The organism is Rugosimonospora acidiphila, assembly GCF_039543385.1.
GTDB lineage: Bacteria > Actinomycetota > Actinomycetes > Mycobacteriales > Micromonosporaceae > Rugosimonospora > Rugosimonospora acidiphila.
On record NZ_BAABJQ010000013.1, the window covers coordinates 114761 to 229758 of the forward strand.

99 protein-coding genes, 4 pseudogenes and 1 riboswitch (2 of these 104 running past the window's edge) are annotated in these 114998 nt (G+C 71.5%); of the genes and pseudogenes, 56 read left to right on the forward strand and 47 right to left on the reverse strand.

Going from position 1 to position 114998, the window contains the following annotated elements; translation table 11 throughout:
- Together ABEA87_RS22045 and ABEA87_RS22050 are read left to right on the forward strand one after the other, a co-directional pair.
- A protein-coding gene (locus ABEA87_RS22045; protein ID WP_345632369.1) for a glycoside hydrolase family 95 protein crosses the window boundary here: on the forward strand, nt 1-1398 show its 3' portion. The gene continues 1194 nt to the left of window position 1, outside the view; 1398 of the gene's 2592 nt are visible here — the last part of the coding sequence; its start codon lies off the left edge, out of view; its stop codon occupies nt 1396-1398.
- Between the two features lie 391 nt (nt 1399-1789).
- Nucleotides 1790-3649: a right-handed parallel beta-helix repeat-containing protein gene (locus ABEA87_RS22050; protein ID WP_345632371.1), complete on the forward strand. Its 1860-nt coding sequence runs from the start codon at nt 1790-1792 to the stop codon at nt 3647-3649.
- A gap of 104 nt (nt 3650-3753) precedes the next feature.
- On the opposite strand, the gene larA is transcribed toward ABEA87_RS22050, so the two are convergent.
- The 6 genes from larA to ABEA87_RS22080 all read right to left on the reverse strand — a co-directional run bounded on the left by larA (nt 3754) and on the right by ABEA87_RS22080 (nt 9281).
- Nucleotides 3754-5013, reverse strand: coding sequence for a nickel-dependent lactate racemase (gene larA, locus ABEA87_RS22055; RefSeq protein ID WP_345632372.1), 1260 nt, complete (start codon nt 5011-5013; stop codon nt 3754-3756).
- On the reverse strand, nt 5010-5858 hold the full coding sequence (locus ABEA87_RS22060; protein WP_345632373.1) for an amidohydrolase family protein: 849 nt from the start codon (nt 5856-5858) through the stop codon (nt 5010-5012). The genes larA and ABEA87_RS22060 overlap by 4 nt, the downstream gene beginning before the upstream one ends.
- A gap of 1 nt (nt 5859) precedes the next feature.
- Nucleotides 5860-6822 carry an aldo/keto reductase gene (locus tag ABEA87_RS22065; protein ID WP_345632374.1) on the reverse strand — a complete coding sequence of 321 codons (963 nt, stop codon included), beginning with the start codon at nt 6820-6822 and terminating at the stop codon, nt 5860-5862.
- Complete coding sequence (locus ABEA87_RS22070) at nt 6819-7583, reverse strand: SDR family NAD(P)-dependent oxidoreductase (protein ID WP_345632375.1); 765 nt, start codon at nt 7581-7583, stop codon at nt 6819-6821. The genes ABEA87_RS22065 and ABEA87_RS22070 overlap by 4 nt, the downstream gene beginning before the upstream one ends.
- Nucleotides 7584-7659: 76 nt before the next feature.
- Nucleotides 7660-8508 carry a fumarylacetoacetate hydrolase family protein gene (locus tag ABEA87_RS22075; protein WP_345632376.1) on the reverse strand — a complete coding sequence of 283 codons (849 nt, stop codon included), beginning with the start codon at nt 8506-8508 and terminating at the stop codon, nt 7660-7662.
- 320 nt (nt 8509-8828) lie between these two features.
- Nucleotides 8829-9281, reverse strand: a complete 453-nt coding sequence (locus ABEA87_RS22080; RefSeq protein WP_345632378.1) for a DUF4442 domain-containing protein — start codon at nt 9279-9281, stop codon at nt 8829-8831.
- A gap of 400 nt (nt 9282-9681) precedes the next feature.
- Between ABEA87_RS22080 and ABEA87_RS22085 the strand changes: the two genes are divergently transcribed.
- From ABEA87_RS22085 to ABEA87_RS22095, 3 genes are all read left to right on the forward strand, one after another.
- A complete protein-coding gene (locus ABEA87_RS22085; RefSeq protein ID WP_345632380.1) occupies nt 9682-10812 on the forward strand; it encodes a hypothetical protein in 1131 nt (376 codons plus the stop codon).
- Between the two features lie 229 nt (nt 10813-11041).
- Nucleotides 11042-12406, forward strand: a complete 1365-nt coding sequence (locus ABEA87_RS22090; protein ID WP_345632382.1) for a hypothetical protein — start codon at nt 11042-11044, stop codon at nt 12404-12406.
- Nucleotides 12407-12872: 466 nt separating this feature from the next.
- Nucleotides 12873-14033 (forward strand): hypothetical protein, encoded by a 1161-nt coding sequence (locus tag ABEA87_RS22095; RefSeq protein WP_345632384.1) that lies wholly within the window; start codon nt 12873-12875, stop codon nt 14031-14033.
- A 215-nt stretch (nt 14034-14248) separates the two neighbouring features.
- On the opposite strand, the gene ABEA87_RS22100 is transcribed toward ABEA87_RS22095, so the two are convergent.
- On the reverse strand, nt 14249-14977 hold the full coding sequence (locus tag ABEA87_RS22100; RefSeq protein WP_345632386.1) for a DUF998 domain-containing protein: 729 nt from the start codon (nt 14975-14977) through the stop codon (nt 14249-14251).
- Nucleotides 14978-15512: 535 nt separating this feature from the next.
- Between ABEA87_RS22100 and ABEA87_RS22105 the strand changes: the two genes are divergently transcribed.
- The gene (locus tag ABEA87_RS22105; RefSeq protein WP_345632388.1) at nt 15513-17135 is read left to right on the forward strand and encodes an MFS transporter; all 1623 of its coding nucleotides are present in this window, start codon (nt 15513-15515) and stop codon (nt 17133-17135) included.
- Nucleotides 17136-17396: 261 nt separating this feature from the next.
- On the opposite strand, the gene ABEA87_RS22110 is transcribed toward ABEA87_RS22105, so the two are convergent.
- The 3 genes from ABEA87_RS22110 to ABEA87_RS22120 all read right to left on the reverse strand — a co-directional run bounded on the left by ABEA87_RS22110 (nt 17397) and on the right by ABEA87_RS22120 (nt 19028).
- Nucleotides 17397-18026 carry a DUF899 domain-containing protein gene (locus ABEA87_RS22110; RefSeq protein WP_345632390.1) on the reverse strand — a complete coding sequence of 210 codons (630 nt, stop codon included), beginning with the start codon at nt 18024-18026 and terminating at the stop codon, nt 17397-17399.
- A gap of 43 nt (nt 18027-18069) precedes the next feature.
- Complete coding sequence (locus tag ABEA87_RS22115) at nt 18070-18609, reverse strand: GNAT family N-acetyltransferase (protein WP_345632392.1); 540 nt, start codon at nt 18607-18609, stop codon at nt 18070-18072.
- A gap of 134 nt (nt 18610-18743) precedes the next feature.
- Complete coding sequence (locus tag ABEA87_RS22120; RefSeq protein WP_345632394.1) at nt 18744-19028, reverse strand: DUF4190 domain-containing protein; 285 nt, start codon at nt 19026-19028, stop codon at nt 18744-18746.
- 419 nt (nt 19029-19447) lie between these two features.
- Between ABEA87_RS22120 and ABEA87_RS22125 the strand changes: the two genes are divergently transcribed.
- On the forward strand, nt 19448-19690 hold the full coding sequence (locus ABEA87_RS22125) for a hypothetical protein (RefSeq protein ID WP_345632396.1): 243 nt from the start codon (nt 19448-19450) through the stop codon (nt 19688-19690).
- A gap of 21 nt (nt 19691-19711) precedes the next feature.
- On the opposite strand, the gene ABEA87_RS22130 is transcribed toward ABEA87_RS22125, so the two are convergent.
- From ABEA87_RS22130 to ABEA87_RS22145, 4 genes are all read right to left on the reverse strand, one after another.
- Nucleotides 19712-20119: an NUDIX hydrolase gene (locus ABEA87_RS22130; RefSeq protein ID WP_345632398.1), complete on the reverse strand. Its 408-nt coding sequence runs from the start codon at nt 20117-20119 to the stop codon at nt 19712-19714.
- Nucleotides 20120-20238: 119 nt separating this feature from the next.
- Nucleotides 20239-21060 carry an SAM-dependent methyltransferase gene (locus ABEA87_RS22135; protein WP_345632400.1) on the reverse strand — a complete coding sequence of 274 codons (822 nt, stop codon included), beginning with the start codon at nt 21058-21060 and terminating at the stop codon, nt 20239-20241.
- A 168-nt stretch (nt 21061-21228) separates the two neighbouring features.
- Nucleotides 21229-22104: a hypothetical protein gene (locus ABEA87_RS22140; RefSeq protein ID WP_345632402.1), complete on the reverse strand. Its 876-nt coding sequence runs from the start codon at nt 22102-22104 to the stop codon at nt 21229-21231.
- Between the two features lie 147 nt (nt 22105-22251).
- On the reverse strand, nt 22252-23319 hold the full coding sequence (locus ABEA87_RS22145) for a GlxA family transcriptional regulator (protein ID WP_345632404.1): 1068 nt from the start codon (nt 23317-23319) through the stop codon (nt 22252-22254).
- A gap of 173 nt (nt 23320-23492) precedes the next feature.
- Here ABEA87_RS22145 and ABEA87_RS22150 point away from each other — a divergent pair, with 173 nt between their 5' ends.
- The 3 genes from ABEA87_RS22150 to ABEA87_RS22160 are packed head-to-tail and all read left to right on the forward strand — an operon-like array spanning nt 23493 to nt 25063.
- Nucleotides 23493-24131 carry an HD domain-containing protein gene (locus ABEA87_RS22150; RefSeq protein ID WP_345632406.1) on the forward strand — a complete coding sequence of 213 codons (639 nt, stop codon included), beginning with the start codon at nt 23493-23495 and terminating at the stop codon, nt 24129-24131.
- 57 nt (nt 24132-24188) lie between these two features.
- Nucleotides 24189-24701: a MarR family winged helix-turn-helix transcriptional regulator gene (locus ABEA87_RS22155; RefSeq protein ID WP_345632408.1), complete on the forward strand. Its 513-nt coding sequence runs from the start codon at nt 24189-24191 to the stop codon at nt 24699-24701.
- Nucleotides 24698-25063: a VOC family protein gene (locus ABEA87_RS22160; protein ID WP_345632410.1), complete on the forward strand. Its 366-nt coding sequence runs from the start codon at nt 24698-24700 to the stop codon at nt 25061-25063. Before ABEA87_RS22155 ends, ABEA87_RS22160 begins: the two co-directional genes overlap by 4 nt.
- Here the strand turns inward: ABEA87_RS22160 and ABEA87_RS22165 are convergent.
- The 4 genes from ABEA87_RS22165 to ABEA87_RS22180 form a co-directional block, all read right to left on the reverse strand.
- Nucleotides 25036-26433, reverse strand: a complete 1398-nt coding sequence (locus tag ABEA87_RS22165) for a DUF2207 domain-containing protein (RefSeq protein ID WP_345632412.1) — start codon at nt 26431-26433, stop codon at nt 25036-25038. The genes ABEA87_RS22160 and ABEA87_RS22165 overlap by 28 nt on opposite strands.
- Before the next feature lie 113 nt (nt 26434-26546).
- Nucleotides 26547-26879 carry an EthD domain-containing protein gene (locus ABEA87_RS22170; protein ID WP_345632414.1) on the reverse strand — a complete coding sequence of 111 codons (333 nt, stop codon included), beginning with the start codon at nt 26877-26879 and terminating at the stop codon, nt 26547-26549.
- A gap of 142 nt (nt 26880-27021) precedes the next feature.
- Nucleotides 27022-28089: a protein kinase family protein gene (locus tag ABEA87_RS22175; RefSeq protein WP_345632416.1), complete on the reverse strand. Its 1068-nt coding sequence runs from the start codon at nt 28087-28089 to the stop codon at nt 27022-27024.
- A 109-nt stretch (nt 28090-28198) separates the two neighbouring features.
- Entirely contained in the window at nt 28199-30451 is a 2253-nt protein-coding gene (locus ABEA87_RS22180) for an acyltransferase family protein (protein ID WP_345632551.1), read from the reverse strand.
- Nucleotides 30452-30864: 413 nt separating this feature from the next.
- Between ABEA87_RS22180 and ABEA87_RS22185 the strand changes: the two genes are divergently transcribed.
- Nucleotides 30865-32367 carry an IMP dehydrogenase gene (locus ABEA87_RS22185; RefSeq protein WP_345632418.1) on the forward strand — a complete coding sequence of 501 codons (1503 nt, stop codon included), beginning with the start codon at nt 30865-30867 and terminating at the stop codon, nt 32365-32367.
- Nucleotides 32368-32597: 230 nt separating this feature from the next.
- Here the strand turns inward: ABEA87_RS22185 and ABEA87_RS22190 are convergent, their stop codons facing one another.
- Nucleotides 32598-33059 carry a DIP1984 family protein gene (locus ABEA87_RS22190; protein WP_345632419.1) on the reverse strand — a complete coding sequence of 154 codons (462 nt, stop codon included), beginning with the start codon at nt 33057-33059 and terminating at the stop codon, nt 32598-32600.
- Nucleotides 33060-33326: 267 nt separating this feature from the next.
- On the opposite strand from ABEA87_RS22190, the gene ABEA87_RS22195 reads away from it, so the two are divergent.
- Nucleotides 33327-33920, forward strand: coding sequence for a DJ-1/PfpI family protein (locus ABEA87_RS22195; RefSeq protein WP_345632420.1), 594 nt, complete (start codon nt 33327-33329; stop codon nt 33918-33920).
- 56 nt (nt 33921-33976) lie between these two features.
- Here the strand turns inward: ABEA87_RS22195 and ABEA87_RS22200 are convergent, their stop codons facing one another.
- Nucleotides 33977-34411 carry a MarR family winged helix-turn-helix transcriptional regulator gene (locus tag ABEA87_RS22200; RefSeq protein ID WP_345632422.1) on the reverse strand — a complete coding sequence of 145 codons (435 nt, stop codon included), beginning with the start codon at nt 34409-34411 and terminating at the stop codon, nt 33977-33979.
- Between the two features lie 158 nt (nt 34412-34569).
- On the opposite strand from ABEA87_RS22200, the gene ABEA87_RS22205 reads away from it, so the two are divergent.
- Complete coding sequence (locus ABEA87_RS22205; RefSeq protein WP_345632424.1) at nt 34570-36321, forward strand: ABC transporter ATP-binding protein; 1752 nt, start codon at nt 34570-34572, stop codon at nt 36319-36321.
- A 195-nt stretch (nt 36322-36516) separates the two neighbouring features.
- On the opposite strand, the gene ABEA87_RS22210 is transcribed toward ABEA87_RS22205, so the two are convergent.
- On the reverse strand, nt 36517-37482 hold the full coding sequence (locus ABEA87_RS22210) for a L,D-transpeptidase (RefSeq protein WP_345632426.1): 966 nt from the start codon (nt 37480-37482) through the stop codon (nt 36517-36519).
- A 511-nt stretch (nt 37483-37993) separates the two neighbouring features.
- On the opposite strand from ABEA87_RS22210, the gene ABEA87_RS22215 reads away from it, so the two are divergent.
- From ABEA87_RS22215 to ABEA87_RS22225, 3 genes are all read left to right on the forward strand, one after another.
- Complete coding sequence (locus ABEA87_RS22215) at nt 37994-39088, forward strand: 3-deoxy-7-phosphoheptulonate synthase (protein ID WP_345632428.1); 1095 nt, start codon at nt 37994-37996, stop codon at nt 39086-39088.
- Between the two features lie 677 nt (nt 39089-39765).
- Nucleotides 39766-41001, forward strand: coding sequence for a sialidase family protein (locus ABEA87_RS22220; RefSeq protein WP_345632430.1), 1236 nt, complete (start codon nt 39766-39768; stop codon nt 40999-41001).
- Between the two features lie 147 nt (nt 41002-41148).
- Nucleotides 41149-42378, forward strand: coding sequence for a sialidase family protein (locus ABEA87_RS22225; protein ID WP_345632432.1), 1230 nt, complete (start codon nt 41149-41151; stop codon nt 42376-42378).
- Between the two features lie 103 nt (nt 42379-42481).
- Here ABEA87_RS22225 and nicT read toward each other — a convergent pair whose 3' ends face one another.
- From nicT to ABEA87_RS22250, 5 genes and pseudogenes are all read right to left on the reverse strand, one after another.
- Nucleotides 42482-43618 carry a Nickel transporter NicT gene (gene nicT, locus ABEA87_RS22230; RefSeq protein WP_345632433.1) on the reverse strand — a complete coding sequence of 379 codons (1137 nt, stop codon included), beginning with the start codon at nt 43616-43618 and terminating at the stop codon, nt 42482-42484.
- Nucleotides 43619-43630: 12 nt separating this feature from the next.
- Nucleotides 43631-43819, reverse strand: a riboswitch (cobalamin riboswitch).
- A gap of 74 nt (nt 43820-43893) precedes the next feature.
- Nucleotides 43894-44553: a YceI family protein gene (locus ABEA87_RS22235; protein WP_345632434.1), complete on the reverse strand. Its 660-nt coding sequence runs from the start codon at nt 44551-44553 to the stop codon at nt 43894-43896.
- Nucleotides 44554-44972: 419 nt separating this feature from the next.
- Nucleotides 44973-45707 (reverse strand): annotated as a pseudogene (locus tag ABEA87_RS22240) (phosphoglyceromutase); the annotation flags it as partial.
- The gene (locus ABEA87_RS22245; RefSeq protein WP_345632435.1) at nt 45704-45853 is read right to left on the reverse strand and encodes a hypothetical protein; all 150 of its coding nucleotides are present in this window, start codon (nt 45851-45853) and stop codon (nt 45704-45706) included. The pseudogene ABEA87_RS22240 and the gene ABEA87_RS22245, both read right to left, overlap by 4 nt.
- A complete protein-coding gene (locus ABEA87_RS22250; protein WP_345632436.1) occupies nt 45850-46395 on the reverse strand; it encodes a DoxX family membrane protein in 546 nt (181 codons plus the stop codon). The genes ABEA87_RS22245 and ABEA87_RS22250 overlap by 4 nt, the downstream gene beginning before the upstream one ends.
- 125 nt (nt 46396-46520) lie before the next feature.
- Here ABEA87_RS22250 and ABEA87_RS22255 point away from each other — a divergent pair, with 125 nt between their 5' ends.
- Nucleotides 46521-47765, forward strand: a complete 1245-nt coding sequence (locus ABEA87_RS22255) for a low temperature requirement protein A (protein ID WP_345632438.1) — start codon at nt 46521-46523, stop codon at nt 47763-47765.
- Here ABEA87_RS22255 and ABEA87_RS22260 read toward each other — a convergent pair.
- The gene (locus ABEA87_RS22260; protein WP_345632439.1) at nt 47762-48775 is read right to left on the reverse strand and encodes a helix-turn-helix transcriptional regulator; all 1014 of its coding nucleotides are present in this window, start codon (nt 48773-48775) and stop codon (nt 47762-47764) included. The two genes, ABEA87_RS22255 and ABEA87_RS22260, sit on opposite strands and share 4 nt — an antisense overlap.
- Nucleotides 48776-48915: 140 nt before the next feature.
- Here ABEA87_RS22260 and ABEA87_RS22265 point away from each other — a divergent pair, with 140 nt between their 5' ends.
- Together ABEA87_RS22265 and ABEA87_RS22270 are read left to right on the forward strand one after the other, a co-directional pair.
- Entirely contained in the window at nt 48916-49602 is a 687-nt protein-coding gene (locus tag ABEA87_RS22265; protein WP_345632440.1) for an alpha/beta fold hydrolase, read from the forward strand.
- 54 nt (nt 49603-49656) lie between these two features.
- Complete coding sequence (locus tag ABEA87_RS22270) at nt 49657-51528, forward strand: serine/threonine-protein kinase (protein WP_345632442.1); 1872 nt, start codon at nt 49657-49659, stop codon at nt 51526-51528.
- A 119-nt stretch (nt 51529-51647) separates the two neighbouring features.
- Here ABEA87_RS22270 and ABEA87_RS22275 read toward each other — a convergent pair whose 3' ends face one another.
- The 5 genes from ABEA87_RS22275 to ABEA87_RS22295 form a co-directional block, all read right to left on the reverse strand.
- Nucleotides 51648-52322: a response regulator transcription factor gene (locus tag ABEA87_RS22275; RefSeq protein ID WP_345632444.1), complete on the reverse strand. Its 675-nt coding sequence runs from the start codon at nt 52320-52322 to the stop codon at nt 51648-51650.
- A gap of 206 nt (nt 52323-52528) precedes the next feature.
- Nucleotides 52529-52807 carry a pyrophosphorylase gene (locus tag ABEA87_RS22280; RefSeq protein WP_345632446.1) on the reverse strand — a complete coding sequence of 93 codons (279 nt, stop codon included), beginning with the start codon at nt 52805-52807 and terminating at the stop codon, nt 52529-52531.
- A gap of 125 nt (nt 52808-52932) precedes the next feature.
- The gene (locus ABEA87_RS22285) at nt 52933-54528 is read right to left on the reverse strand and encodes a hypothetical protein (RefSeq protein WP_345632448.1); all 1596 of its coding nucleotides are present in this window, start codon (nt 54526-54528) and stop codon (nt 52933-52935) included.
- A 32-nt stretch (nt 54529-54560) separates the two neighbouring features.
- Nucleotides 54561-54908, reverse strand: a complete 348-nt coding sequence (locus ABEA87_RS22290; protein ID WP_345632450.1) for a hypothetical protein — start codon at nt 54906-54908, stop codon at nt 54561-54563.
- A gap of 137 nt (nt 54909-55045) precedes the next feature.
- Nucleotides 55046-59371: an FtsK/SpoIIIE domain-containing protein gene (locus tag ABEA87_RS22295; protein ID WP_345632452.1), complete on the reverse strand. Its 4326-nt coding sequence runs from the start codon at nt 59369-59371 to the stop codon at nt 55046-55048.
- A 192-nt stretch (nt 59372-59563) separates the two neighbouring features.
- Between ABEA87_RS22295 and ABEA87_RS22300 the strand changes: the two genes are divergently transcribed.
- The 3 genes from ABEA87_RS22300 to ABEA87_RS22310 all read left to right on the forward strand — a co-directional run bounded on the left by ABEA87_RS22300 (nt 59564) and on the right by ABEA87_RS22310 (nt 63173).
- Complete coding sequence (locus ABEA87_RS22300) at nt 59564-60442, forward strand: sensor histidine kinase (RefSeq protein WP_345632454.1); 879 nt, start codon at nt 59564-59566, stop codon at nt 60440-60442.
- Nucleotides 60443-60620: 178 nt separating this feature from the next.
- Nucleotides 60621-62588, forward strand: a complete 1968-nt coding sequence (locus tag ABEA87_RS22305; protein WP_345632456.1) for a serine/threonine-protein kinase — start codon at nt 60621-60623, stop codon at nt 62586-62588.
- Between the two features lie 105 nt (nt 62589-62693).
- Nucleotides 62694-63173 (forward strand): class I SAM-dependent methyltransferase, encoded by a 480-nt coding sequence (locus tag ABEA87_RS22310; RefSeq protein WP_345632552.1) that lies wholly within the window; start codon nt 62694-62696, stop codon nt 63171-63173.
- Between the two features lie 181 nt (nt 63174-63354).
- Here the strand turns inward: ABEA87_RS22310 and ABEA87_RS22315 are convergent, their stop codons facing one another.
- Nucleotides 63355-64620 (reverse strand): HNH endonuclease signature motif containing protein, encoded by a 1266-nt coding sequence (locus ABEA87_RS22315; RefSeq protein ID WP_345632458.1) that lies wholly within the window; start codon nt 64618-64620, stop codon nt 63355-63357.
- 602 nt (nt 64621-65222) lie between these two features.
- Here ABEA87_RS22315 and ABEA87_RS22320 point away from each other — a divergent pair.
- A complete protein-coding gene (locus tag ABEA87_RS22320) occupies nt 65223-65807 on the forward strand; it encodes a hypothetical protein (RefSeq protein WP_345632460.1) in 585 nt (194 codons plus the stop codon).
- A 28-nt stretch (nt 65808-65835) separates the two neighbouring features.
- Here the strand turns inward: ABEA87_RS22320 and ABEA87_RS22325 are convergent.
- A pseudogene (locus tag ABEA87_RS22325) lies at nt 65836-66042 on the reverse strand (IS630 family transposase); the annotation flags it as partial.
- Between the two features lie 12 nt (nt 66043-66054).
- Nucleotides 66055-67296: a D-alanyl-D-alanine carboxypeptidase family protein gene (locus ABEA87_RS22330; RefSeq protein ID WP_345632462.1), complete on the reverse strand. Its 1242-nt coding sequence runs from the start codon at nt 67294-67296 to the stop codon at nt 66055-66057.
- A gap of 221 nt (nt 67297-67517) precedes the next feature.
- Here ABEA87_RS22330 and ABEA87_RS22335 point away from each other — a divergent pair, with 221 nt between their 5' ends.
- A complete protein-coding gene (locus ABEA87_RS22335; RefSeq protein WP_425570936.1) occupies nt 67518-69146 on the forward strand; it encodes an ABC-F family ATP-binding cassette domain-containing protein in 1629 nt (542 codons plus the stop codon).
- A 27-nt stretch (nt 69147-69173) separates the two neighbouring features.
- Here the strand turns inward: ABEA87_RS22335 and ABEA87_RS22340 are convergent, their stop codons facing one another.
- Entirely contained in the window at nt 69174-69686 is a 513-nt protein-coding gene (locus tag ABEA87_RS22340; protein WP_345632466.1) for a VOC family protein, read from the reverse strand.
- Nucleotides 69687-69779: 93 nt separating this feature from the next.
- On the opposite strand from ABEA87_RS22340, the gene ABEA87_RS22345 reads away from it, so the two are divergent.
- The 3 genes from ABEA87_RS22345 (at nt 69780) to ABEA87_RS22355 (ending at nt 71422) form a co-directional block, all read left to right on the forward strand.
- Nucleotides 69780-70628: a helix-turn-helix transcriptional regulator gene (locus tag ABEA87_RS22345; RefSeq protein ID WP_345632554.1), complete on the forward strand. Its 849-nt coding sequence runs from the start codon at nt 69780-69782 to the stop codon at nt 70626-70628.
- A gap of 138 nt (nt 70629-70766) precedes the next feature.
- Nucleotides 70767-71129 carry a hypothetical protein gene (locus ABEA87_RS22350; protein WP_345632468.1) on the forward strand — a complete coding sequence of 121 codons (363 nt, stop codon included), beginning with the start codon at nt 70767-70769 and terminating at the stop codon, nt 71127-71129.
- Nucleotides 71129-71422, forward strand: a complete 294-nt coding sequence (locus tag ABEA87_RS22355; protein ID WP_345632470.1) for a hypothetical protein — start codon at nt 71129-71131, stop codon at nt 71420-71422. Before ABEA87_RS22350 ends, ABEA87_RS22355 begins: the two co-directional genes overlap by 1 nt.
- A gap of 23 nt (nt 71423-71445) precedes the next feature.
- On the opposite strand, the gene ABEA87_RS22360 is transcribed toward ABEA87_RS22355, so the two are convergent.
- The 3 genes from ABEA87_RS22360 to ABEA87_RS22370 form a co-directional block, all read right to left on the reverse strand.
- Entirely contained in the window at nt 71446-71688 is a 243-nt protein-coding gene (locus ABEA87_RS22360; RefSeq protein WP_345632472.1) for a hypothetical protein, read from the reverse strand.
- A gap of 276 nt (nt 71689-71964) precedes the next feature.
- Nucleotides 71965-73566: a purple acid phosphatase family protein gene (locus tag ABEA87_RS22365; protein WP_345632474.1), complete on the reverse strand. Its 1602-nt coding sequence runs from the start codon at nt 73564-73566 to the stop codon at nt 71965-71967.
- Nucleotides 73567-73723: 157 nt separating this feature from the next.
- Nucleotides 73724-74158 (reverse strand): protein-tyrosine phosphatase family protein, encoded by a 435-nt coding sequence (locus ABEA87_RS22370; RefSeq protein WP_345632476.1) that lies wholly within the window; start codon nt 74156-74158, stop codon nt 73724-73726.
- 219 nt (nt 74159-74377) lie between these two features.
- On the opposite strand from ABEA87_RS22370, the gene ABEA87_RS22375 reads away from it, so the two are divergent.
- The 3 genes from ABEA87_RS22375 to ABEA87_RS22385 all read left to right on the forward strand — a co-directional run bounded on the left by ABEA87_RS22375 (nt 74378) and on the right by ABEA87_RS22385 (nt 78389).
- A complete protein-coding gene (locus ABEA87_RS22375; protein ID WP_345632478.1) occupies nt 74378-75868 on the forward strand; it encodes an alkaline phosphatase family protein in 1491 nt (496 codons plus the stop codon).
- 198 nt (nt 75869-76066) lie between these two features.
- On the forward strand, nt 76067-76762 hold the full coding sequence (locus ABEA87_RS22380) for an alpha/beta fold hydrolase (protein ID WP_345632481.1): 696 nt from the start codon (nt 76067-76069) through the stop codon (nt 76760-76762).
- A 289-nt stretch (nt 76763-77051) separates the two neighbouring features.
- Entirely contained in the window at nt 77052-78389 is a 1338-nt protein-coding gene (locus ABEA87_RS22385; protein WP_345632483.1) for a glycosyltransferase 87 family protein, read from the forward strand.
- On the opposite strand, the gene ABEA87_RS22390 is transcribed toward ABEA87_RS22385, so the two are convergent.
- On the reverse strand, nt 78386-79912 hold the full coding sequence (locus tag ABEA87_RS22390; protein WP_345632556.1) for a DHA2 family efflux MFS transporter permease subunit: 1527 nt from the start codon (nt 79910-79912) through the stop codon (nt 78386-78388). The two genes, ABEA87_RS22385 and ABEA87_RS22390, sit on opposite strands and share 4 nt — an antisense overlap.
- Nucleotides 79913-80240: 328 nt before the next feature.
- Between ABEA87_RS22390 and ABEA87_RS22395 the strand changes: the two genes are divergently transcribed.
- From ABEA87_RS22395 to ABEA87_RS22420, 6 genes and pseudogenes are all read left to right on the forward strand, one after another.
- Nucleotides 80241-81125, forward strand: coding sequence for a hypothetical protein (locus tag ABEA87_RS22395; RefSeq protein WP_345632485.1), 885 nt, complete (start codon nt 80241-80243; stop codon nt 81123-81125).
- A gap of 41 nt (nt 81126-81166) precedes the next feature.
- Complete coding sequence (locus ABEA87_RS22400; RefSeq protein ID WP_345632487.1) at nt 81167-82006, forward strand: transglutaminase-like domain-containing protein; 840 nt, start codon at nt 81167-81169, stop codon at nt 82004-82006.
- 288 nt (nt 82007-82294) lie between these two features.
- Nucleotides 82295-82525 (forward strand): annotated as a pseudogene (locus ABEA87_RS22405) (alkaline phosphatase family protein); the annotation flags it as partial.
- A gap of 14 nt (nt 82526-82539) precedes the next feature.
- On the forward strand, nt 82540-82767 hold the full coding sequence (locus ABEA87_RS22410; RefSeq protein WP_345632489.1) for a phospholipase domain-containing protein: 228 nt from the start codon (nt 82540-82542) through the stop codon (nt 82765-82767).
- A gap of 619 nt (nt 82768-83386) precedes the next feature.
- Nucleotides 83387-84233 (forward strand): annotated as a pseudogene (locus tag ABEA87_RS22415) (serine/threonine-protein kinase); the annotation flags it as partial.
- Between the two features lie 632 nt (nt 84234-84865).
- Nucleotides 84866-85519, forward strand: coding sequence for a ricin-type beta-trefoil lectin domain protein (locus ABEA87_RS22420; protein WP_345632558.1), 654 nt, complete (start codon nt 84866-84868; stop codon nt 85517-85519).
- Here ABEA87_RS22420 and ABEA87_RS22425 read toward each other — a convergent pair.
- On the reverse strand, nt 85498-86181 hold the full coding sequence (locus ABEA87_RS22425) for a TMEM175 family protein (protein ID WP_345632491.1): 684 nt from the start codon (nt 86179-86181) through the stop codon (nt 85498-85500). The genes ABEA87_RS22420 and ABEA87_RS22425 overlap by 22 nt on opposite strands.
- Before the next feature lie 247 nt (nt 86182-86428).
- Between ABEA87_RS22425 and ABEA87_RS22430 the strand changes: the two genes are divergently transcribed.
- Nucleotides 86429-90205, forward strand: coding sequence for a 5'-nucleotidase C-terminal domain-containing protein (locus ABEA87_RS22430; protein ID WP_345632493.1), 3777 nt, complete (start codon nt 86429-86431; stop codon nt 90203-90205).
- Between the two features lie 164 nt (nt 90206-90369).
- Here ABEA87_RS22430 and ABEA87_RS22435 read toward each other — a convergent pair whose 3' ends face one another.
- Genes ABEA87_RS22435 through ABEA87_RS22445 form a run of 3 tightly spaced genes read right to left on the reverse strand, consistent with a single transcriptional unit; the run spans nt 90370 to nt 93244 of the window.
- The gene (locus ABEA87_RS22435; RefSeq protein ID WP_345632495.1) at nt 90370-91239 is read right to left on the reverse strand and encodes an HpcH/HpaI aldolase/citrate lyase family protein; all 870 of its coding nucleotides are present in this window, start codon (nt 91237-91239) and stop codon (nt 90370-90372) included.
- Nucleotides 91236-91709: a MaoC family dehydratase gene (locus ABEA87_RS22440; protein ID WP_345632497.1), complete on the reverse strand. Its 474-nt coding sequence runs from the start codon at nt 91707-91709 to the stop codon at nt 91236-91238. The genes ABEA87_RS22435 and ABEA87_RS22440 overlap by 4 nt, the downstream gene beginning before the upstream one ends.
- Nucleotides 91706-93244, reverse strand: a complete 1539-nt coding sequence (locus tag ABEA87_RS22445) for a sugar ABC transporter ATP-binding protein (RefSeq protein ID WP_345632499.1) — start codon at nt 93242-93244, stop codon at nt 91706-91708. Before ABEA87_RS22445 ends, ABEA87_RS22440 begins: the two co-directional genes overlap by 4 nt.
- 329 nt (nt 93245-93573) lie before the next feature.
- Between ABEA87_RS22445 and ABEA87_RS22450 the strand changes: the two genes are divergently transcribed.
- The 16 genes from ABEA87_RS22450 to ABEA87_RS22525 all read left to right on the forward strand — a co-directional run bounded on the left by ABEA87_RS22450 (nt 93574) and on the right by ABEA87_RS22525 (nt 109247).
- On the forward strand, nt 93574-94023 hold the full coding sequence (locus ABEA87_RS22450) for a VOC family protein (protein WP_345632501.1): 450 nt from the start codon (nt 93574-93576) through the stop codon (nt 94021-94023).
- A gap of 459 nt (nt 94024-94482) precedes the next feature.
- Complete coding sequence (locus tag ABEA87_RS22455) at nt 94483-95433, forward strand: fumarylacetoacetate hydrolase family protein (protein ID WP_345632503.1); 951 nt, start codon at nt 94483-94485, stop codon at nt 95431-95433.
- Nucleotides 95434-95438: 5 nt separating this feature from the next.
- Nucleotides 95439-96806, forward strand: coding sequence for an aromatic ring-hydroxylating oxygenase subunit alpha (locus tag ABEA87_RS22460; protein ID WP_345632505.1), 1368 nt, complete (start codon nt 95439-95441; stop codon nt 96804-96806).
- A 2-nt stretch (nt 96807-96808) separates the two neighbouring features.
- Entirely contained in the window at nt 96809-97357 is a 549-nt protein-coding gene (locus ABEA87_RS22465; RefSeq protein WP_345632507.1) for an aromatic-ring-hydroxylating dioxygenase subunit beta, read from the forward strand.
- 71 nt (nt 97358-97428) lie between these two features.
- Entirely contained in the window at nt 97429-98544 is a 1116-nt protein-coding gene (locus tag ABEA87_RS22470) for an ABC transporter permease (RefSeq protein ID WP_345632509.1), read from the forward strand.
- A gap of 152 nt (nt 98545-98696) precedes the next feature.
- The gene (locus tag ABEA87_RS22475; protein ID WP_345632511.1) at nt 98697-99830 is read left to right on the forward strand and encodes a sugar ABC transporter substrate-binding protein; all 1134 of its coding nucleotides are present in this window, start codon (nt 98697-98699) and stop codon (nt 99828-99830) included.
- Between the two features lie 68 nt (nt 99831-99898).
- Nucleotides 99899-100819 (forward strand): amidohydrolase family protein, encoded by a 921-nt coding sequence (locus ABEA87_RS22480; protein WP_345632513.1) that lies wholly within the window; start codon nt 99899-99901, stop codon nt 100817-100819.
- Nucleotides 100820-100982: 163 nt separating this feature from the next.
- On the forward strand, nt 100983-101738 hold the full coding sequence (locus ABEA87_RS22485) for an IclR family transcriptional regulator (protein ID WP_345632515.1): 756 nt from the start codon (nt 100983-100985) through the stop codon (nt 101736-101738).
- On the forward strand, nt 101731-102666 hold the full coding sequence (locus ABEA87_RS22490; RefSeq protein WP_345632516.1) for an amidohydrolase family protein: 936 nt from the start codon (nt 101731-101733) through the stop codon (nt 102664-102666). Before ABEA87_RS22485 ends, ABEA87_RS22490 begins: the two co-directional genes overlap by 8 nt.
- Entirely contained in the window at nt 102663-103394 is a 732-nt protein-coding gene (locus ABEA87_RS22495) for a dienelactone hydrolase family protein (protein ID WP_345632517.1), read from the forward strand. The genes ABEA87_RS22490 and ABEA87_RS22495 overlap by 4 nt, the downstream gene beginning before the upstream one ends.
- Nucleotides 103391-104317, forward strand: coding sequence for an MBL fold metallo-hydrolase (locus ABEA87_RS22500; RefSeq protein WP_345632519.1), 927 nt, complete (start codon nt 103391-103393; stop codon nt 104315-104317). Before ABEA87_RS22495 ends, ABEA87_RS22500 begins: the two co-directional genes overlap by 4 nt.
- A 2-nt stretch (nt 104318-104319) precedes the next feature.
- Entirely contained in the window at nt 104320-105480 is a 1161-nt protein-coding gene (locus ABEA87_RS22505; protein ID WP_345632520.1) for an ATP-grasp domain-containing protein, read from the forward strand.
- A complete protein-coding gene (locus ABEA87_RS22510) occupies nt 105477-106379 on the forward strand; it encodes a succinate--CoA ligase subunit alpha (RefSeq protein WP_345632521.1) in 903 nt (300 codons plus the stop codon). The genes ABEA87_RS22505 and ABEA87_RS22510 overlap by 4 nt, the downstream gene beginning before the upstream one ends.
- The gene (locus ABEA87_RS22515) at nt 106376-107074 is read left to right on the forward strand and encodes a class II aldolase/adducin family protein (protein ID WP_345632522.1); all 699 of its coding nucleotides are present in this window, start codon (nt 106376-106378) and stop codon (nt 107072-107074) included. The genes ABEA87_RS22510 and ABEA87_RS22515 overlap by 4 nt, the downstream gene beginning before the upstream one ends.
- Nucleotides 107071-108231, forward strand: coding sequence for an acyl-CoA dehydrogenase family protein (locus ABEA87_RS22520; RefSeq protein WP_345632524.1), 1161 nt, complete (start codon nt 107071-107073; stop codon nt 108229-108231). The genes ABEA87_RS22515 and ABEA87_RS22520 overlap by 4 nt, the downstream gene beginning before the upstream one ends.
- Nucleotides 108231-109247 (forward strand): PDR/VanB family oxidoreductase, encoded by a 1017-nt coding sequence (locus ABEA87_RS22525; RefSeq protein ID WP_345632526.1) that lies wholly within the window; start codon nt 108231-108233, stop codon nt 109245-109247. Before ABEA87_RS22520 ends, ABEA87_RS22525 begins: the two co-directional genes overlap by 1 nt.
- 24 nt (nt 109248-109271) lie before the next feature.
- Here the strand turns inward: ABEA87_RS22525 and ABEA87_RS22530 are convergent, their stop codons facing one another.
- Nucleotides 109272-109658, reverse strand: a complete 387-nt coding sequence (locus ABEA87_RS22530) for a DUF302 domain-containing protein (RefSeq protein ID WP_345632528.1) — start codon at nt 109656-109658, stop codon at nt 109272-109274.
- Nucleotides 109659-109840: 182 nt separating this feature from the next.
- On the opposite strand from ABEA87_RS22530, the gene ABEA87_RS22535 reads away from it, so the two are divergent.
- Nucleotides 109841-110041 (forward strand): hypothetical protein, encoded by a 201-nt coding sequence (locus tag ABEA87_RS22535; protein ID WP_345632530.1) that lies wholly within the window; start codon nt 109841-109843, stop codon nt 110039-110041.
- 151 nt (nt 110042-110192) lie between these two features.
- Entirely contained in the window at nt 110193-112025 is a 1833-nt protein-coding gene (locus tag ABEA87_RS22540) for an alkaline phosphatase family protein (protein ID WP_345632532.1), read from the forward strand.
- Between the two features lie 100 nt (nt 112026-112125).
- On the opposite strand, the gene ABEA87_RS22545 is transcribed toward ABEA87_RS22540, so the two are convergent.
- Complete coding sequence (locus ABEA87_RS22545) at nt 112126-113592, reverse strand: hypothetical protein (protein ID WP_345632534.1); 1467 nt, start codon at nt 113590-113592, stop codon at nt 112126-112128.
- 191 nt (nt 113593-113783) lie between these two features.
- Here ABEA87_RS22545 and ABEA87_RS22550 point away from each other — a divergent pair, with 191 nt between their 5' ends.
- Nucleotides 113784-114671 (forward strand): slipin family protein, encoded by an 888-nt coding sequence (locus ABEA87_RS22550; protein WP_345632536.1) that lies wholly within the window; start codon nt 113784-113786, stop codon nt 114669-114671.
- Nucleotides 114672-114715: 44 nt separating this feature from the next.
- On the opposite strand, the gene ABEA87_RS22555 is transcribed toward ABEA87_RS22550, so the two are convergent.
- Nucleotides 114716-114998: the 3' portion of a hypothetical protein gene (locus ABEA87_RS22555; RefSeq protein ID WP_345632537.1), read on the reverse strand. 95 nt of this gene lie beyond the right edge of the window; 283 of the gene's 378 nt are visible here — the last part of the coding sequence; its start codon lies beyond the right edge, outside the window; the stop codon is at nt 114716-114718.

The window sequence follows — 114998 nt, forward strand, 5'->3', positions numbered from 1 at the left end:
TTCAAGGCGGCCCGCAAGGTGGATGTCACCACCCCGGCCAGCCCCGAGCTGGAAATGCTGCACTTCCACATTGGACGGTATTTGCTCATCTCCTCGGCCCGGGCCGGCACCCTGCCGCCGAACCTGCAGGGCAAGTGGAACAACTCCACCGCCCCGGACTGGCAGGACGACTACACCACGAACATCAACCTGGAGATGAACTACTGGCCCTCCGACCTGACCAACCTGCCCGAGACGGTCGCCCCGCTGGCGGACTTCATCGAGAGCATCCGCGAACCGGGCCGGGTCACCGCCCGGCAGCTGTGTGACGCGGGCGGCTGGGCCGCGATGAACCACCTCAACATCTTCGGGTACACCGGTGTGTCCACCAACGCCTCCACCTGGTCGCCGGAGTCCACCGCCTGGCTGCTGCGCCAGCTGTGGGAGCACTACCTGTTCACCCAGGACGAGAAGTTCCTGCGCTCGGTGTACCCGGCGATCAAAGAGCACGTGCAGTTCTGGATGGACTACCTGGTGGTCGATCCGAGCGACGGTACCCTGGTCGTCTCGCCGAGCTACTCGCCGGAGCACGGACCGTTCACCAACGGCTGCTCGTACAGCCAGATGGTGATCTGGGATCTGCTGACCAACACCATCGAGGCCGCCAAGGTGCTGGGCGACAAGCAGTTCCGCCAAAGCGTGGAGAAGCTCAAGGCGCGGCTCGACCCCGGGCTGCGCATCGGCAGCTGGGGGCAGCTGCAGGAGTGGAAGCAGGATCTGGACGACCCGACCGACGGCCACCGCCACACGTCGCACTCGTACGGGCTGTTCCCTAGCAACCAGATCACCGCCGAGGGCACCCCCGAGTACTTCGCGGCGGCCGGCGTCAGCATCCGCGCGCGTACCGCCAACACGGCGCAGAACGACATCGGCTGGAACCGGGCGCAGAAGGCGAACCTGTTCGCCCGGCTGTACGACGGCAACATGGCCCGGGAGCAGATGGACCATCTGTTGTGGCGCAACACCTTCTCCAACTTTCTCAACGACTGGCCGTTCCAGATCGACGGCAACTTCGGCGTCACCGCCGGCCTGGCCGAGATGCTGCTGCAGAGCCACGCGGGATTCGTGCACGTGCTGCCGGCACTGCCCGACGGCTGGGCCGCCCGGGGCTCGTACGACGGACTGCGGGCGCGCGGCGCGTTCACCGTCGGTGTCGACTGGGCGGCCAGGGTGCCCACCGAGATCCGGGTCGTCTCGGATCGGGGCGTGGACCTCGAGCTGCGCAGCGCCCTGGTCGGCGGCCGGTTCGAGCTGACCGCCAAGCACGGCAAGGCGCCGCGGTACAAGGTGGACGGTGACCAGCTGAGCATGCCGACCACCCCGGGAAACAGCTACACCCTGCGGGCGAAGTCCCACTGAGACCCTCCAGATGACGGCAAACGGCCGCACCGTCCAGCACGGCGGTGCGGCCGTCGCCGTGCGTGCCGTCGCCGTGCGTGCCGTCGCCGTGCGCGCCGTCGCCGTGCGCGCCGTCGCCGTGCGCGCCGGCCTCCGCGTGCCGCTTTCCGGGTGCCCGCCCCTCCGCGCGCTGCCCCTTAGCGCCGTCCTTCGTCGTCAGTGTTCGTCAGACCAAGCTCGTTCTTCATCCGATGAACATCTTGACCAATATCTGAGCCCCTCGTTACGATGCGGTTACCGGCGGCCTGCGGCGCATTCACCGACATCGCGCGCCACCAGCGAGGCGGGTCCAGCCGGCGGGCGCTTGCGCTCTCCATGCATGTCGGTGTGATGACCTGACCGAGGAGGATTAGTGTCGAGCGGTTCCCGCTACCGACTCATCGGGCTACTGGCCGCGACCGCGGCAGCAGTGGTTCTAGGAACCACGCCCACCGCCACCCCTGCGGCCGCGTCCGGGGGATGCGCGCAGGACCAGATCTACGTTTCGCCCAGCGGCAACGACCACAACTCCGGCACCAAGGCCAAGCCGTTCAAGACGGTGCAGCACGCCCGCGACACCGTCAGCCAACGCGGGTTGAACAAGGCGGGCAAGATGCGCTGCGACGTCGTGGTGAACCTGCGCGCCGGCGACTACCCGGTCGACCAGACCATCACCTTCAACGAGAAGGACTCGGGCAACAACGGGCACCAGGTCATCTACCGCAGCTATGACGGGCCCGGCAAGGCCCGGCTGCTCGGTGCCAAGCCCATCACCGGCTGGCAGCAGTACCAGGGTGACATCTACCGGACCCAGGTCGACCCCAGCCACCCGTTCTACACCCTGTTCGAGGACGGGCAGCGGGCCACCACGGCCCGATACCCCAACCGGGCCGAGGACGACAAGTGGGCGCCGTACCTGACGACCGCCCTCAACACCGACTACCTCAACAGCCAGACCTGGCTGACCTACAACCCGGGTGACTGGAACCCGGACTGGGACATGCACGACGCCCAGGTGGTCATCTGGTCCGGCGGTCACTGGAGCTGGTTCACCGACACCGACCCGGTCCTGGACGTGTCCTGGAACAAGGGCCTGGCCACACTGAAGTACCCGACCCGGTACTCCATCGAGACCGAGGACCCGGGCTCGCGGTACTTCCTGCAGAACTCACTGTCCTTCCTGGACTCTCCGGGGGAGTACTACCTCGACTCGCAGACCGGCTGGCTCTACTACTGGCCGCGCACCGGAAACATCAACGACACCACCATCATGGCGCCGACGGTCAGCACCATCCTGTCGATCGCTGGTAGCTCGGAGTCCCAGCGGGTACACGACCTGACCTTCGACGGGATCGCGCTGCAGTACTCGGACTTCATGGACTGGTACCGCGACGGGTTCAACTACGCCGGTGACTCCGGCGTGGACCACAAGTACCCGGAGTATGACCGACAGATCGAGATGCCGCGCAACCGGTTCGGCATGGTGACCATGACCAACACCCACGACGTCAACCTGAAGTCCATGGATATTTCGGACTCGGGCTACACCGCGGTGTACATGCTGTTCGCCAACGACCACGACAGCGTCACCGACAGCCTGCTCGAACATCTGGGCGCGGACGGCATCAAGGTCGAGGGGCCGTACCCGGGCGAGGGCGACGTGGCCAACCACAACACGTTCACCGACAACTACATCAACAACTATGGTGAACTCGTGCCCGGCGACGCGTCCGGCGTCGAAATCATGGACAGCGGCAACAACCTCATCAGCAACAGCGTCATCGAGCACAGCGCCCGGTACGCGGTGACGCTGGAGACGCTGACCACCGCCGCCAACGCGGACAACTACACGCACGACAACACCCTGCAGTACCTGAAGGTCTCGGACGTCGGACTGGACAGTGGCGACATGGGCGCCATCTACGCGTACGGCGTGCAGGACTTCGAGCCGCACACGATCGTCAACCACATGTCGCAGATCACGATCGACAACGTGAACGCCGACCCGTCGATGCCCGACACGCCGCCCAGCGGCGTGCACATGGACGGCGGCGGTTGCGGCTTCGACTTCTCCGACATCCAGGTGACCAACGTGGAGTACAAGCCCTACCACGGGGACACCAGCTGCAACACGTTCGAGAACGACAGCTGGAACGCGGGCTTCGACCCGAGCCAGATGCAGTTGGACAAGATCGGTGTGACCTCGGCGTACCCCTACGCCCCGCCGCAGTAACCGGCGAAGTGATCCGAGGGCGGGCCGGCGGCCAGATTGGCTGCCGGCCCGCTCGGCCGCGTGTCGGAGGAGGGAGTTCGACGGTCGGGGCAGGCCCCGGGGGTTCAGGCCTGAAGGTAGGGAATGGTCTGCGGGCCCTCGGGCAGCACGCAGACCGTCGCGTGTGGACCGTGCCGCGCGACGCAGTCGGCGATGTCGGCGGTCTGCTCCAGGTGCGCCTCGGCCAGCTGCGCGTCGGACAGGTACGAGGTGTGCATGACCACCCGCGCGGCGGTCTGGATGCGGGCCTGGATCTGCACCTGCCACTGGTCCGGCACGGCGCGCGGCCGGCTCTGAATTTCCCGCAGCAGCGCGGCGGGGGAGGGCTGGGAGGTCAGCACCTCCCGGTACGAGCCGTGATCCGGGAAGCCGTCGCGGCACTCGGCCGCGCAGATGATGGTGCCGCCGGGACGCACCACGGTCGCCGCCGCCGACATGCCCTTGACCGATTGGTAGAGGTTCTGGTCGAGCGGGAAGCCGGCGTTGGTGGTGAGCACCACGTCGAACGGCTCCCGTACCGGGCGCATGGCGATGGTGCGGGCCGCCGCGGTGGCCGCGGCGTGCATGGCCAGCAGGTCGCCGCCGAACGCGGCCACGATCCGCTGCTCCCGGTTGAGAATCACGTCGAGGGCGAAGTGCACGCCGGTGCCGGCGGCGATGGCGCGCACGTCGTCGTGGACCGGATTGCCCTCGATAACGCCCCAGGTGGCGCGGGGGTCGCCGATGCGCTGCGCGTCGTGCAGGGTCAGCACCGTTTCCAGGCCGGCGAGGCCGGGCGCGACCAGCTTGGGGCCGCCGGAGAAGCCGGCGAAGAAGTGCGGCTCGACGAAGCCGGTGGTGATGCGCACATCGGCGTCGACCCACTCGCGGTTCAGCCACACCGGGACGTCCCTGCCGAAGGTCCCGACGAACCGCAGCGCGCCGTCGTCCCGGGCGTCGTGGTTGACGATCCGCAGGTTGTCGACTATCCAGTCGCCGAACATCTGGCGCAGCTCGGCGTCGGTGTTGCCCCGGTGGGTCCCGGTGGCCACCAGGATCACCAGATCGTCGTGGGACACGACGCCGTCGAATTCCTCCAGGATCGCCTCGACCATGACCCGGCGGGGCTGCGGGCGGGTGCCGTCGCACGCGGAGATGGCCACGGTCTGGCCGGGACGCACCCGGTCGCGCAGGGGCGGCCCGGCCTCGGGATGACGCAGCGCCTCGCGCAGCGCGGCCCGCTCGTCGCCGACCACCGGCGGATGGGCCGGGGTGATGACGGTGGTGCGCCCGTCGGGCAGGTCGACGGTGAGCCCGTCGGTGCCGTACGCGAGCTGGACCCTCATGCGCGCTCCAGCCCGTACCACTCGCGGGCGCAGCCGGCGAAGACCGAGTCCCGCTCCGGCGCGGACAGGTCCGCGGTCAACTCGTGGGCGGCGGCCAGCCACCGCTCGTAGGAGGAGGCCAGCAGGCAGACCGGCCAGTCCGAGCCGAACATCAGCCGGTGCGGTCCGAACGCGTGCAGCGCCGTGCGCGCGAACGGCGCCAGGTCCTCGACCGTCCACCGTGTCCAGTCGGCCTCGGTGACCAGCCCGGAGAGCTTGGCCGCCACGTTCGGGGACGCGGCCAGGGCGGCGAGGTCGCGCGACCACTGCCCCAGTTCGCCGGCGGCGATCGGTGGCTTGCCCAGGTGGTCGAGCACGAACCGCAGTCCCGGAAGCTCCGCCGCGGTCCGCGCGGCGGCCGGCAGTTGGTTGGCCACGAGCAGCAGATCGTAGGCCAGGCCGGCGTCGGCCACCGCCGCCAGCCCGCGCCGCACGTCGGGCCGGCACAACCAATCGGGATCCGGCTCGCCCTGCACTCCGTGCCGGATGCTCACCAGCCACCGCCCGCCGGGCCCTGCGCGCAGCTCGGCGATCCGGTCGGCCACCGCGGGATCGGTCAGGTCGACCCAGCCGACGACCCCGAGGATCAGTTCGGAGGCGTCCGCCAGGGCGAGGAACTCCGGGGTCTCGGCGGCCACCGGTACGGTCTGCACCAGCACCGTGCCCCGCACTCCGGCCGAGGTGGCCGGTCCGGCCAGGTCGTCGAGCCCGAAGGAGCGATGGATCGGGCCCATCCGGACCGGGTCGATCCAGCCCTGCGGCCGCACGGTGAGGTCCCAGACGTGGTGATGAGCGTCGATAGTCATGTCAGCGCTCCGCGAGTCGTGGCCACAGCTCGTCCGGCACGGGCGTGTCGAGCAGGGCCAGGTCCTGGTCGACCTCCTCGGCGCTGCGGGCGCCGACCAGCACGGTGGTCACCGCCGGATGGCGCCGGGGGAACTGCACCGCGGCGGCCGGCAGCGTCACCCCGAAGCTCTGGCACTCGGCCTGCATGGCCAGCGCCCGCGCCAGGATCGGGGCCGGGGCCGGCTGGTAGTCGTAGTGGGCGTCAGGCCCCGGGTCGGCGAGGATGCCGCTGTTGAAGACCCCGCCCGCGATCACCGCCACCCCGCGGCGCAGGCAGGCCGGCAGCAGGTCCTCGTCGGCGCGCTGGTCCAGCAGCGTGTACCGGCCGGCGACCAGTACCGCGTCGATGTCGGTCTCCCGCACGAACCGGGCGAGCATCTCGGCCTGGTTCATGCCGACCCCGATGGCCCGCACCACGCCCTCGTCGCGCAGCCGCGCCAGCGCCGGGTACGCCTGCCCGACCGCCTGCTCCCAGTGGTCGTCCGGGTCGTGGATGAACACCAGGTCGAACCGGTCCAGGCCGCTGCGCCGCAGGCTCTCGTCCAGGCTGCGGCGCACCCCGTCCGCGCTGAAGTCGATGACCCGCCTCAGCGGTGCGTCGTCGGCGAACCCGGCCGCCTCGTCCGGCCCGTCGGCGCGCACCAGCAGCCGCCCGACCTTGGTGGAGACCACCGCCTCGGCGCGCGGCACGGTGCGCAGGAACTCACCGAGCCGGCGCTCGGCCAGCCCGGCACCGTAGTGCGGCGCGGTGTCGTAATACCGCACGCCGCCGTCCCAGGCCGCCCGCAGGGCGGCTCGGGCCTGCTCCGGCGGTACCGCGTCGTAGAGTCCGGCCAGCGGCGCGGTACCCAGGCCGAAGGGCCCGCGCCGTAGCGCCTCGACGAACGGCTTCGTCGAGGCGCCGGGCGAATCGGGTGCGGTCACGACTGGTTCGCGGGGCGCAGCCGCAGGCCGGCCATGCCACCGTCGACCGCCAGGTCCACCCCGGTCGTGGAGCCGGCCCCCGGGCTGGCCAGGTACGCGATCGCGCCGGCCACCTCATCGGCCCGCACCAACCGGCCGTGCGGCTGCCTGGCCTCCAACGCGGCGCGCTCGGCCGCCGGATCCGTCGCCACCGAGAGCAGCCGGTCGATCCACGGGGTGTCGGCGGTGCCGGGGTTGACGCAGTTGACCCGGATGCCCTCGCGCAGGTGATCGGCGGCCATCGCCCGGGTCAGCGCGAGCACCGCGCCCTTCGACGCCGAGTAGAGCGCGCGCTGCGGCAGGCCGGCGGTGCCCGCGATCGAGCAGGTGTTCACGATCGCCGCGTGCGACGAACGGCGCAGGTGGGGCAGGGCGGCCCGGCTGGCGCGGACCATGCCGACCACGTTGACGTCGAACACCCGCTGCCACTCCGCGTCGGAGTTGTCCTCGACGCCGCCCTGCGCGCCGATGCCGGCGTTGTTGACCAGGATGTCCAGCGCCCCGAACCGGTCGACCACGGCCTGCACCGCGGCCTTGACGCTGTCGTCGTCGCTGACGTCGCAGACGATCCCGTGCAGTGGCGCCTCGACGTTCTCCGGCTTCAGGTCGAGCACCGCCACCTTGGCGCCCCGCTGCGCGAGCAGCTGCGCGGCGGCCAGGCCGATGCCGGACGCGCCGCCGGTCACCGCGGCGACCAACCCGTCGAATTCACCGGTGCTCATGCGCCCGCCTCGTTTCGCTCGCCGGCCGCCTGAGGCAGGACCGCGCGGTAACCATGATTCCCTCGCTGACGCTCGCTCATGCCTGCCCCATCTCTTGGCGGGCACGGCCCAGCCCATCGATTTCCATCTCGACCACGTCACCGGCGCGCAGGAACGGGAAGTCGTTGGTGCCGAACCCGACCCCGGCCGGGGTGCCGGTGTTCACCAAGTCGCCCGGTTCGAGCACCATGAACTGGCTGAGGTACCACACGACGTGGTACACGCCGAAGATCATGTTCTTGCTGTTGCCGTTCTGCCGCTGCTCACCGTTGACCCAGGTGCGCATGCCCAGGGCCTGGGGATCGGCTACCTCGTCGGCGGTGACCAGCCACGGGCCGAGCGGGTTGAACGTCTCGCACGACTTGCCCTTGTCCCACTGGCCGCCGCGCTCGGTCTGGAACTCCCGCTCGCTGACGTCGTTGGCCATCGCGTACCCCGCGATGACGCCGGCCGCGTCGGCGGGCGAGTCGAGGTAGCGGGCCTTGCGGCCGATGATCACGGCCAGCTCGACCTCGTAGTCGGTCTTCACGCTGCGCCGGGGGATGAGCACCGTGTCGTCGGGGCCGACCAGGGTGTCGGCACCCTTCATGAAGATGATCGGCTCGGTCGGGGCCGTCGCGCCGGTCTCCTCGGCGTGGTCGGAGAAGTTCAGCCCGATGCAGACGATTTTGCCCGGGCGGGCAATGGGCGCCCCGATCCGGTCCGGCGCGGGCAGTTCGGTCAGCGATCCTCCAGCGAGGGCGGCGCGAACCCGCTCGACGCCGTCGCCCGCGAGGAACGCGCCGTCGATGTCGGTGGTGACCGGCGAGATGTCGTAGTAGCGGCCATCGCCGTCGAGCACCGCGGGCCGCTCGGCCCCGGCCGGCCCGACTCGCACCAGCTTCATGAGATGTCCCCTTGTCACAGTGCCTGGCGAGCATCTCTGGTGAGCGTGCCTGGCGCGGCCTCGGGCGATGCCCTTTCGTGGGGCGATACCCTTTCGCGCCGGTCGTCGCTCCAGATTAACCCGATGTATGGTTGCATCGCAGCCTCGCACACTCCCGGGAAGACTGTCTAGATCCGTTCCAGAATGCGATCCTGTTGACTTGGTCACCGGTCGTACCGCTCCCCAGCCGTCCGATATCATCGGATGACTCGCCCACGCTGAGTGCCAATCCGCGCCCCATTGGCGACCGTCGAATGTGGACCCGAATCCGGCGCGCGGGGTCAGTTCGGACGTAGCGTCCAGACGATGCGAAGCTGCGCGGCCACCGCGCCGTCGCCCCGGGTGAGGTCCACGGTGACCGTGAACTCCGGCCGCTGGCCCGCGTCCAGTTCGGCCAGCACCTCGTCGCGCGGCCGGTCCAGCCGGGCCGTCGCCTCGACCGCGCCCATCGCCAGCTTGCGGTACTCGATGTCGGCCCGCACCGCGAGCGGCACCGCCCGGCCGAGCTGATCGCCGAAGGTCGCCATCACCACCGCGCCCGAGGCCGTCTCGGCGAGGCTGAACATGGCGCCCGCGTGCGGCCCACCGACGTGGTTGTGCAGCCGCGGGTGGTCGGACATCCGAGCGGTGACGCAGCGCCCGTCGTCGCTCGCGGCGATGAACTCCACGCCGATGGTGCGGGCGAAGGGCACCGCGTCCAGCATGCTGGCGCCCAACGCGTCCAGATCCGTCATGCCGCACAGATTACCCGCCGGTAGCCATTTTCGGACAGCCGTTCGGACGGCTTCCCGTCGCAACCGTTGCCGCGTGGCAACCGGCTACTTATGATCATGCGGTCCTATCGATCCCCGTCGGCGTGTGGGGATCGACCATAACTGAACAAACGGGGGAATGATGCGAGCAATTCGCGTTGCTATCGCTGGTGCGGCGGCCGTTGCCGTCATGCTGGCGGTCGCACCCGCGGTTGCCAGTGCCGCTGCGGCGGCTCCGGCGGCGGTGGGAGGGGCTGGTGCGTATTATTCGCTGGCTCCGAGCCGGATCCTGGACACCCGTTCTGGTCTGGGTGCGCCGGCTGGTGCGGTCGGGCCGAATGGGGTGCTGCACCTTCAGGTGTCCGGCCGTGGTGGGGTGCCCATGACGGGGGTTGCCGCGGTCGTGCTGAATGTGACCGTGGTGTCGCCGACGGTGGCTAGTTACCTCACCGTGTGGCCCACGGGTGGTGCTCGTCCGACGGTGTCGAACATTGACTTCGCGGCGGGGTGGACGGGGGCCAACTCGACGACGGTGCCGTTGGGTAGTGGCGGTCAGGTGGACATCTACAACCTGACGGGTCAGGTGCAGGTCCTCGCCGATGTGGTTGGCTTCTACGCCAGCGACGCCTCGGCGACCAGCACCCTCGGCGACGGTGGCGACATGGTTTCCGTCGCGCCGTCCCGGGTCTTCGACAGCCGTGACAACGATCGGCCGCTGTTCAGCCCGGGCGGACTGACCCTCTCGTTGGACTTCGGACCGGCAATTAACCCGTATGTCCAGGCGGTGGCGATCAACCTGACGGCCGTGAACCCGCAGGGCAGTGGCTTCATGGCCATCTGGGACGGCGCGGGGACCCCGCCGGGGACCTCGACGCTCGACTACGCGGCCGGGAAGACGGTGTCGAACCTGACGATCGTCCCGACGACACCGTGCAACATCGGTCCGGCGTGCGCCGGGCGGCCGATGTTCTCCGTTTACAACCAGGGTGCCGCCACCGACGCCTTGGTGGACGTCACCGCCATCTACACCGACACCGCCATCGGTGCCGGTGGGCGGTTCCAGCCCATGAACCCGGTGCGCATCGCCGATACCCGCACGGCGCTGGGCGCACGCGGGCCGCTCGGTGCGAACGACACGGGCCTGTTCGGCCCGCCGACCTCGGTCTGGGACAGCAACACCTACGCGCTGGCGGCCAACGTGACAGCGGTCGCCCCGACCGCCGACACGTACCTGACCGCGTGGGCCGCCGGCGACTCACGGCCCCCCAGCAGCAACCTGGACCCGGCCAGGGGGTCCACTGTGGCCAACACGGCGGACCTTCCGCTGGGTGAGGGCCACGCGTTCAACGTGTACAACCACGCGGGCACCGTCAACGTGCTCGTCGACGTTCAGGGCAGGTTCGAGCTGCCCGCGGCCGCGCCCGCCAACACCCGGGACGCGGGCCCGGCCACCAGGGCGGCGGCGTCACCGGTGGCGGTGGTCGGCCACCAGGCGTACCGCACGCGCGGCTGACTGAGCCCGCCACGGGTACGGGGGTCGCTCCGCTTCGGCGGGCGGCCCCCGCTTCGCGCCTCGGTGGTTCGGCGAGGGCCGGCCCGGCCGTTCGTCGTCGTCGGCCGCCGTTTCGGATAGCTTCGCCTCCCCGCCGTTGCCGAGCGCTGAACGTTCGCATAAAGTCATGCGGTCCCACGACCCTGATCAAACGATCGGGGTCGATTCTAGTTAGACCATCGGGGGTTTAATGCGAGCAATTCGCGTTGCTATCGCTGGCGCGGCGGCCGTTGCCGCCATGCTGGCGGTCGCACCCACTGTCGCCACTGCCGCTCCGGCGGCTCCGGCGGCGGTGGGAGGAGCCGGTGCGTACTATTCGCTGGCTCCGAGCCGGATCCTGGACACCCGCTCGGGTGTGGGCGCTCCGGCTGCCGCGGTCGGGCCGAATGGTGTGCTGCACCTTCAGGTCACCGGCCGGGGCGGGGTGCCGGCCCACGGGGCCGCCTCGGTCGTGCTCAACGTGACCGTGGTCTCGCCGACCGGCTCCAGTTACCTCACCGTGTGGCCCACGGGTGCCGCCCGTCCGACCGTGTCGAACATTGACTTCCCGGCCGGATGGACGGGGGCCAACTCGACGACGGTGTCGTTGGGTAGCGGCGGCAAGGTCGACATCTACAACCTGACCGGTAATGTGCAGATCCTCGCCGACGTGGTTGGCTTCTACGCCAGCGACGGCACGGTGACCAGCACCCTCGGCGACGGGGGCGACATGGTTCCCGCGGAGCCGGGGCGTCTGGTGGACACCCGCGAGGACGGCGGTCCGGTGGGTAGCGGGGGCGAAGGCACCGTCACAGTGGACTTCGGCCCGGATTACAACCCGTACATCCAGGCGGTGGCGGTCAACGTGACGGTCGTCGACGCGACCGGCAGCGGCTTCCTGACCACCTGGAACGGACAGACTGCCCGGCCGGGAACCTCGACGCTCGACTACGCCGCCGGCAAGACGGTGTCGAACATGGTGATCGTCCCGACGGCACCATGCACGGTGGATCCGACGTGCGCCGGTATTCCGGCGTTCGAGATCTACAACCAGGGGGCGACCACCGACATCCTGGTGGACGTCTTCGCCATCTACACCGACACCGCACAGGAACTCGGTGGACGGTTCCAGCCCATGAACCCGGTGCGTATCATCGATACGCGCTCGGGCCAGGGCGGCCACGGGGCACTCGGCACGGGTACTACGGCCGAGTTCATCCCGCCGGCCTCGGTCCAGGACGCCGGCACCTACGCGCTCGCGGCCAACGTGACAGCGGTCTCCTCGACCGCCGACACGTACCTGACCGCGTGGGAGTCCGACGATCCGCGACCGGATGTCAGCAACCTGGATCCGGCCAAGGGTGCCACCATATGCAACACGGCGCCCCTCTCGCTGAGCTTCGCGGACGGCGGGTTCGACGTGTACAACCACGCGGGCACCATCAACGTGCTCGTTGACGTCGAGGGCAGGTTCGAGGTACCGGACGCCGTGACTGCCAACGCCCGGGCCGCCAGCCCGGCCGCGAAGGCAGCGATGTCGCCTGTGGCGGCGATCGGGCACCACCTGTACCGCTGATCCATCCCGTTCACGGTCCGGGGGCCGCTCCGCTTCGGCGGGCGGCCCCCGTTTCGCGCCTCGGTGGTTGGGCGTGGGCCGGCCCGACCGCCCGTCGTCGATTGCCGTTTTGACGGCTTCGCGGTTTCGTCGTTGCCGAGCGCTGAACGTTCGCATAAAGTCATGCGGTCCCACGACCTCGATCGAACGATTGAGGTCGATTCTCGTTAAAACCATCGGGGGTTTAATGCGAGCAATTCGCGTTGCTATCGCTGGTGCGGCGGCCGTTGCCGTCATGCTGGCGGTCGCACCCGCGGTTGCCAGTGCCGCTGCGGCGGCTCCGGCGGCGGTGGGAGGGGCTGGTGCGTATTATTCGCTGGCTCCGAGCCGGATCCTGGACACCCGTTCTGGTCCGGGTGCGCCGGCTGGTGCGGTCGGGCCGAATGGGGTGCTGCACCTTCAGGTGTCCGGCCGTGGTGGGGTGCCCATGACGGGGGTTGCCGCGGTCGTGCTGAATGTGACCGTGGTGTCGCCGACGGTGGCTAGTTACCTCACCGTGTGGCCCACGGGTGGTGCTCGTCCGACGGTGTCGAACATTGACTTCGCGGCGGGGTGGACGGGGGCCAACTCGACGACGGTGCCGTTGGGTAGTGGCGGTCAGGTGGACATCTACAACCTGACGGGTCAGGTGCAGGTCCTCGCCGATGTGGTTGGCTTCTACGCCAGCGACGCCTCGGCGACCAGCACCCTCGGCGACGGTGGCGACATGGTTCCCGTCGCGCCGTCCCGGCTGGGCGACACCCGCGAGGCGGGCGACGGCGGTGGTCCGTTCGACAGCGGTGAGATGCAGTACGTCATCGTCGACTTCGGGCCGGACCTCAACCCGTATGTCCAGGCGGTGGCGGTCAACCTGACGGCCGTGAACCCGACGGGCAGTGGCTTCATGACCGCCTGGAACAGCATCGGGGACGCGCCGGGGACCTCGACGCTCGACTACGCGACCGGCAAGACGGTGTCGAACATGACGATCGTCCCGACGACGCTATGCACCCCGTCCACGAAACCGTGCGCCATGTTCCCGGAGTACGTCGGGTTGCCGATGTTCGCGATCTACAACCAGGGCGCCACGACCGACGCCTTCACGGACATCTTCGCCGTCTACACCGACACCGCCATCGCCGCCGGTCTGCGGTTCCAGCCCATGAACCCGGTGCGCATCATCGACACGCGCACGAGTCAGGGCGGGCACGGGGCGCTCGGTGCGGGCGTCACGGCCGCGTTCACCCCGCCGACCTCGGTCCGCGGCAGCAACACCTTCGCGCTGGCGGCCAACGTAACGGCCGTCTCCCCGACCGTCGACACGTACCTGACCGCGTGGGCCACCGGCGATCAGCAGCCGGTGGTCAGCAACATGGACCCGGCCAAGGGCACCACCGTGGCCAACACGGCGGACATCCCGCTGGGTAACAACGCCGCGTTCAACCTGTACAACCACGGCGGCACCATCAACGTGCTCGTCGACGTCCAGGGCAGGTTCGATCTGCCCACCACGGCGGCCGCCAACACCCGGGTCGCCATCCCGGCCGTCAAGGCATCGAAGTCGCCGGTGGCGATCGCCGGATCGCGAATGTTCCGCACGCACGGCTGATCCATCCCGTTCACGGTCCGGGGGCCGCTCCGCTTCGGCGGGCGGCCCCCGCTCCGTATCCGCTTCTCAGCCGTCGGCCGTGGCGTCCTCAGCCTCCGACGTTGATCCAGCCTCCGGCGGTGGCTCCCTCGGCCTCCGGCGGTGGCTCCCTCGGCCTCCGGCGGTGGCTCCCTCGGCCTTCGGCGGTGGCTCCCTCGGCCTTCGGCGGTGATTCCTCAGCCTTCGGCGGTGATTCCTAAGCCTTCGGCGGTGGCCGCGGGTGAGATGGCGGCGGTCGCCGTGGCGGGCGCGGCGGCCGTGGCGACAGCGGCGGGTGCGGCGCGTTGAAGCGCCATCGCCACCACGAACGGCCAGCACGCCTGGATCGACGTGTCGATCCGCTCGGCCAGGCCCACCAGCCCGTCGGTCTGCGCCTCGACGAACAGCCAGCCGAGCATGGCGACGAACAGCCCGGTGGTGACGGCCGCGACCGGCACGCTCACCACGGCGCACGTGCGTGGGCCGCGCCAGGCGGTGAGCGCCGGCCACGCCGCGAGGCTCGCCGTGCAGATCACCGCGAAGGTCAGGTGCTGGACGGTGGTGCCCCGGACCGGTTCCGGGCACAGCGCTACCCCGATCGCCGATGCACCCCCGACGGCAAGCCCGATCCGGGCGGGCCGCCGCAGCGCCGTCAACCCGGCCGCGATCGCGCCGTAGCAGACGCCGACGAGCACTAGCGCGCTGGTGACTATCCATCGGTGTGCTCCCGCGTGCCCGGCCAGAATGCTGATGGTCTGGTGTACCGGGCTGTAGCCCTCCGGTTGGACCGCGTCGCCGACCAACCACCCCGCGGTCGGCAGTGTCGGGCACAGCGCGGCGCAGACCAGTACCCACCACGCGACGCGCCGGTGCGGCGGCTCCGATCCGGTGAGGGTGCCGACCGGGTCGTGTCGTTCGTTGAGCATCGCGTTTCTCCACGGTGGCGCGCGGCCGGAGCCGGGGCGTGGCGGAGGCGAGCACCCCCCAGGTGAGGACGCTGGGGAGCGCGGCCGGAGCCGGGGCGGGGCGGGCGAGCACCTCGACGGGTTCCGAGCGCGGAACCTTCGAGGCGCGGCGAACCTTCGAGGCGCGGTGGAACCTCCGGGGTGCGGCGGAACCTCCGGATAATACGGACATTACGGACCTATTGTGTCACGCCCGGCCGGCCCCGGCCGGCGAACGCCGCCGGAGCCCGCGCGATCCTTCCGTCGCAGATATCTCCGCCCGTCTCCGGATCCGGCCCATCCACTGTGGACTGATTCGCGGCCCGGCCGGCATTGACTTCGTATCTTGAGCCGAGCTATAACGAGCTGTACGCGCTGGTAACACGCGTTCGCTGAGCGAACGCGCTGGCGCACGGCGAGACGGCCGGCACCTCGGGCCAAGGAACACGCGAGCAGCTCATCGGTGATCCCCCGAGCGACGTCGCCGTTCGGGGCGTGGGACAAGAAGGGCCCCCGAATGGCATTCAACACGCTCGGCGCCGCATCCCCAGAGAAGTCGGCGAGGCCGGGAGGCTCGGCCGTCCGTACCCTGACCATCGGCACGCTCGTCGCCGCCTGCTTCGCGGTGATGCTCGCGCAGATCGGCATCGCCACCCCGGCCACCCTCAACGGACTGTTCCAGCAGGACCTGCACCCGGTGGGTTCCCAACTGACCTGGATATCGGACGCGTTCCTGCTGCCGGTGGCCGCGCTGGAACTCAGCTTCGGGGTGCTCAGCGACCTGTTCGGCCGCAAGCGGCTGCTGCTGGTCGGCGCCGCGCTGCTCGCGGCGGGAGAGTTCGTCGCCGGCTCCTCCTCGGGCGTGCACCAGCTGTGGGTGGGTCAGGCGCTGGCCGGCCTCGGAGCCGCCGCGCTGTTCCCGACCTCGCTGGCCATGCTGGCCGCCGGCACCCACTCCGCCCGGGACCGGGCCCGCGTCATCGCGCTGTGGGCGGGCTTCCTCTCGGCCGGCGGCCTCATCGCGCCGGTACTCGGCGGTGTCACCGGTAACTACGGGTCCTGGCGCTGGGCACTGATTATCGTGGGCATCCTCGGCGTGGTGTCCATCCTGCTCAGCCTGGTGCTGGCCGCCGAGTCCAGCGCGCCGGAGGGGCGCTCGCTCGACTGGGCGGGTCAGGCCACGGTCGGCATCGGACTCATCGCGCTTCTGTACGCCGTCATCCAGGGGCCCACCGACGGCTGGTCGTCCGCGTCCGCCATCGTCGGCTTCATCGTGGCGGCCGTGTTCCTCGCGCTGTTCCTGGTGACGGAGGCCCGGGTCAAGTCGCCGATGCTGCGCCTGGACCTGTTCTCCAACCGGGCTTTCGCGGTCGCCGCGACGGTCGCCGTCGTCGGCATGTTCAGCTTCCTCGGCACCGCGTACGCGACCAGCATCCGGCTGGGCCCGATCCAGCACCAGAGCCCGCTGCGCACCTCCGTGCCGTTCCTGCTCCTGCAGGGCCCGGCCTTCGTGCTGATCCCGTTGACCTCCTGGCTCCTCGAACGGGTCAACCCGCGCTGGCCGCTCGGGCTCGGCTTCGTCATCATGGCCGCCGGCCAGTTCTACGCGGCGACCCTGCCGGTGGGCAATACCACGCTGACCTCACTGGTCGTGCCGATCGGCCTGGTCGGGGTCGGCTTCGCGCTCAGCGTCTCGTCGATGACCGCGACGGCGGTGAACACGGTGCCGATCCACTTCGCGGGGATGGCCAGCGCGACCACCAGCCTGCTGCGCGACTTCGGCTTCACGCTCGGCCCGGCGGTGATCGGCGCCGTCGCGCTCAGCCAGGCCGCCACCCGGTTCGGCGCCGCCGTGCAGACCGCGGGACTGCCCGCGGACCAGCTCAACGCGGCGCTGGGCGCGGCCAAGGAGGGCGGTCCGCTCGCGGTCAACGGGATCCTGCCCGGCCAGCCGGGCTCGGCGGCGCACCCCGCGGCCTTCGACGCGCTGGGCCACGGCTACTCGATCGGGTACCTGGTCTGTGGCGCCGCCGCCCTGGCCGCCGCGATTCTGACCGTGGCCGCCATGCGGGGCGGCCGGTCGGACAACATCGTGCGCCAGGAGGCGCTGATTGAGAAGGCCGGCCTCTACTCCGGCTGACCGGCGCGCCCCCGACCGGCGCCCCGACGGGCGCCGGACCCGCACTCGGGCCGGGCCCCCGGCTCCGCGTTGGGGCCCTGCTGGGCCCGGACCGCGTCCGGGCACGGCTGGGTTCGGGCACGTCCGGGTTCGGGCAGGGCCGCGTTCGGGCAGGGCCGGGCTCGGGCAGGGCCGGGTTCGGGCAGGGCCGGGTTCGGGGCCGGCTGGGTTCGGGCAGGGCCGCGTCCGGGGCCGGCCGTCGGGGCCCGAATACCCCGGCGGTCAGCCGTAGGTGGGGTGCTGTGGCCAGCCGGGCGGCGAGTCCTCCCAGTCCTCCTGTCGCCCGTAGGGTGTCAGGTCGAGGATGTTGTTGATGAAGAGGAGCCGGTCCACGCCCCGCGCGGTGGTGTTGTAGGTGCGGTAGACGTCCTGCCCGTCGCGCAGGAACACGCTGAACATGAAGCCGCCACCCGCCCCGCAGTCGTCCGCGAACGAGGTGCCGCGCGACGACACGAACGGCACCGTCCAGCCCCTCCGGGCCTTGTACGCCTCGATCTGGGCCAGCGGCATGTTGGACACGGTGACCCAGCTGACGCCGTACTCCGCCAACTGGCGCGGGCCGGCCTCGGGCAGGTTGTCGGTGAAGTTGGTGCAGCCGGGACAGTATTCGTCCGGGCCCCGGTCCATGAACTGGTAGACGGCCAGCTGGCTCCGGCCCTCGAACAGGTCGAGGAGGCTCCTCGGGCCGGCCGGGGAGTCGAACACATATTCCGTGGTGAACCTGGTCATCGGAAGGCGGCGGCGCCGCGCGGCGAGCGCGTCCAGCGCGCGGGTGGCCTCCTTCTCGGCCACCAGCAGGTCATCGCGTTCCCGTTGCCACTCCTCGGTCGAAACGATCTTCGGCATCTCCATGTGCCTATTGTCGACCCGGAGTGTGACGGAATGCCCGCACCGCTCAGCCTGTCGGGACCCAGAATCGCAGCTTGACCCCGCGCTGATCCTCCAGGACCCCGCCGTTGTGCTCGATGACCTTTCGCGAGGCGACGTTGTCCACGTCGCACGTGACCAGCGCGGAGTCGATGCCCAGCGTGCGGGCGACCGGCAGCGCCGCGCGCAGCATGGCGGTGGCGTGCCCGCGACGGCGCGCCGACGGGCGCACGTCGTACCCGATGTGCCCGCCGACCTCCAGCAGCCCCGGGGTCAGCCGGTGCCGGATCGCTATCCGCCCGAGATACTCTTCGCCGTCCACCCACCACAGGGTGGTCGACGGCACGTGCCCCGGCGGCTTCGGCGACTCCTCCAGGGCCAGGTCGCGCAGCCACCGCGTGTATGTTTCGAAGCTCTCGGCCTCCGACCAGCTGGGGGAGAAGCGCCGGATCTCCGCGCCCACCATCGAGTCGTCCTCGGCCGATCCGCGGCCCTGGGACTGGAACTCGGCCATGGCGGCCAGAAATGAGCGGTGTACCCCTGCGGTGGGTGGGCTCAGTGCGGTCACAATGTCGGTTCTACCGGCCGCCCCGCGGCGCGGTCAACCGACTTTGGCCCGGGGACGGCGACTGCGAAGGGGACGGCGACGGGAACGGCGACCGGCCGCCGGCTGATTCGCCGACGGCCGGAATCGCGCCATCCTCAGATGTGCCAGATGGATCCGCCGCTGTTGCCGGACGCCATGCCGAGCACCACGCCGAACAGCACGAGGTCGATGACCCCCAGTACCACGCCGGCAATCGACAGGCCCCTGCCGCTACCGCCGCGATTGGCGCGGCTCCACCCGATAGCTCCGAAGATGATTGCCAGCGGGCCGAGGATGATCTGCGCCAAGAAGATTCCGACAATTCCAAGTACCAGACCGGCGATACCGAAGCCATTGGCGCGGGCCGGTACGCTCGTCGGTCTCTGCACTACATTCGACATCTCGCCACCTCCCGTGGTGGTGTCACGTCTGGCCCAACGGCAAATATCTCCGCTGGGCCAGCGCGGAAACCCTCCCGCTCGATGAACTCGCGGCCCGCCGCGCGGGCAGACCGAAATCGTGGGCTCAAACCCCTGTCGCGCCACGCATCCGGCCCGTTGCGGCGCGGATCGCGCGGGCGCCGCAAACCGCTCAGCTGACGCAATCTGCTCGCCCCGTCGCCCGTCGCCCGTCGCCCGTCGCCCGTCGCCCGTCGCCTGTCGCCTGCCGCTGGTCGCTCACCGCCCAGCGGGTGAGTCCGGGCTCGCGGCGGCTTGGGTCCCCTCGGCTACGGTCCCTTTCGCGCCCGAGCAGGCTGCCGGCGCACCGGGCCGGGCTGGCGTACGTGTGGCGGGTGCGGGTGCGGGTACGGATGTGTGGCATGAGCGCACAGAACAATGAGCGACATCGGGCACGGCGCAAGGCCGAGCACCTGCTGCCGGAGGAGCCCTCGCCCGGCGATCGCGTGAGCCGGGCGGAGTCCTTCTTCATCGACCCGGAGTTCCCCACCGCGTCGCCCACCGACATCCCGGGTCCCTTGCTGGAACGCCGCACCCCGGAGGGGGAGTCGCCCTCACCCGAGCCGCCGGATCGACCGCAGTCCCGCGGGCCCGAGGGCGGATGAGCCCGGCGGGGGAGGGCTGGCTCAGTCTTCGAGGTGCAGCGACAGCACCAGTGCGGCCGACGGCGCCAATTCCCGGTCGAGCACCTTGTCGCGGGGCACGAAGACCATCGCCTTCCCCTCGCCCAGTACGACGTCCTCCTGCCGGGCGTCCGTGGCGCCGCGGAACGCATGGATGGTGACAATGTGCGGGAAGCCGTCGTCGCGGGGGCGCAGCCCGCTCCACAGTGGAGACAACTCGCCCGCCGTCAGGCCGGTCTCCTCCAGCAGCTCCCGGCGGGCGGCCTGCTCCGGCGTCTCGCCCGGCTCGATCTGGCCGCCGGGCAGGGCCCACAGGTTCGGCGAGGAGGGCGCGTACTCGTCGCGCAGCTGCATGAGCACCGCGCCCGAGGGGTCGACGAGCACCACCACCGCGACCTCATAGCTGGCCATCGGCGCAATGGTGCCACACGGCAGGTCCCGAGTGGCGCAAGCGCGCCGATGAGGACCGCTCCGGCCAGGGTGTCCGGCGAGGCCACGCACCGGCGACCGGCCGGGCCGGCGCGGCGCGGTCAGGGCTTGCGGCCGAGGGCGCAGAATTGGTAAACCTCGGGCACGGCGTCACGTTCCTCCGGGGTGACCCGCCACCGGGAGCACGAGACCGCTCCGGGTTCGAGCAGCTCCAGGCCGTGGAAGAAGCTCTCCAGATCAGCGCGGTCGCGCAGCGTTATCCGGGGCGTCGCGCTGGCGTTCCACTGCCGCACGGCGGCCTCGGACTCCTCCGGCCTGACCTCCTTGGTGGGAAACGCGATGGCCAGGTAGCTGCCCGACGGTACGGCGGCCATCAGCTCGTCGACGATCGCGCGCGCCTGCGCGTCGTCCTCGATGAAGTTCAGGATGCCCAGCAGGATGACCGCGACCGGCCGGGTGAAGTCCAGGGTGTCCTGGGCCGCCCGGAGCACCCGGTGGGTGTCGCGGGCGTCCGCGCCGAGATAGTCGGTGGCGCCCTCGGCCGTGCTGGTCAGCAGAGCGCGGGCGTGCGCCAGCACCAGCGGATCGTTGTCGGTGTAGACGACCCGGCACTCGGGCGCGGCGGCCTGCGCGACCTCGTGGGTGTTGTTGGCGGTCGGCAGGCCCGCGCCCACGTCCAGGAACTGGCGGATGCCGGCCTCGGTGACGAGGTGGCGCACGGCGCGGATGAGGAACGAGCGGTCCGCCCGGGCGGAGGCGACGATATCGGGGAGGAACTCCCGGATGGCGTCGCCGACCTCCCGGTCGGCGGCGAAGTTGTCCTCGCCGCCGAGCCAGTAGTTCCAGATCCTGGCGGTGTGCGCCACGCTCGTATCGAGCGTCGGCGGGAGTTCGGCGCTGGCCTCGGGCGTGCTGTCGGTCACGGGGGCCACCTTCTGGCTCGCGTCGGCAGTGCTGGGCCCGGCAGTTGCTGGATTCGGGAGTTGCTGGGTTCGGCAGTTGCTGGGCTCGGCAATGCTGGGACTCGGCAGTGATGCAACGTAGCCTATCGATGGCTCGGGCACCCGGCCACCCGCAACGGCGCGGCGGGCCTACGGCACGACGGTGAACTGCGCGGTCTGGCCGTGCGCCAGGTGGGGCAGGCCGTCGGGCGCGGGGATGAAGTCCACCAGCGTGTACACGCCCGGCCGCACGTTGACCAGGGACAGCTCCTGGGCCCCGTTGTCCTGGCCGATCGTGACCGCCTGGTCCTGGGTGACGCCGCCGGTGAGGATGTCCGCCCCCGTCTTGCCGGGAGGCAGGCGCAGCAGGATGGCCTCGTGCCGCTCCCGCCCGACATCGTTCAGCCGCAGGACGAGATCGCCGTGCGGAGCGCGTAGCCGGTGGCGGTCGAGGTCGAAGAAGTACTCGCCCATCCGCACGTTCAGCGTGGCGCTGGGGTGGGGGATCGGCGAGGCGAGGGCCTGGAGTCCGTCGACCTTGAGGAATCCGTCCGCCGGGTCCGGCCACCACACCAGCCGTTCGTGCGCCAGCCGGTGGCCGTAGGCCAGGTAGTGGACCTCGGTCACGAAGCTCCCATCGGCGTACGCGTCGACGGCGTCGATGCGCAGATCCGCGACGGTCAGGCCGCCGAGGATCGCGGGCACCTGGTAGTAGCTCTGCTGGCCCATGAAGCTTTCCACGAAGTACGGACTGAACAGCGTCGCGGCGTGCAGCTGGTCGCCGCCGTCCAGGCAGGCGACGTAGTTGTCGACGGCCGCCCGCAGCCGGACCAGTTCGGCGCGATCGGGCCGGTGCGGGAGTCCCGCGGGTGCGGCGGCGCTGGACGGGTCGACGACCAGCGGCGCACCCTGTGGCGGAAGCGGCGGCTCGGCGCAGGTCTGGTGGTGCGCCGGGGCGGCCGGGGCGGACGCGGCGGATGCGGGTACGGCCGACAGGCAGAGCGCCGCGCCCGTCCCCACCGCCACGGCGGCTCTCGCGACCGCCCGCCAATTCGGTCCGTGGTTCGCTGATGCGCGCACTGCTGCACCTCCAGGAACGGTGAGCTCAGGGGTAGCGAGCCTGTCCATGGACGGTACGGGCGCGGGTGCCCGACATACATCCGGGTGTATCCCTTAAGGGCCGGCGACCGCCTCCCGGGACGCGGCGCCCGTCCGGGGTGCGGTGCCTGTCCCGGGTGCGGTGCCTGTCCCGGGTGCGGTGCCGCCGCTCGCTGAGAAGCGGCGACGGTACGTGGCGGGCGGGACGCCCAGGTGCGCGACGAACGCCCGGCGCAGGCTCTCGTCGCTGCCGAAGCCGCTGCGCGCGGCGGCCGAGGTGACGGTGTGCCCGGCGTCGAGCAGGGTCTGTGCGGCCTCCAGCCGGATGCGTTCGATGTGCCGGGCCGGCGAGGTGTCCAACTCCTGCCGGAACAGCCGGGTCAGGTGCCGGACGCTGAGGCCGGCGGCGGCCGCCAGTTCGGGTACCGAGTAGTGCCCGGCCGGGTCGGCGGCCACGGTGTCCAGCAGTTCGCGCAGCGGCCGGCTGCGCGGCTTCGGCACCCGCGACGGCGCGGAGAACTGGGACTGTCCGCCCGGGCGTTGCAGAAACACCACCAGCGACCGGGCCACGTCCCGGCTGAGCCGGCCGCCGTGATCCTCCTCAACCAGCGCGAGCGCGAGGTCGATGCCCGCCGTGACGCCGGCCGAGGTGGCGATCGGCCCGTCGGTGACGAAGATGGCGTCGGGCTCCACGGTGATGGCGGGGTGGCGGCGCGCCAGCGTCTCGGCGTGCCGCCAGTGGGTGGTGGCCCGGCGTCCGTCCAGCAGTCCGGTGGCGGCGAGCAGGAACGCGCCGGTGCACACGGACACGACCCGCCGGCCCCGCGCCGCCAGCCGGGTGGCCGCCGCCACGAGCGCCGGGTCGAGGCCGGCGACGGTCAGCGCGTCGGCGCCCGGCAGCAGTACGGTGTCGGCGCCGCCCGCGTCCATCTCCGCTGACGCCTCCGCTGACGCCTCCGCCGGCGCCACCGTCTCCGCCACCGGGCCGTCGACCTCCAGGCGTACCCCGGTCGAGGTGCGCACCGGCCGGCCGTCCGGTGAGTGCAGCGACACCTCGTAGCGGGCCCCGAACCGGTTGGCCTCCGCGAAGACCTCCGCCGGCCCCGCCACGTCTAGCAGGGTGACGCCCGGAAAGGCGAGCATTGCTACGCGGTGTATGTGAACTGACTGGATTGTCATAATACGCCGGCCTTTTGTGATGTCCTGATCCGTGGACAGTGTGGCCGGAAGGACATGGTGGCGCGGCGGCGCGGGCCGGCACAGTGAGCCACGACCCACCGCCGGTGGGCGCCGCGCCAATTCGCAAGGAGAGACCCGTGACCGAGACCATCGCCGGAGTCGAGATCCCGGACAGCCGCCTGGTCGCCGAGGCGACCGAGTTGGTCCGCGAGGCGGCGTCCCCGCTGCTGTTCCACCACTCGCGCCGGGTCTTCCTGTTCGGCACGCTGGTGGGCCGGCGGCGCGGCCTGCGCGCCGATGCCGAGTTGTTGTACGTCGGCGCCATGTTTCACGACCTCGGCCTGACCGACCGGTACCGGACCAGCGGTCAGCGGTTCGAGATCGACGGTGCCGACGAGGCCCGCCGGTTCCTCGCCTCGCACGGCATCGACGAGGACTCGGCGCGCCGGGTCTGGACCGGGATCGCGCTGCACACCACGCCGGGCATCCCGCGGTTGATGGAGCCCGAGGTCGCCCTCGTCACCGCGGGGGTGGAGACCGACGTGCTGGGCATCGGGTACCACGACCTCGACCCGGGGGCGATCGAGGCCGTCACCGCCGCCCACCCCCGCCCGGACTTCAAGCGGCAGATCCTTGAGGCGTTCACCAACGGGTTCCGGGACCGCCCCGACACCACCTTCGGCACCGTCAACGCCGACGTCCTGGCGCACTTCGTGCCCGGCTTCACCCGCACCGACTTCGTCGAGGTCATCCAGTCCAACGCGTGGCCCGAGTAGGGGCGGCGACCGCCGACCGCTTGTCATTCCGTGCGAATCGCACGTACTATCTGTGCGATGCGCACGGATAATGATGACGCGAGCGACCCGGCCGGCGGCGGGCCCGCGCTGTTCCAGCTGGTCCGGTTCTGGTCGCGACGGTGGGCCACCGGGGTGCTGCCGGACGGCGGGGACGATGCCGGCCAGGTCGGTCACATCCTTCTGCTCGAAGCCATCGACGCGGCGGGCGGCGACGGCCCGGCTCAGATCGGCGCGGTCGCCGTCGAACTCGGGCTCGACCGGTCCAATGCCAGTCGCATGCTCGCCTCGGCGGTGTCGGCCGGGCTGGTGACCAAGTCGGTGTCACCGGAGGACGCGCGGCGTGCCGAGCTGGCCATCACCCCGGCCGGCCGGCGGCTGCTCGCCGTCGCACGCGACTGGCAGCAGCGCACCTTCGCGGAGTTGGTGGCGGACTGGCCGGCCCGGGACGCGCGCCGGTTCGCGTCATACCTCGTGCGCCTGGCCGCGCAACGGACTCCGGCCGCGCAACCGACAGCGGCCGCACAACCGACACCAGAGGAGACCCGATGAGCGTCGTACTCAATCACACCATCGTGCCGGCGGCCGACCGCCACCGTTCGGCCCGACTGTTCGCCGAGCTGATCGGTGTGGCGCCAGGCGCGCCGGCCGGCCCGTTCGTGCCGGTACGCGTCAACGACGACCTCACCCTCGACTTCGACGACCGGCTCGGCGGCCGGCCCGGTCACTACGCGTTCCTCGTCGACGACGCCGCCTTCGACGCGGCCCTCGATCAGGCGAAGCGGTCCGGCCTGGAGTGGGGCTCCGCGCCCCGGACGAGCGACCGGCGGATCAACCACCTCGGCGGCGGCCGGGGCGTCTACGTCCGCGACCCCGCCGGGATCGCCTACGAGTTCTTCACCGCCGTGCCGTAGTCGGTGCGCCCGGGAATGGTGGCCCCCGGCGCGGGCACGAGGTCCACCCGCACCGTCCGGCGCGTCTTGGGCATCAGCTCCATCCGCACCCGGCTGCCGTACCCGACGATGCGGTACAGCGACGGGTCGACCTGGTACAGCGGGATGTCGTCGCCGGTGCCGTCGTCGACCGCGATGGCGAACGACGTGGACTCGCTGTCCGCCTGGTATTCGACGTGCACCACCTGGCCGACGATGATCCGGTGCGGGCGCAGCCGGTCGTAGACCTCGCGGTACAGCCCGACACCCGCGCGCCACACGCCCGCGCACCACAGTAGCCAGCCGGCGGCCAGCGCGGCCGGCTCCCAGACCGAGCCCAGCCGGTCCGGCACCACCAGGTGGGTGAGCAGGTTCAGCAGCAGCAGCCACGCGCCGAGCAGGACCGCCACGCCGAGGGCGACGAAGACCATCAGCACGGGCCCGGGTGCCCGCTCGGCGCTCGAGCGCCGCAGTGCGTGGACGCGCACCGGGCGCCACTCACCGTCCCGGCTCGACCAGGCCTTGTCCCGCCGCGCGCTCACCAGCGACAGTGGACCCGGCGCGGCCCCGGCCAGGGCCACCGAGTACCCGGGCAGCCGGTCGCCCGGGGCCGGCGGGCTGGTGCGGGGCTCGGCGGACAGCCGGGCGCGCAGCGCGAGGCACTGCGCGGCGACGGCCCGGCCGTGACCCTTCGGTACCGGCCGGGACAGCGCCCTTCCCATCCAGGACAGCAGGGCCAGGCCGGCCAGCGCCGAGAAGGCGAGCCCGGTGCCCAGCTGGTCGCCGTGCCAGTCGCCGTGCCGGGCCGCGGCGGTGGCGAAGCCCACCGGCACCAGCACGGCGAGGCCGAGCAGCACGCGGGCCGCGAGCGGCGCCCGGGCGGCGACCAGCCCGCGCGCGCGGGCGTCCCGGACGACGAGGTCGGCGAACTCGGCGTGCCATCGGCGTTCATGCTCACCGGAGGGCAGGCTCAGCGCCAGCGCGGGCGCCACCCCGCTGCCGGTCACCGCCCTGGACGTGACATGCCGCAGCACGTGGCGCTCGTACCCGGTCAGCGTGCCCCGGTCGGCCGTGGGTCGCACCCAGCACTGCCCGTTGCGGTCCAGCCAGGCGGTGAGGACGCCGCGCGCCGCCAGATCCCAGAGCACCGCCGTGGCGGCGGACCGGGGCACCGAGCCGTCGGGCGGGCACAGCAGCGCGGCCACGGCCGGGTCGGCCTCGAATTCGTCGGCGGGGGCGGCCGGATCGGCCCTGACGCGTGCCCTGGTGGCCCAGTGCGCCAGCCAGAAGGCGGCGAGCCATGCGGCCAGCGAACATCCGGCGAAGATTGCGAGGGTTACCTGTGACAACATGCTGGATCACGCCCGATGTCGAACCGACCGGTCACCCATCAGGATAAGGAATTCTCGCCAGACACTTTGTCGGCCGAAGGGCCGGAATCGGTCGGGGGAGCGCCGGGGGAGCGTCAGACGAGCGTGACCACCTCGTCGACGACGGCGGAGTGGATGCCCGTCGAGGTCTCCCGCAGGTAGCGCTGGCGCAGCTCGTGTGCCCGCCGGTAGCCCTCGGTCCGCAGCGCCTCGCGCATCTGCTCCTCGGAGTCGAAGCTGATCTGCACTATCGCGTCGATCGGCGGCTCCGCCCCGTCGGTCATCACATCCGACAGGTAGTACTGGACGTACGACCGCGTCTGGGGCATCGCCTGGTAGGTCGGGCCGTAATCGTGCTTCATGAAGTGCCGGAACTCCTCGGTGGTGATTTCCGGCTTCTTACGGATAACGGTCAGCATCGTGAACATCGCTTGTCTTTCATCATTGTTCGGCCGAATTTCCGCCCGACGAGCGCGGGCGGGCCTCGCGGATCGCTCGCGGCCTGTCGAACGATCATACCTTCGCGGTCGCCCGCCCCCCAGAAGCCGCCTACGCGGTCGCCCGCCCTGTTCAGCCGCGGATCGGGCGGCGCTCGGGCAGCGGACGCAGGGTTGGCCAGCGCAGCCGAAGCTGGTCCGCCATGGCCGCGGTGAGGCGGGCGACGCCGGACAGCCGGGTGTGGTCGCGGGCCATCGCGGCCACCGTGTCGAGCCGGTGCAGCAGCCGTTGCCGCGCGGTGGCGGTGCCCCAGCGCCAGTCCTTGCGATCCACCCGGGCGAGGTGGTCGACCGCCTCACGGCGGGCACGTTCGACGAGGGCGTCGCCCCGGATGAGCCAGCCGGCGCAGGCGTCCACCGGCTCGCCCGCCGGATCGGACCCGGTGAGCGACCGCCAGGTGCGGCGGTAGGCGGACTCGGCCTCCTCCCGCAGCGGCGGCGGCGTGGCCGTGGCGCACCAGCAGGTGGGGAAGCCGATGCGCAGGTACGCCAGCTCGGTCAGGCCGTTGCCGAGGCTGGCCTGTTCGAGGTCGACGAAGCGCATCCCCCGCGCGGTGTGCAGGTCGTTGTCGGGGCAGGGGTCGCCGTGCAGCAGCGCGCCATGCCCGGCCGGGTCGAGCCGCCGGACCAGGTCCCGCAGCTCGGCCGGGGCACCGGGCGGGATCCGCACCGGCAGTCGCTCGGCCAGGCTGAGGAAGGCCCGGACGTCGGCATCGTCCGGGCCGCGCCAGGCCGGCAGCGTGCCGGCGTCCGCGACGGTGGTGGTGGCGTGCAGCCGGGCCAGGGTCTCGGCGTAGCCGAGCAGCCAGTCGTCGGGGGGAGTGGCAGCGGCCAGATACTCCAGGACCAGTACCCGGTCGGTGGGCACGGTGGCCAGCAGCGCCGGTACCACGGCGGGGCGGGCCCGGGCGGCCAGCCGCAGGGCGGCGGCCTCCCGCGCGAACCGGTGTCCGGCGTCGGGCCCGCCGACGATCTGCTTGACGATGGCCGGGTCACCGTCGAACTCGACCAGCCAGACCCGTGAGCGCGGGCTGCTGGCCAGCCCACGGATCGGCCTGGGACTGCCCAGCCGGGCCGCGAGCTCCGGCCGGATCGGCGGTTGCCGGCGCCACCACCCGAGCCCGCGCGCGACGGCGACCACTGGTCCGCCTCCCCACTCGCGAGCGTCGACCCGACAGCGGCAACGGGACCAGCCCGGCCCCGGACGTCACGTCACATCCACATTCGCCTCCGCGTCGCCGTCGACGATGTTACTGCGCTGGCCCGCCGGTGAGCAGGACGCCGCGCAGCGGGGCGGCCAGCGAACGCGCGTACACGTCGGTCAGGTGCTCGGTGTCCCACCGCACCGCGGTCGTACCGACGAACGACGGGCAGAGTCCGGCGCCGTCGCAGAACCATGTCCGAGTGTCCACATAGGACGTGCCGGTGGACCGGGCGACGGATCGCTCGGCCGAGGCGAGGGTGACCCACTCGTTGCTGATCGGCCGCACGCAGTCGGCGGGGATGCCGCCGGCGTTGTCGCAGTCGGTCAGCGCACCGGCCTTCGGCGGCGGTGCCAGCGTGACGACGTGGCGGCCGGCACCGGGGCCCAACCGCGCGATGGTGTCGCGCAGGGCCACCTCGTACTGCGTGGTGGCGTCGGTGCCGGTGGCGCCGCTGGCGAGCCGGCCGAGCGTGTCCTCGGTCTCGGACAGCACGACGAGCCGCGGGTGCAGCGCGGCCGCCTCGGCGACGGCCCAGGCGTGGTGGGCGTCGCAGTCGTCGTCGTGCCGGCCATTGGTGTCGTACACAGACACGTCGGCGGCGGGGCAGCTCTCCAGCGTGAGGCCGACGACCCGCCAGTCCGACCGGTGCGGCTCGGCGCGGCTGGCCCCCGATGACCCGGAACGGCCGCCGTTCAGCGCCGCTTCGATGCCGGGCAGCCAGCTCATCGCCATCGAGTCGCCCATCACCACGGCGACCGGGGCGTCGTCGGCGGTGCTGCCGAACGTGCACCCCGCCACCTCGCTCGGGCCGGGCACCGAGCAGCCGCCCCAGTGGACGCGGGCGGTGCCCTGCTGGTCCAGCCCCGGGGTCACCGCCGGGAAGCCGGTAGCGGACAGGGACGCGTCGATCGCCGAGGTGAGCGACGCCGGTGCCGGCGCGAGATCCTCAGCCGGCAGGGGAAGCAGGCGTGAGGCCCGGGTGGCCGGCAGGCCCGGCGTGGTGCGCGGCGGTACCAGCGCGCCGAGCACCGCCACGCAGCACAGGCACGCCGCGGCGGCGATGGCCGGCCGGCGTACCCCGGCGAGCCGGAACCGCCAGCCGCCCGGATGGCGGGCGCGTCGGGAGCCCAACCGGCGGCAGGGAGCCTCCACCAGGTGGTACGACGCGACGGACAGCCCCAGCATCGCCAGCACCGCTATCGGGTACCGGTACTCCGGGGCGTCCGGGATGAGCACCGCGGTGACCACGACCACCGGCCAGTGCCACAGGTACAGCGAGTACGAGACGCGGCCCAGGTACCGGGCGACCGGATTGGTCAGCGGCGCACCCCATCGGCCGAGCGGGCCGGCCGCCCCGGCGGCCAGCAGCACGGCGGCGGACCCGACCGCGAGCGCCGCCCACGGTGCCGGGAACCCCGGGCCGGCCGGGGTGACGAACCCGCTGGCCGCCACCCCGGCCAGGCCGAGCAGCCAGAGCGGCCCGCGGGCGCGACCCAGCCGGGTGGCGAGGCGGCGCACCGGCCCGATGGCGACCGCCAGCGCGGCGCCGGCACCCAGCTCCCAGGCCCGTGCCGGCGACGAGAAGTAGGCGGCCGTGGCGGCGTCGCGGGTGTGCACGACGGAGTACGCGAACGACGCCGCGCCGGCGAGCGCGACGACCACCAGCAGCAGGGCCCTCGCCCGGGGCGCGGTCAACCGCCGGGCCACCAGCGAGAGCACCACGAGGATGACCACCGGCCAGACGAGATAGAACTGCTCCTCGACGGCCAGCGACCAGAAGTGCTGCACCGGCGACGGTGCGCGATCGGCCTGGAAGTAGTCGGCCCCGATGCGGGCGAAATGGACGTTGGCCGCGAAGGCGAGCGCCCACCGGACATCGTCGACCGTCTGCGCGATCCGGGCACCCCGGAAGACCACGTGCGCGGTCACCGTGACGGCGGCCAGCACGGCCAGCGCCCCCGGCAGGATGCGCCGCACCCGCCGCGCGTAGAACCCCCGGAAGGACAGGCGGCCCCGCTGCTCGGTCTCCCGCACCAGCAGCCCGGTGATCAGGAACCCGGAGATGACGAAGAAGACGTCGACGCCGATGAACCCGCCGGACGGGTACCCGGTGAGGTGGTACAGCACGACCAGAAGCACCGCGACGGCGCGCAGCCCCTCGATGTCGGCCCGGAAGCCCGTGGTGTGCGTGGTGGTCTGACCGTCATCGGGTCGGATGGGCTGGCCGACCGGGGGCGGGACGGTCTGGCCGTCGGCGGGCCGCCGGGGCCGGGGCACGGCGGCGGCTCGGTCGGCCATCACGCGGCGTGGCTCTCCGGCGACCGGGCGGGAGCGGGGCGCGAGGTTGTGAGGCACAGTCGCGGACTCCAGCGATCGGATGGACGCTACTTCGATCAGTGGCCGAAGCTACCGCGCGTGCGTGCCGCGCGCGACTCGAGCGTCCGTGCCGCGCGACGCGAGCGTCCGTGCCGTGCGACGCGAGCGTCCGTGCCGCGGGCGACGCGAGTGTCGTGCGCCGGGTGCGCGGATCGAGCGTTTGGCGCCCTGGGCGCGAGTCGAGCAATCTCGCGCGGGGCGCGAATTACGTGCAGTGGGCGGGCGAGCCGGGTTCGGCACCAACGGGGGAGGGAAGTGATATTTTGACGGCTTACGTTCGGTTAGCCGGAGCGAACGCCACATCAGACGGGGAGCCGATCAACGAGGAGGGCACGGTGCGGATTCTCGACGAGGTGTCGCGCACGCTCAACGAGTACCTGCTGGTTCCGAACCTGACCACGGCCGACTGCACCCCGGACAACATCGATCTGGGCGCTCCGCTGGTGCGCCACCACGCCGGCGAAGAGCCCGCGATCCGGGTCGCCACCCCGCTGACCAGCGCGATCATGGGTGCGGTCTCGTCGCCGCGGCTGGCGATCGCGCTGGCGCAGTGCGGCGGCCTGACCTTCATCCACCAGAACCAGCCGGTCGACGCGCAGGCGGGCATGGTCGCCGCGGTCAAGCGGCACAAGGCCGGCTTCCGGTTCTCCGACACGAACATCAAGCCCTCCGCGACGCTCGGCGAGCTGGCGGCCCTGCTGCAGACGGCGGAGCGGGACGTGGCGGTGGTGACCGACGACGGCAGCGCCCATGGGGTGTTCGTCGGGCTCATCTCGACCGACGACTTCCATCCGCAGCGGCACGACCTCAACGACTCGGTGGGCTCACGGATGCGTCCGGCCCAGCGGCTGGTCACCGCCGCGCCGACCGTGTCGCTGCCCGAGGCGAACACCCTCATCTGGGACCACCGGCTGGACGTGCTCCCGGTGGTGGGCGAGGACGGGCGGCTGCAGTCGATCGTCCTGCGCCGCGACTACGAACTGCACAAGCGGTTCCGCAACGAGACCATCGACGAGGAGAAGCGGTTCCGGGTCGGGGCCGGAGTCAACACCCACGACTACCGGGAACGCATCCCGGCACTGGTCGAGGCCGGTGCCGACCTGCTGTGCATCGACTCCTCCGACGGGTACTCGGTGTGGCAGCGGGACACCCTGCGGTACGTGCGCGAGACGTACGGGGACGGCGTCCGGATCGGTGCCGGCAACGTGGTCGACGGCCGGGCGTTCCGGTACCTCGCGGACGCCGGCGCCGACTTCGTGAAGGTCGGCATCGGGGGCGGCTCGATCTGCATCACCCGCGACCAGAAGGGCATCGGCCGGGGCCAGGCGTCCGCGCTCATCGACGTGGTGGCCGCCCGCCACGCGTACCTGCGCGAGACCGGCGTCTACGTGCCCCTGTGCTGCGACGGCGGGCTGCTCAGCGACTACCACATGGCGATCGCGTTCGCGCTGGGTGCCGACTTCGTCATGCTGGGCCGGTATTTCGCCCGGTTCGACGAGAGCCCGTCCGCCCTGGTGCGCGTCGGCGGCCAGTTCTTCAAGGAGTACTGGGGCGAGGGCTCCAACCGGGCCCGCAACGTCACCCGGTACGAGCACGGCGGCGGCGACCGGTTGGCCTTCGAGGAGGGCGTGGACGGCTACGTGCCCTACGCGGGCAGCCTCTACGACAACGTGGCGCTGACGATCGCGAAGCTCAAGGCCACGATGATCAGCTGTGGCTCGACCGACCTGCGTGCCTTCCACGAGAACGCCGTGCTGGTGCCCGTGTCGCAGCAGAGCTACCTGCAGAACACGGCCGAGATCCAACTGCGCGACCGGGTCAGCGACGCCAGCCACTGACCCGGTCGGAAAGCCCCGATCCCGCCCTCGCCGTCACGAATCTGCACAGTGGTGGTGTGCGGTGCGCCGTGCCCCATAACTCGTGCGCGGTACGGGGCTGCGATGTGTGGTTGAGGGAATCGAACCCTCGCGCTGCCCTCCACGCACCCAGAGGTACCGGTTTCGCCGCCGGTCCCAACGGCTTGTGCACGCCTCCGTGACGGTTACCCGCTCCCGCGCTTCGGCCACTCCTAATCCCGCAGGTCGGCCTCCCAGTTGACGCGCTGGATCTGCACATCGAGGTCGCGAAGCTCGCGCGCCACGCCATCGGCCTGCCGGCGCAGCTGCGCCACGGACAGCGCGGACAGCATCTTCAGCTCCGAACGAAGCTGACGCGCGTTGGAGCGGTCGCGCCCGGCCGAGTCGGCCGCCGCGGTCAGCACCGAATGCCGCAACCGCAGCACGTCCCGCCGGGCGAGCGCCTCGGTGAGCGTCATGGTGCCGAGGGCGACGGTGGAGTTGGTGCGGTTGATCCGGGCGATCAGCACCTCCAGCCGGTCGAGGACCTGACCGACCTCGATGAGCAGCTGCGCGGCGTCCTCGGCGGGCGCCTCACCCTCCTGGTACCGCGCGTTGCTCACGATCCGGGAGCGCAGCTGTTCCACGCGGCGCATCGCGTCGGCGCGCTCCGCGAGCGCTTCCGCGAGCTTCATGACCGGCCCCTCTCGTTCCCAGAGCCACCGACGATAATCGATCTCGATAGGCCGCGTAACCCGTTATCCGGCCCCGATTCCACGGATCGGGACGGCGCCCCCGGCCGCCTTTCGGACCGGCCGCCGTCGCACCGAGCCCCGCACCCGAGCCATCGCCCGAGCCGTCGTCTGAGCTATCGCCCGAGCCGTCGCCCGAGCCGTCGCGGGCGACGATCCGCCGGGTTATCGTGAGAGCCCGACGACCGCCCCGTACCCGATTGGACGCGCATGACCGGACAGCCCGTGCGGCGGCTGGGAATCATGTTGTTTCCCGGCGTGGAGGAGCTGGACGCGATCGGCCCCTGGGAGGTGTTGTCCTACTGGACCCGGGAGTTCCCCGAGGACGGCTGGGAAACCTTCTGCTTCTCGGCCGATGGCGCGCCGGTGACGTGTGCGAAGGGGCTCACCGTCGTACCGCACCACGCGACGGCCGACATGCCCCCGCTCGATGCCCTGCTGCACCCGGGCGGCCAGGGCACCCGGCCGCTGCTGGCCGACGACGGGCATCTCGACTGGCTGCGCGGCCTGCGCCGCACGGTACCGCTGATGACCAGCGTGTGCACCGGGTCGCTGGTCCTCGCGGCGGCCGGCCTGCTGGCCGGGCGCCCGGCCACCACGCACTGGGGCTCGCTCGACCGGCTCGCGCAGCTCGACCCCACCATCGAGGTGCGGCCCGACGACCGGTTCGTCGACGACGGCGACGTGGTCACCTCGGCGGGCGTCTCGGCCGGCATCGATCTGGCCGTGCACCTGGTCGGCCGCCTGGCCACGCCGGAGCGGGCGCGGCAGGTGAGCCGGGGCATCCAGTACGAACCCCGGTAGGCGCCGGGCGCCCGGCGGTTCGTGAGCCAGCACGCCGGCGCCGGGCGACTGTGCCGTCAGTGGGGCGGAATCACGGAGCGCAGCTGGCGCAGGATGCGGGCGAGCGCGGCCTGGTCCCGCTCGTCCAGACAGCCGAAGACGCGTTCGGTCTCGGCCTGGCGGGCCTCCCGGATGGCGTTGCCCGTCGCCGTACCCGCCTCGGTGAGCGCGACCAGCGTGGCGCGCCGGTCGTGCGCGTCCGGCCGGCGCTCGGCCAGCCCGCGACTTTGAAGATCGTCGACCACCTCGGTGGCCGACCGGGGCGCGATGCGCAGGTGTTCGGCCAGGTCGGACAGGCGCATGGCACCGTGGTGCAGGAGCACCCCGAGGGCGCGCGACTGGGAGGGCGTGATGTCCCAGGGCGTCAACGTGTGCCGGGCCTGGTGGCGCAGCGCGCGGGCCACGTTCCAGAACGCCTCGGGCAGGCTCTCGTCCGCGTCGGCCGATTTCACGGAAATACGGTAGCACTCAACCATGTTGTACCCTCATAGTGAGGTAACCTCAGTAAATGTCGTCGATTACCTGATGAGAGGGCCAATTGGCATCTGACGCTCGCCAGCACGCAACTGACGCCCGCCCGCACGGCCGCGGCGGCCGCTCCTCGCGCACCGTGACCGCCGCCGAGAAGGCCGAGGCGAAGTCGGTCTCCCTGCGCCGCATCGGGCGCCTGTTCGCCCCGTACCGCGGCCAGCTCGCGGTGGTCATCCTGATCATCGTGGCGTCGTCCATCGTCTCGATGGCCTCGCCGTTCCTGCTCCGCGGCGTGATCGACCACGCGCTGCCCGGCCGCGACGTCCGGCTGCTGGTCTGGTTGGTCATCGGCATGGTCGCCGTGGCCGCCGTGACCTCCGCGCTCGGCGTGATCCAGACCTGGATCTCGACCAGGGTCGGCCAGCAGGTCATGCACGTGCTGCGCACCTCGGTCTTCGGTCACCTGCACCGGCAGTCGATCGCCTTCTTCACCCGCACCCGCACCGGCGAGGTGCAGTCCCGCATCACCAACGACATCGGCGGCATGGAGTCCGTGGTCACCTCGACGGCCACGTCGATCGCCGCCAACCTGACCACCGCGGTCGCCACCGCCGTGGCGATGGTCGCGCTGTCCTGGCGGCTGTCCCTGGTCTCGCTCGTGGTGCTGCCGCCGTCGATCTACCTGAGCCGCAAGGTCGCGCGGCTGCGGCGGGAGATCACCGCCGCCCGCCAGCGCGAGCTCGCCGACCTCAACGTGACCATCGAGGAGGGACTGTCGATCAGCGGCGTCCAGCTCAGCAAGGCCATGGGCACCGGCGCGTCGCTCATCTCCCGGTTCACCGCCTCCTCCGCCCGGCTGATCGACCTGGAGCTGCGCTCGGAGCTGGCCGGGCGTTGGCGGATGGCCTCGATGAGCATCATCTTCGCGGCGATCCCCGCCGTCATCTACCTGGCCGCCGGGCTGCCGGTCACCGCCGGCACGATGACCATCGGCACCCTGGTCGCGTTCACCGCGCTGCAGTCCGGGCTGTTCCGGCCGCTGATGGGCCTGCTGTCCGTCGGCGTCTCGCTGACCAGTTCGCTCGCCCTGTTCGCGCGGATCTTCGAGTACCTCGACCTGCCGATCGAGGTGGACGACCCCGCCAACCCGGTCGACGTCGACCCGGCGGCGGTCAGCGGGCACCTGCGCATCGACGGTGTGACCTTCCGCTACGCCGGCAGCGACCGGGACGCGCTGTCCGACGTCACGCTCGACGTGCCCGCCGGGACCACGCTGGCACTGGTCGGCGAGACCGGCTCGGGCAAGAGCACGCTGGCCGCGCTCGTCGCCCGGTTCTACGATCCGGACGCCGGCCGGGTGACCATCGACGGCATCGACGTGCGTGACCTGCGCCTGACCGACCTCGCCGCGATCGTCGGCGTGGTCAGCCAGGAGACGTACCTGCTGCACACGACCGTCCGGGAGAACCTGCGGTACGTGCGGCCGGCCGCGACCGACGCCGAGATCGAGGACGCGGCCCGGGCGGCGCAGATCCATGACCTGATCGTCGGGCTTCCCGACGGGTACGACACGGTCGTCGGTTCTCGGGGCCACCGGTTCTCGGGTGGGGAGAAGCAGCGCATCGCCATCGCCCGCACCCTCCTGCGCAACCCGCGCGTCCTGGTGCTGGACGAGGCCACGAGCGCGCTGGACACCAAGACCGAACGCGCCGTGCAGGAGGCCTTCGACGCGCTCGCCGAGGGGCGCACCACGATCACCATCGCGCACCGCCTGTCCACGGTCCGCAACGCCGACCAGATCGCGGTGCTCGACCACGGCCGCGTGGTCGAGACCGGCACGCACACCAGCCTCGTCAACGACAACGGCCGTTACGCGACGCTCGCCGCGTAACGGCCTCGCACCGCGCGACTGTCGTTGGCCGGCGACTGTCGTTGGCGGGCGGCTGTTGTTGGCGGGCGGCTGTTGTTGGCGGGCGGCTGTTGTTGGCGGGCGGCTGTTGTTGGCGCGCGGCTGTTGTTGGCGGGGTAACGGCCTCGGCCCGGTGACGGCCGTGCCGCCCAGGGGCGACGAGTCGAGCGGCCTGAATCAGGCGATGGGCAGCGCGCCGCCGGTCTGCCACTGCGTCCACGGAACGTTCCAGTCGCCGTAGCCGGCGCCCATCGTCATGGCCGGTCCGTTCGCGTTCGGGTAGTTGAAGACGTCGCCGATCTGAAAGGTGTTGTAGAGCTTCTTGGCGTCGTCGGGCAGCAGGTTGGTGCAGCCGTTGGAGGTGCTGCGGTGGCCGATGTTTCCCACATTCCACGGGGCCGAGTGCAGGTACTCGCCGCCGTAGGTCAGCCGCTGGGTGTACTGGACATGCGGGTCGTAATATCCCGGTCCGCTCATCGGGATGTCGAGCCCCTTCTCCATGATGACCTTGATGCCACTGGAGGTCGGTGTGTTGGCTGCGCCCAGGCTGACGGGGAACGTACCGAATTGCGCGCCATCGGCCGTGACCGTCATGGTCAGGGCGTTGGCGTCGATGTTTCCGACATAGGCGACGCCGGTCGACATGTCGAGTGTCAGGCTGTCGTCGAACACCAGCCCCTCGCCGGCGGACAGCCCCTTGACCGGCAGGTCCATGTGGATCTGCGCATGAGCCGGCCAGTAGGTCTGCGGCCGCCAGTGCGCCTCCAGTGCGGCGCCCGCGTGGGCGGTCTCCTCGAAGTACCAGTTGCCCTGGGCGGGCGCGCCGTTGACGGTGACCTTGGTCACCTCATTAAATTTCTTCACGTCGGTGGGCTTGACGTTGAAGAACGCGATGAGCGGCATGCCGACCCCGCGCACATCGCCGTCGCTGTTGAGCAGCGACACGTGCACCGGTGCCCCGCTGGGAGTCGGAGACGAGGACGGGCTGGGGGACCCCGGACGTGCTGACGAACTGGCCGGCGGGGGCATCCACACACTGCTCGCGGAGCTGCCGCCGGTCCTGCCGGCGCAGGCCCCCAGGGTCGAGGCAAGCGCGGCGCCACCGAGAAGAAAGAACGAACGCCTGGTAGTGCCGTGACTCATGGGGGCAACGGTACAACCTGGATGGGCGCTGGGGGTCGCCTTGCCGTCGCTTGCGCGGTTCGGTCGACGATAGACCTGACCCACCGCGAGACGTTGTCGGTGACCGGATTGCGGTTCGGAGAATATTCAGCGAACGCGAGAGGCTGTTCCGCGACCGGCTCGCGTTTCTGCCTGGCGGTGGGACGCGTCGCCGACCGGTGGTCGTGTTTGATGGTCGTGCTGTCGGCCGGTGGTGGTGCTGTCGGCCGGTGGTAGTGCTGCGAGCGGCGCCACATTGTCGGCCATCGCTCGGCCGTGTTAGCGTGCGGGCATGTCCGTGTTGGTTCGTTGCTATTGGCGCTTTACCTGGGCTCCGGGCGGAGCCGGTAGTCAGGCGCACTGACCGACCAACCACCCGGAGCCAGCTGGGCAGAGACGCTCGAGTCTCTGCCCTTCGTCATGCGGCGGGCCGACTCCGGGTAGCGCGAAGATGCGCGGGCAGGGGCGTCCGCCCGAGAGAGACGGGAAGATCATGAGCCCAGCCGAGTCCCCCGATCCGGCGTCAACGAATGACCTGCGCATCACCGGCTTTCAACCACTGATCCCACCCGGCGAGCTGCGTGCCGCCCTGCCGCTGGACGTCGAGAGTGCCCGGCTGGTCCGGGAGAGCCGGCAGGCCGTGCGCGGTGTGCTCAGCGGCGAGGACGACCGGCTGCTGCTGGTTGTCGGGCCGTGTTCGGTGCATGACCCGGTCGCCGCGCACGAGTACGCGCAGCGGCTGTCCGAGGCGATCGCGCCGCTGCGCGACGACCTGTGCGTGGTCATGCGGGTGTACTTCGAGAAGCCGCGTACCAAGCTGGGTTGGAAGGGGCTCATCAACGACCCGGACATGGACGGCACCCACGACGTGCAGCGCGGGCTGCGGATGGCCCGTACCGTGCTGCTGGACGTGCTCGCCACCGGGCTGCCGGTGGCGTGCGAGTTCCTGGAGCCGACCAGCCCGCAGTACATCGCGGACACGGTGACCTGGGGTGCCATCGGCGCGCGTACGCCGGAGAGCCAGGTGCACCGGCAGCTGGCCTCGGGCCTGTCCATGCCGGTGGGCTTCAAGAACGCCACGGACGGGGACGTGCAGCCCGCCATCGACGGGTGCTACACAGCGGCGGGCAGCCACGTGTTCTTCGGCATCGACGACGAGGGTCGGGGCTCGATCGTGTCGACCGCCGGCAACCCGGACTGCCACATCGTGCTGCGTGGCGGCCGTGGCGGCCCGAACTACCGCAGCGAGGACGTGCGCGACGCGCTCGGCCTGCTGGACAAGGCGGAGATGCCGCGGCGCCTGGTCATCGACGCCAGCCACGACAACAGCGGCAAGGACCACATCCGCCAGGCGGCGGTGGTGCGCGAGATCGCGGAGCAGGTCGCGCGCGGCGAGTCGGGGATCGCCGGGCTGATGATGGAGAGCTTCCTGGCGGAGGGCCGGCAGCAGCCGGGTCCCCGGGAGACGCTCACCTACGGGCAGAGCGTGACCGACGCGTGCATCGGCTGGCCGGAGACCGAGCGGCTGCTGGGCGAGTTGGCCGCCGCCGTGCGCAGCCGGCGCGAGGCGGTGCGCACCGCCGCCTGACGGCGGCATAGCACGGCACCGCCGCCTGACGGCGGCATAGCACGGCACCGCCGCCTGACGGCGGCATAGCACGGCACCGCCGCCTGACGGCGGCATAGCGCGGCACCGCCGCCTGACGGCGTGAGAGCGCCGACTGGCGGCGTACGAGACGGGTACGGTCTACGGGACCGTACCCGTCCGCGTCTCCGGGGCACCATCAATGGGCCACCATCAACGGGCACCGTCAACGGGGCACCGGTAACGGCTCACCACAAACGGGGCATCCCGTCTGACTTTTCTGAAGCAAGAGATTGCCAAGGCCGGGGGACGGGGTCTTCGTCGACCCGGGCCCCGAGGCGTTCGGAGCACGCGGGATCGCGCCGCCTCGGATACGTTGCCTTCCTCTTCGCCTCGGCCCTCTTCGCCTCGGCCTTCTTCGTCCTCGGCCTGTTTGTCTTCGGCCCTCTCGTCCTCGGCATGACCGTGACTGTCGGGATGGTCGTGCGCCGCCAGGTTGCTCCGGCGGCGGGACCCAATGCGCGTCCGTGGGCCGAGCCGCGTGATCACCTCTTGCCAGGGGGCGGCGGGGTGGCTACCGTACATCGGACGTCCCACGTGGGATGTCCGGTTTCTTGGATCAGAGGGGCCATCGTCCGGCCTCGCTTCCGTGCGCGTCCGATGGATCCGAAGGAGACTTCATGCGATTGACCTCGGCGAGACCGCGGATCGTGGGTGGCGCCATCGCCGCCGCGGCGGTCCTGGCGGGAGGCTGCCTGCTCGCCGCGCCCGATGGCCCGGCGACGGCCGCGCCGGCGAAGGCCGCCAAGTGCACCTCGTCGGTGCCGTTCGTCTCGGGTACGGCGGGCTACTTCAGCTTCCGGATTCCGGCCGTGGTGAGCACCAAGAAGGGCACCCTGGTCGCGTTCGCGGAGGGCCGGATCGGTTCGTCCGCCGACTCCGGCAACATCGACGTGGTCTCGAAGCGGTCCACCGACGGCGGTTGCACGTGGGGTCCGCTGTCCGTGGTGGCGGATGCGGGCCCGGACACCGCCGGTAACCCCGCTCCGGTGGTGGACCCGGCGACCGGCAACATCGTGCTGGTCACCTGCTACAACGCGGGGAACGTGACGGCCGCGCAGATCCAGGCCGGTCAGGTGACCGCGGACCAGTCCCGGCGGGTGTTCGTGCAGACCAGCACGGACGACGGCGTGACCTTCTCCGCCCGCCGGGAAATCACCTCCGAGGTGAAGCTGCCGAACTGGCGCTGGTACGCCACCGGCCCGGGGCACGCCACCGTGCTGACCCAGGGCCCGCACAAGGGACGGTTGGTCGTGCCGGCCAACAACTCGGTTGCCCAGCCGGCGGGTTCGACCGACACCGGCGCTGAGGACAAATACTTCGGCGGCAACGACCTGTACAGCGACGACCACGGCGTGACGTGGCACATCGGGTACACCGACGTCACCACGGAGGGGTTCAGCAACCCGAACGAGAGCACCCTGACGCAGTTGACGGACGGGCGGGTGTACGTCAACAGCCGGGACCAGAACGGTACCGGTGCGGGCAACCGGCTGGACGGCTACTCGACCGACGGCGGCGCGACTCTGGTCAGCCCGCTGCACCCGCAGGACACCATCACCACCCCGGTGGTCGAGGGCAGCGTGCTGCAGGTGACCGGCCCGAACTCGGTGCTGCTCTACTCGGGTCCGGCCGACCCGACCCTGCGTGCGGTGATGGGGATCCGGTCGAGCACCAACGCCGGGGTGACCTGGTCGGCCCCGTACGACCTGACCGGCCTGCCGGCCGCGTACTCCGACCTGGTCCAGTTGGACAACAACACGGTCGGGGACCTGTACGAGACCGGTGAGACCAGCGCCAACGCGAACATCACGTTCACCCGGGTACCGGTGAAGGCCATCGTCGGCACACGCTGACCCGCTCGTGGTGTGCCGGGCGGCGTGACCCGTCGCCCGGTGCCCGTCGCCCGTTGCCTATCGCTGGGCGGGCGTTTCTTGAATCACCTGGGGCCTGTTCGCTCGGCCCAGTCCCGTACGCGTCCAACCGATTTGAAGGAGACTTCCATGCGATTCACCGCGACAAGGCCGCGGATCGTGGGTGGCGCCATCGCCGCCGCCGCGGTCCTGGCGGGCGGTTACCTGCTCGCCGCGCCCGACGGTCCGGCGACGGCCGCGCCGGCGAAGGCCGCCAAGTGCACCTCGTCGGTGCCCTTCGTCGCCGGTACCGAGGGCTACTCGAGCTTCCGCATCCCCGCCGTGGTGGCCACCAAGAAGGGCACCCTGGTCGCGTTCGCGGAGGGCCGGGTCGGTTCGTCCGCCGACTCCGGCAACATCGACGTCGTCGAGAAGCGCTCCAGCGACGGCGGCTGCACCTGGGGTCCGTTGTCCGTGGCCGCCGAGGCGGGCGACGACACCGCCGACAACCCCGCTCCGGTGGTGGACCCGGCCACCGGCAACATCGTGCTGCTCACCTGCTATAACGCGGCCTCCGTCACCGAGGCGCAGATCCTCGCCGGTCAGGTGACCGCCGATCAGACCCGGCGGGTGTTCGTGCAGACCAGCAAGGACGACGGGGTCACCTGGTCGGCCCGCCGGGAGATCACCAGCGAGGTGAAGCTGCCGAACTGGCGCTGGTACGCCACCGGTCCCGGGCACGCCACCGTGCTGACCCAGGGCCCGCACAAGGGGCGGCTCGTGGTGCCGGCCAACAACTCGGTCGCCCCGGCGGCCGGCTCCACCGACACCGGTGCGGAGAGCCAGTACTACGGCGGCAACGACTTCTACAGCGACGACCACGGCGCCACGTGGCACATCGGGTACACCGATGACACCACGGAGGGGTTCAGCAACCCGAACGAGAGCACCCTGACGCAGTTGACGGACGGGCGGGTGTACATCAACAGCCGGGACCAGAACGGTACCGGTGCGGGCAACCGGGTCGACGGCTACTCGACCGACGGCGGGGCGACTCTGGTCAGCCCGCTTCACCCGCAGGACACCATCACCACCCCGGTGGTCGAGGGCAGCGTGCTGCAGGTGACCGGCCCGAACTCGGTGCTGCTCTACTCCGGCCCGGCCGACCCGACCTTCCGCGCCGTGATGGGCATCCGGTCGAGCACCAACGCCGGGGTCACCTGGTCGGCCCCGTACGACCTGACCGGCCTGCCCGCCGCCTACTCCGACCTGGTCCAGTTGGACAACAACACGGTCGGGGACCTGTACGAGACCGGTGAGACCAACGCGAACGCGAACATCACGTTCACCCGGGTACCGGTGAAGGCCATCGTCGGCTAACACCGGCACGCCACAGCCAGCGGCACGCCACAGCCAACGGGTGCGGCACAGCCAGCGGTGCGCCCGGCCCCCATGCGGGGTCCGGCGCACCGCTGGCTCGCCGTCAGGCCAGTGGATTCGGGCCCGAGGGCTCGGGCTCGCCGGCCGGTGCCCGCCAGCGGTGCTCCACGCGGCCCACCTTCCAGTATCCGATGGCCACCGCCCACACGAGTACGAACAGGCCCACGATGATGAAGCCGACGTTGTTGAGGTCCAGCCCGGCTATCCAGTTGGTGGCCGGGTCGCGCCAGCGCAGCTGGTCGTGCAGCACTCCGACCAGTTCGATGGTGCCGATGAGCAGGGCCACCGCGACGGACAGCCCGGTGATGGTGAGGTTGTAATAGATTTTGCGAACCGGATTGGCGAAGGCCCAGCGGTAGGCGACGTTCATGAAGGCACCGTCGAGCGTGTCGAACAGGCTCATGCCGGCCGTGAACAGCAGCGGCAGCACCAGGATCGCGTACCAGGGCAGCCCGGCCGCGGCGCCGCTGCCGGCCAGTACCAGGAGGGTCACCTCGGTGGCCGTGTCGAATCCCACACCGAACAGCAGACCTATCGGGTACATCTGGGCCGGGTGGCGCACCGACCGCATCAGCGGGCGCAGCAGCCGGGCGACCAGCCCGCGCGCGTCGAGCGCGCCGTCCAGCGCGGTGGCGTCGTAGTCACCGGCGCGGGCGCGGCGGTACACCCGGGCGATGCCGACCAGCGCGATCAGGTTGAGGATGCCGATCAGGTAGAGGAACAGCCCGGACGCGCTGGTGCTGACCACGCCGAGGTCGGCCCGGGCGGCGGAGTTGTCATTGGTGAGGCCGGCCACGAACCGGGCGCCCGCCGCGATGCCGGTGGCGAGCAGCACCACCACGGTGGAGTGCCCGAGGGCGAACCAGAATCCGACGGACACCGTCCGCCTGCCGTCGGCCATCAGCTTGCGGGTGGTGTTGTCGATGGCGGCGATGTGGTCGGCGTCGAAGGCGTGCCGCATGCCCAGCGTGTAGGCGGTCACGCCGATGCCCAGACCGAACACCTTCGTGCCGATCTGCAGGTGCTTCGGGGTGACCAGCGTGGCCAGCACGGTCCACGCCACGAGGTTCATGACGGCGATGACCGCGAGCAGGATGACTATCTCGCGCCAGTCGCGCACGCGCTTGGACGGACGGAGAGACGGTTCAGCGGGCAGCCCCATGGCAACCTCTTCCAGCACCTCGTGGAGTAGGGCTCTTGCGTTGCCGTGGCCGGTCTCCTGGCTGACAGGTGTCGCATGCGACTCGCCGGCCCGCCTTCCCAGACTCGCGTCCAGTGGCTGCCGCGTCGCCGCGGCCGGGCCGGTGCATCCTGTTCACAGTGGCGAGGGCCGCTCCGGTTTCACACCGGATTCCCGAACACCACGGCGTCGACAGGCTATCGGTGGCACCGGGGCGGAGCAACGCACCGCCCCGGTGATCAACAACACGGGTGCCGGAATGTGATGAGTCCGCCTCAGGACTGGTGAATCGCCTCGCCCGCGATTTCGATGCGTACGGTCCGGCCGACCAGAACGCCGCCGCTTTCCAGCGCCACGTTCCAGATCAGTCCGTAGTCTTCCCGGTTGATTTCGGTAGTGGCGGTGAACCCGAAGATATTGTTGCCGTACGGGTCGGTCCGCGCCCCACCGAACTCCACCTGTAGCTGGGCCGGACGGGTGATTCCCTTGATAGTCAGTTCGCCGTCGAGCACGAACCGTCCAGTCGTCTGGCTGGGCTGCGGCGGCACGTGTTCACCCGGGGTGGCTCCGCGCTTGCGCAGGTAGGCCCAGTAGAAAATCGGGTCGTTGTTGCCCTGCCATTTGATGCCGGTGCTGCGGTAATCCAGCGTCGGATACTGACCGACATCGAGAAAGTCCGGGCTGACCAGGTGCGTGTCCCGCTCGGCGTGGCCGGTGCGGACGCTGGCCGCCCAGATGGTGGCGCTGACCGAGGACTGCAACGGATCCTCGGCGACGACAATCCGGGCGGTCGCCTCGGTGAACTCGCCGCGTACCGGACTGACCATCATGTGTCGGGCCAGAAATCCGATCCGCTTGTGCGCCTGATCGAGAAGATAGTTGCCAGGCGCCGGGATGGTTATGCCCTCCCAGGACCGTGTGGCGGAACCGGACATTGTCGTGCCTTCCCCGCGGAAACGCGTGCGTTACCGAGACATGTGTCGCTTGTGGCGGCCGTTGATCGGCACGCTGCGCACGCCGTTCTTTTCGACTCCGAACCGAAGCCTAACGCCCACCCACCTGGTGGCTTCGAGGTGAATGGGGCGTCGGGCGCGTCGCGCCGGGCGAATCGGAAAATCAGCGTGCCGAGGCAGCAGCCCGAGTCAACGGAAAAAGCCGAATTGTCGGCGGGAGTGGGAATGATTCGCCGCCGCCGTAACGTCGGCGAACCGTCGGTGAGGGTGACGCGAAGCCACCGCTGGCGAATTCGGCGCCGGGGCGGCGGCGGTCAGTGGCCGGCGTCGCCGGTGTCGAGCCCCTGCGCCGCCACGGCGGCGGGGTCGAGCCCCTGCGCCGCCACGGCGGCGGCGTCGAGCCCCTGCGCCGCCACGGCGGCGATGCCCTCGGCCGCCGCCCGCGGGTCGGCGTACCGCGCCGGTCCGGTCGGTCGCAGCGTGGCCTCGTCCAGGGTGTAGCGCAACGGCACGCCGGTGGGTACGTTGAGCCCGACGAAGTCGTCGTCGGACAGCCGGTCCATGTGCTTGATGAGCGCGCGCAGCGAGTTACCGTGCGCGCAGACCAGGACGGTGCGCCCGGCACGCAGGTCGGGGACTATCGCGTCGTGCCAGTACGGCAGCAACCGCGCGGTCACGTCCCGCAACGACTCGGTACGCGGCAGCTCACCCAGCAGGTCCGCGTAGCGCGGGTCGGACGCCTGGCTGAACTCGTCGTCGTCGGCCAGCGGCGGCGGGGCCACCTCGTATGATCGGCGCCACAGCATGAACTGCTCGTGGCCGTAGCGCTCCCGTACCGCCGTGCGCTCCCGGCCCTGCAGCGCGCCGTAGTGTCGCTCGTTGAGCCGCCAGGAGCGCCGCACCGGAATCCACGACCGGTCCGCCTCGTGCAGCGCGATGGCGGCCGTACGCACCGAGCGGCGCAGCACGGAGGTGTGCACCACGTCCGGGGGCGGCCCCTGCTCGCGGAGCAGTTCGCCGGCGCGCAGGCTCTGCCGCACCCCGGCGTCGGTCAGGTCGACGTCCACCCAGCCGGCGAACAGGTTCTTCGAGTTCCACTCGCTCTGGCCGTGGCGCAGCAGGATCAGGGTGGTCACGCGCGCCGGCCTCCGGCCGCCCGCGACTGGTCCGGGTCGTGGCGCGGCGCCAGACGCGCCGAGCCGCCCTGGTTGGCCAACTGGTCCGGGTCGTGGCGCGGCGCCAGACGCGCCGAGCCGGACTGGTTGGTCCTCGAGGTGCTCATCCGGTTGACGCGCATCGGCATCCCTCGTGATGCGACGGCCGCAGGGACCGTGACTTGTGGTGGCCGTTGCGGACGGCCCGCCGGTGGCCATGATAGTCACCGGCGCGCCGGGTGCTCTGGTCGCGGCGTGCGCGCCGGCTGCCCATCAGGTCGTCCAGCAGCAGGGTCAACCCGGCGCCGACCAGCCAGGAATCCTTGGCCAGCGGGATACCCTGCTGCGTCGGCCGGGGATTGCCCGGCTGGTGGGTGCCCGGCGTCGACCAGTACAGCCGCATCAGCCCGCCGCCGAACCCGCACAGTCCGGTGCCCACCAGCGCGGACGGGACCAGCGGCACGATCAGCGCGCCGCCGAGGGCGATCTCGGTCATGGCGAGCACCCGGGCGAACGTCGCGGGCCGCACGCGACCCAACGGGGGTACCGCCGCGGCGGCCATGCCGTGCATGCCCTCGGCGGCCTGCCCCTCGAGGTTCCACTTGGACAGCCCGGAATTCAGGAAGAAGGCGCCGATCGCGACGCGCAGGGGGAAATGGGACAGTCTCATAATCGCTCCGCTCTGCCGAATCCGCTCTGGGCCCGCCTACCCGCAACCAACCGGCCCACACCCGCCGCGCCCGCCTCAACCGCGCGGCAGGGCATGCCGGTGCCCGAACGGGGTACCGCCTGCCGATGGGCATGCCGCCGGGCGGGACGGGGGAGGGGACCGGCCGGGGCGGGCCCGAATTCGCCCCGCTGCGCAGCCGGGAGCAGCCCCTGCGCGCCAACTTCCTGGAACTGTTCTTCGACCTGGCGTACATCTTCGCCTTCGCCCAGCTCTCCGCGTACCTGGACGCGCACCTCGACTGGGCCGGCGCCGGGCGGACCCTGGTGCTGCTGTTGCCGCTGTGGTGGGTGTGGACGTTGACATCGTGGGCCGCGGACATGTTCGATCCGGACCGGGTGGCGATCCAGGGCCTGATCCTGCTGGCGATGACCGGGGTCCTGGTGATGGCGGTCGCCGTGCCCCACGCGTACGGCTCGACCCGCGCCGTCTTCGCCGGGGTGTACACCGCGACGCAGATCGGTACCACCGGCTACCTCGGCCTCGTGACGCGCCACTTCACGCTGCGGCGCCCCGCCGGGCGGGCGCTGCTCTGGAACTCCGCGACCACGTTGCCCTGGCTCGCCGGCATCTTCTACTCCGGCACGGCGGGGGAGTTGCTGTGGGCCTTCGGGTCGGCGGCGGCCTACGCCGCGCTCCGGCTGCGCTGGCCCACCCCGGGGCTGGGCCGCACGCCCCTCGCGGAGTTCCGGCTGGCCGGCGAGCACGTCTCCGAGCGGTACCGCCAGTTCCTCGTCATCGCGCTCGGCGAGACCATCCTGACCAGTGGGCTGGAGCTGAGCCACCGCGGCTTCGACGCCGCCCGCACGGTCGCGTTCCTGAACGCGTTCGCCGTCACCGTGCTGGTGGCGCGGATCTACATCTACCGCGCGGGTGAACTCCTCGAATCGGCCATCAAACAGTCACCCGAGCCGGCGCAGCCCGGCCAGGCGGCGGCCTTCTCCCACCTCGTGATGGCCGCCGGTGTGGTGATAATCGCCGCGGGCGACGACGTCGGCATCGCTCACCCGCTGGGGCACGCGCGGCCGGCCTGGGTGGCGGTCATCCTCGCCGGTCCGGCGCTGTTTCTGGCCGGTCGGGCGCTGCTCGACTACACGGTCTTCGCGCGGGTGTCCTGGACCCGCGTGATCGGGCTGGCCGCCCTGGCTGCGGCGTCGCCGGCGCTGCTGGCCGCCCCGCCGTTGGCGTCCGCGCTGTCCGCCACGGCGGCGCTGACCGGAATCGTGGCCGGCAACGCGGTCACCTGGCGTAGGAAGCACCAGCCGCGTGCGCGCGAGGCACTGATCCCGTATTCGAATGACACGAAGCGCTAGGAGGCATCCGTGGGACCAGGCGTCCGTGGCACCGGCCGGTCCGCCAGGGCGGCGGCGCAACGGTTCGCGAGCGACGTGACCGCGGCACGCAACTCCGGGCCGCCGACGACGCGGAACGCGAACGGAACGCCCGCCAACCACTCCCGCGCGTACATCGCCGGGTTGCTCGTGCTGCCGAGAATCACGCAGCCGTCGGGCGCCGGTTCGAGCCGTCCCATGGGCGGCCGGATCCACGGCGCCACCTTGGCCAGCGGGGCCTCGAACACCACGTGCGTGGCGAACTCCCACCCGACCCCCAGGTTCTCCTCCAGCGCCGCCACCGGGTCGAGGCCGTCGGGCGGCTCGAACTCGCGGGTGGTCTGCCGAGCCGTGCGGATGCGGTCGACCCGGTAGGTGCGGGTCGCGTCCGCGTGATGGGAGTGGCACAGCAGGTACCAGCGACCGTGGCGGACGACGACCGCCCAGGGGTCGACCTCGGTCTCCCACTCGCTGCCGGTCTCGCTCCGGTAGGTGAGCAGCACGCGGCGTCGGGCCGCGACGGCCGCGACGAGCGCGCCGGTGGTGACCGGATCCGGCCGGGCCGAGCCCAGGTCGGGCGCGGCGGACGCGTGTTCCCGCAGCGCGGCGGCCTGCCTGCCGACACCCTCGGGCAGGGCCTGGATGACCTTGCTCAGGGCGGACCCGACGGGGTCCTCGGCACCGCCGGCCGCCGGCTGGCCGTCCAGCACCGGCATCACCTCGAGCACCGCCATCACCAGACCGAGCGCCTCGGCCTGCGTGAACACGACCGGCGGCAGCCGCGTCGAGCGTCGCAGCCGGTACCCGCCGTGGGGGCCCCGGGCCGACTCGACGGGGATGCCGGCCTCCCGCAGGATCCCGACGTACCGGCGTGCCGCCCGCTCAGTGACGCCCAGCCGTTCGGCGAGCTGATCGGCCGTGGTGCCGGGTCGGTTCTGCAGGATCTCGAGGGCGCGCAGCGCCCGGGCGGTGGGGCTGAGGTCGGTCGGCACCCGAGCAGATTAGGCGGCGCCGAGACAACCCGGAAGCGAACCGTCCGGAACTGGCCGTAGCGTGAGCCGCGACGGGGCACGGAAGCGCACCGGTGCGGACCGTGACCGACCGCATCGCAGCGAGGGGATTCAGCGCAACCATGGACATCCTGCTCATCGCCGGCCTGTGGCTCGAGGGATCCGCCTGGGACGCCGTCGGCCGCGCCCTCGAACCGCTCGGCCACCGCCCGGTGCCGCTCACCCTTCCGGGTCAGGGTGACGCGGCCACCGACGCCACGCTGGACGACCAGGTGGCGGCCGTACTCGCCGCCGTCGACTCGGCGTCCGGCCGGCCCATGGTGGTGGGGCACTCCGCCGCCTCCACCCTGGCCTGGTTGGCCGCCGACGCGCGACCGGAGCGGGTCGCCAAGGTCGTGCTCATCGGCGGCTTCCCGGTCGCCGACGGAAAGGCCTACGCCGACTTCTTCGAGCTCACCGACGGCGCCATGCCCTTTCCGGGCTGGGGAGCGTTCGAGGGGCCGGACTCCGCCGACCTCGACGAGCAGGCCAGGCACGCCATCGCGGCCGCGGCGATTCCCGTTCCCGGCCAGGTGGCCACAGGCGTGGTGCGGCTGGCGGACGAGCGACGGTTCGACGTCCCGGTCGCGCTGGTGTGTCCCGAGTTCACCCCCGGGCAGGCGCGGGCGTGGATCGAGGCCGGAGACGTACCCGAGCTCGCCCGGGCCAAGCACGTCGAATTCGTCGATATCGAGTCCGGGCACTGGCCGATGTTCAGCAGGCCAGACGAACTCGCCCGGCTCCTCGCCGCGGCGGCCGGCAGTGCCTGACCACCGGATTGTGTCGGCGGGGCGGGCATTGGGGTTGCCGGTACACTGCTGCCCGTGACATTCGGGCCGCCCAGCAAGGACACGCTCGCGCCACAGGTGAACCGGCAGCCTCCCCAGATACCCGAAGTCTCCGGGTTGCGTCCCATCGGCAGTGGTGGTTTCGCCACGGTCTACCGGGGCACGCAGGCCCGGCTCGGGCGGGAGGTGGCGGTCAAGGTCTTCCACGCCACCGTGTTGGATCCGGGGGTCCGAGACCAGTTCGACGCGGAGTGTGCCGCGCTCGGACGGCTGCCGTCCGACATCGACATCGTGAGCATTCACAGCTCCGGAGTGGTCCCGGGAAGCGGCCACCCGTACCTGGTGATGGAGCTGTGCCGGGGCTCGCTGGACGAGCGCGTCGCCGCCGGCGCGCTCCCGCCGGCCGAGGTCGCCGCACTCGGGTACCGGCTGGCGCTCGCGCTGGCCGGCGTACACCGGGCGGGGCTGTTGCACCGCGACATCACCCCGCGCAACGTGCTGTTCCGCCAGTCCGGCCAGCCGGTGCTCGCCGACTTCGGGCTGTCCCTTCCGCGCGAGGACGCCGGCCAGGCGCAGGAGCACGCCACCTGGGCGTACGCGGCACCCGAGATCTGGAACGGCGGCGCGAGCGCTCGCTCGGACCTCTACGGGTTGGGTGCCACGCTGTACGCCGCGCTGGCCGGCGCACCACCGTTCCCGCGCCGGCCCGGTGAGGACGACTCGGCGTACGCCGCCAGGATCGCCACCGAGCCCGCCCCGCCGATCCGCGACGCGTCCATTCCGGACGGCCTGCTCGCACTGGTCACCGGAATGCTGGCCAAGGATCCGCAGCAGCGGCCGGTGGACGCCGACGCGGTAGCCATCGGCCTCGCGCCGTTCTGCCCGCCGCGGGCCGCGGTCCTGCTCGTGAACGCGGCACCGTCCGGGACGACCTCGTCACGAACGACCTCGTCGGGGACGTCCCTGTCAGGGGCGGCCCTGGCAGGGACGACGTCGTCCAGGGCGACGCCGCCCGTGAACGCGGCACCGTCCGTGAACGCGGCACCGTCCCTGAACGCGGCACCGTCCCTGAACGCGGCGCCTCCCGGCATTGGCGGAGCGGGTACCGGCGCGGCCGGCATTGGCATGGCCGGCATCGGCATGGCGGACGCCGGGGGAGCCGGTGGCGGCATGGCGGGGGAGGCGACCAGGCTGCGGCCGACCCGGCAGGTGTCGGCCGACCACCCCACGGCGCCCGGGGCCCGCGGCCGGCGGACGTGGCTGATCCTGGGCGCCGCCGCGCTCGTGGTCGTCGTCGGGGGCGGGGCCGCGTTCGCGCTGACCCGTTCCGGGCACGACAAGCCATCGCCCGATCCGGCGATCGCCGCCCGGGCCGACACGACAGCCTCGACGCCCCCGGCGGCAACCTCCGCGACGCCCCTCACGACGCCCGGCGCGAGCGGCTCGGCGCCGGACGTCACGTCGGCGCGGCCGACCCGGCCCGCCTCCACCCCGACGCGGCGCGCGAAGCCTCCGGCGAACCCGCCCGCCAAACCGCCGGTACAGGCGCCGAAGCCACCACCGGCGACGACGGTCGCGCCGCCGCCCACCGGAGGGTCCACTCTGGACATCAAAACCAACTACGCCTGGGCCCGGGGCTCCGTGGCCTGGAACGGAACGACGGCCGTCGCGTACGGCCAGATCCAGGACACCCAGCAGTGGGAGTCGACGGCGTCGCTGCGCATCGCCTACCGGCTGGACATCAACGGCACGTGGAAGGTGCAGTACGCGCAGCCCGACCCGTACGTCGCCGTGGGCAACGGGCAGGGCAAGACGTTCTCGTTCTCGATCGGCGGCCCCGTCAAGGACGTGCAGTGGGACCTGTGTTCGCAGCGGCTGGGCAAGTCCTACTGCACCGGCTGGAAGTAGCGGCTGAGCCGGTCGCGGAACGGGTGGCGTCGCCGATCGCGTGGCCGGCTAGGTGGCCACGGGCGGCTGTCTGGCCGCAGCGGGCTGTCTGGCGTGGCCGGTTGTCTCGCCGAAGCCGGTCAGGTGGCCGCCGCGGCGCCCCGGCCGACGAGCCCGACCTCGTAGGCGAGCACCACCGCCTGGGCCCGGCTGCTCAGGTTCAGCTTGGTCATCGTGCGGTTGACGTGGGTCTTGACGGTCGCCTCGCTGACCACGAGCCGCGCGGCGATCTCGCCGTTGGACAGCCCGGAGCCGATCAGGCGCAGCACCTCCCGCTCGCGGGCGGTGAGCACCTCCAGGTCGGGGTGGTCCACCGCGCCGGTGTGCGGCCGGTGCGTGTACGCCTCGACGAGCCGACGGGTCACCGACGGCGCGAAGAGCATGTCGCCGCCGCCGACCATCCCGATCGCGGCCAGCAGCCGCTCCGGTGGGGTGTCCTTGAGCAGGAAGCCGGACGCTCCGGCGCGCAGGGCCTCGTACACGTACTCGTCGACGTCGAAGGTGGTCAGCATCAGCACCCGCGGTGGGTCGTCACGCCGCTGTTCGAGAATCCGGCGGGTCGCCTCGATCCCGGTCGCCTCCGGCATCCGGATGTCCATGAGAATCACGTCCGGCCGGGTCTCGGCGGCCAGCGCCACCGCCTCGTCGCCATCGGCCGCCTCACCGACGACGTCGAGGCCGGGCGCCGCGCGGATGAGGGCGGCCAGACCCGCGCGGATCAGAACCTGATCGTCGACGACGAGTACCCGTACCACCTGTGCCTCCCTCGCGACCCGCATTGCGAGCCCAGACCGGTAACGCGAACCCGGTAACGCAACCCCGGGTACGGTAACCCAAGCCCGGTAACGCGAAAGGGGTGCGGGCCGTCACCGGCTGCCGCACCGCTTCGCGTCAACTCATCCGCGCCGACCCGCAGACGGCGGCCGAGGGCATCGGCACCGTACCGGCGTGTACTCGCGGCTCACGCACCGCCGGCCTGCGAGATGTTGTTGAGGATCTTCTGCACCGACTGCTGCAGCTGGACCAGCGACTGCTGCATCTTGTCCAGGTCGGCCTTTGCCTGCGGCCACACCTCGCCGCGGAACTTCTGGGCCAGCGGACCGTCCCAGTTGTTCGGGTCGCTCATCTGCTGGCCGGTGCTGTTGAGCTGGCGGAACAGCGTCGGCAGCTGGTTGTTGATGATGTTGAGCATCTTCTGCGCGTCCTGGTGCGCGAGGTCGGTCACCTTGACTGTGGGCACGGCATTTCCTTTCGTGGTGAGTGGAACCCGCTGTGGGGTGGAAACCGTGGTGAGTGGAAACCGTGGTGAGTGGTACCCATCGCGGATCACACTCGTGGTGTGGTCTCACGGCCGGTGCCGTGGGATCAGTTCTTCGCTTGGGCGGCCTCGATCGTCTGGTAGCTCTGCGACTCCGAGTCGGTGAAGTTGAATATCTTGTCGATGTCATGCAGGCTGTCGGGGCTGCCCGCCAGCGCGTAGTTGTCGGGGTGCCTCGACATGTCCGACAGCAACTCCTGCCGGTCACCGGAGTCCAGACGCACCGGGATGTCGAACTGGTTCACCAGGTAGCCGTGCTTGGCCAGCTGGGTCCACATCGCGATCCGGACCGGGCCGGTGCCGGCCAGCGAGGCGAACCGCATGGGCTCGATGTCGCCGCCCGGGATCCCGGCGTTCGCCACGTCCGAGAGCAGCCCGCCGCCCACCTCCCCGATCCCGCTCTGCAACCCGTTGCTGATCAGGTTGTCCACCACCGCCGAGCCGGTGTTGGCCACCTTGCCCCAGGGCACGAAGCTGAAGCCGATCGTCTCGAGGATGGTGGTGTGCAGCTCGTCGGACTTGTCGCGGGCGGCGTTGGATTTGATGATCAGGTCGAGGTACTTGCTGAGCATCGCATCGGCCGCACCGCTGGTGTCCTCCATCCACTTGTGCAGCTGCTCGGGTGTCTTCCCGGCTCCGGGATCGGGGACCATGCCGGCGAGCCCGAGCGAGACGAACTGCAGCAGCGCCCCCTCCGCGCCACCCACGTCGGACAGGTTCTCACCCTTCAGGGCGGCGGCGACCCGGTTCATGAAGGCCTGCTCGCCGGCAGAGTCGCCGGCATGCGTGATGCCCGCCTGGGTCAGCAGGTTGAACGCCTGGACGAAGGCCTTGCCGTCGCCGGACGCGCCACGGGTCACCCGCAGCAGCGTGTGCAGGTCGCCGTCGGTCATCAGGTCGGTGAACTCGCGCGCGGCGGTGCGGTTGCCGGCGATGGCCTGCAGGACCGAGGCCTGCGCCGACTCCTGCACGGGCCAGTAGTCGGGGTCGTAGCTCGACTTGGCGGCCCAGCTCAGCGCCGTGACGACCCGGTGCACGGTCGCCTTGGACACCAGGCCGGTGGCTAGCGCGTTGGCCAGCGCCTGGTCGTCGCCGACCACCGCGCAATCGGCCCGGCGGCCCATCAGCTTGGCGATCTGGCCGGTGGTCAGCGAGTTGAAGAAGGCGGCGTCGAAGTACCCGTCGCCGCCGTGGGCGTCCAGCTGGTCGATGATCCAGTCGACGTTGTCCGGGTTGTTCTTCTTCGTCATTTTCGAAGCGAGGGCGGCTCCGGCGGCGAGGGAGTCCTGGTGGGCCACGGCGCCCGACAGCGCGCCGTCCGACATCCGGTAGAGCCCGTCGGCGGGCCGCCCCGGCAGGTTGTCGGGAGAGTTGTCGCCGACGGTTGGCAGCGGGCTGGCGCTGCCGGCCTCCTGGAACGCGCGGCCGACGCGGCGTACCTCGGTATCGGTGCTCGATGCGGTCGACACCGCCGCGCTCACCTCGCGGTCGATCGGGAGCTGGCAGGTCCCGCCGCCGCGCTCGTACGCGGTGATGGCCGGGGTCAGCACCCCACGGACCCAGTCACCGAGTTCCTTCTCGCCCCGGGTGCACTGATCGGAGTAGGTGTAGAGGTTTTCCGGAATCGCCGACGCGGTGCCCACGCCGTCCTCCCTTCTGGCAGCTGCCGCGCCGACTAGTGCGCGCCGTTCGGCGGCCCGATCCGCTGGGCCCTGCGCTCCTGTTCTTCCTTCTGCTGCTCGGCCTTCAGCTCGGCGTGCGCGTTCTCCGTCGCCGTATCCACAGTGGACTTCATGCGCTTCGCCTCGGCGGACAGCGCGGTGAGCCTGGACTGTTCGCGGTGGAAGTCCTTCTCGAACTGGTCGCGCTTCTTGCCGCTCCAGTGGTCGCTGTCCGGGTCGCCGAGCATGCTGCCTCGTTGGCTGTTGCGCAGCCAGACCAGCCAGTCGAGCTTCTGCGCGAGCTGGCTCAGCTTCTGACTGAGCGCGTCGGCCGCGCCGAAGTCGTAATGGATCGAAGCCATCGGGTTCCTGCCTGGAGTGTCTCGGGTCTGGGTGAGCCTATGGGGCGGTGGGGTGCCGGGTCGTCGGGCGGTGGGTTGAGGTTGCCGGGCCGCCTTTCGCCGTACGCCCCGCCGGGGTCGTACAACCCTCGTGGTACTCAGCCCGGGTGCGCCAACTGCACCCCGTCCACGCTGCCGTTGGCGACCAGGTATCCCCGTCCCGGCAACGGCGCCATCCGGTCGTGCCGGGGCAGCACCACGCCCAGCAGGTCGCCGTCGAGGTCGTGGTCGGGGACGAGCAGCACCCCGCACCGCCCGTCCCGTACCCGTTGGGTCCAGTTGCCGTACGTGCGGCGGATGCCGTCGGCCCGTCCCGCCGCCACCAGGTGCCGCCCGGCACCCGCGGCGGACAGCCAGCGGTCCAGCGTGCCGAGGTCGTCCTCGACGGTCTCGGCGTCATCGACGAGCACCAGCATCCGGCCCGGTACGGCGTCGAGCGCGCCGTCGAGCTGCCCGTACTCGGTCACCACCGTCACCGGAGCCGGCAGGTCGCGTACCGGCGAACGTCTCGGCGCGAATGCCACCACGGCCGGCGGGTCGGACCCGGCGAGCACGGCGTGCGCGATGGCGCACAGCGCCGTGCTGCGCCCGGAGCGCGGCGGCCCGGTGATCAGCGCGTGTTCGTGCGGGTACAGGCTCAGCCCGACCGGAGCCAGGTCCCGATCCCCGATGCCGATGAGGATGTCCCACGGCTCGGCGCCCGTGCGTGCGCCCGCACCCGTCGCGCCCGCACCCGTCGCGGGCGCACCCATCGCGCCGGCACCCATCGCGCCGGTGCCCGGTGCGCCCCAGGCCAGCGAGCTGAGGCCGATCTCCGGCGGCAGCAGCCCCACGGTCGGGGCCGTGCGCGCCTCGCCGGGCCAGCGCGCCACCACGTCGCTCACCGCGGCCTTCAGGTCCGGGCCGGGGAAGGCGACCTGCACCACCTGCCGGGTCGCGGCCACCACCGCCCGGCCGGGCACGAAGCCCGGCACCGACCTGCGCGGCACGTCGAAGGCGCCGTACTCGTTCTGGTCGGCCAGGCGCATCAGCAGCTTCTGCTGGGTCAGCGCGGCCCACGAGGACGGCACGGCCCCGCCCCGGTCGGCGGTAGCCGCGAACCAGATGCGGACCGCCGGCCCGTCCGCGTAGACGCGGGCCAGGTCCTCGACCAGGGTCATCCCGGCCACGTCCTTGTCGTAGTCGGCCAGCAGCGCGCCGAGGTTGTCGATGAGCACGAGCCACGCGTCCTGCGGCCCACCCGCCTTACGGGCGTCGAGTTCACGGCGCATCATCCGGATGAACCGGACCTGCCGCTCCCGCTCGGCGGCGCCCAGGTACGCGCCGGTGTGTGCCAGGTCGGCCAGTGGCGCCAGGTCGCCGGCGCCCAGGTCGAGGACGAACAGGTGGTGGTGCGCGGGGGAGTGCGCCCCGGCCACTGACAGCGCGAGCGCGGCCAGCGCGGTGGACGTGCCGGCCCCCACCACGCCGTAGATGAGCACGTTGCCGGCCTCGGGGTCCCACCCGACCGGGTACTGCGTCTGCCGGTCCGGGTCGTCGGCCAGCGCGAACGCGGGGAGGCCGGCCGCGTCGCTCTGTAGGCCGCGCGCCACCCCGGGAAAGGCGTTGGGGGCGCTCGCCCGCGCCACAGACCGGCCCGGCTGCGCTTCCCCGGTCAGGCGTTCCAGGGCCACCACCGGCGGCAGCGGCTCCGGCCACGGGCGGCGCGGGGGGGCGATGCGGGACAGCTCACAGGCCTGCCGCGCGGCGTCGACCAGGCGCTGCAGGTCGGTCGGCCCGTCCGGGGCCCCGGTCGCGGCGCCATCCTCCGGCGCCTCCAGCCGGAACGGCGCCAGCGTCACCGGGGCGGTCGCGGCGGCCAGCGGGGTCACCGCGGTGGCCAGCGCGGTCTGCACCGGCAGCACCTCTCGGGCGCTGAGCCGGTAGTACCCGCGTCCCCACTGCCGGCTGCCGATCCCGGCGGCGGCCGGGTTGTCGATGACGTCGGTGGAGTCGCCGGTGCTCTCCAGGCGCAGGGCGATGCGCAGCTTGACGTTGTTCTTGATGGCGTCGCTGACCGAGCCGGCCGGCCGCTGCGTGGCCATGATGAGGTGCATGCCGAGGCTGCGCCCGCGCTGCGCGATGCTGACCAGCGAGTCCACGAAGTCCGGCAGCGCCTTGACCAGGGTGGCGAACTCGTCGATGATCACGACCAGGCGGGGCATCGGCTCCAGGTCCGGCCGCTGGGTGCGGCGCAGCCGCTGGTACTCGCGCACGTGGCCGAGGCCGACGTCGCGCAGCGCGTGCTCGCGGTGGCGCACCTCCGCCTCCAGGCAGCGCAGGGCCCGCTCGCCGAGCTGCTCGTCCAGGTCGGTGACCAGCCCGACAACGTGCGGCAGCCGGGCGCATTCGTCCAGCGCGCCGCCGCCCTTGTAGTCGACCAGCGCCAGGGTCAGGTGCTCCGGGTCGGTGTGCGTGGCCATGCTCGCGATCAGGGTGCGCAGCAGCTCGCTCTTGCCCGAGCCGGTGGTGCCCGCGATCAGCCCGTGCGGGCCGTCGTCGTCGAGATCGATCTCGAACAGCTCCCGCTCGGTGACCCCGAGCACGGCCCGTACCCGCAGGGCCTCGGCGCCGTCCCGCCAGCGGTGCGTGACCCCGGCCCCGGAGACCTCCGGCAGTTCCAGCAGCGGCAGCAGGTTCACCCGGTCGGGCAGCCCGGCGCCGTCCACCCGCAGTTCGGGGTCCTCGAACCGGGCCAGCGATCGGGCCAGCCGCCGGGCGTCGGGCTCGGCGATGCCGTCGACCAGGATGTCGGTGACCTCCTCGCCGGTGGTGACCCGCCGCAGCAGCCCGGTACCGTCGGCGCCCACCGACAGGATGGAGGTGCACAGGGCCGGCAGCCGTTGGGTCAGCACGACGCCGCCGCACGGCACCGAGGCACCGCCCAGCAGCTCGCGCAGCGGACACGGGCGCCCCTCCAGCAGCGTGGCGCCGTCGACCACCACCAGCGTGACCGGGGCACCGGCCCCGGCCGCCGGCGGCGCGGCCGAGAGCAGGGCGCGGGCCAGGGCCTGGGACTGCTCGTGCCCGACCGCCACGAAGCGCGCCGAGCCCGAGCGCGGATCCGCCCCGTGCGGCAGCCACTTCGTCCAGTCCCAGTCCGCCACCCGGTCGGCGTCGGCGAAGATGGCGACCCGTACGTCCGCCGGCCCGCTGCCCACCACCGCCTGGCACAGCATCGCCCGGGCCGCGGCCAGCGCCGCGCCCCGGTCGCCGTCGAGGCCCACCACGCCGCCCGGCGCGACCCGTACCAGCACCGGCACCTGCGGCAGCGTCGAGACCCGTGCCACCATGGCCACCGATTCCGGATCCGGCTCGCGGGCGTCGGAGGCGACCGGCGGCATCCAGGGCAGGTCGGCCGAGCCCACCGGAACGCGCAGGAAGTCGGGCGCGTCCGGGCGGCGCTCCCACAGCCGCAGACCCGGCGAGGTGGCCCGGAACACCGCCTCGGCCAGGTCGCCCGCCGACCGGCGGCGCGCGCGGATCTCGTCCGCGTGCAGCCGCTCCAACGCCGTGCGCGCCGCGGCCATCCGGGTGGCGTAGTCGCGCCGACCCCGGCGCAGGCTGAACCGGCCCCGGGTACGGCTCTCCAGGAACTCGAACACGAACACGATCGGGGTCAGCGCGGCGATCAGCGCGTACCGGGCGTCGCCCATCACGGCCACCATCACGCCGGCCAGCAGCAGCGGGCCCAGCAGGGCTGAGACGCTGAACGGGGTGCGGCCCATCCCGCGCGGCGGCTCCGGGACGGCGACCGGTGACGCCACGGCCGGGGAGGCGACCCGGGGCGCGCGGTTGAACGGCAGAGTGCCGCCGGGGCGTGCCTCGCGTACCGGGTTGACGTGCTGCACCGGGCCGGTCCGGTCCGGCGGCAGCACCCGCAGCAACACCTGCCCGGCCACGCAGATCAGGTCGTCCGGGCCGACGCGTACCGGCCCGGTCAGCCGCACGCCGTTGACGTCGGTACCGTTGAGCGACCTCAGGTCGGTCAGGGTCACGATGCCGTCGGGGCTCACGTCGACGGCGCAGTGCGCACGGGACACGTCCACCGCGTCCAGGCTCAGGTTCGCCTCCGGCCCGCGACCCACCACTATCCGGCCGGCCTGCAGCGGCAGGGACACGCCCGCGCACAGGCCGCCCACCACCCGCAGCAAGGCGATCGGCCTCAGGGGTACCGTCTGTGCCCCCGCCGCCGGGGTGACCTCGCAGCCCATGACCAGACCCGACTCGGCCAGCCCGGTCTCCGGCGGGAAACCCCGGCCGTCGATGAGCACCCCGTCCGGGGCACCGAGCGCGCGGGCCAGGTCGCCGACGGTGGAGTCGGGGCGACCCAGACGCAGTTCGAGTTCGTGCCCGGTCCCACCGACGCGGTAGACGAACCGCACGCCGACATCACCTCTTCCGCCGCCCGTCAGTGTGTCCGTGTGCGCGCCGCGGCCCGGCTCGGCGGGCACGCGAGCAGGAAGGCTACCATCGTCGCCGCGCCGTACACCCCACGTGGTATGCGCAGGTAAACCCTGGTTGGAGATGGGGGTCGGGGTACGGCGGACCGGGCCGCCGACCAGTAGGGTTCGTGGGTGCTGTTGACCGGGGGCGGCACCCGCACCGCCATCGTCGCGCTGTCCGCCGCGCTGGTGGCCGCGTGCCTCGTCGCCGGCGGTGCGTTGTGGCGTCTGCGGGCGTACCGGCGGGCCGCCGCGCAGAACGCGGCGCGTCAGCGGGACGAGCAGCGCGAGCGCGAGCAGCGCGCGGTGCTGATGGAGCGGGTACGCATCGCCCGCGAACTGCACGACGTCGTGGCGCACCACATGTCGGTGATCGCGGTACAGGCGGGCCTGGCCCGCTACGTGCTGACGTCCGACCCGCCGACGGCCGAGCGGGCGCTGCGCGCGGTCGCTGAGATGAGCAGCGATGGGCTGGCGGAGGTGCGGCGGCTGGTGACCGTGCTGCGCCCCGAGCGGGACAGCGACGAGTCGCGCGACCGGGACACCCCCGGCGTCGACGAGCTGCCCGCGATGATCGAACGGGTGGGGTTGACCGGAGTCGCCATCGAGTTCAGCGTGTCCGGGCGGACGCGATCCCTGCCGGCCGGCGTGGGCCTGTGCGTCTACCGGGTGGTGCAGGAGTCGCTCACCAACGCCATCAAACACGCCCGCGGCGCGCGGGTGGATGTCCTTCTATCCTATGAGGACGATCGGGTGCGGGTCAGGATCGCCAACGACGGACGGGGCGGTCCGCACCCTCGATCGTCCACAATGGCCGGCCCTGACGGGCAGGCCGGCGGTGGCAAGGGACTGACCGGGATGTACGAGCGGGCCATCCTGTACGGTGGCACGCTGTCCGCGGGCGGCCTGGCGGACGGTGGCTTCGAGGTGATACTCACTCTGCCGCTGCCCGTCGTGGACGAGCCACCGGTCGACGAGCGCGCACCGACGGAACTGGGCGCCCGACCATGACGATCGCCCGACCATGACGATCGCCCGACCATGACGATCGCCCGACCATGACGATCGCCCGACCATGACGATCGCCCGGCCATGATGAGAGACCGGCCATGACGAGAGACCGGCCATGACGAGAGAAGGGGGTCGACGCACGATGCGGCGACCGCAACAACCGATGCCGGAGCCACCGGTGATTTCGGGCTACCGGGACCTGGTGCGGCTGGCCGTGGGCGGCTTCAGCACGGTCTACACCGCGTACGAGGAGGCGCTCGGCCGCACGGTGGCCGTCAAGGTGCTGCCCGCAGACGCGCACGATCCGACCGCGCGGCAACGGTTTCAGCGCGAGTGCGAACTCACTGGGCGGCTGACCGGACGGGCGAACATCATCACCGTGTTCGCCGCCGGCCCGACCGCGGACGGCCGGTTCTACATCGCCATGCAGTACCTTCCGGGCGGGTCGCTCGCCGACCGGCTGGCCACCACGGGGCCCCTGCCGGTCGCGGAGGTGCTGCGCACCGGCGTGGCGATCGCGCGGGCGCTGGAGGCCGCGCACGCGGCCGGCATCCTGCACCGCGACATCAAGCCGGGCAACATCCTGCTCTCCGACCAGGGCGAGCCGGTACTCAGCGACTTCGGCATCGCCAGCCTGGTGCGTCCCGCCGACGGCTCGCGCGGCGTGGACGCCTTTACGCGCGGCCACGCCGCCCCCGAACTCATCGACGGCTACCCTCCATCGGTCCGGTCCGACCTGTACGCCCTGGGCTCCACGCTCTACACCCTGCTCACCGGCGCTCCGCCGGCCGACGGCGAGGCCAACTGGCCGGACGACCCGACCCGGCCCGACCTCCCGGCCAACCTTCCCGCCAACCTTCCCGCCGGCCTCCCGGCAGACCTCCCAGCCGGATTCGTCGGGCTGCTACGCCGCGCGCTCGCGGCCGACCCGGAGCGGCGACCGGCCAATGCCGTGGAGTTCGCCACCGAACTCACCGCGCTGCTCGGCGCCCCGGCCGCGTCCCCACCGGGCACGTCCTCGCCCGCCGCCTCTCTGCCCGCCGCGTCCTCGCCCGCCGCCTCTCTGCCCGCCGCGCCGTTTGACTCTCCACCGCCCGCCACGCCCCTGCCGGCCGCACCGTCGACCGCCACGCCCCTGTCCGCCGCATTCCCGCCCGCTGCGCCCCTGTCCGCCGCGTCGCCCGAATCTCCACTGGCCGCAGCCTCATTAGCCGCACCCTCGTCGGCCGCGGCTCCATCGGTATCGCCCGTGCCTCCGCCCGTCGGGTTGTCGGCAGTGCCGGCTGTTCCGGTCATGCCCGCTGTTCCGGTCGTGCCGGTCGTGCCGGCTGTGCCGGTCGTGCCGGCTGTGCCGGTCGTGCCGGCTGTGCCGGCGTCGGAGCCGACCCGGCTGCGCGAGGGCCGGATCGTGCGGCCCGGCGCCGTGCCGCCCGCGAAATCCGGCCGCCGGACGGTGGCGATCGTGGCCGGAGCCGTGGCCGCCGTCGTGCTGATCGGTGCGGGCACGGCGTTCGCCGTCACCAGGGGCGGCTCGCACCCCGCGCCGGGCGCCGTGGCGGCCGGAGGCCGATCGCCCGCCCCGACCTCGGCCGGCGGGTCACCCGCCGCCACCGCGACCCGCGCCGCGACGACCCGTACCACGGCGACCGGAGCCGCAGCGACCCGAGGCGCCGCCCCGACCGGAACCGGCCGGGCCGACGGTGGCCCCGGTGACGGCGGCTCCGGTGACGGTGGCTCTGGCGATGGGGGCTCCGGGGCGTCGGGCCCGGGAACGGGATCGGTCGCGACGCGACCCGCGACGCTCGCGCCGGCCCCACCGCCCGCCCCCGACCCCACCCCGACCAAGGAGGCGCCACCGCCCACCGTGTGTACCCCCGGCGACTGCGCCGGTAGGGCGTACTTCATGGCGTACGGCGAGCACCTGTTCGTCTGCGACGAGAAGTCGGACGGGTACTCGGCCGTCGCCGAGTACAGCAGGACCGACGCGTCGGGCAGCTACGAGGCGGCGGAGCGCAGCGGTACCGGCAAGTGCCTGGACCACAACATGAACATGGCCGAGGGAGCGAAGATAACCTTCAAGATCTGCCTCGAGGACGGGACCGGACCCATCTTCGGCTGCAGCGCGACGATCACGGCGAGCGCCTAGCGCCGATCGTTCAGCGGCGGTCAGCTAGCGGCGGTCAGCTAGGGGCTCAGCTAGGGGCGGTCAGCTAGGGGCGATCGTTGAGCGGCGATCGTCTGGCGGAAGCGCCTGCTCGACGCGGGCTGCGGGAACGGCGAGAACGCGCTTCACGTCGCCTCGCTCGAATTGCCGGTGTTGGGATTCGACGTGGCCGCCACGGCGCTGGCCATGGCCCGGGCGAGGGCCGAGGAGCGCGGGCTCGCCGCCGAGTTCATCGAGGCCGACGCGTTACGGCTGGGAAGTCTCGGGCGCAGATTCCAGACGGTGGTACTGGACTGCGGGCTGATCCATACCTTTGACGGCGAGGAGCGACCACGGTACGTGGCCGGCCTGGCGTCGGTGACGGAGCACGATGGGACCCTGCATGTGCTGTGCTTCAGCGACGAGGGCGCCGGAACCGGCCCGCATCCCGTGAGCCGGAAAGAGCTGACCACGGCGTTCAACCCGGATGCCGGCTGGGACGTCGTCGCTATCGAACCGGACCGGATTCAGACGCTGATCCACGACGGCGGCGCGCCGGCCTGGCTCGCGACAATCAGGTGGAGGTAGGCCGCGACCGTCAAGCGGTCCCGCGCGGCTCGACCATGGGTTGCGTGATCGACCGCCGCCGTGACGACCCGCGACGAGACGCTGGCGTGCTGCCAGCGGTGTGCCGCCAGCGGTGTGCCGCCAGCGGCGAGTCGGCGCCCGGCCGGCCCGCGTCCGCGGTGAATGGTTGCGCTCGTGGGTGTCATTGCCTGCGGTGATAGATGTTGCGGTGGTAGATGTTGCGGCGGGGTTGCTGGTCGGGGTCAAGGTATCGGGGTGGGATGAAATCGGGCAGCCCGTCGGAGGCGATTTTGACCTGCCAGTCGCCCTGGTGGATCACTCGGTGGTGGTGTGCGCACAGCAGGACCCCGTTGTCGAGGCTGGTGGGGCCGTCATCCAGCCAGCTGACGAGGTGGTGCCCGTCGCACCACCTCGGTGGGCGATCACAGCCCGGAAACGCGCAGCCTCGGTCGCGGAGCACCAGGGCGCGGCGGGTCGGGCCGGTGAACAGGCGCCGCTCCCGACCGAGGTCCAGGACCTGACCCGTGCTGCCCAGCACGGCGGGCACGATCCGGGCATCGCAGGCCAGGCGGCGGGCGGCGGCCGGGCTGAGCACGGTGCCGTCGTCCAGGGTGGCGGCGCCGATCTGCCCACGGAGGGTGTCCAGGTCGACGGTGACGGTCACCTGCGGCCGATCCCCACCGTTGTCGGGCAACTCCCCGCCGGCCAGGGCGAGTCGGCATACCTCCACCAGGGCGTCCGCGCGTCGCTGCTGCGGGCTACGCAACCCCGCCTCATCAACCGGTCTGGGTGCGCACAGCGGGTCGATCGCGGCCCGGACCACGGCGGCGGACTCCTGGTCCAGCCACCCGGTCAGCCGCACCCTCGCCTGGCCCGGCACGTCGGTCAGGTACAGGCACCGGTCGGCGTGGGCACGGTCCTCGTCCTTGGCTAACTGTTGCGCGGCTTGCTTCTCGGCGACCTCGGGGGCGACCACGTCCAGCAGTCGGCTGGTCAGCCGACCCAACTCCCTGGGCCCGAACACCGCACACTGCCCAACCAGAAACGCTTCCCCCTGGGTGCGGACCCCGGCGGGAAGAGTCGGGACAGCGGCCGCGATCACCTGCGCCTGCTCAAGATTGACCGTGCCGGCGGCCATCGCCTCCACCGTCTTCGGCAACCCGCCGTGCAACGCCGCAGCGAGCCTCACCTGACGCGCCGCCGTACCCCCGGACAACCGGTACCGGTCACGCAACCACGCGGTCGTCGTCGTGGCACCCTGCCGCCGGGCAAGGTCCCGCCCATCGATCTCCCGAATCAGGCCCAACCGCACCGCGTCCAACCGCGACGCTAACGCATACGCCTGATCCAAACAGTCAATCAACACCTGCGGGGACTGAGCCCAGACCGACGCGTGCGCGAGCGACCGCACCGCGTGCTCCAGCTCGATCAACGGATCCCCGTCCACGAACCAACGCTACCGATGGGGTACGACAGTTCTCGGGACGCGCGACCGCAACGGATCGACGATTCTGCGAATGGTGAACGGCTAGTACGGCAGCCGCACTGAGCCGTGGTCCAGGCCGAACTGGTCCTTGCCGACTTCAGGGTCCAAGCCTATGGTGGCAACCATTTCAGCGCCTGGCCGGCGCGGACCCGCCGGCCGGAGGTCAACGTGACGGTGAACGAATACGCCGGGCTAGTGCTCTGACCACCAACGTTCACGGTGTTGGATGACACGCCGTCCGACCTGCGGGTCGGGTGGCGTGGGTTGTCGCAGGCTGTGCGGATGGCAGAGCCCGTGAGTGTACGGCGGCTGAATGACCAGGAGGGTCAGCAGTTGCTGCGGATTATTCGAAGGGGAACCGGCTCGGCGATCAGGCTGCGCCGGGCGATCGTGGTCCTGGCCTCGGCCGGCGGCAACAGCGTGCCGGTGATCGCCCGATCTTCGCGCGGTGGCCATGGAATGAGTTCTGGCCCCAGGTCGTGGCATTGGCTGATCTCCGGCGGGCCAGATCAGGGCGGGGTAGGGCCGCGCGGCCCTCGCTGTGACCTGGTTGGATGTTGTCCATGTCGTGGTTGCATATCGGCCGGCTGTGGACCAACGGCGAGCCTTACCTGGCCGTCGACAGCGATCTTCGCCGGCATTGGCATGGCTCCGACGACGAGGTGTACGAGCAGCTGATCGTTGCCTTATCAGCGGAGCAGACGAGCATCTCCGTCGGCTCCGCTACCGCGGCCCTCCTCGGCGACGGGGTGGTCCGCGACGACAGTTGGATGGAAGTGTTCACCGCAGCCGACGGCCGCATCGCGGTAATCCAGGCCGGCGGCCCCGATTACCGCACCGCCGTCACCGCGGCCCTGTCCTATCCCATCGACGCCGACGATCTCGACGGCGACCTCGGTGTTCCCAGCGGCGAGATCGCGCTGTTCAGTTCCGCCTGTGATGGGGTGGGCGAGAACTCGATGGAGCTGATCGCGCCCCGGCCCGGCCCGATACCGGCCGAGCATGGCTGGCCGTCCCCGGAGCTGGACACCGGCCTCCTTCTGTCGGCATCCAGTCCCCGCTACCGGCTACGCTCACGTTCGTACACCGAACTCGACCACGTCGGCTGCTTCGCCCGATGGCTGCTCATCCCCGCCACGATCGACTAGTTTGACCACGAACGTTGGCGGTGTGGGGTCAGGCCGCAGTCCGGGTCGCGGCTTGGCCCCATCGTCGTTGGCGTTCTGAGCGGATGCGGGCGCGTTCGCGGCGTTGCGCGGTGAGGACGTCGGGGTGGCGGGCGTTGGCGTTGCGCCAGCGCAGGTACGCGTGGATGGCATTGGTGGAGGCTGCTGGGTGGTTGAGTCGGTTCGAGCCAGCGACGGTGAACATGCGCAGCGCGCCACAAGGCCGAGGCTAGCCGCGGCGGGTCATCCGCTGCCACCAGGTGGGTGGTATCAACGCGCCGGTTGTCTGCACGTCCGTGGTGACGGCCGTGTCCGAGGTGGTCAGCCTCAGCTTGCCGACGCCCACCGCGGCGGCGATGCGGTCCGGCACCGTGGCCTTGGTGTCCAGCCGGTAGCTCAGGCCGGGCCAGCCGATCACGTCCAGGTCCTTGGCCGCCACGAGGGTGGTACTGCTACCCAGCGGCCCTTGTACGGTCGCTACCAACTGGCCGGCGCGCACCGCCCGGTACTGCTTCAGCACGCCGAGCCCCACCTGCAGCAGGCGGCTGCTGGCCGCGAAGGCGTCGTCTAGCTGCGGGCCGGAACCGAGTACGGCACCGTAGACCCGTAGCCGGTGCCCGTCCACCACCGTGTCGGCCGCGAACACGAGGCAGCCGCCGGCCTGATCGGTGTTGCCGGTCTTGACGCCGACGATGCCGTCCTGGCCCAGCAGTGTATTGACGTTTTTCACCAGGCCGGCGACCGGGACGGTGGCCTGCGGCATCGCCACGATCTGGGCCAGTGCGGGCAGCGCCATCGCCGCGCGGGCCAGCGCCACCTGGTCGGCGGCCGTGCTCACGGTGCTGTCGAGGAACCCGGACGGGTCGGTGTAGTGGGTGTGGTCCATCCGCAGTTGCTTGGCGGTCTGGTTCATTTTCGCCACGAAGGTGGCCTGGTCGCCGGCGTCCCAGCGGGCCAGGATGTAGGCCATGTTGTTGGCGGAGGGCAGCAGCAGGGCCGTGAGCGCCTGCCGTTCGGTGAGCATCTCGCCGGCGTTGACCTGTACCAGCGACATGCCCTTGGCCAACTGATCCGGGTACGCGGCCGCCTCGTCGGCCGACACGGTCAGCTTGGGGCCGTCCTCGTTGGTGCGCAGCGGATGGTCCTTCAGGACCAGGTACGCGGTCATCACCTTGGTGACGCTGGCGATCGGTACCGGCTTGGTCCCGCCGGAGGAGCCCAGCGCGCCGAGCCCCTCGACCTGCAGCACCGCCTGCCCGGCGCCCGGCCACGGCAGCACCGGCGGGGTACCCGGGATCACGTACATCTGGGGTACCGCCTGGACGATGCGTGGCGCCGGCATCGGGGTGGCCAGCCGCAGCGCGACGAAGCCGCCCCCACCGCCGACCACGACCAGCGCGACGGCGAGTAGCCACAGTTTCCAACGACGAACCGGCCGCGCCTCGGCCGCCGGCTCAACGGTCTTGGTCAACTCGAACCCCCGCAGCGCGATCGTGGAAAGCGAAGCCGCGGCACGGGAGCGCGGCTCTCCGCACGCTTACCCCGATCGCGGACCGGCTAACGTCATATCACCTTGATTCGGGCATTTGCGTAGTAAACGGATGAAGAAACCCGATCGGGTGATGGTCCGCCCCGGCCGGGGCGCGTTCCCGGCGTGGGCGCGCGGCTACCATCGTTCGCGTGACTGGGACGATGATCATTAAGGGACTGGCCGCGGGGTACGGCGAGGAGGAGCTGTTCGGCGGGCTGGACCTGGTGATCGCCCCTGGCGACGTCATCGGCCTGGTCGGGTCCAACGGCGCGGGGAAGTCCACACTGCTGCGCACCCTGGCCGGCGGCCATGCCCCGGAGTCCGGCGCCATCGCGCTCAACCCGCCCACGGCCACCGTCGGGTACCTGCCGCAGGAGCCCGAGCCGCGCCCGGGCGAGACCCTCGCCGGGTACCTGGCCCGGCGCACCGGGGTCGCCGCCGCCCAGGCCGCCCTGGACGCCGCCACCGTCGCGCTGAGCGCCGCCGAGCCGGGCTCGGACGACGCGTACTCGGCCGCCCTGGAGCGCTGGCTCGACCTGGGCGGGGCGGACCTGGAGGCGCGGGCCGGGGCGGTGGCCGCGGAGCTCGGGCTCGGCGTCGCGCTGGAGCACCCGATGGCCGGCATGTCCGGCGGCCAGGCCGCCCGGGCCGGGCTGGCCGCGCTGCTGCTGTCCCGCTACGACATTTTCCTGCTCGACGAGCCCACCAACGACCTCGACCTGGACGGGCTGGCCCGGCTGGAGTCGTTCGTCACCGGCCTGCGCGCCGGTACCGTCGTGGTCAGCCACGACCGCGAGTTCCTCACCCGTACGGTCAACCGGGTGTTGGAACTGGACCGGGCGCAGCACCAGGTCCGGCACTACGGCGGCGGGTACGAGTCCTATCTGGAGGAGCGCGAGGTGGCCCGCCGGCACGCCCGCGCCGACTACGAGCAGTACGCGCAGACCAAGACCGACCTGGAGGCCCGGGCCCGCACCCAGCGCAACTGGATGGAGCAGGGGGTGCGCAACGCGCGCCGCAAGGCCACCGACCACGACAAGGTCGGCCGGAAGTTCCGGGCCGAGTCAACCGAGAAGCAGGCGGCCAAGGCACGGCAGACCGAGCGGCTCATCGAGCGGCTGGAGGTGATCGATGAGCCGCGCAAGGAGTGGCAGCTGCGGATGGAGATCGCCGCCGCGCCCCGGTCCGGCGCGGTCGTCGCGGCCCTGCGCGCGGCCGTGGTCCAGCGGGGCGACTTCACCCTCGGCCCGGTTGACCTGCAGGTCGACTGGGCCGACCGGGTAGCGATCACCGGACCGAACGGCGCGGGCAAGACCACGCTGCTCGGCGCGCTGCTGGGCCGGATCCCGGTCACCTCAGGTACGGCCACCCTCGGCGCCGGCGTCGTGGTCGGCGAGGTCGATCAGGCCCGCGGCCAGCTGCTGGGCGACGAGCCGCTGCTGGACGCGTTCCGGGCCGCGGTCGGTGACTGGGCCCCCGAGGAGGCCCGCACGCTGCTGGCCAAGTTCGGGCTGCGCGCCGACCACGTGCTGCGTCCGGCCGCCACGCTGTCGCCGGGGGAGCGGACCCGCTCCGCGCTCGCCCTGCTCCAAGCCCGCGGGGTCAACCTGCTGGTACTCGACGAGCCGACCAACCACCTCGACCTGCCGGCGATCGAGCAGCTGGAATCGGCGCTGGACGGCTACCCGGGCACGCTGCTGCTGGTCACGCACGATCGCCGGATGCTCGACGCGGTACGCGTCAACCGCCGGGTACACGTCGAGGCGGGCAAGGTCAGCGCGGACGGGTAGCACGGTCCAGCACCGACGCCGACCGACTCAGCCGGCGGACTGTGCGTTCTGCTGCTCGGCCCACTCGGCGACCCGCCGGGCGCTCTCCTCCTCGGAGAGATCCTCCACCCGCGTCATGATCGACCAGCGCACCCCGAACGGGTCGCGGATGCTCGCGAACCGGTCCCCGGACACGAAGGTGGACGGTGCCTCCCGGATGGTGGCTCCGGCGGCCTCCGCGCGCGCGGTCGTGGCATCGGCGTCGGGGCAGTAGAGCCCCAGGGAGTAACAGTCGTTGTCCCCCTCCGGCCCGGGTACGAGGCCGTAGGCGGGCATCGGCTCCCCGAGCTGCAGCAGGCCGTTGCCGAAGTCGAGCACGGCGTGCGCGACGGTACCGCCCATCTCGGTAACATCCACCACGCGCGCCCCGAACACGTCGCGGTAGAAATCGATCGCTCCGCGAGCGTCGGGGATGGCCAGAAACGGAGTCAGGCTCGTGACTCCGTGGGGCGTGCCGTTCGTGGTGTGCTCGCCGTCGGCGGCCTTGATCGTGTCGCTCATGAGAAGTGATGCTAGGAGCCGGGCGCGCCCCGGGGCTTGAAGATTCGCGACACTCTGTAGCCTGGGGCCGTGAGCACGGTGCACCGCGGGGTCCTGTATCCCGCGCGTCTACCGGAGTTCCACCGGCTCCCGGCACCCGATCGGGTGGCTGGGCTGGTGCGGTGGTTCTGGATCCCGGAGTGGCGGATCGCCCCGGGGCGGTCGTCGAGGCAGCAGGTGATCGCCTTCCCCGCCTCCAACCTGGTCGTCGAGTCGGGCCCGGTCGTCGAGTCGGGTCCGGTCGCTGAGTCGGGCCCGGTCGCTGAATCGGGTTCGGTCGTTGAGTCGGGCCGGGTCGGGCTCGCCGGCCCCACGACCCGCGTCTCGTACCGCGACCTGACCGGCACCGGTTGGGCGGTCGGGGCCCTGCTGCGGCCGGCCGCGGTTCCGCTGTTCACCGAGGACCCCGCGGCCCTGCGCGACGCCTACCGGACGGTCGACCTGCCCGCCCTGCGTGAACTGGTGTCCGGCGTGATGAACGGATCCTCCGACCGGGCGGCGCGGCGCCACCTCGCCGTCGAGGCGTTCACGGACTGGCTGGCCGGTGCCTTTCCCGCCCCGACGCCGGAGGCCCTGCTGGCGAACTCGATGGCGGACCTGATCGACTCTGACCCGGCGGTGCGGCGGGTCGAGGACGCGGCCGCGCGCCTGGGCGTGTCGGTCCGGACGCTCCAGCGGCTCGCCCGCCGCTACGTCGGGTTGCCGCCGCTGGCCATGATCCGCCGGCGCCGGCTCCAGGAGGCCGCCGAGCGCCTCCGTACCGGCCAGGACACGAGCCTGGCGGCGGTCGCCGCCGACCTCGGCTACGCCGACCACGCCCACCTCGCCAACGAGTTCAGGTCGGTGCTCGGATTCACCCTCAGCGCCTACCGGCAGGGGGCATCCCCAGCCGAGCCAAGCTGACGGCTGAGCTGACGGCCGGGCTGACGGCCGGGCTGACTTCGCTCGGGGAAAACCCGGATTCGCGCGGCGCGACGATCAGGGTTTTCTGGATGGACTTCCCGATGGGTCGGTCGGGCCGACCCCCCGAGACTGGATGCCATGCGCCCTCACCCACGGTCGTACCTGCTGCCGGTCGTCGCGGTGGCCGGCCTCGCGTTGGCGGCCGGCTGCTCCTCGGCCCCCACGAGGCGCCCGGCCCATGGCGGCGCCGCCACGGCCAGCACCTCGACGGCCAGCACCTCGACGGCCAGCACCTCGACGGCCAGCACCTCGACGGCCGGCGGTACGACGTCCGCGGCGGCCCTGACCGCCGGCGGCAACGTCCACCTGACCGACTACACCGACGACGACGGCCCCACGTCCACCGTGATCCTCGCCGGCGCTGTCGGCGACTACGGCAAGGCGGAGAGCGTCAACCCCGACGGCTCGCCGACCCGGAACACGGCGGCCAACTCGCCCTGATGCTCGCCCACGGCACGTTCCGGCTGGACATCGCGGGGCTCGACAAGGAGTTCGTCGCCACCCTGGCCGACCTTCGGATCAACACCACGACCTGCTCCGGCACGACGAGCGTGAGCGGCGCCGTACCGGTCGTGGCGGGCTCGGGAACCGGTGCGTACCGGGGGATCAGGGGGAGCTTCCACCTCACCATCACCCTCGACGAGGTCTACCGGCCCGGCGCCTGCAGCGAGCAGAGCGCGTACCTGTCGCAGACCATCGTCACCACCGGGTCCGGCCGCGTCGCGTTCGGCTGACGCGCAACCGCCGGCTCAGCCGGTCACGTGAGGTTTTCGGCGCGCCACGTGCTGCAGCCGATCTTTGTGTTGCCTTTCATCGAGCACACCTCGCCGCAGATGTTTCCGCACGCGGGAAGCGGGTACGTCAGCGTGCTCGTGGCGCCGTCGAACCGCGGGTCGGTGAACTCGACGAGCGCCTCGGAGCGGCGACCGGCCACCGAGTTCGGCCCTTCGATGTCGCCGAGGAGCACCCGCGTGCCCCCGTCGGGCGCGTTGATGGTCACCTGGCTGTCGTCGCAAGTCTCATCTGGAGGCCGGTCCCTCCTGTTGTCGCGATGCCCAGTCGCGGCGTGGAAAACGAGAGCTCGCCACGTTGGGTTCGTCTCCGTTGCCCCTGAAATCCCGGCGTTGGTTCTGATCAGGTGAGTCGCTCGAACGCCGGGTGGTGAACCGTCGGCCGGGCGCGTTGCGCGACTGCCCCGCCACGGCCGGGCGGCATGCGCGACGGCCGTGGCGGGGCGACCCTTACGGGCCGAAGGGAAGTGGCTTGCGGGTGTGGCTCAGCGGTGGCCGCCGTCCGAGCGCTTGCGCTGCAGGGTGAACGTTTCCAGCGGAACGATCTCGCCGGTCGGGATGGTCACGTTGTAGTACGTGACATAGATGCTCGTGGTCGAGCCCGGCCCCTTGCCCGGGTCCACCATGAACGCGGCGAACCCGTACGGGTGCTCGATGTCGCGCACGCCCTGCCACGGGGTGTCCTCGAAGACGTACACCGACCCGTGCTTGGCGCCCGCGGTGGGCGGCGGGGTCACCGCGGTGATGACCTTCGCCTTGCCCGGCGCGAAGAAGCTGCCGTTGGTCGTCCCGCTCACGCCGCCGCCGCCGAGCACCATGTGGGTCGTGCCCTTGCTGGAGTCGACCACCGAGGTGTTGGTGGACACCGGCCTCGGGGTCAGCGTCTCGCTGCCCGACACCACGCCGCGCACTGGCAGCGACCGCTCGTAGTCGTGCTCGTGGCCGCACAGTACGAGGTCCACCTCGTACTTGTCGAACAGCGGCCCCCACTGCTCGCGGATGCCGAGGTCGGCGCCGTTGGCGTCGGACGAGCTGATCATCACCTGGTGCATGCAGACGACGATCCAGTCGATGTCCTTGGACGCCCGCGAGGTGGCCAGCTCCTTCTCCAGCCACTTGCGCTGGGCGCCGCCGGAGTAGCCGAACACGTAGTTGTCGCCGCCGTCCTGCAGCGCGACGTCGTCGTTCTGCAGCACGACCACGCGCACCGAGCCGGCGGTGAACGCGTACCAGAGGCCGGCCAGTTCCTTGTCGCTGCCGCTCGAGGGCAGCTTGAAGTAGGTCTGGTAGGCGCCGTACCCGATCGGGCCGTTGCCCTTCTCGTCCTCGTGGTTGCCGGCCGCCGGCATCCACGCCCGGTACCGGGCCGAGCGGGTGTTGTTGGCGAAGAACCCGTTCCAGGTGCGCACCCGGTCGGGGTCGAGGTTGGCGTAGCACAGGTCGCCGTTGACCAGGTGGAACAGCGGGTCCACCTGCTCGATGCCGGTCACGATGTCGGCGTTGGCCGGAGTGTTGTTGGCGTTGAGCGCGACGGTGTAGCCGCCCTTGCCGTCCGGCTGCCAGGTCACCTGCGGCACGGCCTGGTCGCCGAAGCTGGTGAAGGTGAACGCGGCGCGGCCGCGCGGCGAGGTGCCGAACGTACCGGCATCGGGCCGCCCGCCGTCGTGCATCGCGGCGTACGTGTAGTAGGTGTTCGGGCGCAGCCCGGCCAGGGTCGCGTGGTGGGAGTACACCGTCTTGCCGGACAGCCCGTCGACGTAGGTGCGCGTCTCGGCCTGGATGGTGTGGCCGAAGCCGCCCTCCATGGTGCCGTAGCTGACCCGCGGGTGGGAGACCGACGACTCAGTGGTCCAGGAGACGACCATCTGGCTGCTCGGGTCCGCGCCGAACGTGAGGTGGAGGCCTTCGATCGGCGGCGCGCCGAGCTTCTCGGGGCGGGACAGCAGCAGCGGTGAGGGTGAGGTGGGGGCGGCCTCGGCCGCCGTGCCGCCCAGCAGAGCGGCCCCGGTGGCCGCGGCACCAGTGGTACCCAGGGCGATCAATGCCGACCGCCGGCTCAGTACATGCTTGTTCTCGTCCTCGTGCATGGTCGAAGACGGTAAGAGCGTGGGCTTTACACATGCGATACGGCGCATGAACGGCTCGTTGCGCCCGAGGCGAACATCAGGCACAACGAACCGTCGATCAGTCAGCCGAGAAGCCGCTCAGCCGGTCGAGAGGCCGTTCAGCCGGTCGAGGAGCGATTCAGCCGGTCGAGAAGCGGGCCACGAAGCGGCGCTGCCACAGGGTCTCCACGGCGCGGGGCGCGTAGTGTTTCCGCACGTAGCCGACCGCCTCCTGGTTCGGCACCCCGTCCAGCACGGCGAGGCAGGCAAGCGCCGTACCGGTGCGCCCGCGGCCGCCGGCGCAGGCTACCTCGACGCGTTCGGAGTCGGCGCGCTCCCACACCTCGCGCAGGGCCGCCCGGGCATCTTCGCGGTCGGTGGGCAGCCAGAAGTCCGGCCAACGCAGCCAGCGGGTCGGCCAGGACATCGCCGGCGGCTCCTGCCCCAGCAGGTAGAGCCCGAAGGTGGGCGGTGGTCCGTCCGGGACGGGCCGGAGCAGGCCCCGACCCCGCACCAACCGGCCCGAGGGCAGGCGCAGCACGCCCGCCGCCGTGGGCTCCCAGGACACGCTCATCGCCCCGAGCCTAGAGGTTCGCGCACACGGTTCGCACACCCAAATCCATCTCTGGATCGCACAACTCGGCGTGCCGGACGACGTTGCCTGTCGTCCACCCAATGATCGAGGAGTGTTCGGCGACGTGTCAGTCGCATGGTGGGGGCCAGTCAGGCGGCGCGGCGAGCATGGGTGCGTGCGGGACGCGACTGCGTCCGTGCCACGACAGTAAGGAATCGCATGACTGACGCACCAATGAACTCCGGAACGACCCGCCGGCGCCTGCTGCGCGGCGGCGCGACGGTCGCCGGGGCGGCTGCCGCCTCGCTGGCGCTCCCGGTCAACGTCCGCAAGGCCCTCGCGGCGGCCCCTCAGGGCAAGAAGGGCCGCATCGAGGACATCGAGCACGTGGTCCTGCTCATGCAGGAGAACCGCAGCTTCGACCACTACTTCGGCAGCCTCTCCGGAGTGCGCGGGTTCAGCGACCCGGACGCCATGAGGATCTCGAACGGCAAGTCGGTGTTCTTCCAGCCCGACCCTTCGAACCCGGACGGCTACCTGCTGCCGTACCACCTGGACTCGCACGTCAGCGCGGCGCAGACCATCCCGTCGCTCAGCCACGCCTGGGACGTGCAGCACAACGCGTGGAACAACGGCAAGATGGACAACTTCGTGCCCGCCCGGGTCGCCTCCAACGGCGCCGTCAACGGCCGGTACACGATGGGCTACTTCACCCGCGCCGACCTCCCGTTCCACTACGCGCTGGCCGATGCCTTCACGATCTGCGACAACTACCACTGCAGCGTGCTCGGCCCCACGCACCCCAACCGGTACATGTACATGACCGGCACCATCGACCCGAACGGTGAGCACGGCGGGCCGGCGCTGGACAACGGCGAGGCGAAGGGCGCGTACACCTGGCCCACCTACGCCGAGCAGCTGCAGGCCGCCGGGGTGAGCTGGAAGTTCTACCACGAGACCGTGGGCAACACCGGCCTCGCGCTGATCGCGAACATGAAGGCGTACCAGGACGCGGCCAAGGACACCTCCTCGCCGCTGTACATCAACGGGCTCGCCCCGGTGGAGACCGGCCAGTTCGAGTACGACGCGCTCAACGACAAGCTGCCCACCGTGAGCTGGCTGATGCCGCCGGTGGCCAACGACGAGCACCCGGCGCGGATGCCCGCGGCCGGCGCGCAGTACATCGCCAGCAAGATCGACGCTATCGCGGCCAACCCCGACGTGTGGGCCAAGACCGTGTTCATCCTGATGTACGACGAGAACGATGGCCTGTTCGACCACGTCGCGCCGCCTATCCCGCCGGCCGGCACCCCGGACGAGTTCGTCACCAAGAACTCGGCGACCGGCGTGGCCGGCAACGGCCTGCCCGTCGGCCCCGGTCTGCGGGTGCCGTGCATCATCGTCTCGCCCTGGACCGTCGGTGGCTACGTGGCCTCCGAGGTGTTCGACCACACCTCGAACCTGAGGTTCCTGGAGCGGATCACCGGTGTGGAGGCGACCAACATCAGCCAGTGGCGCCGCACCCACATGGGCGACCTGACCTCGGCGTTCAACTTCGGCAAGGCCCACGACTACCCGGGCCTGCCGGACACCAACCGGGACTTCAACCTCGCCCAGTACGAGGCGTCGCAGTTCCCGCTGCCGGTACAGCCCACCAGCAACCAGGTGGTGCCGAAGCAGGAGCCTGGCAAGCGCAAGCAGGCCCGCTAACCGCGGCCGACCGGGCGGGGTCGGCGGAGGCCACGAGCCTTCGCCGACCCCGCTCCCGGTGCCCAGGGCCGGGCATACGGCAGCCGGGCACACGGCGGCACGGTGCCCAGGGCCGGGCACACGGCAGCCGGGCACACGGCGGCACGGTGCCCGAGCGGGCAACTGCGGCACGGTGCCCGGGCGGGCATACTGCGATACATGCCCACGGTGACTGTCGATGAGCTGTGCGTGTACTACGAGTGGCACGGATCCGACGACTCCCCGCCCCTGGTGCTCATTTGCGGGCTGGGGCTGGACATCTCCGTGATCGCTTCGCTGATCGACGACCTGGCCGCCCGGTACCGGGTGCTGGCGTTCGACAACCGGGGTGCCGGGCGCACCGACAAGCCGGACGCGCCGTACTCGGTGGAGCGGATGGCCGCCGACACCGCCGGGCTCATGCGGGCGGTCGGCCTGTCGCACGCCGCGGTGCTGGGCATCTCGCTGGGCGGCCGGATCGCGCTGGCGCTCGCCCTGGCCGAGCCGGACCTGGTCGACCGGCTGATCCTGGCGTCGTCCGGTGCGCGGGTGGTGCGCTCGCTGCGCCGTTGGGTGAAGATGCTCCTGGCGCCGGCCCTGCCGGTGAGCGGCGGCCCGTACCCGCAGCCGTCGTACGCGTTCCGCCGCCAGGTGGCGGCCTCGACCGCCTATGACGCGAGCGGCCGGCTCGGTGAGATCGGGGTACCCGCGTTGATCCTGCACGGGATCGACGACCGCAGCATGCCGGTGGGGCTGGCCGAGGAGTTGCACGCCGGCCTGGCGGGCTCCATCCTGCGTACGTTTCCGGGCGGCCACGGGTTCCTCCTGCGCGACGGGCGGCGGCAGTTCCTGGACGCGCTGTTCGCCTGGTACTGAGTTGCTGCACTGAGTTGCTGCACTGAGTTGCTGCACTGAGTTACCCGAACGGCACGCGGCCCGTCGGTCGGGCTCGTGGCGCGGGGGGCTCGCGGCGCGGGATCGCGGCGCGGGATCGCGGCGCGGGATCGCGGCGGGGGTCGCGGCGCGGGAGAGCGTCGGCCGTTCTGACCGAAATGCGGTTGACCGGAGGGTCTCACCGCTATCGTTGCCATATGCCGACTATGGCCAGAAAGATGAATTCCGGTCGGGTTGGCGCGAGAGAGCCGGCCGGGGCGGGCGCCTGACCGTGGAGCTCGCGTACCTGCTCATCGGCTGCTCCGTGCTGTTCGTCGCGGCCTGGCGGCGCGGCTGGACGGTGCCGCTGTGGGCGGCGCTGCTGATCGCGCTGGGGGCCAGGGCCGTGGTGGCGGTGCTGGCCAGCGGGTACACGCCCCAGGACGTCGCCGAGTGCTTCCGGGACGCGGGCAACCTGGTGCTGGCCGGCCGCGATCCGATGACCCAGCTGCCCAGGTACGAGTGGAATTTCCTGCCGGTGATGCCGTACGTCTTCGCCGGCGAGGTGCGCAGCGGGCTGCCCTGGCCGCTGGCCGCGAAGGTGGCACCCATCGCCGCCGACCTGGTCACCACCGCGCTGCTGAGCCGATTCCGGCCGGCCCCGACGGCGGGCGGTGGTGGCTGGTCGCGCTCCGCCCAGCGCGGTGGTGGTGGTTGGCCGCGCTTTCCGCGGACCCCCGGGGCGCCGGGCGCGCCGCTGCTGTACGCGCTGTGCCCGCTGGCGATCCTGATCAGCGCGGTACACGGTCAGGTCGAGCCGGTCGCCCTGGCGATGGGGACCTGGGCGCTGCTGCTCGCCCGTCGCGGAGCGGCCGGCCGCACCGGCCTGCTCGCCGGGCTCGCCATCGCCACCAAGACCTGGCCGGTGCTGCTGGTGCTGGGCATGCTGCGGGACACCCCGGTGTCGCGGTGGTGGCGCCTGCTGGCGTCGCTGGCGGTCGCGCCGCTGGCCGCGTTGCTGACGGTGCGGCTGTTCCTGCACGACTCGATGCGCGCCGCGCTGGGCGTGCTCGTCTCGTACCGCTCCATGTTCGGCTGGTGGGGATGGTCCGGGATGCTGCACCTGCTCGGGCTCGCCGGGACCGGATACACCGGACCCGGCGTGGCGGAGTTCCAGCGCGTCGGCACCGTGATCGTGATCGCGGCGATGGGCGCGGTGCTGCTGGCACGGTGGGCCGACGGGGTCGCCCTGACCGCCGCGGTACTGCTGGCGTTCCTCGCGGTCACGGCGGGATTCGGGCCGCAGTACCTGGTGTGGCCGGTGCCCTGTCTCATCCTGCTGCGGTGGTCGTGGGGCCTGGCCTTCACCGTGCTGGCCGGCTGCTACGGCATGTTCGTCTACCTGGTGGCCATCCCGTACCCGGGGCTGACCTGGGCGGGCGACGTCGAGCGGTGGGCGTGCCTGCCGGTGATCATGGCCGCCGTGCTGGCCGTGCGGGACGGGGTGCGCGCCATCCCGGCGACGGCCCGGCACGCCCGGGTGGGTCGGGCCGGGCGCCCCGGTTGGCGGTCGCCCCTACCGGTCCCCGCGTCGCCGGCGCGCACCGCCCCCCGGCACGGCCGCGTCTAGTGCATCACCACGGGTACGGCGACCTCGTCCTGCGGCTGCTCGGCCCGCTCCAGCTTGCGCCGGGGCAGGAACAGCGACGGCACGATACAGAGAACGATGAGGATCAGCGCCACGATGTACGTGTTGCCGAACGCGCTGGCCAGCGATGACCGCCCCTGCGACAGGACGGCACCGGAGACCTGTGAGGCCGGCACGGTGCCCTGCATGACGGCGCTGTACACGGTGGCGGCCGGGTTGCCCTGGACCTGGTTGGTCAGGACGACCGACATGACGGCGGTGCCGATCGAGCCGGCCGTCTGCTGAACGATGTTCATCATCGTCGAGCCGCGTGCGATCTGCTGATCGCCCAGGCTGGCCAGCGCGCCCGACATGATCGGCATCATGGTCATCCCCATGCCCATGCCCATCACGAACAGCGCGCCGAGCAGCAGCACATACGACGAGTCGGCGGTGATCTGCGTGAACACGGCCATGCCGGCGGCGATCAACACTATGCCGCCGAGGACCAGCTTGCCCGGCCCCATCCGGTCGGTGAGCCGGCCGCTGGCGGGCATGGTGAGCATGGCGCCGATGCCCTGCGGCGCGAGCAGCAGGCCGGCGTTGAGCGTGTCCTCGCCACGTACCTGCAGGAAGTAGCTCGGGAACAGCAGCATGGCGCCCATGAAGGCCACCGAGAACAGGGTCAGGGTGATGACCGCGACGCTGAGGTTCCGGTTGCCGAACAGGCGCAGGTCGATCAGCGCGTGGGCCTTGCGCCGGGCGTGCAGGACGAAGCCGATGACCAGCGCGAGCCCCACGAGCGCGGGGACGAGCACCTTGGCGTCGGCAACGGTGCCGGCGCCCGGGATCGAGGACACGCCGTAGAGCAGCAGCGCCAGGCCGGGGGAGAGCAGCAGCATGCCGAGGAAGTCGAACGACTCCGACACGTGCGGCTGGTCCTTGGGCAGCACCCGCAGCGAGGTGATGAACGCGACGGCGCCGATCGGTACGTTGATCAGGAAGATCCAATGCCAGCTGGCGGCCTGGATCAGCCACCCGCCCAGGATCGGCCCGCCGATCGGTCCGAGCAGCATCGGCACGCCCAGCACGGCCATCACCCGGCCGATCCGCTGGGGTCCGGCGGCCCGCGTCATGATCGTCATGCCGAGCGGCATCAGCATGCCACCGCCCAGACCCTGCACGGTCCGGAACGCGATCAGCGGACCGATGTCCCACGCGACGCTGCACAGCGCCGAGCCGGCGACGAACAGCGCGATGGAGGTCAGGTAGAGGCGCTTGGTGCCGAACCGGTCGGCGGCCCAGCCGGTCACCGGAATCACGGTGGCCAACGCCAGCGTGTACGCCGTCATGGTCCACGCGACGGTGGCGTAGCTGGCGTGGAACTCGCGCTGGAAGGTCGGCAGCGCGACGCTGACCACCGTCACGTCGAGGATCGCCATGATGGCGCCGAGCACCACGACCCCGGCTACCTTGAGAACGCCGCTATCCAGCTTGTCGGTGGTCGCCTCCGGCGCGGTCGTCATGGTCATGCGGATTGCTCCTCCGTGTGGCGGAAACGTCGGGCGGCGGTGAACGTCGTGCGGCGGCAACTTCGCCATCGGGTCGGCAGGGACAAGTCGTCGTACAAGCCCTTGAATTCTACGTTGACTCGGTGAATCACCCGGCGGCGACCGGCGTCGTCGACACGACCGATCGTTGCGACCGGACCGAACGTATCGTCGGCGACCCTCCGAGCGGTCAGGCCGGGCCTCGGCCGGGTACCGCGGCGATGCGCCGATCCACGCCGGTGCGACGGTCCACACCGGTGCGGGCCCCTTGCCCGCGCGGCGCCCACCCGAACAAGATGGACGCATGCCGAGCCTGCTGTTCGTGGGGGTCGACACCGCGAACTCCTTTATTCATCGGGCGTTCCCGATCTGGTCGCGAACCCTTGGCGTGCGCGCCGAAGTCGTGGGCGTCGATCTCCCGCCGGGGTCCGCGCCGCGCGAGTACCGGCGTGTCGTCGAGCGCGTGCGGGCCGACCCGGACTGCGTCGGCGCGGTGGTCACTAGCCACAAGGTCGCCGTGTACGCGGCCGCGTCGGACCTGTTCGACTTCCTCGATCCGCACGCCGTGGCGTGCGGCGAGATCAGCGCTATCCGACGGCGGGGCGCGGGCCTGGCCGGCTTCGCCCGTGATCCGGTCTCGGTCGGCCGGGTGGTCGACGGGATCTGGCCGGGTCGCGAGGGTGACCTGCTGTGCCTGGGCAGCGGCGGAACCGCCATCGCGCTCGGCCGCCACCTGCTCACCAGTACCCGGCCGGACGGCGAGCCGAAGCTCATGCGCTTCGTGGACGTCGACCCGGTCGCCGGTGTCCGGCTGCGCCAGGCCCTGCGGTCCGACCGGGTCGAGGCCGTGCGTGGCGAGGGCCCGTGGGACGCGACGATCGAGGCCGCGCGCCCGGGCTCGTTGATCGTCAACGCGACCGGGCTGGGCAAGGACCGGCCGGGCTCGCCGGTCACCCCGGCCGTCCAGTTTCCGGACGGCGCGGTGGTCTGGGAGCTCAACTACCGGGGAGACCTGCGGCTGCTGGCGCACGCGCGGGCGCGGCGGGGGGACGGCCGGCTGACCGTGCACGACGGCTGGTCGCTGTTCTGCCACGGCTGGGCGTCGGCGCTGGCCGCGGTGTTCGACCTGGACGACGACGAGGCCGTCGCGCGGCGGCTGGCGGCCGACGCCGAGCACCTGCGGGCGTGAGGGCGCCACGAAGTGTCGTACCGGGCGGTTAGTCTGCCCGGATGGACGAGCGTGAGTTTTACCGCGGTCAGAGCCGGGTGACCGACCCGGGCTCGTGGCGCTCGCTGCTGCGCGACCTCCCCCGCGACCTTCCCGGCATGGGCGAAGTCATCGAGGGAGTGATCGTGCACCGCGACGAGACCCGGCGGTTCGGCTTCGAACTGCCGGCCGAGCGACGCGACGAGGCGAACACCCGATACCTGGAGGCGATCCTTGGCCGCCTCGGCAGCCTGTCGTGGCGCCCACCCCGGGACCGCTTCGCCGGCACCTGCCGGGACTTCGCCGTGCTGCTGTGCGCGATGCTGCGCGAGGCCGGCGTGCCGGCGCGGGTGCGCTGCGGCTTCGCCGGGTACTTCGCCGAGGGCTTCTTCGACGACCACTGGGTGGTCGAGGTCCACGACGACGACGGCGACGGTGGCGGTATCGGTTGGCGGCTGGTCGACGCGCAGCTCATCGCCTCTGCGAAGGACACTTATCGGATCGACTTCGACCCGATGGACGTGCCACGCGACGCGTTCCTGGTGGCGGGCGACGCCTGGCTCGCGTGCCGCGAGGGACGGCGGGATCCGGAGCGCATCGGCACCAGCGCGGCCGGCCTGACCGGGATGTGGGAGATCCAGGGCAGCGTCGTGCGCGACCTGGCCAACCTCAACGGGATCGAGACCCTCCCGTGGGACGGCTGGGGATTGATCCCCACTCACTACGACGAGCTGGACCGCTCCGACGTGGACCTGCTCGACCGGGTCGCCGCGGTGAGCGCGGCCGGCGGTCCGCTGCCCCGTGCGGCCGAGGCGTACCGGTCCGATCCGCGCCTGGCGGTCCCGGCACCGTTCGCGGGCTGACCGGTCGGGTCGCGAGCTTTTGCCGACCATGATCTATTACGGCGGCGTTCAGTGCGACTTTGTCTCGGGATCGACCTGTGCCCATATTTTCTGACCTCGGTGTAACTACCGGAGGTTAGCTATGTCAGATCTTTCGCGCAGGGGTTCCTGGGCGCCGCCGCGGCGGTCACGGGTGCCGTGGCCGCGGGCGCGGTCCTGCCGTCCGCCGCGCAGGCCAACGGGCCCGGCAAGCCGTCCAAGCCCTGCCTGTACGGGGACATCCGCGACGTGAAGCACGTGGTGATCCTGATGCAGGAGAACCGCAGCTTCGACCACTACTTCGGCTCGCTGTCGGGAGTTCGGGGCTTCGACGACCGATCCACCATCACGCTGCCCGGCGGCGCCCCGGTGTTCCGGCAGCCGACCACCATCGGGGGCCAGAGCCAGTACCCGTGGCATCTGAGCGACACGCCGCCGGAGGGGTCGGAGGACCCGGAGACCGTCGCGCAGACCAGCGCCGGCCTGGGCCACTCCTGGGAGGACCAGCACGGGGCGTGGTACGGCGGCCTGATGAACGGCTGGATGTCTCGGCCAACAACTACTCGTCGGACCGTCCGCACACGTACCACGTGCCGGCGCACGGCAGCACCACGCACTCGGTGGACCCGCTCCAGCACGGCCCCGGCTGGTACGACCTGTCGGTCGGGCTGGCCGGCGACGCCTCCTGGTCGCGGCGCTACGTCGGGCACCTGGAGAACGGCGAGCACAGCATCACCGGCTGAGCTACAGCCGCGCGCTCATCGCCCGAGCCGTCATCCCGCGAACGCCGTCCGCGGCGCCGGTGTGAAACGCACCGGCGCCGCGGGCCCGCGCCTATCCGCGGCCAAATGGATGATGATGTTTTTCGGCCGCGCGTATTCGGAGTGGGGCTCGATCCCGTCGGGCACCGTAATGGGAATCGGGCCGCGCGTCCTCGCTTTGCTCACCCCCGATGCGACGCCCGCGTGAAATGGCGAAATCATGGTGGCTTCCACCCTCTGGGCGGGGGGAAGCCGCCATGATCTGAGAGGTATTCGCGCGGCGCATCCGCGGTCCGTAGCAAAGGCCCGATTTGCACGTTCGTCCCGGTGGCGGCCCTCACACCGGACCCGGCCGGTCGGGCCCAACGGGTGCGGTCGCTCACTCAGCTCCCCGGCGGTTCGTGGAAAATGGCTGATTCGGCCCGGTGGCGAGCCCGTGTAATTACGTTGGGTAGGCGAGGAATCGCGTTCCGATCGTGCCCTTGAAATCGGGCGCCACGGGGTCGTAACTATCGGCGGGTACAGTCTCGCCGTGCCAGAGATACAGCGGCCGGATGTTACCGATAGGTACGTTCTCAGCGAGGTTATCGGTCAGGGTGGAATGGGTCGCGTATGGCGGGCCTGGGACACGATGCTGCAGCGGGACGTGGCAATCAAAGAAATCGTTCCGCCGCCCGGCCTGACCGAGGAGAAGCGCCAGGAATTGCGGGTTCGGTCGCTGCGTGAGGCGCGGGCGATCGCCCGGATCGACCACGTCAACGCGGTCCGGGTGTTCGACGTGCTGTCCGGCCGCGACGGCGAACCGTGGATAGTCATGGAGTACGTGCCGTCGCGTTCGCTGGAGGATGTCCTCGTCACGGACGGCCCCATCTCCCCGAGCCGGGCGGCCAAACTCGGGCTGGGCGTGCTCGCCGCGCTGCGGGCGGCCCACCGCGCCGGAATCCTGCACCGGGACGTCAAACCGGCCAACGTCCTCATCGGTCACGACGGGCGGATAGTGCTCACCGACTTCGGCCTGGCCACCGCCGCCGAGGAGCCGAGCATGACCGCCACGGGGATAGTCCTCGGCTCGCCCGCGTACGTGTCGCCGGAGCGGGCCATGCGTGGGATCCTGGGGCCGGAGGGGGATCTCTGGTCGCTGGGCGCCACCCTGTTCGCCGCCGTGGAGGGGCGCTCGCCGTACGCCCGCCCGTCCGCGTTCATGAGCCTCACCGCGCTCGCCACCGAGCCGCCGCCGCCCGCCGAGCACGCCGGCCCGCTGGGGCTGGTGCTCCACGGTCTGCTCCGCAAGGACCCGGTCGAACGGATCGACGCCGACGCCGCCGAGCGGCTGCTGCTCCGGGTGGTGACCGAGTGGCCGGAGGAGACGCCGGCGCGCCACGAGGTCGAGCCCGCCCCGCCTCGAGCCGAAACCCCGGAGACTCCGGTCCTCGGCGCCATCGGGGCGGGTGGTGTGGGCTCTATCGGCGCGGGTTCGGGTGGCGCGGGGACGGGGGGCGCGGGCTCGGGGGGCGCGGGCTCGGGGGGCGCGGATACCGGCGGCGCGCGGATCGAACCGGCGCGGACCGTGGGGCGCGCGGCCCCTCGTGGGCTGCCGCGCCGGGCCTACCTGGTCGGCGGCCTGGCCGCCCTGCTCCTGGTCGGACTCGGGATCGGCATCCCGCTGTTCGTCCGCCAACCGGCCGGCAAGGCCACCGCCGCGGCGGCCAACGCGACCAGCCTGCCCCGCGTGGCCGGCCGGCCGGCGACGCGGCTGTCGGCCTCGGCCACGCCCATGCCGCAGGGATGGTCGCTGTACCGGGACGGGAGCGGGTTCTCGCTACCGGCACCGGCCGGCTGGCAGATCACCCGGCGTGGCGGCCAGGTCGAGTTCCAGGAGCCGGGCGGTGCGCGGTTCCTGCTGGTCAGCCAGACCGATACCCCCGATCCCGACCCGCTGGCCCAGCTCACGTCGCAGGAGAGGTCCGGGCTGACCACCCAGCGGTACCCCGACTACCGGCGCGTCGCGCTGCGCGCCGTGAATTATCAGCTCGCCGCCGCCGACTGGGAGTGGACCTATGAGTCCGCCAGCGGCGCGCCGATGCACGCGGGTCAGCGCACCTTCGTGGCGCCCGGGAAGAAGGGGTACACGATTCTCTGGGCGACGCCCGAGGCCGAATGGGCGGCCGGCGAGGAGTCCTTCCGGCAGATCACCTCGGGGTTCCGGCCAGCGGCGCCACCCGAACCCACCCCGAGCGCCAGCCGCGCCGCGACCCCGAGCACGGCACCAACCACGGCCCGACCGCCGTCCGCGCTGTCGCCGACTCCGACCCCGAAGCAGAGCAGCCCGGGCGTACCCGACGTGCCCGGCACGCAGCTGGTGGGGCGGGCGAGCGCGCGGTGTGTCGACGTCGCCGACCCCGACTCGCCGGATCCAGTCGCGCTGCGCATCTGGGACTGCGGCGCCAGCCGGGCCCGCGACCAGACCTGGACCTTCCAGCCCGACGGCAGCATCACGCTGCTCGGCCGGTGCATGGACGTGCTCAACGCGTCGGACGTGGACGGGGCGACGATCCAACTCACCACGTGCAACACCACCCCGGCGCAGAAGTTCATTCTCGACGGCGAGCAGCACCTGGTCAACGCCAGCAGCGGCAAGTGCGTGGGCGTGGCCGAGTCCGGCACCGAGAACGGGGCGCTGCTTCAGCAGTTCACCTGCGGCTCGGCGAGCGATCAGGCCTGGTCGAAGGAGTAGGGAGCGGGGCGGCGCGCGTCATTCCGGCGTTCGAGCACGTCCTGGACGCGCCCCGCGATCGGAATGACGGCCCACACGGCGTACGCCCAGTGGGTGGCGAAGGCGACCGGGATGGAGATCATGAACGCGGCGAAGACGGTCGCGCTGCCGAGGTACGCGTGGCGGAACACGCCGGGCGCGGTGCCCTCGCGCGCCAGGCCCCGGCGGTGGATCTCCCAGATGGCCAGCATGAAGGACAGCGCGGCGATCGCCTGGGTCAGCGCGTACACGGTGAACCGCGAGGCGAACGCCCCGTCGGCCACGATCACCCGGGTGGCGAACGGGGTCAGCACGATCATCAGCAGCCAGAGCAGGTTCCACCGGACCAGCGCCGGCGTGGCCCTGGATACCAGCCCGTAGAGCCGGTGGTGCGCCAACCAGTGGTTGCCGATGACTAGGAAACTGATCACGAACCCGAGATAGTCCTGGTAATTGTGGCTGAGGTCCCGCCAGAAACCGCCATTGCTTAACTGCTCGGGGACGTGCAGATCGAGCGCCAGCAACGTGATCGCGATGGCCACCACCGCGTCGGAGAAGAAGATCACGCGTTCCGCGCCGCCGACCGTCGGATCCGTCGAGGCCGGGGCGGCGCCGGCTGGTGGCGTCGTGTCTGCGTCAACCATCGCAAGAGTCAACCATATCGGCGGTTCGCGTCGCGCCACGCCCCGCGTGCGGCGCCACCAGACCTGTCCTGACATGCCCCGACGCGACGGACAGGCCCGTTGGGCGCGGTACGTCGTGGACACGCCTGACCGGCGTGAAGACTCGCCGAACGGTACCGGGTGAGTCGTTGAGATCTATTGACGTCCATGCGAGTACTGGGTAAGAGTGGGGCGGTTTTCCCGGCTACCTCTCAGGTGAAGGTGCGAGATGACCGTCTTCGATCACCGCAAGCCTTTCGTCCGACGCTTATCCCGTCCGCCCCGCCGGAGCACCGCGCTCGCGGTCGCGGCGCTGACCGTCGCCGGGCTGGTGGCCACCGTGCCGTCCGGCGCCGCGGCGGCGCCGAAATCCGGCGGCCACGGGCGGAATGACCAACCGCCGGTCGTGCTGTTCAGCTCGGACGGCATGCGCCCCGATCTCATGCAGCGCTACGCCGGTCAGGGCCTGATGCCGACCTACGCGTCGCTGGTGCGCTCCGGCGCCACCGGCGACAACGGGCTGACCCAGGGTTTCCCGCCGAACACCGGACAGGGCTGGTACACGATGGCCACCGGTGCGGGGCCCGGGGTGCACGGCAGCACCAACAACACGTTCTTCGATACCCGCCAGCCGTTCACCACCTCGACGTCGTTCTCCTTCCACGGCAACGGCGCCAGCCCCGGCACCGACCCGACCAACGTGCTGGAGGCGCAGTCGGTGGCGTCGGCCGCCGAGTTGGCCGGCAAGAAGGTCGCGCAGCTCGAGTGGACCGGCGGCGTGAACGCCAACATCAACGGGCCGACCGTTGACTACGCGACGTTCTACTCCACCCGCGGCCTGCTGGAGTACCCGGCCAACGCGACCAAGCAGTCCTCGGCGGCCAGCTTCGGACTGTCGTACCAGGTGGCCGCGTTCACCCCGGCCAGCGGCTGGACCCACGTGCCGGCGAGCAAGCGGGTGCCGGCCCGGCAGACGGTGCTCACCGTCGCCTCCACCTCGGCGAGTCTGAACCCGACCCGCACCTACGACCTGTACGTCTATGCCAGCGGCAGGTCCGGCTACGACCGGGTGGTGATGGTGCCCACCGGCGCCGGCAAGGACGGCTCGAAGGCGGCGGCCAACCTGACCCCGCGCAGCTACAGCGCGGTCAAGCTGAAGGGCGCGGACGGCCTGATCGGGGCCGCGGCGGGGGAGAGCGCCGGCTTCTACGCCGACGTCACCAACCTGGCGCCCGACCTGTCCAGCTTCGGGCTGTACTTCACCTCGGTCACCCGGCCCAACGCGCACTGCGCGACGGCCGCCTGCGCCGCGCTGCCCGCCGGTGCGCCCGGCGAGGATCGGCTGGCCAAGTACATCGCCGACAACCTGCCGCCGGCCATCTTCGGTGACTTCGCGCCGGAGGAGGCCGGGCTGATCGACGAGGACACCTGGTACGCCCAGACCGTCGGGCTCAACCAGGCGTACGACGTGGCGGTGTTCAACTACGTGCTGAAGAAGCTCCAGCCCGACACCGAGGTGCTGCTCGCCGGCACCGACCAGACCGACGAGGTCAGCCACCAGATCCTCGGCCTGCTCACGCCGACCGCACCGGACGGCAGCCCGAACCCGTACTACGACCGGGTGGCCGGCACCGGCCCGCGCGACCACCGGCTGAGCCAGCGCGAGGGCTACGTCAGCGGCGCGTACCACTCGGCGGACGCCCGGCTCGGGCTGATCCGGTCGATCCTCGGTGATCCCGACGTGCTGGCCTCCAGCGACCACGGCTTCGCGCCGCAGTGGGAGGCCGTCGACGCGCCGCTCGTGCTCAAGCAACTGGGGCTGCAGGACGTCGAGCAGACCGGCAACTGCCGGCCGGCGGCGGCCAGCGCGCCCGGCGGCACCGTCGCGAAGGCGTGCTGGGCGGGGGCCACCGCGCAGATCTACCTCAACCTCAAGGGCCGCGATCCCGACGGCGTGCTCGACCCCGCCGACTACCAGTCCACGGTCGACAAGATCGTGCACGCGTACCAGGGACTGAAGGACCCGGCCACCGGTAAGCCGCTGGTCGAGGAGGTGATGACCAAGGCGCAGCTGGCCGACGTCGAGGGCGGCGACTCGCTCAACCCGACCCGCTCCGGCGACGTGGTGGTCGTGACCAAGGTGCCGTACGAGTTCGACAGCAACACCGTGGGCACCCTGGTGGCGCCGTCGAAGTTCTTCGGGCAGCACGGCTACCTGCCCGACGACGTGGACCTGGCGCACAACATCAACATGCATGCCACGTTCGTGGCCGGCGGGCCGGACATCGCGCACGCCCGCTCGGTACGCGGGGTGCGGGCCATCGACCTGGCGCCGACGCTGGCCATCCTGGGCGGGTTCGACCCGCCGTTGCAGGCACAGGGCAGAGTGCTGACGGGCATCCTCAGGGACGGCTCCCGGTTCTCCACGGGACAGGTGCTGGGCATCAACGACGTACACGGCAACCTGACCGACGACGGGCTGACCTACGCCGACCCGTACACCGGGGCCAAGGACGTGGCCGGTGGGCTCGGCACGCTGGCGACCTACCTGAAGAAGGCGAAGGCCGCCGACCCGGCCGACACCGTCACGGTCGAGGCCGGTGACATGGTCGGTGCCAGCCCGCCGGCGTCCGGCCTGCTGCGCGACAAGCCGACGCTGGACGCCCTGAACGCGATGGGCATCGACGTCGGGATTCCCGGCAACCACGAGTTCGACCGGGGCGTCGCCGAGATGCTGCGCCAGATCAACGGCGGCCAGTCCACGGTGACCCCGAACATCGGGTTCAACAAGCTGAACTTCCCGGTCGTGGACGCCAACGTGATCAGCGACGCCACCGGCAAGCCGCTGCTGAACCCGTACACCATCAAGAAGGTCGGCGGCGTGCCCGTCGCGTTCATCGGTGCCACCACCATCACCACGCCGAGCATCGTCACCACCGGCGGCACCACGGGCGTGCACTTCATCGACGAGGCGACCGCCATCAACGGCGTGGTCAGGCAGCTCGAACACGCCGGGGTGCACGCGTTCGTGGCGGTGGTGCACGAGGGCGGCACCCAGTCGAACTACCCGGTGGGTACGCTCAGCGACCGGATCAACACGATCGCCGCGCACCTCGACCCGGCGGTGTCGGTGGTCATCAGCGGGCACAGCCACACGGTGATGGACTCCAGGGTGGGGCACGCGCTGGTGATCCAGGCGTCCTCGTTCGGCCGCGCGTACGACGACGTCCAGCTGCTGATGGACCGCCGATCGGGCACCATCGCGGCGGCCTGGGGATCGGTCCAGCCGGTGTGGGAGAACACCACGCCCGCCTCGACCGATCCGGCGGCGCCGGCGGTCACGCCGGACCCGAAGGTGCAGGCGATAGTCGACGCCGCGGTGACCGCCACCAACCCGGTGACGCGGCAGGTCATCAACGCCGCCGCGGCCGACGTGCCGTCGCAGCGCGACGGCGGCGCCACCGCGGCCGGCGAGTCGCCGGCGGGTGACCTGATCGCCGATTCCCAACTGTGGTACACGCACACCCAGCTGGCGTTCGTGAACACCGGCAGCGTGCGCGCGGGCCTGCAGGCGGGGCCCGTGACCTACGGCGACCTGTTCACCATGCAGCCGTTCCAGGACGACTACGTGGACACGTTCACCCTGACCGGTGCTCAGGTGTGGGCGCTGCTGCGGCAGCAGCTCGCCGCCGGTACCGGCGGGATCATGCAGGTCGCCGGGCTGCACTTCACGTACACCGGAAGCCAGGGCACGGGCACCATCACCGGGGTCTGGCTCGGGGCGGCGGGGAACAACAGTACGCCCATACCGGACGATGCGAGCGTGAGCTATTCGGCCACCGCGAACTCGTTCATGGTCGGCGGCGGTGACGGGTTCACCGTGCTGGAGGGGGCGAGCGACATCGTCCAAACCCCGGACGCCGAGCTGGTGCCGTTGACCACCTACGTGTCCACCCTGCCCAACCCGTTCACGTACGGCACCGACGGCCGGATCGCGATCGGATGACCGTCCGGCCCGACCCGGGTGTGGCGCCCGGGTCGGGCCGGCGGCCCGCCGGCCGGGCCGGGGCGGCCCATCGGGGGTTGGGCAGCGGCATCGGTGTCCGGCCGGTCGGGGGGTAGGTCGTGCGGGGCCGGGCCGGGCCGTGCGGGGTCGGGCCGCGCGGTCGGTCATCCGGTCGACGAGGCCGCCCGGGACAGCAGGCGGCGCGCCTGGCGGATCAGGGGTTCGTCGACCATCCGCCCGTCGAGCGCGAAGACGCCGACGCCGGGGCGGGAGCCGGCCGCCTCAACGATCCGCCGCGCCGCCTCCAACTGCTGGGCAGTGGGCGCGAAGGCGCGGCGTACCACCGGCACCTGCCTCGGGTGGACGCAGACCTTCGCCGCGAACCCCGATTCGACGGCGTCGGTCGCCTCGGCGGCCAGCCCGTCCAGGTCGTCGAGGTCGAGATACACCGAGTCCAGAGCCGGGATGCCGGCCGCACCGGCGGCGATGAGGGCCACCGCTCGGGCGTGCCGGGCGACGTCCCGGTACCGGCCGTCGGGGCGCCGGCTGGACGAGCCGCCGAGCCCGGCGATCAGGTCCTCCGCCCCCCACATCAGCGCGTCGCTCACCTCGGCGATGGCCGCCGCCTCCCGCACCCCGGCCGGCGTCTCGCACAGCGCGACGACCCTCAGCCCGGAGAGCGTCGCGACCTGGGCCGCGGACTCGGTCTTCGCGAGCATGACGGTGCGCAGCGGCAGGTCGCGCAGCGCCGCCCGATCGGCGTCGTGATCCGGGGTGCCGAGCGGGCTGATCCGCACCACGGTCCGCGCCGGGTCGAGCCGGACGGCGGCGTGTCGCAGCGCCCGCCGGGCTTCGGGCCGGGCACCGGGGGCCACGCCGTCCTCGAGGTCGAGGATCACCACGTCCGCGGCCGCGGCGGCCTTGTCGAACCGCTCGGGCCGGTCGGCCGGGCAGAACAGCCACGCGGGCCCGTCCGGCAGCGGCGCGTCCTGGCCGGCGGGGACCGGCCCGCCGGCGGCGTCGGGTCCGGTCATGGCGTGGGCTCGCGCCGCACCAGGGTCGTGCGCACCACGACCGCCACCACCACGCCGTCCTGGTTGCGGGCGGTGTGCTCGAAGCGCACCACACCCGCCTCCGGCCGGGACCGCGACACGCGCTTGTCCAGCACCGTGGTCTCGGCGTAGAGCGTGTCGCCGTGGAACACCGGATGCGGGAAGCGCACCTCGCTGAAGCCGAGGTTCGCCACGATCGTGCCCTGGGTCAGGTGCCCGACCGACAGGCCCACCAGGATCGACATGGTGAGCAGGCTGTTGACCAGCCGCTGCCCGAACTCCTGCCCCCGGCTGAACTCCGCGTCCAGGTGCAGCGACTGCGGGTTCATCGTCATCGTGCTGAACAGCGTGTTGTCCGCCTCGGTCACGGTGCGCCCGGGCGCGTGGCGGTACACGGTGTCCGGCCGGAGCTCCTCATACCACAGCCCACGCTGGGTGACGACGTCGCTCACGACGCCGCCGAGGGCTCGGCGAGGGCGAAGGACTTCTCCAGGATCAGGTCGGCGTCCAGCTCGCCCGCCAGCTCGTGGGCGACCGCGCCGCCGTCGAGAACCAGCACGCGGTCGCAGACACTGGCCAGGTCCTCGGCCTCGATGCTGGAGATGAGCACCGCCATCCCGGTCTCGTCGGCCGCCCGGCGCAGGGCGAGCAGCAGCTCGCGGCGCGCGCCCACGTCCACCGCCTGGGTCGGCTCGTGCAGCACCAGTACCGCCGGATTCTGCAGCAGCCACTTGGAGACCAGCAGCTTCTGCTGGTTGCCCCCGGACAGTTGCCCGGCGGCCAGGTCGGGCCGGGGCGGGACGATGCCGAGCAGCTCGACCGCCCGGGAGAACTCCCGGCGCTGCCACGAGCGGCCGAGCCAGAACCGCCACCGGCGGCCGTGGATTCGGGGAACGGTGAGGTTCTCCAGCAGTGACAGGGTCATCGCCAGCCCCTCGCCGGACCGGTCGCGGGGAACCAGCGCGATGCCGAGCCGGCTGGCCCGTGCCACGTCCAGCGCCCGGGCCGCCAGCGACTCGTCGTTGACGCTGATCCGGCCGGCGCTGGCGGGGCGCGCGCCGGCGATGACGTACGGCAGTTCGTCGTGCCCGGCGTCGACCGCGCCGGTGACCCCGACGATCTCGCCGCGCCGCACCGTGAACGACGCCGAGCGCAGCGTGCCGGCAAACAGATCCTCGCAGGTCAACGCGGGCGGCTGCGACGAGTCGCGGTCCGGCCGGTCGATGCGGTCGCGCTCGACCTCGTAACCGAGCATCAGCTCCATCAGTTCACCCTCGGAGCTCTCGGCGGTGCGGATCCCGCCGCCGACCACGCGCCCGTCGCGCAGCACGGTGACCCGATCGGTGAGGTCGAGGATCTCGTCGAGGCGGTGGCTGACGAGCACGATCGACGTGCCCTCGGCGGTGAGCCTGCGAATGATCTGGTAGAACTCGGGCAGGACCTCCTTCGGCAGGTTCTGGGTCGCCTCGTCGAGCACCACGCAGCTGCGCTCGCGGTCGCGTCCCTGCAGCGCGCGGGCGATGGCCACCACGCCGCGCTGCGGCAGGGTCAGCTGCGCCACCGGCGTCCAGGGGTCGATGTCGCTGCCCAGAAACGCGAGGCTCTCGGCCACCAGCGCGGCCTCGTGCTGCCATCGCACCCGCCGGCTGAACCGGCCATGCCGCAGCCGGCCGACCCGGACGTTTTCCACCACCGACAGCCGTGGCACCAGCCCGAGATCCTGGTGCACGAACGTCAGCCCGGCGTCGGCGAGTCGCTTCGGGCGCATCGGCGGACCGAGTCGCGCGCCGTTGAAGCGGATTTCGGCACCGCCGTCCGGTGTGTGGAAGCCGGACAGGATTTTTATCAGAGTCGACTTCCCCGAACCGTTCTGCCCGATGAGCCCGTGCACCTCGCCCGGCGCGACGGTCAGTTCGGCCCGGTCGAGCACCCTCGCGCTGCCGAACGTCTTGGACGTGTTGTGGACTTCGAGGCGGGCACTATCCATTCGCTCCTCCGGAGACTATGGACTAACCGATATAACGGACAGGCCCGGCCATCGAACCCGCTGGCGCCGCGCCTGGTGTGTGTCATTTGTGTTTCGGCATCGTAAGCACCTTCCCGGCAGAAGTACAGGGATCTAGGGACGGATTCGTTGCCCTGTCAGGGCCCGCGACGAGCCATGCGGGTCGTGCGGTTACACGCAGCGAAACAGATCTTGACAGTGATCGGACCGGGTTCTACGTTCCGTTCAGCCCCGAGACGACGTGGGGGAACGTTCACGACACACGTGGTTGTGCCGATCAGAAGTGCTGAGTCTTTCTAGGGAGCACGTTCATGAAAATCACCGGGATAGGTCACGTCGTGCTGCCTTCGCACGATGTCGAGGCGGGGTTGGCGTTCTACGAGCGGGTACTCGGCCTGGAGAAGGTCGCCTACCTGCCGGCCGCGAGGATGGGTTTCCTGTCCTTCGGCCGCACGCACCACGACATCGCGCTGTGCAAGGTGGACGAGAGCGTCCCGGTGGGCAGCCAGGGCAACGCGCACACCGGCATCCACGTCGACGGCGGCCCGGAGGCGCTGGTGGAGATCCGAGAACGCCTCGCGGCGGAGGGCATCGACGTCGAACCCGTGCACGACTTCGGGTTCATGAATGGCTTCTACTTCAAGGACCCGGACGGCAACCGGATCGAACTGTTCTGCGACATCATGGCCGACGGCGAGGCGCTCGACGTGTTGCGTGCCAAGCAACAGCGCGCGTCCCGGGCGTCGGCCGGCGGGGCCTGATCCCGGCTCGCGCCGAGTCCGGCGGGGTATGACTCCGGTCCCCGCCGAACCCGATCCTCCCTCCGCCGTCGGGTAGCCACCCGCGCTTCCCGGCGGTGGCCCGGCGCGGCGGTGCCGCGCCGACCCCAACCCCGTCCGGCCGTCGGGTCGCGGGTCGCCGCAGTTGGTCGCACGGCAGGTGCCCGGCGCGCGCGGGTGGCGCCGCGGCCGGGCCTCGACGCATCAACCGGTCCCGACGCACAACCACCGTCCCGACGCACAACCACTGTCCCGACGGGCTCACGCATCGGTCGGGCCCGCCGCGGCGCATCGAACGCCACCCCAAACCCTCAACCCCCGACCTCCGGGCGGTTCCGCGTACCCATCGACGGCCGGCGGGCGGCTCGACCCGGCGCAAGCGGCCGGCCCGTCCCGCGACGAGCAAACAGATACTGGCTCACCGAAAGGGTTTCAGAAGCGATGGCTTCCTATAGCTTGGTTACCTTCGAGGTCTCCGGCGTGCCGCGCCCCGGGCTGCGGATCGGCGACGACATCCTGGCGCTGGACGCGCGGCTGGGCTCCCGGCTGCCCGGCGTCGACACGGGCTCGGTGATCGGGTTGCTGGAGTCCTGGTCGACCGTCGAGCCGGTGCTCGACGAGCTGGCCGGCGCGCACACCGGCGACGATCCCGAGGCGTACCAGGTCGGCTCCGTCACCCTGCTGCCGCCGGTGCGCTGGCCCCGGGCAATCTTCTGCGCGTCGGCCAACTACAACGACCACGTGCAGGAGTGGACCGGAAGCGGACTGCCGGACAAGGCCACGACCCGCCCGTGCTTCTTCTTCAAGGCCCCACACCACACTCTGGTCGGCCCGGACGACGTGGTGCATCTGCCCCGGCCGGACGCCAAGATGTTCAACGAGATCGAGCTGGCCGTCATCATCGGCCGGCGCACCCGCCTCGTGTCCGAGGCCAGTGCCATGGACAGCGTCGCCGGGTACGCGATCTTCAACGACGTGTCGGACTACTCCCAGTCGCAGCGCAAGGACTGGTACGGGCAGCGCTTCGGCATGGCCGACTGGATGCGCATCAAGTCCTTCGACAACTCGTCCGTCCTCGGCCCCGATCTGGTGCCCGCCAGCCAGGTCGAAGACCCGTACAAGCTGGCGATGAACCTGTACGTCAACGACGAACTGGTGCAGGAGTCCTCCACGGAGCTGATGCACTACTCGATCGCCGAGCAGATCTCCTACCTGTCCGAGCAGCTGACGCTGCTGCCCGGCGACGTGGTGTCCACCGGCAGCATCCGCGGCATCGGTGCGGTGAAGGGCGTCTTCCTCAACGTGGGCGACCGGGTACGCGCCGAAATCGACGGCCTCGGTGCGCAGCACAACGTGATAGGCGCGCCGCCGGCCGCGGACGCGGGGGAGTGAGCCCGATGACGACCGTGCACCCGGGTACCCGAACCGGAGGACTGGACGCGCTGCTGTCGCGGGTACGGGAATCGCTGGCGGACGGCTTCCTGCCGCTACAGGTCTTCAACGACGCGGACGTCTACGACGCCGAACTCGAACGCGTCTTCGGCCGCAGCTGGGTCTTCCTCGCGCACGAGACCGAGATCCCCAACCCCGGCGACTACGTGCTGCGCCGCATCGGCGAGGACCCGTTCATCGTCTCGCGCGGCAACGACGGGCAGATCCGGGCCTTCTTCAACAGCTGCCGGCACCGGGGCACCCAGGTGTGCCGGTACGAGAAGGGCAACTCGAACTCGTTTCGCTGCCCGTTCCACGGCTGGACCTACAACAACCTCGGCAACCTGACCGGGGTGCCGAGCCGGGCGCAGGCGTACCCGCAGATGGACCTGGCGGACTGGTCGCTGCACCAGGCGCCGAAGGTCGACACCTACCACGGTCTGGTGTTCGCCTGCCTGGACCCCGAGGCGGTACCGCTGTCCGAGTACATCGGCGACATGGGTTGGTACCTGGACACCAACCTGCTGGCGCACCCGGACGGCCTGGAGGTCATCGGCGAGCCGCTGCGGTGGAACATCGAGGCGAACTGGAAGCTGGGCGCGGAGACCTTCTGCGGAGACAGCTACCACCTGCAGCACCTGCACCGGTCGGTGTTCGAGGTCGGGCTCGTCCCGCAGTTCCGGGGCAAGGCCGAGACGCGCCGCGGCCTGGACGTGCACGTGTCCGAGTGCAGCGGCCACGCCACCGTCATCATCCGGGGCCCCGAGGAGGCGCGCATCTTCTGGGGCTCGCCGGACGAGCTCAAGGCGCAGTACCGGCAGGGTGAGCTGTCCGACGCGCAGTTCAGCCTGGCCCGGCGCTCCATCTTCCAGGTCGGCACGGTGTTCCCGAACTTCAGCTTCATGCACACCAGCACGGCGTTCAGCGTGGGCGGCGTGGCCGGTTCGTACTTCATCATCCGGCAGTGGCAGCCCAAGGGACCGAACCGCGTCGAGGCGTGGAACTGGACGCTGGTGCCGCGCGGGCTGAGCGAAGAGGCCAAGCAGATCGCGCACCGGGCCGCGCTGTCCCAGGTCGGCCCCTCGGGCAACTTCGAGGCCGAGGACTCGGTGGTGTGGGAGGGGATCACCCGGGTGGCGGGCAGCGCCTTCGCTCGGCGCATCGGCGCCAAGCTGCACTACGCCATGGGCCTGGACGACGGCAGCGCGCAGGTGATGGAGGACTTCGAGGGCCCCGGCACCGTGTATGACACGCGGCTGGAGGACGGCGTGCAGCGCACGCTGTACCGGCGCTGGCTGCAGGAGATCTCGCGCGGCGACGGGACGGCGGTGTGACGATGGACAGCCAACTCCACGGCATCGAGGCGGCCGACGCGGCCCGGTACGGCGAGCACGCGGCCATCCGCGACTTCTACTCGCTCGAGGCCCGGCTGCTGGACGACAACCTGCTCACCGACTGGCTCGGCCTGCTGCACGAGAACGTCGCTTACCTGGTGCCCAACCGCACCTTCAAGCCACTGGTCGAGGACGACTTCTCGGTGGCGTCCGGAGTGATGGTCGACGACCACGACTCGGTCGCCGCCAAGGTGGCGCGGTACGAGACGTTGCACGCGTGGTCGGAGGACCCGCCGTCGATGACGCGCCGGTTCGTCACCAACGTCGAGATCGGCGTCGATCCGGTGAGCGAAACGCCCCCCGGTCGCGCCTGGACGGCGAGAACCAACGTGCTGGTGTACCACGCGAGACGTGACCAGCAGCCGGCGCTGATCTCCGCCGGGCGTCGCGACGTCCTCGTCGACGGCGGTAACGGGCTGCGGGTGTGGCGGAGGCTCGTACACCTCGACCACAACACGCTGCCGGTCCAGGATCTGGCGATCTTCCTTTAGCCGGTGCGGCGAAGGCGCCGCGCCGGGGGCAGGTTGGTGACATCGTGAGTGGCGAAAAGGGTGGTGCGCCCGTGGGCACACCCAAGCAGAGCGCCGGCGCCGTGGCGACCGGTGCGCTGCCGGGCGGCGTCCCGGCCGGCGGCGCGCCGGGCGGCAGGTCCGCCGGTGCGCCGGCACCGCGGCCCGCGGCGTCCGCGGGCCTGGCGCGGGCGGGACGCTACGTCGGCACCCGGTACGCGGTGGTGCTGGTGTGGCTGGCCATGGCTGTCATCTACGCGAGCGTCGAGCCGCAGTCGTTTCTGCGGCACGGCACCTTCCAGGCCATCTTCAGCGGCCAGCAGCCGCTGGTCTTCATGGCGATGGCGCTGATCTGCACCTTCTCGGTATCCGAGTTCGACCTCGCGGTGCCATCGGTGTTCGGCCTGGCCGCGACGCTGGTACCGGTGATGAACGTGCTGTACCACGTCAACCTGGTGCTCGCGATCGTGATAGCGATCGCCGGGGCGGTCGCGGCCGAGGGAGTCAACGCCGTCCTCATCGTGCTCATCGGGGTCGACCCGTTCGTGGTCACGCTCGGCATGAGCACGCTGCTGGTGGGCGTGGCGCTGGCACTGTCCCGGCTGACCACCGTGACCGGTCTGCCGGCGGGCTTCGCCAAGGTGTCGCAGACCGACCTGCTGGGCCTGCCTCTGTCGTTCTACTACGGCGTCGCCCTGGTGGCCATCTTCGCGTACGTGCAGACGTGCACGAGGCTGGGCCGGAACATGATTTTCGTGGGCGCCAACCGCGAGGTGGCCCGGCTGGCCGGGGTACCGGTGCGGCGCATCAGGATGGGCGCCTACCTCACCTCGGGCCTGATCTCCGGTATCGGCGGGGTGATCGCGGTGGCCGGGCTGGGCAGCTACGACCCGACCAGTTCGGCGACCTACCTGCTGCCGGTGTTCGCTTCCGGCCTGCTGGGCACCGCGATAGTGATTCCCGGACGGTTCAACGCGATCGGCTCCTTCATCGCCGTGTACTTCCTCGAAACCGGGGTCATCGGGCTGGACCTGCTCGGGTTCAGCGGGTGGATCACCGACGTGTTCTTCGGTGCCGCCCTCATCATCGCCGTGGCCGTGTCGACCATCGTACGGCGGCGGGGCACCGGAACCATGAGCCTGCCGCGGGCGGCCGGCTTCCAGCGGTAGCGCGCACCGATCCCGCGCAGCCGACTCATCACACCCCTCATCGTTCAAGGACAGGGAGTCGTCGAGTGAACGCGTCGATGGACTTACATACGCAAGGTCGTACCCGTACCAGTACCCGTACCCGCAGCCGTGGCCGTGGCCGGCTTGCCGTCGTGGCGGTCGGCGCCGCGGCACTGCTGCTGGCCGCCGGCTGCTCGTCGTCGTCGAGCTCGGCATCCAGCGGCGGCTCCGCCGACAGTGGAGTGTCGGCCTCCTCGGGCGTCGCGTACGCCACCGCGCAGATCGCCAAGTACAGCGTCGACCCGGCCAAGCTCGCCGCGCCCGGCCCGGCGATCAAGGGTGCCCGAGCGGCGCTGCAGGGCAAGAAGATCTACTACATCCCGCTGCTGCAATCCATCCCGAACTTCAACATCATCGGCCAGGGCTTCGCCGCGGGCGCCAAGGCCCTGGGCGCGAGCACCACCGTGTGCGACGGCGGAGCGAACCCGACGTCGGTCAGCAACTGCATCAACCAGGCCATCAACACCGACGCGGCGGCGATAGTCATCTGCGGCTTCCCGACCTCGTTCGCGCCGACCGCGCTGGCCTCCGCGAAGTCCCACAACGTGCCGGTGCTGGTGATGGGTGAGGAAGGCGGGCTCGGCGACGACCAGATGTCCTACCTGCCCAACCAGCAGACCATGCAGGAGGCGCTGGCCGCCGACACCATCATCAAGCAGTCCAACGGTGCGGCGCATGTGATCATCGCCGAGGCGGACGACAACTCGCAGAGCATCGGCTGGGTGCAGAACGGCGCCGTCCCCGAGTTCAAGAAGTACTGCCCCAAGTGCGACGTCACCGTCATGCCGTTCAACTCCACCAAGCTGCAGACCGACGTGCCGCCCCAGGTGAGCACGGAGTTGCTCCAGCACCCCGGGACCGACTACATCCTGTCGGAGTTCGACACCTACATCCCGGCGATCCTGCAGGGCGTCCAGAGTTCGCACGCCACCGGCATCAAAATCACCGGAACCACCGGCATCCTGTCCGGCCTGCAGCGGATGAAGGCCGGCCAGCTGGAGACGGCGGACGTGGGCTCGAACTTCTACGAGTACGGCTGGCTCGGCACCGATCAGCTCGCCCGCATGATGACCAAGAACCCGCCGACCGAGCACCCGATGGGCATCAAGGTGTTCACCCCGGACAACATCAAGGGCCTCAACCTCACCACCCAGGACCAGAACGACGGTTCGTGGTTCGGCAGCTCGGCCGAGTGGAAGACGACGCTGACCCAGCTCTGGCAGTAGTTTCCGGTCCTCCGTAGTAGCCTCCGGCCCCCTGACCGCCTCCGGTTCGACATAGAGAGAAGGCCCACGTGATTATCGATGTGCACGCTCACCTGTATCCCGAGAGTTATCTGGCGATGATTGGTCGTCCGGAGATTCCGCCGCGGCGGGCGGCGGCGCTTGCGGACCAGTCGTTGGAGCAGCGGTTGGAGTTGATGGATCGGGCTGGAGTGACGGCGCAGGTGTTGTCGGTGGCGCAGGCGCAGCCGTATTTGGCGTCGGATGAGGCGTCGGTGGCGGCGGCGGTGGCAGTGAATGATATTTACGCGGGTGTGGTGGGTGAGTTTCCGGGTCGGTTTTATGCGTTTGGTGCGTTGCCGATGACGGTGCCGGGTGCGGCGGTGGTGGAGGCTGGTCGGGTGTTTGAGGAGTTGGGGATGTTGGGGGTGACGGTTGGTTGCAGTGTGGCGGGTCGGGCTTTGGATGATGAGCTGTTCGCGCCCGTGTTCGCGGAGTTGGACCGGCGGGAGGCGGTGGTGTTTTTGCATCCGATTGGGGATGCGTTTGTGTGCGGGATGGGGGATTTCGGGTTGGATTGGTTGATCGGTGCGCCGATCGAGGATTCGGTGGCGGCGATGCGGTTGGTGTTGTCGGGGATGGCGGAGCGGTATGCGGGGATCCAGTGGATCGTGCCGCATCTCGGCGGGGTGTTTCCGTTCATGTGGGGGCGGGTGACGCGGACGACGGGTGGCCGGTTGGAGGCGTTGCGGCGGATGTGGTTTGACACGGTGGCGGGTGCTGAGGCGGCGTTCGCGTGTACGACGGCGGCGTTGGGTTCGGAGCGGTTGTTGTATGGGACGGATTATCCGTACGCGGATGAGCGGGGTTTTCTGCGGCGGTTGAGCTATCTGGACGAGCAGGGGTGGTCGGAGCAGGAGGTGCGTGAGATCAAGGGTGAGCGGTTGGCTCGCCTGCTCAAGCTCGACCTGACCGCCGACACCGCGCACTGACGTCTCCATCGCACGCCCCCATCGAGAGTCCACTTTGGACGTCTCTGTCGGATGATCCCCATTGGACGATCCCGTGGCGCCTCCCATGGGGCGTCTCCACCGACCCGACCGGTAACCGAACCACGCAGGCGACGATTTCCCCGATTCGACGGCAGGTGAGACTGTGCGGTCAAGCGATCGGCTGCTGGACTTGCTCGAGGAGCTGTCCGCCGCGAACGGCGCGACGCTCACCGCGCTGAGCAGCAAGCTGCAACTTCCGAAACCGACCGTGCTGCGGTTCCTGCGTTCCCTGGAGGAGCGCGCCTGGGTCATCCGGCTACCGGACGGCGGCTACGCCCTGGGCCCGCACTTCCTGGCGACCGCGCAGAAGGCGATCGGGGACGACGCCGTGCTGCGTTGCGCGGCGCCGCACATGCTCAGCCTGCGCGACCTGCTCGACGAGACGGTGAGCCTGCTCAGCGTGGCCGGCACCAGCCGGGTGTGCACCATCGAATACCGCAGCTCCCAACCGCTGCGCTTCGTCCACGAGATCGGCATGCGGGCCCCGCTGCACGCCGGCGCCAGCGGCAAGGTGCTGCTGGCCTTCGGCCCGGCGGCGCTACGCAAGGCGGTGCTCGCCGAGCCGCTGGAGCGGTTCACCGGGCACACCTTCACCGACGTGGCCCACCTGGAAAACGAACTGCGCAAGGTGCGCGGCGCCGGCTGGGCGATGAGCCGGGGCGAGCGCAGCGAGGGCGGGCTGGCGTTCGCCGTGCCGGTACGCGACCCGCAGTCCGGCCGGGTGCACTCGCTGACCATCTTCGCCCCGGAGGCCCGGTACCGGGCGGCCGAACGGGCCACCTGGGTACGGCAGCTGACGGCGTGCGCCCGGGCCATCGAGACGGCCGCCGGCGTATCCAGAGGGGATCACTGTGCCTGAGTCCAGCGTCTTCGACGTCCACTGCCACTTCGTACCTTCGGCCACCCGGGAATACCTGGCGGAGCACCCGGACATCGAGCTCACCGAGCGGGGCGTGGTACGCGGCCCGGCGGTGCTGCCGCTGCCGCCCCGGCTGTCCGACCGCGACGCGTTCGACGCCCACCTCGCGCCCCTGGCCGGTGCGGTGGTGGCCCCGCCGCCCGCCCTGTACCTCGAGGACGTGCCGGGGCTCGCGCCGCGGCTCAACACCGACCTGGCCGACTTCGCCCGGGGCAGGCCCGGGTGCGGCGTGCTCGGCTGGCTGCCGCTGTCCAGCCCGGACGCGGCGGTGGCCGAGGCGCGCCGGTTGGCCGCCGATCCCACCGTGGTCGGGGTGGTCATCGGCACCGCGATCGGTGCCGCCGTGGCCGACCCGGCGCTCGACCCGGTCTGGTCGGCGCTGGCGGACGCGCGGTTCGGCCTGTTCGTCCATCCGGACGGCGACCCGTTCGACGCCCGGTTCCGACCGCTGCCCAACCCTTCCACGGTCGGCTTCCCGGCCTCGACCACCGCGGTCGCGGTGGCCCTGCTGGCCGGGGCCGACGGCTTCTGGCGCTCCGGCGTGGGGGTGTGCCTGCCGCACGGCGGCGGGTTCCTGCCGATGGCGGTGGGTCGGGTCATCCGCGCCGACCCCGCCGCGTCCGCCCGGATCGGCGAGCGGCTCGGCCGGATCTGGGTGGACGGCGTGGTGTTCGGCGACGGGCTGCTCGACGCCGCCGCGGGCTGCGTCGGCGCCGGGCACGTGCTGTCCGGGTCGGACTGGCCCTTCCCGCTGAGCCTGTCGGCGCGGGAACTGCTGGCGCAGCGCGCCGGCACCGAGAGCATCGCGGGCCAGGCGGCCGCCTGGTGCCCGCGCCTGATCCCTGCCACCAACGGAGCGGACACATGAGTCAACTCGCCGTCGACACCGCCGACGGGCCGATGCCGTGCCTGATCGGGTCGCCGGAGGGCGACGCCAAGGGTGCGGTCGTCGTCATCCAGGAGGCGTTCGGCCTCACCGGACACATCCAGTCGGTGTGTGACCGGCTGGCCGCCGACGGGTGGCTGGCCCTCGCGCCGGGCATCTACCACCGCGACGGCGCCCCCAGCTTCGACTACGCCGACCTACCGCCGGCGCTCGCGGTGATGAACCGGCTCAACCCCGAGGGGCTGGGTACCGACCTCGACGGCGTCTACTCGTTCCTGGACGGCCGCGGGTTCCCGGCCGAGCGGGTCGCCGCCGTGGGCTTCTGCATGGGCGGGGCCATCTCGATGTGGGCGGCGACGCAGCGGCGGGTGGCCGCCGCGGTCACCTGGTACGGCGGGGGAGTGGCCAAGGGCCGGTTCGGCCTGCCGCCCCTGGTCGAGCTGGTCGGCTCGGTACGCCACCCCTGGCTCGGCCTGTACGGCGACCTCGACCACTCCATCGACCCGGCCGACGTGACCCGCCTGGCCGAGGCGGCCGCCGCCCGCCACGCCGACACCGGGGTGGCCACCGAGCTGGTGCGCTACCCGGACGCCGGCCACGGCTTCAACTGTGACGACCGGGCCGACCACTACCAGCCGGCCGCCGCGAAGGATGCGTGGGCACGCATGCTCGGCTGGCTGGACCGGCACGTCGCCCGGGACGCGGCATGACCGGCGAGGCGCACGACCCTTCCGGCCGCCCCGGGGCCGCCACCGCGATCGGCGAGCGCACCGGCGGGGCACGGGCCGCCGGTGCGGCCGGGACGCTGGAGGGCACCGGCCTGACGCGGGTGGCGCTCGGGCCCGGCGCGTTCGCCTACCTCGGCGAGCACGGCATGCCCAACGCCGTCACCGTCGAGGGCCGCGACGGCGTGCTCGTCATCGACTCGCTGTTCACGCCCCGGCACGCCACCCAGCTGATGGGGCTGCTGCGCGCCACCACCGACAAGCCGGTCGTGGCGCTGGTCAACACCCACTTCCACGGCGACCACACCCTCGGCAACGCCGCCATCCCCACCGACCGCGTCATCGCGCACCGCTCGGTGCGCGAGCGGCTGTCGACCGGCGGGGCCGCGTACCGGGAACTGCTGTGCTGCGTGCGCCCCGATCTGGCACCGGAGATCGGTGAGCTGGAGTTCGTGCTGCCGACCGAACTGGTCGACGACGCCCTCGACCTCGACCTCGGCGGCCTGTCCGTCGAGATCCGCCACGCCGGGCGGCACGCGCACACCGCCGGGGACCTCACCGTGTACCTGCCGCATCTCGACGTGCTGGTCGCCTCGGACCTGGTGTTCAACGGAATCCTGCCGGTGGCCCGCGACGCCGACCTCGACGGCTGGCTGGCCGTACTCGCCCAGCTGCGCGCGTCCTTCCAGGGAGCGGTACTCGTGCCGGGGCACGGCCCGATCGGCGGGCCGGAGCTGCTCGCGCGGCAGGAGGCCGTGCTGCGCACCGTCATCGACGCGGTGTCCCGCCACCGCGGTAGCCGGGCCGCCGCCCGCGCAGCCGCGCTGGAAGAGGTCGGCTCGCTGGCGCACGCCGGCGAGCGCATCGACGCATATCTCGATCTGATCCTGTCCTCGGAGGCGAACTGACCGTGGTGGCGCTCCTGGAACATCAGGCGAAGGACCTGCTCGCGGCCGGCGGTCTGGCCGTGCCACCGGGGCGGCTCATCCGCCCCGGCGACGACATCGACGCCGCGTGCGCCGGGCTCGGCCGGTCCGGCCGGCTGGCCGTCAAGGCGCAGGTGCCGGCGAAGAACCGGGCCGCCGCGGGCGGTGTGGTGGTCGTCGACGGCCCGGCCCGGGCTGCCGAGGCGGCCCGGGCCCTGTTCGACCGCGACATCCACGGCCATCCGGTCGGATGCGTGCTGGTCGAGCGGGCGGTGGACGCCACCGCCGAGTGGTTCGCCGGCGTGCTGGTCGACCCGTGGGGCCGCGGCCTGACCGTGCGGTGCAGCGACCAGGGCGGCACCGGGGTCGAGCAGCGGCTGGCGGACGGCGGGCACAGCGCCTCGTTCGGCCCCGACGCCGTACCCACCGCCGCGGAGCTGGCCCGCGCCTGGGGCTGGGATGGCGACGATCCGGTACGGGAGCGCGTCGCCGCGCTCGCCAGCCGGCTGTGCCGCCTGGCCGTGGACAACGACCTGCTGCTGCTGGAGGTCAACCCGCTGGCGGTCGGCGTCGACGCAGCGCTGACCGTGCTGGACGCGCACATCACCGTCGACGACTCCGCCGAGTTCCGCCAGCCGTGGCTGGCCGACCTGGAGCCCGAGCTCGAACGGGTGCATCCCGCCCGGGCGTGGCGTCGCCAGTACGGCGCCGACTTCGCGGTCACCGACCGGGAGGCCACTGTCGCGCTGCTCAACACCGGCGCCGGGGCCGGCATGCTGCTCACCGACGAACTCGGCTCGCGCGGCATCCGCACGTACAACTTCAGCGACATCCGGGCCGGCACGCCGGACCGCCGCCGCGAACGCTTCCGCGCCGCCGTCGACCTGATACTGCGCGGCCACGCCGTGGATACCGTGCTGATCTGCGTGCACGCCGGCATCACGGACCTCCGTGAGGTCAGCGTCGACCTGGTGGAGTCCGTGGAAACCCTGGGCTCGGCCGGGCGCAACGTGGTGGTGCGGTTGGAGGGGCCGTACTCGGCGGAGGCGTCCGCCGCCCTCGCCGGGCGCCACCGCGTGGTGGTCCAGCCCGATCTGCGCATGGCCGTCGACACCACCGCCGAGTTGACCGGGAAAGCATCATGAAGCCGCTACGTGAATGGCTCGAGGGCCGACCCGGTGTGGTCGTGCACGGGCTGGCCAGTCGCACTGGTCGCAACCAACTGGCCGCGCTGCGGGCGCAGGGCACGCGGGTGGTGGCCGGTGTCTCCGGGCGCCAGGCCGGCACCGAACTGGATGGCATCCCGCTGTTCGCGTCGACCGGCGACGCCTGCCGGGCCACCGGTGCCACCGTCGCGCTGCTGTTCGTGCCGGCCGAGCACGTCCGACCGGCCGCGCTGGAGGCGCTGGAGGCCGGCGTGGAGCTGCTGGTCATCCCCGCCGAGGGGGTACCGGTGATGGACGCGCTGGTGGTGGCCGAGGCGGCCGGGGACACCCTGGTCGTCGGCCCGAACTCGCCGGGACTGATCGTCCCGGGACTGATCAAGCTCGGGTTCATGCCGTCCGGGCGGCTGCGTCCCGGCCCGGTCGGCCTGGTCTCGCGCAGCGGCACCCTGTCCTACGAGGTGTCGCTGCACCTCGCGGAGCGCGGCATCGGCATCTCCACCTGGATCGGGGTCGGCGGCGACGTCGCGCCGTTCCTGCCGATGCGCGAGGCCGCCGAGCTGGTCGCCGCCGACCCGCAAACCGAGCTGCTGGTCATCGTCGGCGAGGTGGGCGGCACCGGCGAGGAGTCGGTGGCGCAGTCCATAGTGGACGGCCAGCTGACCGTGCCGGTACACGCGATGATCGTCGGCGGCCGGGTGGTCGGCGACGAGCCGGTCGGGCACGCGGGCGCCGTGATGCTCGGCGGGGCCGGCGGGTACGAGGGGAAGGTGGCCCGGCTGCGCGCCGCCGGCGCCACGGTGCACAGCACGCCGTGGGAACTGGCCGACGACATCGCCGCACGGCTGGCGGCCACGCCAACGACGATCGGAGAGCAGTGAGTACCCCCGAAGAACTGGCCCTGGCCACCCGAGTGCTGGCCGAACACGACCTGATCGGCATGTACGGGCACGTGAGCGTGCTGCCCGACCCGGGCGCGCAGGAGTACCTGCTCAGCCCGGGCGCGGGATTCCGCAAGCAGGACTGCGGCCCGCGGGACGTCGTGTCGCTGCGCTTCGACGACGAGTTCCGCCCCGGCCTGCCGCTGGAGCTGTACATGCACTCCGAGACGCACCGGCGCCACCCGGAGGTCCGCGCGCTCGTGCACACCCACGCCCCGGCGCTGACCGAACTGAGCCTGTACGCCGACGTGCCGGGCGACGCCATGCTGCTGCACGCGGCGTTCTGGCCCGAGGAGGTACCGGTGTACGAGCTGCCACGGTTGGTCGTCCGGCGGGACCAGGCGCAGGGGCTGGTCGACGTGGTCGGCACGTCGAGCGTCACCCTGCTGCGCTGGCACGGCGCCGTGGTCACCGGCCGCAGCCTGTCGGAGGCCGTGTTCCGCACCATCTACGCGGAGAAGAACGCCCGGCTGCTGCTGGACGGGCTGCGCGGGACGGGCAAGCGGGTAGCGCTGCCGTCGGGCGCCGAGCGGGAAGACATCGCCGAGCAGATCATCACCGACCGGATGCTCGGCCTGCACTGGGGCTACGAGGCCGCGGCGGACGCGGCCCGCGATCGGGGTGAGGACCGATGACGGACCCGAGCGAGCGGTACCGGACCACCGCCGCGCAGCGGGAACTGGCCGCCCGGGTGCGCGAGATCGCCGAGACCCACTTCGCCCCCCGCGCCCTGGAGTGGGAGCAGACCGGGCAGTTCCCGGCGCCGAACATCAAGCTGCTGGCCGAGGCCGGCGTCATGGGCACCGCGGTTCCGGTCGAGTACGGCGGCGCGGGCGGCGGTTGGCTCGACTCCGCCGTCGTACTCGAGGAGATCGCCCGCACCTGTTACGTCACCGCGATGGCCACCCTCGGCGAACTCGGGGTGCAGAGCCGGGCCATCGCCGCGTTCGGCGACGCCGCCCTCAAGGCCGACCTGCTGCCCCGGATCGCCCGTGGCGACGTGGTCTGCTCGATCTGCATCACCGAGGCGGACTCCGGCAGCGACGTCGGCGCCATCGTCACTAGGGCCGTGCCGACCGACGGCGGCTGGCGGCTGTCCGGCGGCAAGGCGCTGATCAGCCGGCTCGATGTGGTGGACATCATGCTGGTGTGCACCCGGTTCGGCACCGGCGAGGGGCGCGGCATCCGCGACGTGGGGTTCCTGGTGGTGGAGCGGGACCGGCCCGGCGTGACGGTGTCCGGCGCGCACCAGACCCTCGGCGGCGAGCGGCTGTTCGAGCTGACCCTGACCGACGTGTTCGTGCCCGAACGCAACCTGCTCGTCGGACCGGGCGGGTTCAAGACGATGATGAACGCGTTCAACGGCCAGCGCTGTCTCAACGCGGCCATCAGCATCGGCATCGCGCAGGGCGCGCTGGACGCGGCACTGGCCCGGGCGCAGCAGCGCGAGCAGTTCGGCCACCCGATCGCCGACTTCCAGGGCATCCGGTGGATGCTGGCGGACTGCGCCATCGACATCGAGGCCGCCCGGGCGCTGGTGCACCGCGCGGCGTACAACGACGGCAACGACTTCCCGAACCGGTACGACTCGGCGGTGGCGAAGGTGTTCGCCAACGAGATGTCGCTGCGGGTCACCGACCGGGTACTGCAGATCTTCGGCGGTCACGGCTTCCTGCGCGACCTGCCGGCCGAACGGTACCTGCGCTGGGCGCGCTACGGCGGGCTCGGTGGCGGTACGCCGCAGGTGCTGCGCGACGGCATCGCCGGCGAACTCTACCGCGCGCGGCGCTGATGTCCACAGTAGACTCCGGAATCGGGACGGGCTCTGCGGTCGGGCTGGATGACTCGGTCGGGCTGGATGACTCGGTCGCGGTGGATGACGAGTTCGTGGTGGCCGGCCGGGACGTGGTGGCCGCGGGCGTGGTGCGGCTGACACTGCGCCGCCCCGGCGGCCAACCGGTGCCCGCCTGGAAGCCCGGGGCGCACATCGACCTCGTGCTGCGCGACGGCCTGGTCCGGCAGTACTCGCTGTGCGGCGACCCGGCGGACCGCTCGGCCCTGCGGGTCGCGGTGCTGCGGGAGGCGGCCGGGCGCGGCGGCTCGGCGTTCGTGTTCGACTCGCTGGCCGCCGGCCGGCCGGTGCGGGTCCGCGGTCCGCGCAACCACTTCCCGCTGGTACCCGCCGGAAGCTACCTGTTCATCGCCGGCGGCATCGGCATCACCCCGATCCTGCCGATGATCGCGGCCGTCTCGGCGGCGGGCCGGCCCTGGCGGCTGGTCTACGGCGGCCGGACCCGGGCATCGATGGCGTTCCTCGACGCGCTCGCCGACTCCGCCAACGTGAGCATCGTCCCGCAGGACGAGGCCGGGCTCATCGACCTGGACGCCGTGCTGGGCCGGCCGGTCGCCGGTACGGCCATCTACTGCTGCGGGCCGGAGTCGCTGCTCGCCGCGGTCGAGAGCCGTTGCCGGGACTGGCCGCCGGGCGTGCTGCACGTGGAGCGGTTCGCCGCGCGTCCGGGTGCCGGGGACGGCCCGCGCGAGGCGTTCGAGGTGGAGTTCGCGCGCAGCCGCAAGGTCTGTGAGGTGCCGGCCGGCCGGTCGATCCTGCAGGTCGCCGACGAGGCCGGCGTGTTCGTGGCCACCTCCTGCGAGGAGGGCACCTGCGGCACCTGTGAGACGCCGGTGCTGTCCGGCGAGCCCGACCACCGCGACTCGTACCTCAGCCCGGCCGAGCGGGAGCGCGGCAACATCATCCTGGTGTGCGTGTCCCGGTCCCGCTCGCCACGGCTCGTGCTGGATCTGTAGCCGCGCTCCGATCCCGGATCCGGCTCACGCGGACCCGGCGACGGCTTCGGCGATGGCCGCGGGGGTGCCGAGCACTTTGAGCTGATCACCGGTCAGGCCGTAGCGCTGCCCCACGTACGCGGGATCCTGCCAGGTCATCAGCGACCCCGGCCGGCCGTCGTCGCGCACCATTATCCGCAGCGGCAGGTCCATGGCAACCTCCGGTACCGCCTGCATGAGCGGCGTGCCGGCCCGCGGGTCGCCGAAGCTGACCACCATGGTCTCGGGCATGCTCAACCCCGCCTTCCGGGCCGCGCCAGCGTGGTCGACCACCGCCACGACGGCGGCGCCCCGATGCTCGACCTCGCGGCGGATCGCGGCGACCGTCTCGGCGACGTCGTGGGGGCTGCGCGCGGTCACCAGGCCGTTCACGGCCGGCTCCGGGTCAATCGTGTCCGCATGACTCCCATCTTGCCCGCTACCCCCGCCGCCGGTCCCGTGGCGCCCGAGATCATGGTGGCGATCCCTCTCCCGAGGGGGATCGCCACCATGATTTGACGAGCGACGGGATGCGCCCGGCCGTTTGCCGCGGTCGAACCCGGCGAAACAGCGGCATGACCGAGAAGATGAGCCCGGAGGAGAAGACCGGTGCCCGCCCGATCCGGGTGCCGGACCCCGACGAGTACCGGCGATCGAGGCATCCGGCGCCCGAGGCCACCGACGAGCTTGCCGGCGATGAGACGGAGCGCTGGAAGACCGCGCTGCCGCCGAAGGCGGAGGACGGCGCCGACCCGGATGCCGACGACCGGTCGTGACAGACCGCGTCGGGTATGTGGTCGGAAGGTAGCGATTGGGGGAGAGTGAACCTGGTTCGGGAACCATCCGTTTGAGATAGTGCCGCCGTCGGTATCGTCGGCACACCTCGTCGCGACGCCGCATCGGCCGTCCAACGGAAGGATGATCGGGTTGTCGATCTTCACGCGCCTCCGCCAGTTGCGGGGCCAGCGATCGAGGGCAGTACGGGCCAGCGGCGCCGCCTCGGCCGATGGTGCGGTGGCGGCAGATGGTGCGGTGGCGGCAGATGGTGCGGTGGAGGCCGAGGGTGCGGTGGCGGCCGAGAATGCCGGGGCGGGCGGCGGGGTCGCCGCTGCCGGCGGCGCCGGGCGGCGGCCGGGCTGGCGGGTCGGGCTGGCGTGGCTGCTCACCACCCTGGCCGCCCTGTTCGTGTTCTTCGCCCTGGTCGGGCCGATCCGGCTGGACATGTTGACGTTCAGTGGGCTCGTGCGCATCCCGGTCGAGGGGCTGCTCGGCGTCCTCCTGATTCTCGCGCTGCCGCCGAGGCCGAGGAGGGTGGTGGCGGCGGTCCTCGGGGCGGTACTCGGCCTGCTGACCATCTTGAAGATCATCGACATGGGCTTCTACGAGGTGCTGGACCGGCCGTTCGACCCGGTACTCGACTGGGTCCTGATCGGCGACGGCGCGAACTTCGTCGAGCGGGCGGCCGGCCCGGCCGGCGAGATCGGTGCCTGGATCGCGGCGGTGCTGCTCGTCCTGGCCGTCGTCACCTTCATGACGCTGGCGGTGCTGCGGCTGAGCCGCATCGTGGTGCGGCACCGCAGGAACAGTGTCCGCACCGTCGCGGTGCTCGGGTTCGCCTGGGTGCTGTGCGCGGTGTTCGGTGCGCAGATCCTGCCCGACGTGTCGGTCGCCTCCACCGACGCGGCGACGCTCGCCTACGGCGAGGTGGCCCAGCTTCCGGCCGACGTGAAGGACCAGAAGGTGTTCCGGGCCGAGATGGCTCAGGACCAGTTCGCCAACACCCCGGGCGACCAGATGCTGACCGCGTTGCGCGGCAAGGATGTGCTGGTCACGTTCGTGGAGAGTTACGGGGTCGTGGCGCTGCAGGACCCGCAGGTCGACGCGGTGCTCGACGCCGGTACCAAGGAACTGGAGGCCGCCGGCTTCGGCGCCCGCAGCGCGCTGCTCACCTCGCCGACCTTCGGCGGAGGCAGCTGGCTGGCCCAGTCCACCCTGATGTCCGGGCTGTGGGTCGACAACCAGCAGCGCTACAACGATCTGGTCGCCGGCCACCGCCTGTCGCTGACCACCGCCTTCGGCCGCACGGGCTCCCGGATCGTGGGCGTGGAGCCAGCGGTCACCGAGGCATGGCCGCAGGGCGCCTACTACGGCTTCGACAAGCTGTACACCGCGCAGAACACCACGTACCAGGGTCCGCGCTTCAACTTCTCGTCCATCCCCGACCAGTACTCGCTCGCGGACTTTCAGCGCTCCGAGCGCGCTACGGGCCACGACCCGGTGATGGCGTTCATGGCCCTGCTGTCGAGCCACACGCCCTGGGCGCCGATCCCGCACCTGGTCGGCTGGGACAGCGTGGGCGACGGCTCCATCTACGACGGCATGCCGCAGCAGACCACCGGCCCGGTCGCGGCGTGGCGCACCAGCGGCGGCATCCGCACCGCCTACATGCAATCCATCCAGTACACGCTGAGCACCCTCATCTCCTACGTGAAGACGTACGGCGACAAGAACCTGGTGCTCGTGTTCCTGGGCGACCACCAGCCCGCGTCGGTCGTCAGCGGCGACCACGCCAGCCGCAACGTGCCGATCACGATCGTCGCGGGCGACCCGAGCGTGCTCGACCGCATCTCCGGGTGGGGCTGGCAGGACGGCCTGCGGCCCAACGCACAGGCGCCGCTGTGGCGGATGGACACCTTCCGCGACCGGTTCCTGACCGCCTTCGGCTCGCAGCCCGCGCCCGCGCCGTCCCAGCCCCACTGAACCGGGCTGGAGCGAGGCGTGCGGGGCGGCGCCAGACTCCAACGATGGACCCGCCTGTGGTCGGCGAGTGGTCCTCAGACCATAGCGGCACTCGGAATTCCTACCGGTACTCGGAGAGCCTGGGCCGCACGCCGGCGACCAGCAGTGTGAGCACCAGGCCGCAGCCGACCCACGGATAGGCGGTCCAACCATTGAGCCCGTGCCGGCCGGCAGCGATCGCGCCGTCGAAGGCGTGCTGGTTGATGGCGATGAGCGCGGCGAGCGACTTGTCGTACTGGTCGAAGGCGAAGTCGGAGCCGCCGGAGGCGTAGCTGGTGTCCAGCGCGATGGCGTCATCGAGCCGACCGTCGGCGGCCAGCGCCCGGATGCGGCGGTCGTCGAGTTCGTAGCTTTGCAGGCGCAGCAGCGTGGTCTCGGCCTGTGCGCCCTCGCCGGAGAACGTGACATTGTGGAACTCGGTGCCGAACAGGCCGCCCCACCCGATGTCGTGATGGTCGCGTTGGTACGCCGACAGCGCGCCGGCGAGGTCCGGATTCCAGGTGCCGAGCGTGGCGCCCGGCAGCGCGACGAGCTGCTGCGACTTCGCCAGGAACGACTGCTGGTACTGGTCGGCCCGGCCGGGGTCGACCAGGTACCGGCTCTCGTCGGCGTTCGCGTCGTAGCTGATCGCGCGGGCCCGGGTCAGGGCCATGATGGAGTCGAAGGCGTCCTGCTTGGCCACGCGCAGGTGGGTGCGCTCGCCGGACAGCAGCCCGGCCCCGGCCGCCAGGCCGATCGCGGCCAGCACGGTCGCCGCCGCCAGCGCCGGATTGACCAGCCGCCGGAACCGCCGGGTGAGATACACCTGAAGCGCCAGGAGCACGGCGAGCGCCACCGCCCCGACGGCTATGACGAGGGTCCGGTCGCGACCCAGCCCGGCATACTGCGCCCGGTAGGTGGAGTCGAGTGTTCGCGCGTGTGCGTCGTTCAGCCGCTGGGCGGCGGGCAGCAGTTGGCCCTTGAGTAGATCGGTGGCCTGCCGGTAGCGGGCCAGCGTGGTGGTCGAGGGGCGGCCGGCCGCGTGCGGCGCCTGCTGGTCGAGCAGGATGGTCTGCGCGGCCAGCGCCTCGTAGCTGCCGAGGTCGTCGAGCACGCTGTCCAGCGCCTGGCGGGAAACGGGGTCGGCGGCGGCCGAGGCGGCCCGCTGGACGTCCTGGTCGGCCTGCCGGCGGCGCTGCTCGTAGAGGTTGAGCGCCTGGGTGCGGGACAGGCCGAGGTTCTGCTGGTCGCCGACCAGCAGCACGTTGGCCACCTGAGCGTCCATGTCGTTGAGCGCGAAGTACAGGTCGGAGGTGGCCACCACCTCGGGCGCGGACCGGTCGGCGATCGTGGCCAGCCCGTCCCGCTCCTGTCCTATCTCGACGGTGAGCAGGACGGCGAGCGCCAGGGTGCCGAGCGCCGCGGCCGCCGCGAGTTGCCGGATGCGCACGGGCGCCCGACCGCCGGCGCCACGCCGTTGCCGGCCCGATGCCAGCGGTACCGGACGCGGACGATCGGCGGTCTCCAATTCGGGCGTTGTGATGGTCACTCGCCAGATCGTGACGGCGGTGTCAATCGACGCCAAGAGTGCTTGACGAAAAAACTACGGCACGGCTTGGTGACACGCGTGTCTATGCTGTCGGCTACGGCGGGATGGGGCGCGGGCACGACCCGCCCTGGAGGCGATTCGACCGCGGCGGGGCCCGTGACCCGTCGCCCTTGTCGGGATGGAAGCCGGACATGGTCACTGATGTGTTGATCGGGGTGGGCGCGTTCGTCGTCGCCTGGGTGTTCTTCGGCGGCGTGAGGATCGTCAACCAGGTGGAGCGCGGCGTCGTGTTCCGGTTCGGTCGGGCCCGCAAGAAGGTCCGCCAGCCGGGGCTGGCCGTCATCATCCCGATCGTCGACAAGTTGAGGAAGGTCAACGTCCAGATCGTCACGCTGCCGATCCCCACGCAGGAGGGCATCACCCGGGACAATGTCTCGGTGCGGGTCGACGCGGTGGTGTATTTCCGGGTAGAGGATCCGAAGAGGGCGCTCATCGACGTGCAGCACTACGTGTACGCGATCGAGTTGGTCGCGCAGACCTCGCTGCGCTCGATCATCGGCAAGAGCGAGCTGGACGACCTGCTGTCCAACCGTGAACAGCTGCACCGCGGCCTGGAACTGCTCATCGACAGCCCGGCGCTGGGATGGGGTGTCCACATCGATCGGGTCGAGATCAAGGATGTGCAGTTGCCCGAGGAGATGAAGCGCTCGATGTCGCGCCAGGCCGAGGCGGAGCGCGAGCGCCGGGCCCGAGTCATCACCGCGGACGGCGAGTTCCAGGCCGCCCAGAAGCTGGCGGATGCCTCGGCCATCATGGCCCAGACTCCCGGGGCGTTGCAGCTGAGGCTGCTGCAGACGGTGGTGGAGGTGGCCGCCGAGAAGAACTCGACGCTGGTCATGCCGCTGCCGGTGGAGATGCTGCGCTTCTTCGAGCGCGCGGCCGGGACGGCGGCCGGCGCCGGGGCGGCGCCGGATGCTCCCGCGGCCGGAGGGACCGGCGCGCCTGGATCGGCGGGCACGGACTCCACCGGCCACGTTCCGGCACAGGCCGTGGGGGCGGATCCGGCAGCGAACGACTGAGGACTCGTCGGCCCGCCCCGCCGAGGGGCGCGACCCCTCGCGGCTCAGTCCCGCGAGGGGTCGATGTGGGAAGGGTCGATGTCGTAGACCGCCAGCCACACGTCGAGGTCGAACAGATAGTCAATCAGCGCGCGGCCGGTGCCGGAGATCTGGTAAGTCGCCTGAGTCTTGGCGACCGTGTCCCAGGTGCCGCTGTCCTGGCGGGTCACGGCCTGGTGGGCGGCCAGGGCGCGCAGCGCGTCGACGGCCAGCCGCCGGGGCGCGCCGACGGTGCGGTACAGGCTGGCCAGACTGTGCGGGCGCTCGTCCAGGGCGGCCAGGATTTCG

Bases quoted from the DNA above. Each gene is read 5' to 3' on its own strand.
- larA (WP_345632372.1), bottom strand. From the start codon at position 5,013: ATGAGGGTCCAGCTCGCGTACGGCACCGACGGGCTCACCGTCGACCTG.
- ABEA87_RS22060 (WP_345632373.1), bottom strand. From the start codon at position 5,858: ATGACTATCGACGCTCATCACCACGTCTGGGACCTCACCGTGCGGCCG.
- ABEA87_RS22070 (WP_345632375.1), bottom strand. From the start codon at position 7,583: ATGAGCACCGGTGAATTCGACGGGTTGGTCGCCGCGGTGACCGGCGGC.
- ABEA87_RS22075 (WP_345632376.1), bottom strand. From the start codon at position 8,508: ATGAAGCTGGTGCGAGTCGGGCCGGCCGGGGCCGAGCGGCCCGCGGTG.
- ABEA87_RS22080 (WP_345632378.1), bottom strand. From the start codon at position 9,281: ATGACGGATCTGGACGCGTTGGGCGCCAGCATGCTGGACGCGGTGCCC.
- ABEA87_RS22085 (WP_345632380.1), top strand. From the start codon at position 9,682: ATGACGGGGGTTGCCGCGGTCGTGCTGAATGTGACCGTGGTGTCGCCG.
- ABEA87_RS22090 (WP_345632382.1), top strand. From the start codon at position 11,042: ATGCGAGCAATTCGCGTTGCTATCGCTGGCGCGGCGGCCGTTGCCGCC.
- ABEA87_RS22095 (WP_345632384.1), top strand. From the start codon at position 12,873: ATGACGGGGGTTGCCGCGGTCGTGCTGAATGTGACCGTGGTGTCGCCG.
- ABEA87_RS22100 (WP_345632386.1), bottom strand. From the start codon at position 14,977: ATGCTCAACGAACGACACGACCCGGTCGGCACCCTCACCGGATCGGAG.
- ABEA87_RS22105 (WP_345632388.1), top strand. From the start codon at position 15,513: ATGGCATTCAACACGCTCGGCGCCGCATCCCCAGAGAAGTCGGCGAGG.
- ABEA87_RS22110 (WP_345632390.1), bottom strand. From the start codon at position 18,026: ATGGAGATGCCGAAGATCGTTTCGACCGAGGAGTGGCAACGGGAACGC.
- ABEA87_RS22120 (WP_345632394.1), bottom strand. From the start codon at position 19,028: ATGTCGAATGTAGTGCAGAGACCGACGAGCGTACCGGCCCGCGCCAAT.
- ABEA87_RS22125 (WP_345632396.1), top strand. From the start codon at position 19,448: ATGAGCGCACAGAACAATGAGCGACATCGGGCACGGCGCAAGGCCGAG.
- ABEA87_RS22130 (WP_345632398.1), bottom strand. From the start codon at position 20,119: ATGGCCAGCTATGAGGTCGCGGTGGTGGTGCTCGTCGACCCCTCGGGC.
- ABEA87_RS22145 (WP_345632404.1), bottom strand. From the start codon at position 23,319: ATGCTCGCCTTTCCGGGCGTCACCCTGCTAGACGTGGCGGGGCCGGCG.
- ABEA87_RS22155 (WP_345632408.1), top strand. From the start codon at position 24,189: ATGCGCACGGATAATGATGACGCGAGCGACCCGGCCGGCGGCGGGCCC.
- ABEA87_RS22160 (WP_345632410.1), top strand. From the start codon at position 24,698: ATGAGCGTCGTACTCAATCACACCATCGTGCCGGCGGCCGACCGCCAC.
- ABEA87_RS22165 (WP_345632412.1), bottom strand. From the start codon at position 26,433: ATGTTGTCACAGGTAACCCTCGCAATCTTCGCCGGATGTTCGCTGGCC.
- ABEA87_RS22170 (WP_345632414.1), bottom strand. From the start codon at position 26,879: ATGTTCACGATGCTGACCGTTATCCGTAAGAAGCCGGAAATCACCACC.
- ABEA87_RS22180 (WP_345632551.1), bottom strand. From the start codon at position 30,451: ATGGCCGACCGAGCCGCCGCCGTGCCCCGGCCCCGGCGGCCCGCCGAC.
- ABEA87_RS22190 (WP_345632419.1), bottom strand. From the start codon at position 33,059: ATGAAGCTCGCGGAAGCGCTCGCGGAGCGCGCCGACGCGATGCGCCGC.
- ABEA87_RS22195 (WP_345632420.1), top strand. From the start codon at position 33,327: ATGACCGGACAGCCCGTGCGGCGGCTGGGAATCATGTTGTTTCCCGGC.
- ABEA87_RS22210 (WP_345632426.1), bottom strand. From the start codon at position 37,482: ATGAGTCACGGCACTACCAGGCGTTCGTTCTTTCTTCTCGGTGGCGCC.
- ABEA87_RS22215 (WP_345632428.1), top strand. From the start codon at position 37,994: ATGAGCCCAGCCGAGTCCCCCGATCCGGCGTCAACGAATGACCTGCGC.
- ABEA87_RS22220 (WP_345632430.1), top strand. From the start codon at position 39,766: ATGCGATTGACCTCGGCGAGACCGCGGATCGTGGGTGGCGCCATCGCC.
- ABEA87_RS22225 (WP_345632432.1), top strand. From the start codon at position 41,149: ATGCGATTCACCGCGACAAGGCCGCGGATCGTGGGTGGCGCCATCGCC.
- ABEA87_RS22235 (WP_345632434.1), bottom strand. From the start codon at position 44,553: ATGTCCGGTTCCGCCACACGGTCCTGGGAGGGCATAACCATCCCGGCG.
- ABEA87_RS22245 (WP_345632435.1), bottom strand. From the start codon at position 45,853: ATGAGCACCTCGAGGACCAACCAGTCCGGCTCGGCGCGTCTGGCGCCG.
- ABEA87_RS22250 (WP_345632436.1), bottom strand. From the start codon at position 46,395: ATGAGACTGTCCCATTTCCCCCTGCGCGTCGCGATCGGCGCCTTCTTC.
- ABEA87_RS22255 (WP_345632438.1), top strand. From the start codon at position 46,521: ATGGGCATGCCGCCGGGCGGGACGGGGGAGGGGACCGGCCGGGGCGGG.
- ABEA87_RS22265 (WP_345632440.1), top strand. From the start codon at position 48,916: ATGGACATCCTGCTCATCGCCGGCCTGTGGCTCGAGGGATCCGCCTGG.
- ABEA87_RS22290 (WP_345632450.1), bottom strand. From the start codon at position 54,908: ATGGCTTCGATCCATTACGACTTCGGCGCGGCCGACGCGCTCAGTCAG.
- ABEA87_RS22320 (WP_345632460.1), top strand. From the start codon at position 65,223: ATGTCGTGGTTGCATATCGGCCGGCTGTGGACCAACGGCGAGCCTTAC.
- ABEA87_RS22335 (WP_425570936.1), top strand. From the start codon at position 67,518: ATGATCATTAAGGGACTGGCCGCGGGGTACGGCGAGGAGGAGCTGTTC.
- ABEA87_RS22340 (WP_345632466.1), bottom strand. From the start codon at position 69,686: ATGAGCGACACGATCAAGGCCGCCGACGGCGAGCACACCACGAACGGC.
- ABEA87_RS22350 (WP_345632468.1), top strand. From the start codon at position 70,767: ATGCGCCCTCACCCACGGTCGTACCTGCTGCCGGTCGTCGCGGTGGCC.
- ABEA87_RS22355 (WP_345632470.1), top strand. From the start codon at position 71,129: ATGCTCGCCCACGGCACGTTCCGGCTGGACATCGCGGGGCTCGACAAG.
- ABEA87_RS22365 (WP_345632474.1), bottom strand. From the start codon at position 73,566: ATGCACGAGGACGAGAACAAGCATGTACTGAGCCGGCGGTCGGCATTG.
- ABEA87_RS22370 (WP_345632476.1), bottom strand. From the start codon at position 74,158: ATGAGCGTGTCCTGGGAGCCCACGGCGGCGGGCGTGCTGCGCCTGCCC.
- ABEA87_RS22375 (WP_345632478.1), top strand. From the start codon at position 74,378: ATGACTGACGCACCAATGAACTCCGGAACGACCCGCCGGCGCCTGCTG.
- ABEA87_RS22380 (WP_345632481.1), top strand. From the start codon at position 76,067: ATGCCCACGGTGACTGTCGATGAGCTGTGCGTGTACTACGAGTGGCAC.
- ABEA87_RS22390 (WP_345632556.1), bottom strand. From the start codon at position 79,912: ATGACGACCGCGCCGGAGGCGACCACCGACAAGCTGGATAGCGGCGTT.
- ABEA87_RS22395 (WP_345632485.1), top strand. From the start codon at position 80,241: ATGCCGAGCCTGCTGTTCGTGGGGGTCGACACCGCGAACTCCTTTATT.
- ABEA87_RS22400 (WP_345632487.1), top strand. From the start codon at position 81,167: ATGGACGAGCGTGAGTTTTACCGCGGTCAGAGCCGGGTGACCGACCCG.
- ABEA87_RS22420 (WP_345632558.1), top strand. From the start codon at position 84,866: ATGCACGCGGGTCAGCGCACCTTCGTGGCGCCCGGGAAGAAGGGGTAC.
- ABEA87_RS22425 (WP_345632491.1), bottom strand. From the start codon at position 86,181: ATGGTTGACGCAGACACGACGCCACCAGCCGGCGCCGCCCCGGCCTCG.
- ABEA87_RS22430 (WP_345632493.1), top strand. From the start codon at position 86,429: ATGACCGTCTTCGATCACCGCAAGCCTTTCGTCCGACGCTTATCCCGT.
- ABEA87_RS22435 (WP_345632495.1), bottom strand. From the start codon at position 91,239: ATGACCGGACCCGACGCCGCCGGCGGGCCGGTCCCCGCCGGCCAGGAC.
- ABEA87_RS22445 (WP_345632499.1), bottom strand. From the start codon at position 93,244: ATGGATAGTGCCCGCCTCGAAGTCCACAACACGTCCAAGACGTTCGGC.
- ABEA87_RS22450 (WP_345632501.1), top strand. From the start codon at position 93,574: ATGAAAATCACCGGGATAGGTCACGTCGTGCTGCCTTCGCACGATGTC.
- ABEA87_RS22455 (WP_345632503.1), top strand. From the start codon at position 94,483: ATGGCTTCCTATAGCTTGGTTACCTTCGAGGTCTCCGGCGTGCCGCGC.
- ABEA87_RS22460 (WP_345632505.1), top strand. From the start codon at position 95,439: ATGACGACCGTGCACCCGGGTACCCGAACCGGAGGACTGGACGCGCTG.
- ABEA87_RS22465 (WP_345632507.1), top strand. From the start codon at position 96,809: ATGGACAGCCAACTCCACGGCATCGAGGCGGCCGACGCGGCCCGGTAC.
- ABEA87_RS22495 (WP_345632517.1), top strand. From the start codon at position 102,663: ATGAGTCAACTCGCCGTCGACACCGCCGACGGGCCGATGCCGTGCCTG.
- ABEA87_RS22500 (WP_345632519.1), top strand. From the start codon at position 103,391: ATGACCGGCGAGGCGCACGACCCTTCCGGCCGCCCCGGGGCCGCCACC.
- ABEA87_RS22510 (WP_345632521.1), top strand. From the start codon at position 105,477: ATGAAGCCGCTACGTGAATGGCTCGAGGGCCGACCCGGTGTGGTCGTG.
- ABEA87_RS22520 (WP_345632524.1), top strand. From the start codon at position 107,071: ATGACGGACCCGAGCGAGCGGTACCGGACCACCGCCGCGCAGCGGGAA.
- ABEA87_RS22525 (WP_345632526.1), top strand. From the start codon at position 108,231: ATGTCCACAGTAGACTCCGGAATCGGGACGGGCTCTGCGGTCGGGCTG.
- ABEA87_RS22535 (WP_345632530.1), top strand. From the start codon at position 109,841: ATGACCGAGAAGATGAGCCCGGAGGAGAAGACCGGTGCCCGCCCGATC.
- ABEA87_RS22550 (WP_345632536.1), top strand. From the start codon at position 113,784: ATGGTCACTGATGTGTTGATCGGGGTGGGCGCGTTCGTCGTCGCCTGG.